Origin of the sequence: Edaphobacter sp. (assembly GCF_028283685.1) — a bacterium.
Taxonomy (GTDB): Bacteria; Acidobacteriota; Terriglobia; order Terriglobales; family Acidobacteriaceae; genus Edaphobacter.
Window position 1 is genome coordinate 230,687 of the sequence record NZ_JAPWKF010000007.1, and the last position, 115,343, is coordinate 346,029.

A 115,343-nucleotide genomic window follows, 5' to 3' on the forward strand; every position below is an offset into this window, starting at 1 on the left:
ATTGCTCCAGAACCTCTCCCACACCGAGAGAGGTAATCCACTCGGTCTCGCGAAGATGGCCCAGACGAGCAAGCTTTCGTATCGTCGACTCTCCCAGGTGATCGTAGTGATCGTGCGAGATGAGCACCACATCGAGCTTAGGCATGGCTTCGAGAGGTAGGGGCGGGGCAAAGAAACGCTTCGGCCCTGCCCAGCGTAGCGGAGAGGCGCGCTCATCCCACACCGGATCAGTCAACACGCGCACTCCGTCGATCTCAATAAGAGTCGAAGAGTGCCCCATCCACGTCACACGAAGACCGCTGGCAGATGGTGTCTCGTAAATCGCGGCGTCTGTCCGGAACGGTCCCAGGGGAGTCTTCGGAAACTTCTCTTCCTTGTTGCGCAGATACTCAGGCAGAGCATCGCGCAGTGTCCTCCAGCCCCCCACTGATGTAGGAACCGGGTTCAGGTACTTCTTTTCCGTGCGCTCTGCGCGCCGCAGAAAGGTCCTGCGTTCTGCGGCCACATCCTCCAGACTCATCTCCGTCCTCCGTGCCAGTCGTACAGTATCACGGGAGATAATAGAACGGATTCGGCAGCTTGACGCTGATCTCTCCGCGTGGCTCGCCGTTCAGATCACTCCACTGGTCACCCATATTCAATACGATGCGGTAGCCAGCATCTACGATCTTCTTTCGTTCCTCGCTCTTGTAATCGACCGTCGTCATCTTCTTCTGAGGGCCTGTCCTGAGAGCGAGTCCCTTCCATCCCTTGTATCCGGCCAGCTCAAGATTCTTCGCAGTCGCCTCCCGCTGCTCCTCCCAGCGACCGGTGATAAAGAAGACCTCGACCCCTGCGGCGCGCGCCTTTTGATAGAGCTGCAGCGTGCCGGGAATCGGCATAGACGCCTCAGGAGACACCACCCAGCGATTGAACTGGGCCAACAGAAAACCGTAGTCTTCCCTACGAAACTCGCAGAAGCCAGACAGGGAGGTCTCGTCGATATCGAGCACCATCGCCAGCTTTTCGCCCGGCTTCGCAGCTGCGAGAGCGCGATCGAGCACCGCTTCAGCCCGCTTCGTCTGCGCATCGAGATCAGCCCAGTAACATCCGCCGCCGGTGCATTCGGCGTAATCCGCAAGACGATAGCGTGCGACGCCAAAGTTGCCAATTGGCTCCGCAGCAACCATCACGCTGGGGTCGGCGGCGGCGGCTTCCGCAGTCGCCTTAATCTGCTCATCCGTCGGACGTTTCGCCGGTGTAATGCTGACCGGCCGGGCTCCCGCAACAGTTGGGCAGGACGGCGCAGTCAATTGCTGAGATTGGCAGAGACCTACGGCTGTACACAGAAAAGGGACACACAACAGGCGAAGAAAACGAGTCATCGTTGCTCCCGACGGAAGGCACTCCGCTCGAAGATATTTCGGTATACCGAATGCTATACCATGACCCGGCTTACCCCTTCGATGTTGCCTCATCGGCGTAAAATTCAGCGATCTCCTTCGCATACTTCTCATTGATGATGCGTCGCTTGAGCTTCATGCTCGGCGTCATCGTGCCATCTTCCACGGCCCACTCCTCCGGGACGATGCAGACACGCTTGATGCTCTCAAAGTGCGCCAGGCCCTCATTGACCTTTGCCACGATCTCTTCGTACGCCTTGATGACTCGTGGATGCTTCACCAGCTGGGCCGCATCTTCTGCCGTCACGCCCTGGGACTGTGCCCATCCCTTGAGTGCTGCAAGATTCGGCGAGATCAGCACGCTGGCATACTTATGCTTGTCTCCGACCAGGGCGGCCTGAGCGACCAGCATGTTGGCCTTCAGCTTGTTCTCGATCGGCTGCGGAGCAATCAGCTTTCCGCCACTGGTCTTCAATAGCTCCTTCTTGCGATCCGTGATGGAGAGGAAGCCGTCCGCATCGATATGGCCGATATCGCCGGTGCGGAAGAAGCCATCGGGAGTGAAGGCCTCTTTCGTCTCTTTCTCCTTGTTCCAGTAACCGATGAAGACCGAGGGTCCCTTCACCTCAAGCTCGCCGTCCGCGGCAAACCGGCACTGCACGTTAGACAGCGGCTTGCCGACCGTGCCGAGCTTATTGGCCCCGGGATAGTTCACGCCGATGACTGGCGAGGTTTCGGTCAGGCCGTAGCCCTCGAAGATAACGATACCGACATCGGCAAACCATGTGCCGGTGTCGATGCCGAGGGGAGCGCCTCCAGCGATGAAGATCTTCACGTGGCCACCAAAGGCCTCCGCAATCTTGCTGAAGACCAGCTTGTTGGCGATCTTCCAGCTCAGCGAGCTTGGCTCAACATCAGCAATTATCTGCGCGCGATTGGCCTTGCCAACACCGAGCGCCCACTGAAAGATGCGGTTTTTCAGTGGCGATGCCGCTGACTTCGATTCAATAGCCTGCCTGATCTTTTCGTAGACTCTCGGAACCGCGACTAAGAATGTCGGCTGGATCTTCTTCATCGCCTCGGGCAGCTGATCGAACTTGCCGCAATACGCCAGCCTGGTTCCGTGACAGAGCAAGGCATAGTCGATGTGCCGAGCCGTGACGTGAGAGAGAGGGAGAAATGAGACACTGACGTCCCGATCGCTCAAGCCTAGTGGCCCGGTTGAAATATTGAGATTGCTGGCCAGATTGCCATGCGTGAGCATGACGCCCTTCGGTTCTCCGGTTGTACCCGAGGTATAGATGATGGTTGCCAGATCCTCGGGCTTCGCCTCCTGCACCATGGCATCGAACTCCGCGCTCTTCTGTTCCAACGCGGGAGCCTTCTCCATGAGAGTGGCGAAGCTCTCGGCGCCGGGAAACTCGCCTGCATCCATGACCACGACGTGCTCCAACTCCGGCAGCTCGCCCACAGCAACGACACGCTCGTACAGTTCTGCGGAGGAGACCACGACGACCTTGGCTCCGGAATCCTGCAGCATGTATTTCAGCTGCTCCGGCGTCAGCGTCAGGTAGAGTGGTACGTCTACGCAGCCCATCGCCAGCGCAGCAAAGTCCGTGACCTGCCACTCCCATCTGTTTTCAGAGATCAACGCGACACGATCTCCGCGCTCGAGACCCCAGCCACGAAAGACCTCAACCAGTGCGCGAACTCGGCCATACAGTTGTGTGGAGCTGATCGGCTCCCACTCGGCTGCCGCCCGCTGCCCCTGCATGACGATGTGCGCGCCGCGCCCCGTGGCCAGCCCAAAAGCATCGTTTACTGTTCGCAGATGAAACATTCAGCAACCTCTCGCATTCTTCGCCTGCACGCAGGCAGTTATCGCCACTATGCGTCCTTCGCAATTCCATTCATCAGGACATCGATCACCTGATGAGCCGTCGTCTTTGTATCGTAGGTTCGTCCGGTAAAGATAGAGGTACTCAGCAGTTCGTCGATCGCACCAAACATGCAGTGTGCAACGACGCCATCGGAGATGTCCCGGCGAAAAATTCCCTCCTGCTGCCCGCGCCGTATTACCTCTCGAACCACCTGAATGTACTTCACCAGATGATGATGTGAAAACTCAGCGATAAATTTGGCGCTCTGCCGCATCTCCGTTTGCATCAGAATTGCCATGCTTCGGTTGGACTGCTGGCTCGACAGGTGAACCTCGGCGATAAACTCCAGCTGCTCGCGTGGCCCCTTCAGCGTCAGAAAACATTCCTCAACCTTGCGATAGAACGCCTCGAACGTCGAGTCGATCGCCGTCCGCAACACGTCATCCTTGCTCTTGAAATAGAGGTAGATCGTCCCGTCCGCAACTCCGGCACGCTTGGCGATCTCACTTACCGGGGAGTTGAAGTAACCGCGCTCTGCAATCACTTCTACCGCTGCCTCCAAGATGCGCTGGTACTTTTCGCTGCCCGGGACGGCCGCCTTTTCTTCAGCTGCCACCTGACTTGCATCCTTCCGTTTCAGACCAGCCTCACGCTCCGGAAGTATCCGGTCCCCGCAACTCTAATGAATCGCCGTGGGTTTGCCAATACGGAACCACAACGCCCAACAGTTGCTATTCACCATAGTTGGATGCGCCTTAGCGGGGCGAGAGCCTGCCATGTCCCCGGACGAAGGAACAATGCCAAAAGCGCACGTCCGGGCATCCTTTTGAGGGATGCAGGACAACCGGTTAACCTGAATTACTTTTGAGGATGAGGCGCGATCGACCCAGCCTGCAGCTTTACAAGCTCTGGCTGATCGAACTTGCTGGGTCCCAGCACGGCTACCCTGGGAATAGGACCGCGGGCCATCGCAACCTCGTCGCAGGCATACAGACGCGGACAGGTCTGGCAGTCTTTGTAGATCTTGTCCGGGAGCACGGTCCGGTCGACGACGCGGAAACCAAAGTGAAAGAAGAAGTCAGGAATGCGCGTGAACAGGCAAACCGAGGTGACGCTCTGGTCCTCGGCCTCTTCCAGCAGCGCACGCAGCAGCCTTCCGCCGGCCCCCTGCCCCTTGGCCTCCGGCTTCACGACGATCGAACGGACCTCTGCAAGATGTGGCCCGTAGAGATGAAGCGCACCACATCCAAGAAAGACGCCGCTCTCACTCTCCGCTACCGAAAAGTCGCGAACATTCTCGCAAATCTCAGCATAGCTCCGGCGCAGCAGAGTACCGTCCCCGGAGAGCGAGTTAACCAGTTCAAAGATGTTCACGGCATCGGGAAGCTTCGCTTTGCGCACCACCGCACCGCCAACCCGCGAACGAGTGGATGAGGTGGATTCGCTTACCGGCAACAGCGACGCATTAGACACGTGCAATCTGCTCCACGCCGGGCTTCAATGCAGCCCCGAGCTTCAAGTGTACAGATGCAAGCCAGGCCTTATCGGTCGCAATCCTCGCCGATGCACCTCGCAAAGCATCTTTCACCTGGTTACGCGCCGTACCGCCGGTGACATCATGGCAGTCCAGGGTCGCCTCGAGCGTGATCGCGTCGAAGAAGTCCGCCTCGAACTCTTCGCCCAGCTCTTTCAGCTCTGCAAGCGTCAGTTCATTCAGCTCCCTGCCCGTCTCCAGGCCGAAACGGACAGCATTTCCGATCTTCTCGTGCGCCTTTCGGAACGGAACGCCCTTGTAGGTCAGGTAGGTCGCCGCAGCCATCGCATTCAGGTAGCCCTGCGCGGATGCGGTTTTCATCACCGACTCACGGAAGCGCAGCGAGCGCGTAAAGCCGGGGAGGAGCGCGAGCATGCCTGTGATCGTATCGGCGGCATCAAAGACAGGCTGCTGTCCTTCCTGTAGATCTTTGTTATAAGCCAGCGGAAGTCCCTTGACGATCGTCGCCAGCGTAATCGCCGCTCCCTGCAGGCGCCCCGACTTGCCGCGAATCAGCTCCGTCAGATCGGGGTTTTCTTCTGCGGCATCGCGCTCGATCCGGTCGAGTAGCGCTCCGGCAGATCGAGGAAGCCGAACTCGGCTGTCGAATGCAGCGTCAGCTCCTCGGCAAAGCGCGAGATGTGCAAACCGATAGTTGCGACAGCCTGCGTGAACTCAATCGCAAAATCGCGATCGCTGGTGGCATCCATGCTGTTGGTCGTCGGCCCATCGAATCCCAGCGCCTCAGCGGCGATCGTTCGATCAAGCTTGAGAGTCGCCCCAGCGATTGCTCCCGACCCCAAAGGGCACAGATTCAGCCGTGCGCGGCAGTCAGACAGGCGCGAAAAGTCTCGTTCCAGCATTGCGACATACGCGAGCAGCCAGTGCGCGATCAGAACCGGCTCGGCACGCTGAAGATGCGTATACGACGGCATCACCGCCTCGCCTGCTGCCTGCGCCTGGTCTACGAGTGCCTCCCGCCAAGCGACCGTACCGGCAAGCGTCTCATCGATTGCATCGCGCACAAACAACCGCATGTCCGTCGCGATCTGTTCATTGCGGCTGCGACCGGTGTGTAGCTTAAGCGCGAGGTCGCCGATGACCTTCGTCAGCGTGAGCTCAACGAAGTGGTGGATGTCCTCCGCCTCGGGGTGCAGAGCCACGATGGCAGCAGCTGCACCTGGAGTGAGACCGGATACAGCTCCGGCTTCCTCCAGCGCGAAGGGGATGACCCTGTCGAGCCCGTCCAGCATCTTCACAAGCTCGGCTTCCGTAAGGATTCCCGCAGCTGCAATGGCGCGCGCGTGAGCCTTGGAGGCGGCTACCTCCTGCGGAAGCAACCGCACATCGAACGGAAACGAACGCTGCCACTCTTCGAATGCCGGGTCCAGCGGTTCACGGAACCGCCCCGACCACATCTTGCTCACGTGTTCGAGCTCCTTGTCTTTCTGTTAGGTCAGCGAAGGCCGCTTGCGCGCCTGCGTGCCGCGTCCGCGCCCACTGGTAATCCGCTTGGCTCCGCCGAGCAGCATCAGGAGAATCGCCTTCTGCGCATGCAGGCGGTTCTCAGCCTGGTCGAAGACGATCGATTGCGGTCCATCGAGCACGGCATCGGTCACCTCGGCGTTGCGATGTGCCGGCAGGCAGTGCATGAAAACCGCATCCTGCTGGGCCTTCTGCATCAGATCTTCATTAACCTGATAGGGCTTGAAGATCGGAGCGCGCTTGGTCGCCTCATGCTCAAAGCCCATGCTGGTACAGACGTCGGTGTAGACGGCATCGGCGCCTTCGACCGCCTTGACTGGATCGTGCTGCAATGTGATGCTGCCGCCGGTCGACTCAGCAATCTCGATTGCCTTATGAATGATGTCCAACTTCGGCTCAAATCCCTTCGGGGTCGAAACCGTGCAATGCGCACCAAGCTGGGCGGCAATCAACATCAGCGAGTGGCACACATTATTGCCGTCACCAATGTAGGTGAAGTGCAGCCCCTCAGCGGAGCCAAAGCGCTCTTCGAGTGTCAGGAAGTCTGCAATTGCCTGGCAGGGGTGCTCCAGGTCAGACAAAGCATTGACGACCGGAACCTTCGAACACGCTGCCATCTCCGTGATGGTCTCGTGTGAATAAGTGCGCAGCACAATCACGCTCATCCAACGCTCGAGATTGCGCGCCATATCGGACAAAGACTCGCGCTCGCCCAATGGGGACTGGGTCTGATCGACGAAGATCGCGTTGCCGCCCAGCGTATTGATTGCGGCCTCGAAGGTAACGCGCGTGCGCAGTGAGGCCTTCTCAAAAAACATGACCATCTGCTTGGCGTCGAGAGCATGCCGGAAGTCTTCCGGATGATTCTTCACTGCATGCGCCAGCTCCATGATGGCTGCGGTCTCTTCCACCGTCAGATCACCGATCGAGCAAAGGTCCCGTCCACAGAGGCGCTTGGCGGCCTCGTTAAATGCCGTATCGGACTGAATGCCCAGGCTTACCTGAGGCTTGCGCACCGGAATCTCCTCGGCACCGTCTGACTTTGCGTTCATCACAACCGTCTTGCTACCCATGTATCGTCTCTCCCGCCGGCTCAACGCCTGCAAGTACCGTATTTGCCTTCAACAATTCATCAAGAGCGGCTATTGTCATTTCAACATGTTCACGCTCGAGGATGTATGGGGGCAAAAAGCGAAGGACCGTCTCGCTGGTCCGGTTGATAATAATGCGCCGCTCCATCAACTGCGCTGCAATCTGCTTCGCAAGCTCAGCCGAGTGTAGCTCCATACCCAGCATCAGGCCGAGGCCACGTACTTCTTTGATGCTGTCATGGCTCTTCATGAGGCCTTCCAGCTCTCTTTTGAAAAATCCGCCCACCTCGTGGATATGGGAGAGGAGCTTCTCGTTCTGAATCGTATCGATCACGGCGATCGCCGCCGCACACGCCAGCGGGCCGCCGCCAAAGGTCGTACCGTGCATGCCGGGCGTAATTGCCGCGGCAGCCTTTTCGACACATAGCATTGCCCCCATCGGCACACCACCCGCAACCGGCTTGGCGAGTGTGGTGACGTCCGGCTGAATACCATAGTGCTGGTATGCAAACCACTTTCCGGTTCGACCCACACCGCTCTGGATCTCATCGGCCATCAGCAGAGCCCCGGTCGAGTCGCACAGTTCGCGCGCAGCCGCAAAAAACTCCTGCGAGACAGGATGGATACCGCCCTCACCCTGCACAGGTTCCAGGCAGATGGCGCAGACATCGCTTGAAAACTTCGCGCGTAGATCCGCGACATCGTTAAAGCGCACAAACTCGACATCCGGCATCACCGGAGCGAACGGCGTACGGTATTTCTCTTTGTGCGTCGTCGCGACAGAACCCATCGTTCGGCCATGAAAGCTATGCTCCAGGGCAAGGAACTTCGTACCGATCGTCTTGCCTTCTTCACGTGCTTTCGTGGCGTTGGCGCGGGCCAGCTTCAGCGCCGCCTCCCAGGCCTCGGTGCCGCTGTTGCAGAAGAAGACGCGATCCATGCCGCTAATCTCCGTCAGTCTCAGAGCAAGCTCTGCCGTTCCGTGGTGATAGAAGAGATTCGACGTATGCAGCAGGCCAGTCGCCGTCTGCTGCGCGATCGCCTTGTCGATCGCCGGATGAGCATACCCAAGCGCCGAGACGCCGATGCCGCTCAGCAAGTCGAGAAAGTCGTCCCCGTTCTCATCGCGGAGATAAACGCCCTTCGCGCTGACAAACAGATAAGGGTTCCGCTCATAGGTGTTCAGCAGCAGTTTCTTTTCTGCAGCCTGAATCGATGCCAGACTCATGCGACCATGACCTCCGTTCCGTCGTTGACCCGCGTCGAGCAGATGTCCGGCAACAGTGCCGCGGACTCTGCAGGAAGAATGCGCACACGCTTGACGCCGCCCAGTAGCGCCTGACGGCAGGCATTGAGCTTGGGCAGCATGCCTCCGAAGATCACCTGCTGCTTTTCAAGCAGGGGAATCTGCGCCAGCGTCACCCAGCGCATCACGCTGCCATCCGCGCCCTTGACTCCGGGCACATCGGTAAGAAAGATGAGAGCGTCCGCTTTCGTTGCAATCGCCGCCGCTGCAGCCATCTCGTCCGCGTTCACATTGTAGTATTCGCCGTCGAAGCCAAGTGCGATCGAGCTGATCACAGGAACAGCCTTCATCGTCCAGATTGCATCCAGCCAGCGAGGGTCGGTCGCCGCAATCTCTCCGACAAAACCGAGATCGGGGTTCGTCTTCTTCTTTCGAGCGCGAAAGACATGCCCATCGCCCCCGGAGAGACCGACGGCAGACTGTCCGTGCGAGGCCAGCGATGCGACCAGCGATTTGTTCACGCGGCCTGCGAGCACCATCAATGCAGCATCACGCGTCTCCGCGTCGGTCACGCGCAGGCCCGAGATAAATTCACTTTTCTTGCCCAACTGCGCCAGAGTTTTGGTTAGCTGAACACCACCACCATGCACCACGGCGACCTGGTTGCCATCGGCTACCATCTCGGCGATTGCCTTACCAGCGGCATGCAGCAACTTCGGATTCTCCAGGCCCGCGCCGCCAAGCTTTACGACGAATTTCACAGCAGACCCTCCTCTTCCTTCCAACCCAACATTACGTTCATATTCTGTACGGCCTGTCCGGCTGCACCCTTCAATAGATTGTCGAGGCAGGAGACGATCACCAGCCTCTGTCCGTCCTCGGCAAGCGTAAAGCCGATATCGCAGAAGTTCGTGCGCACGATGTGCTGAATCTGCGGCAGCTGCGGCGTCGCATGCAGCCTGACCATCGGGCTTGATTCGTAGAAATCGCTAAACAACCCACTGATCTCCTCGACTGCGGTCTTCTTCTTCAGACGCACGTAGATCGTCGAAAGAATGCCTCGCGGAATCGGCAGCAGGTGCGGGGTGAACTGAATCTGGTCGGCCGCCACATGCAGCTGCTCCAGCAGCTCGCCTGTATGGCGATGCCCGAAGACGGCATATGCGGAAAGATTATCAGCCGCAGACATAAAGTGCGTCTTCGAAGTCGGCGCCTTACCTGCGCCACTGACACCAGACTTTGCATCGCAGATGATGCCACGATCAAGATCGATCACACCGGCACGCGTAAGAGGAGCAAGCGCAAGAATCACCGATGTCGAGTAGCAGCCGGGATTGGCAACCAGACGAGCCGTGCGAATCTCTTCGCGATGGAGTTCCGGGGAGCCAAAGACCGCCTCGGCCTGCAGCTTCGCGGCAACCGATGCGTCGGCATCCGTGAGCTTATAGACAGCGCGGTTGGCATCTTCCTTCAGACGCCATGCACCGCTCAGATCGACGACGCGAATACCGCGAGCGATCGCCTCGGGAACCCACTCCCGCGATTGCTCATGCGGCGTCGCCATAAACAGAATCTTGGTGCCGGCATCGACCAGGCGGTCCCAATTAAATGGTTCAACGGCATGCGATGGGCGAGCTGCAATCATCGCCAGGTGAGGATGGATCTCCTCGATCGTCGTGGTCACACCGGAGGTCTCTCCAGCCCGGCCCAGAAATATCGGCGCGCTTCCCTGCATGCCGGGATGGCGCAGCAAAAGGCGCGCCAGTTCCCCACCTGCATATCCACTGACGCCGGCGATCGCTACCTGCGGCACGAGCGCTCCAGCCGCCTTCAGCTTCGCGGCCTCCGTCGATCTCTCCACTCCCTGATTAGCCAAGGTACCCTTCTATTCGTGTCTTCAGCTTCGCTGCCTGCTCCACATCGGGGCAGATCATCAGTACGGTGTCGTCGCCCGCAATGGTTCCCACCACCTCGGGCCAGTCTTCATAGTCGATGCCCGCTGCGATCGGCTGGGCGCCGCCTGTTGTCGTAATCAGCACCAAAAGATTGATCGCCTGGCGTACCTCAAGTCCAAAGCTGCCCAGCACCTCACGGATGCCCGGCAGCGAATCATCCTCATCTCCGTTGCCGTTTGAGAGCGAATATCCATCCGGCCCTTTCGACAATCTCAACTCATGCATATCGCGGGAGAGGGTTGCTTGTGTAACATGGTAACCACGCCCCGCAAGTTTTTTCCGCAGTTCGTCCTGACTGGAAATGGGACCTTTTCCCAGCAGTTCACGAATAACGGTATGACGTTGTTGTTTCATTCTTGTTTATTTTCTGCCATCTGCCCGGTAGATAGGTCATTTGCCGGACTGCATAAATATACATCCTTGGTGTATATTTATGCAATGACTCCACGAGGAGTCAGCCTAAACACACCTTGACGGAAAGGTATCTCCGGTGACACTTTTATTCACCGGACGTATAGTGAACTATGGACCGGCCTTGCGCACACGTCTCTGCTCCTAAGCCTTTATCCTCCCGCGCGCGCGGTAATGCGTCTACGCCATCCCTGATTGATGAGCGTTTTGACCATGACTCCTGCGGCGTCGGTTTTGTTGCCTCTATTAAGGCTGAAGCGACTCATACCATCCTTAAACAGGCGCTAACCGCCCTGGGCCGCCTTGCGCATCGTGGCGCCACTGCTGCCGACGGCAAGAGTTCGGATGGTGTCGGCGTACTGGCTAACGTCCCTCGTTCCCTGCTGCTTCGTGAGGCCGGCATCTCGCTGGCGCCTGAAGCGCAGCTGGGCGTAGGTATGCTCTTCATCCCGGAGGAAGAGACTCGTGTCGAAGCTCTGATCGAGCGCTGCCTTTCCTCGCAGGACCTCAAGGTCCTCGCCTGGCGCGACGTACCCGTTAAGACCGAATACCTTGGCGAGATGGCGCTTTCGACCATGCCGAAGATCCGTCAGGTGCTGGTGGCCGACTCTGAAGGCGCCGAATCGGGCACCATGGAGCGCCGCCTGTATCTTGCCCGCAAGCAGTTTGAGCTTGCTCATGAGCAGGGCGACGTCGATGGCTATGTTTGTAGTCTCTCCACCGAAACCATCGTGTACAAGGCAATGTGTACCGGCACAGACCTCGCTGCCTTCTATCCTGATTTAACGGCAGAGGACTATGTCACGCCGTTCGCCGTCTTCCATCAGCGTTACGCCACCAATACCCTTCCCACATGGCACCGGGCCCAGCCCGGCCGCACCCTCGGACACAACGGAGAGATCAATACCGTATGGGGCAACCGCGCCCGCATGGCGGCCCGCGACTCTACGCTTCCGGTCGAGTGCAAGCCTGTGCTCACCCAGGGTGGTACCGACTCCACCAGCCTCGATGAGGCCATCGAACTGATAGCGCACAACGGCCGTACCCTCGCCGAAGCTGTACGCATGGTGATGCCGCCTGCCTCCGCTGAAGGTCACTCCTCGCCGTTCCTGCGCTATCACTCCGACTGCACCGAGCCATGGGACGGCCCGGCGGCGATCGCCTTTGCCAATGGCCGCCTGATCGGCGCCGCGCTCGACCGCAACGGTTTGCGCCCCTGCCGCTTCGCTGTCACCAGGGACGGACTCGTTGTTGCTGGATCGGAGGCCGGTCTCGTCGACCTCGATCCGAACGAAGTGACACATTCCGGCCGTCTCGGACCTGGCCAGATGCTGCTGATCGACCTCGAAAAGAAGGAGTTCTACGAGGACGAGACGCTGGCTGGCTTCTTCGACGGCAACATGGGCTACGCCAAGCTGCTCGAAGATGCTCCACTTGTTCCGCTTGAGGCTGCTCCCTACGGCGATGCAGCGGCTGTATCTGCGGTACAGCGTGGCTTTGGCTACACCCGCGAAGACGTCAAGATGATCCTGCAGCCGATGGCCGCAGAGGGTAAGGACGCCATCTGGTCGATGGGCGACGACACGCCGCTCGCCTTCCTGGCACGCACTCCGCGTCCACTGTATGCGTACTTCCGCCAGCGCTTCGCGCAGGTGACGAATCCGCCGATCGACTCGTTGCGTGAGTCCATCGTCGTCTCGATGCACACGCGCCTCGGCCCGTGGCCTCATCTTCTGGACAAGAATGCTCCCCTCCCAGGCCTCTCGCTCTCTTCGCCCTTCCTTTCGCTAGGGCAGATGGAGGCTCTGCGCCAGAAGCAGTATCCGCACGTAGAGGACCTGCAGCTCGCCGAACTGGACTGTGTGTTCTCCCCGTCGATCACTCTGGTTCAGGGACTGGATGCGATCTGTTCTCAGGCGATCGACATGGTGCGCAACGGCACTCGCCTGCTCATTCTGACCGATCGGCGTGCCAGCCAGGAGAAGCTGCCGATTCCGATGGCGATGGCAACTGGAGCCGTGCACCAGGCACTGGTTGCAGCCGGAATCCGCACCCTCACCGGCATCGCAGTTGAAGCCGGTGACTGCCGCGACATCCACCACGCTGCCGTGCTCATCGGCTATGGCGCCGGAGCAGTTTGCCCATGGCTGATGCTTGAGACGGCGCGCAGTCTGGCGCCTGCAGGCACCGAGCCAGCTGCCGCCGAGAAGAAGATGCTCAAGTCGCTCGACGGCGGCCTCGCCAAGGTGATGTCGAAGATGGGCATCTCCGTGGTCGATAGCTATCGCAGCGCCCGCCAGTTCGACATCCTTGGATTGCACTCCACCATTGTGGAACGCTGCTTCCCAAATACCCCGGCTCCCCTCTCGGGTATCGGCTTCGCCGAGGTAGAGCGTCAGCTGCGCCATACCTGGCTCCCGGCCGAGAGCGCCGTGCCTGTGGCTGGAACCGACCTGCCGGACTACGGCTGGGTCCGCTTCCGCAAGGCTGAACTCTCCGAGCCCCATGCCTGGCAGCCGCCCACGGTCAAGGCGCTGCAATCTGTCGTCGGCAGCGCACGCAACGTGCCGCAGCCGACCGATCCGGCAGCAGCGTTCGCTATCTACACCAAGGACGTCATCAGCCGCGATCCCGCGGTGCTGCGTGACTTGCTGGAGATTCGCCCTGCCGGTCCCGAGCTTGCACTCGATGAGGTGGAAGGACCAGCTAACATCACCAAGCGCTTCATTGCCAGCGCCATGTCGCTGGGTTCACTGAGCCCCGAGGCTCACCAGACCATTACAGCTGCGATGAACATGCTCGGCGCTCGCTCCAACACGGGCGAGGGCGGTGAGGATTCTGCCGTCTACCGGACGAATCCGACCGATGCCGGCCTGACGCCTCCTGCTGGTGGCACCAGCGCCGAGATGCATGCACAGGGAGGCGTGGCGGTTGCCGAGCCCGTCATTGCGGCACCTGCGGTCCACGTCTCGCTCAACAATAAGATCAAGCAGATCGCCTCGGGCCGCTTCGGCGTCACTGCCGAGTACCTGGCACACGCCGAGGAGATCGAGATCAAGGTCGCGCAGGGTGCCAAGCCTGGTGAAGGCGGACAGCTTCCCGGTCACAAGGTCAGCGGCCTGATCGCTCGCCTGCGTCACGCGCAGCCCGGCGTGTCGCTGATCTCGCCTCCGCCGCATCATGACATCTACTCCATCGAGGACCTGGCGCAGCTGATCTATGACCTCAAGCGCGTCAACCCGAAGGCCACCGTCGGTGTGAAGCTGGTCTCCGGCTGCGGCGTCGGCACAGTCGCAGCGGGCGTCGCCAAGGCTTATGCCGATTACGTCGTCATCGCCGGTAATACCGGCGGCACCGGCGCGGCTGCCTTGTCCAGCATCAAGTACGCCGGGAACCCGTGGGAGCTTGGCCTCTCCGAGGCACAGCAAGTGCTCATCCAGAACGGCATGCGTGGCCGCGTGCGTCTGCGTACCGATGGCGGCATCGCCACCGCACGCGACGTGCTGGTCGCTGCCCTGTTGGGAGCGGATGAGTACGCCTTCGGTACCGCGGTCCTGGTCGTCCTGGGCTGCGATATGGCGCGCCAGTGCCACCTGAACACCTGCCCCACCGGCATCGCTACCCAGAAGCCCGAACTGCGGGCGAAGTTCCGCGGCAAGCCCGAGCACGTCGTTCGCTTCTTCGAGCAGATCTCCGCTGACGTCCAGCACCTGCTGGCCCGTTACGGTCTGCCTTCGCTCGAGGCTGCCGTCGGCCGCTCCGATCTGCTGGAGCAGGTCCGCTTCGATGGCAACCTCGATCTTTCGCCCATGCTGGCACAACCCGGTGACGGACCGCGTCGCTGGATGGGGGGACGCAACGATCAACCGCAACCCAAGCCTCCGATCGACGAGCAGTGGGTTGCTCCTGCGATCGAAGCCGTCGAGGCTGGCAGGCCGTATGTTGTCGAGTCGCACATCGCCAACTGCGATCGTTCGGTCGGTGCACGCCTCGCCGGGGAGCTTTCTCTGCGTCGCGCTCAGGCCGATCTGCACGCCGACGTCACCTTCCGCCTGGAAGGCACCGCCGGTCAGTCCTTTGGAGCCTTTGCCGCGGAGGGTATGCAGATCATCCTCGACGGTCAGGCTAATGACTTCGTGGGTAAGGGCCTCTCGGGCGGCGAGATCATCATTCGTCCCCGCGGCCTGGCTGCGCAGGACAGCGGACAGCATGTCATCATCGGCAATGTTGCCCTGTACGGCGCTACTTCAGGACGGCTCTTTGCAGCTGGCCGTGCTGGTGAGCGCTTCGCCGTGCGTAACTCCGGTGCTGTGGCAATGTCGTCGAAGGTGTCGGCGATCACGGCTGCGAGTACATGACGGGCGGTACAGCCATCGTGCTTGGTCCCACCGGACTCAACTTCGGCGCCGGCATGACAGGTGGCGTCGCATGGATCTACGACGCGGACAGCAGCTTCATCTCCAAGGGAAGGTTCCATCCGGACTTTATCGAACCGCAGCCTTTCGCTACGCTCGAGGCCGAAGTCCAGGAGAGCCTGCGTAGCCTGATCGAAGAGCATGTGGCTCTGACCGACAGTGGTCTGGCCAAGACGCTCCTCGGAGACTGGCAGAAGGTCTCTCAGTCCTTCGTACGCCTGATGCCAAAGCCGCAGGCATAAACAGAAATAATGTTTGAGAAAGAGGGCCCTGAAGGAAGATTCTTCAGGGCCTTCCCTTTTGTGCGAAGATCGCAAGCTAAAAGAACTGAGGCTACGCTAATCGCGCTGTAAGTCTTGCTCGTTGCTCCTTATTTCCACGTTTCGCCTCATACTGTGTATGTCGTAGAAGGGAGCGAACCTCCTGATGGACGCACTAACGCTGCACCGCATTCACTTCGCCTTCACCATCACCTATCACTACCTGTTCCCGCAGCTCACCATGGGACTAGCGTTGTTGATTGTAGTGATGAAGACTGTAGCCCTCCGCACCAGTGACGAAGAGAAACGCGAACGCTATGATGTCGCGGCAAGATTCTGGGCACGCATCTTCGCGGTGAACTTTGTCCTGGGCGTCGTCACCGGCATCCCCATGGAGTTCCAGTTCGGCACGAACTGGTCGGAGTTCTCTCGCCGCACAGGAGGCGTGATCGGCCAGCCGCTGGCGATGGAGGGCGTCTTCTCCTTCTTCCTCGAGTCAGCCTTTCTCGGCCTGCTTCTCTTCGGCGAGAAGCGCATCTCCCGTCCGCTGCATTGGTTCGCCGCATTCATGGTCTTCGTCGGCTCGTGGATCTCAGGCTTCTTCATCATCGTCACAGACGCGTGGATGCAGCATCCCGTGGCCTATAAGTTGCTGCCCAATGGAGTCTACGAGGTCACCAGCTTCTGGGGGTTGCTGATGAATCCCTGGGCGTGGATTCAGTATGCGCACAACATGTCCGGGGCCGTCATCACGGGAGCTTTCGTCGTCGCAGCGACCGGCGCGCTTTATCTTCTGCAGAACAGGCATACCGAATACGGCCGCATCTACGTCAAGGTCGGCGTCATTGCGGGAGTGATCTCCTGCATCACGCAGATCTTCCCCACCGGCGATATGCACGGCAAGTACATGGCAAAGCATCAACCCATTGCCGTGGCTGGCATGGAGGGCCTGTTCCATTCCGAAGCCGGCGCGCCGATGGTTCTGATGGGGCAGCCAGACGTTGAGAATCAGACCATCGACAATCCGCTCGTGGTCAACAAGGTTCTCAGCTTCCTCATCTACGGCACAACCAAGGCTGAGGTGAAGGGCCTTGACCAATTTCCTAAAAACGACTGGCCCGGCGCGTTGCCACTCTTGTTTTACAGCTACCACATCATGGCCGGCCTCGGGACCTACTTCGTCTCTCTGATGGCAATCGCGGCCTTCCTGATGTGGCGCGGAACACTCTACTCTACCCGCTGGGTTCTGTGGCCTCTGATGCTCAGCTTCCCACTGCCCTATATCGCCAATACCGCGGGATGGATGACTGCAGAGCTTGGACGTCAGCCATGGCTGGTCTACGGTCTGCTGCGAACCTCCGAAGGCTACTCCAAGCATGTCGGCGCGGGGACCAGCCTGTTTACCCTGCTGGGCTTCCTTGGCATGTACAGCGTGCTCTCCATCCTATGGATCGTGATGGTCTACACTGCGATTCAAAAAGGGCCGCACGCTCCGGTGGTTGATGCCGGTCACGACGGACACACACTGACCACCGCATAACGAATTCGATCAAGACGCAAGGAGAGAGTATGGGAACACTCTGGTTCTGGATCGTCGCCTTCATGCTCACGGTCTATACCGTGCTCGATGGCTTTGACCTCGGCGTCGGCATCGTCTATCTGCTGGTGGCTCGCACTGAGCAGGACCGCCGCAAAGCGATGCACGCCATCGGCCCGGTCTGGGACGGCAACGAGGTCTGGCTGATCGCGGGCGGCGGCACGCTCTTCTTTGCCTTCCCGCTTCTCTACGCCTCATCGTTCAGCGGCTTCTACCTGCCCCTCACCATCGTGCTGTGGCTGCTCATCCTGCGCGGCCTCAGCATCGAGCTTCGCGCACATACGCATGACAAGGTGTTTGCCAGTCTCTTCGATACCAGTTTTGCTCTCTCCAGCGCCATCCTCGCCATCTTCTTTGGAGCCGCGCTGGCCAACGTCGTTCGCGGCGTTCCTATCGGCGCTGACGACTACTTCTTCCTGCCGCTATGGACGAACTGGAGAACCGGCCCCAACCCCGGCATCCTCGATTGGTACACCGTCATCGGTGGCATACTGGCCCTGCTCGCTCTCGCGCAGCACGGTCTGCTCTATCTCTCCCTGAAGACGTCGGGAGACTTAAACGCCCGCACGACAGCATGGGCCAAGAAACTATGGCCTATTGTTCTTGCCGTAACGCTTGCCAGCGTGCCGGCGACGATCATTGCACGGCCAGAGTCACTGGCTCATTACCGCCAACACGGCGTCGCATGGCTTGCTCCAGCGGCAGTCATCACAGGCATTGCCATCATTGCCGTTTCACTGGCGCGAGGCTGGGAGTGGCGAGCATTCCTCGGCTCTTGCCTGTACCTCGCCGCGATGCTGGTAGGCGCCGCTGCAGGCTTATACCCTGTGGTCCTGCCTTCCGTCGGCACTGCCGGGCACGACATCACCATCGACCGCGCCCTGTCAGGACCACATACGCTTCACGTTGGGCTGGTATGGTGGAGCTTCGGCATTACGCTGGCCATTATCTATACCATCACCGTCTATTGGCTCTTCCGTGGCAAAGTGCCCGAGCATGCTGCTGGTTACGGGCATTAGGCCACAAGGCGGTTACCAGGAGTGATAGTAGCCCTCCTTCTCAACCAGGTGAACCTCGGTCCGAAAGAGGTCGCTTAGCCTCGCTGCGGTAAACAATTCACTGCGCGGGCCATCTCCTACGATTCGTCCGTCCTTCATCATCAGGATGCGGTCGATCTCCGGAATGATGTCGGAGACCTGGTGCGTGATGAGGATGATTCCAGTTCCCTGCTGCGCCAGTTTTCGGAGAAGGCTGCGCAGCTCGCGCTGTGCGGAAATATCCAGCGCATTCGACGGCTCATCGAGCAATAGCATCTGCGACGAGGCGACGAGCGCACGGCCGATCATAATACGGCGCTGCTGGCCGGCCGACATATGACCGACAAGCTTGTCTCGCAACGACTCGGCGTCGATCAGCTTGAGAACCTCATCGGCTCGATCACGCATCTCGTCCGTAACGGTTAGATTCGGCCATAGCGTCGACGCGGAGAAGAAACCTGTGATCACGGCATCGCGCCCGGACGTCGTCAGTGTCGGCTTACCGGGAAGCTCTGCGGACACAACACCAAGCCTCTTCTTCAACTCGGTCAAATCCCAGCGATCACGGCCGAAGATGCTGACCCTGGTTCCTTCTTCCGCGATGGGGTAGCACTCGCAGGTAATGGTCTTGATCAGCGTTGACTTCCCGCAGCCGTTGGGACCGAGAATCGCAATATGCTCGCCAGCATTGACGGAAAGATTCACGTCGTAGAGAACAACATTCTCTCCACGAGCGACATTCACGTGGGCAAGATGCAGAAAAGGCTCTTTCAATTGAGACGACATACGATCAAGGATATCGATACGGTGTGACGTCAAGAACCGATATGCATCGAATCAATAACGACATTAGCGTGATCTGGAGGCCACATGATATTCAACCCCTCGAACAGTGATGAGAAGATCGCCTACGCTCTGCTGCGTGCGCTTGTAGGCATCAATCTGCTGATGCATGGCGTCAGCCGCCTGCTCGCCGGGCCGGATGTCTTCGCCACACACCTTGCGACGCAGTTTGCGCATTCTCCATTGCCACCTGCGCTGATTCACGTCTTCGGCATGATTCTGCCCGCGGTCGAAGGCCTGATCGGACTTCTGCTGTTGATCGGGCTGAAGACACGATGGGCGCTCATTGCGGCGTCTCTGCTGATGATGGTGCTTACCTTCGGTTCATCGCTGGTACAGGATTGGACCGCGGCCGGCACACAGCTTCTGTATGCGATTGTGTTTTCGGCGCTGCTCTTCAGTCGTCGTCACAACGCGTGGTCGCTCGACGGCTGCGCCAACAAAGCCTGATCGCCTACATCCCCTTAAGTACCGAGCCGACGATCCCTCCGAGCACACCAGCCTCCGTGTTCGACTCGACACGCTCAACCTTCATGTACTCCTGCAGCTGGTGCGCAAGCCTCTGTATCGGCAGCGTCTGCAGCCATACACGACCAGGTCCCGTCAGAGAGGCCAGAAAGATGCCATCGCCGCCGAAGATCAGGTTGCGAATACCGGGAATGCGCTGGATCTGAAACGAGACATTCGCGTGGAAGGCGCCTACATGGCCTGGGTGCACGCGGAGGGTCTCGCCTGGCGCCAGATCGCGGACGATGACCTCTCCTGAGAGCTCAAGCCACGTCATCCCCTGCCCGGAGACTTTCTGCAGCAGAAAGCCATCGCCGCCGAAGATGCCAGCTCCAAGAGACTGCTGAAACCCCACGCCGAGATTGATCCCGGCCGTGGCGCAGAGAAATCCGTGGCGATGCACCATGTACTCATGCCCCGGCGCAACTTCCACGGGAACGATGTGCCCCGGAACGCGCGCTGCGAAGGCCACTGTCCCCGGAGCCCCATACGCGCGATACTCCGTCATAAACAGCGTGCCGCCGCCTGCGACCCTCTTCAACGCGCCAAGCAGACCACCACCACCGCCGTGCTGGGTATGCGTCGTCATCTGGATGGACTGACTCATCCACGACAACTCACCAGCTTCTGAGATGACAGCATCATTATGGTCGAGCGCGAACTCGAGGACAGGCATGGTGGTACCGACGATGCGATGCTGCATAAGCGATTCTCCCGTGTTCGAGGAAGGACAGCTCCCTCTCTCGTCATTTTCAATACTGCAGAAACAGCTTATTCGTCTGAAATACTTCACCACAATCCTAACGCCTGCAGACACACCGGTTCCCCATCAGATCGCCTCTGACCGCCCTTAGTGTTCCCGTCGATAGACTAGGGATTGAGACAGGATGGCATTTCAGCTCTTTCGCCCGGAATCGAGCGCCAGATGCCAGCTAAGCCATTTGCCCTAAGCGAGTAACACGCTGTTATCGAATGCCCTCTCTGTGCGATCATCATTCCAAAGGAACAACAGAATGCCCTGCATGTCACATGGGCGAAAAGGACGAGAAAGCGATGACCGGAAAGAAAGGTTGGAGCCGCAGAGAATTTGTCCAGACAATGGGAACCGCCGCGATCGGTACTCGGGCATTCGGAGCTACGCAATTATTCGGTTCGCAGACACAGGCACTGCATGACGCTTCCTTCGTATATGTCGGATGCTCGTCGGCTGATTTTGAAGGCATTGAAGTCCTTGCGGTGAAGGACGGCGGGCTGCAGCGAGTTCAACGCATCGCCAGCCGTAATCCTGCATCCATCGTTCTTTCTTCAGACAACAAGATGCTCTATGCGGTCAATGCGATCAGCCAGCACGGCGGTCTTCCGCGCGGCACCGTTGAATCCTATGCAATCAGTAGCAGTGGACAGCTAACGATGCTTGGACAGCAGGAACTATCGCTCTCGGCGACCATGCCGCGACACGCTGCGCTCTCCCCTGACGGGACCAGGCTGCTCGTCACATCCCAGGGCGGCGGTCTTTACAACGTTCTGCCCGTCACCGCGGACGGCTCTCTCGGTCGGGTTAGCGGCATCTTCAAAGTTACGGGTGATACCAGCGGACGTGCCGCGCTGCCACAGATGACAATCTTTGATCGCAAGGGCCGCGCCATCACCGCAGATGCCGGAACCGGACGCGTGAGTGTCCTGGCTGCCGCGGATGCCTCGCTTATACCGCACGCGCAGACCGCCATCGACGGAGAGGCTTCGCTTCACCAAGTCGCGCTCCACGAATCTGCGAGCGCTCTGTATGTTGCACGCGACGGTTCGATCGAGCGCTACGGCTACGATCATGAGACAGGCAACATACGTGATCTCCAACAAAAACTCTCGTACGGGGCGCGTGCTCTGACGTTGCACCCATCCAACAAGCTACTGCTTTCCTATGGGACAGAGAACGGAATCCGTTCCTGGCGTGTCGCCTCCGATGGCAGCCTTCGTAACGCTGGCAGCTACGGGGCGGAGCTGGGACGGCTTGCTGCACTCAACCTATCCGGCAACGGGACGATTCTTACCATCAGCAGCGAGCGTGACGAGATCACTGCCGCTCAGCTCAATCCTTCCAATGGACAGATCAGCACCCCCCGGACGCTGCTGGCTTTGGATTCGCCGCGCAGCATGGCCGTGATGTATATCTAGCAAGTTCGTACAGCAACGAGGAGTGAAGATGGTAAAGATGTCGAGGCGTGGATTTCTTCAGGGGTCTTCGGCCACAGTGGTCGCAGCACATCCGTTAGCCGCGCTGGCGAAGAGTGGCAAGGAGCATATGCTTTTTGTAGGAACCCAGACGGAAGAAGAGAGCAAAGGCATCTATGCCTACAGCTTCGACTCGGCAGCAGGCGAACTGAAGCAGGTTGGCCTTGCCGTTGAAGCTCAGATGCCGACGTTCCTCGCGTTGTCTCCCAATCGCAAGATGCTGTTTGCCGCAAACGAACTCGATCGCTATGAGGACAAACGCTCCGGCGCTATCTCGAGCTACACCATCGATCGGAAGGCGGCCAAGCTAACCAAGGTCAATGAGGTCGCTACCGGGGGAGGCGGCACATGCCATGTGAGCGTCGACCATACCGGACGTTGCGTATTTGCAGCCAATTATGGCGGAGGCAGCGCTACCTCGTTTACCGTCGATGCGACGGGCAAGATCAGCGATGCGGTCTCGTTCTTTCAGTACACGGGAAGTGGTCCAAAACCTCAGCAGAAGGGGCCCCGTGGACATCGCGTGACCGTCTCTCCGGACAACAAATATCTCTTTGTCAATGATCTCGGATTAGACGAGATACACGTCTACCACCTGGATGCAGCGACCGCGAAGCTGACGCCTCAGGATCCGCCCGCATGGAAGGCGGATCCGGGGTCGGGGCCACGGGCATTGCTCTTTCATCCAAACAAGAAGTGGGCCTACTGCGCGAATGAAGTGGGTTCAACGGTCAATGCGTTGAATTGGGATGCTACGAAGGGCAAGTTCACAACGCTCCAGTTGATTTCGACCGTCCCGGAAGATCATCAGGGTCCGTCCGCTCCTTCCGATCTTGTGATGGATAAGGCAGGCCGCTTTCTATATGTCGCCAACCGCCTGGACGATTTCATGGTGTCGTTCGCGATCTCGCCGACCGATGGCAAACTGACACTGATGGAGAGAACTTCATGCGGCGGCAAAACGCCGAGGCACATTGCTCTGGATCCGACGGGGAAATGGCTGCTGGTTGCCAACCAGGCGAGCGACAACTTATCCGTCTTCGCGCGCGATGCAAAGACGGGCAAGCTGGCGAACGAGGGCAAGAACTTCCCTCTGTCACGGCCACAGTGCATCGTGTTCTACTAGCTTCGCGGCATCGCAGAACGAGAAGTTACACTCATTCTGCCTGATGAATAATAAGAGGCCCGATGCAATGCATCGGGCCTCTTGTAGTTTGCGTTAGAAACACAATTAGTGGCGGTTGTTGTCGCTGGGCTCCGGCTTTACATGCGGACGCGGTGCGAAGCTCGTCCATTTGTAGGCGTAAGCGTCGTTTGGCTCAGGCGCAGCGTCCCACTTGCTGGCTTCCATCCCGTTGAGATCATAGACAATCTTGCCGTCCTTGATTGTGATCTCATCGGTTAGTTTCTTGGTCCCATCCAGACGGCCATTGACCATATCGGTGAAGCCGAAATGTCCATCTTCCAGGCGAAGTACCGCAACATCGGCAACCGAACCAACAGACAGGTTGCCAAGCTCTTCGCGCTTGATCTCGCGAGCAGGATGAGAGGTCATCTCGGCGACGACCTGCTGCAGCGTGAGACCGGTCGCCATCATCTTGCTGGCAACGTTCAGTTCGTCCTTGGTCGCGCTGTTCATGCTACCGATGTGAAGATCGGTCGAGATGGAGTCGGGGATGAAGCCATCCTTGATCATTGGAATCGCGAGCGAGAACTTGAAGCTGCCGCCGCCCGTGCCTGTATCAAACCAGATGCCGCGCTTGCGACCTTCGATCATCCCCTTGCTCGGTCCCTTCGTCTCAGGGTCCTGCTCGTTGCGCAGACCAGAGTACATGTGCGTGTAGATGTCGCCGGGACGCAACTTCTTCGTCAGCAGGTCGTAGAGTGGACGCGACTGCGGGAAGTTGCTTCCGAAGTCGACCATCACCGGAATATTCGCCTTCGTACCGGCGATCACTGCCTGGTCAACTGGCGTCCACTCAGGACCGGCATAGTGGGCCGTCTTGATGCCTACGACGATGTCAGGATACTTCAACGCCATCTTGGCAGTCTCTTCTCCGCTCATGTCTTGTTGATTGTTCTCGTACTTGTCGCCACGCATACCGGAGCCGACGATGTTGAGCAGAGCAAGAACGCGGGTCTTCGAGCGATCGATAATCCGCTGCTTGAAGTCTTCAAAGTTGCGCCAGCCCGAGCAACCGGCATCGACGACGGTCGTAACGCCAACACGGAAGGTAAAACCATCAGGAGGAAGGCTGTTATCGCCGGCGTAGGAGTTACGCTCGCCAGTTCCAGCGTAGACATGGACGTGGATGTCGATCAGACCCGGAGTGACATAGAGGCCCTTCACATCGATGGTCTTCAGCGCATCGGAGGAAGCGATATGAGGAGCAACCTTGGCGATCTTGCCATCCTTGATCGCGACGTCCATCACCGTGTCGACGTGGTTTTTGTCGTCAATGACATGGCCATTCTGCAGGATCAGATCGTAGGCAAGGTTCGGAGCCTGGGCATAAGCATGAACCGAGGCAGCAGCAAGCGAAAGAACCGCGCAGCAACACGCCAGGCTCTTCGCAGATCGTTTGTAGAAGGATTGAATCATATGCTCCTCAAGAATAGTGAAATCACTGGCAAACCCAGGATGATCGTAACTAGGCGCGAATAGCCTTCCAGGTGGCATCGCCATACTCGCCCATATTAACGCTGCCGGAGGCCTCATTGCCTTCGACCTTCCCCTTGAACGTCCAGTGGATTGTATTTCCACCGACGGCCATACCGCTCGTCAGCTCCAGCTGATCGGCATGAATTGAACCTTTCATTGGAGCCTTGTAAATCTCACCGATATGGTTGCCGGTAATATCGTTGCCATTCTGACGGAGAGTAAATTTCTGCTCCCCGGTCCCTCTCGGATAGTGAATCGTCACGGCCCAGTCTCCCTCCACCTTCTCCGGTGTTCCGGTCGGGATGACAGGGTTTTCATAATGGCCGGGGTTTGTGAGTGCCTTGTAGACCGTGTCAGCGATGATCTTTTCATCACCTGCGTCCATCATGTAAGGCATAACGGTGATGCTGCTTTGCATCATCTCAGGGCGCTTACCACGCGCTCCTCCAATTGCAATACGAGGCGTGCCCTCATAAAGACGCGCCGAAAGCTCCGTTCCGGTGATCTTGAGGACATTCGCATCCCATGCAACCTCAAGCGTCGGCGCATGGTTGGAGAGGTCCTCAGGTTCGTGATAAGTGCACGTCACCGAGGGCAACCCCTTCATACGATCTTCGATCGTCTTCAGCCACACTCGCCACATCTTCTGCTCCGCGGCATGATCGCGTTTATACCACGTCTGCACAGCAGCGAGGATGCCCATCGCCTCTTCCTTGGAACACTTGAACGCGCGGCCATAGTTGTGATGCGGAGCCGCCTGAAAGTATGCAGCCTTACAGAGATCCTTCTGCCCCAGCATGATGCCTGACGACTGCGGTCCGCGCAGGCACTTGCCGCCCGAGTATCCGACCAGCGTAGCGCCGTTCTGAATATGAATATTGGGGCTGATCGGTTCTTCGGCTGCAGCGTCGACAAAGACCGGTACGCCTTTCTGTTTTGCGACCGCGCAAATGTTCTTGATACTCATCGGTCCGGAGGCATTGCCGGGATTCGACATAATGTAGATCATCGCGGTACGCGGCGAAATCTTCGCGGCCACTTCATCGATCGTCTCAACCTCTACGATCTCGGCGCCCACCATACGAACGCCGAAGTCGTACTGATTACGGGATGTCTTCGGGATGATGACCTGGTCTTTTTTCTTGATATAAGGCAGCGACTGCGATTGCTCGACATTCGTGCCGACCATGCAGGCCACGGTTGCCAGGCAGATGGCAGCCTCGCAGCCGGTCGTGGCAATTCCCCACTCCGCGCCCATCAACTTGCCCAATTGCGCTCCGATGCCGTCCATCATCTCGTCGAGATGAACGAAGTAGAAGGAGGCGTCATACATAGCCTGCTTCACTTCAGGCAAGGAGCGCGAACCACTGATGATCGTAAACGTCCCACGACCATTGATCATAGGGCGCACACCAATGCGGGTGAAGAGATTGTCTTCTGCCGTTCCTTGATGATCCGGGAGCTTATGCTGTCCTCCCTCAGCCGCCAGCATGGTTGCGCTGGCAACTGAGGGAGCGATAGCACTCGCTGCACCGAAAGCGGAGATCACCCCGGTCTGCTTCAGAAGATCGCGTCGCGAGACGCGCACTTTACGAACGAGCGACATGTGTCCGCCTTTCAAGGTAAGGTTTGTTCATCCAATGACATCGAGCAGCAATTACATATAGGCGATCAAGTCGATCTCGACCAACGAGTTGCCGGGAATACCGTTCGCTGGAGAAACCGTCGTGCGCACCGGAGGAGTATCGCCCCAGTTTGCCTGAGCATAGACCGAGTTCATCGCCTGGTAGTCCTTCAGGTCGTTCAGGTAAACATTGACCTTCAGAACCTTCTGCATCGACGAGCCGGCCTTGATGAGGTTCTTCTCCAACTCATCGAGCACATGCTTGGTGTGTTCTTCGATCGTTCCCTGGAAGTGAGCTCCAACGCCGGCGAGAAACACCATGTTGCCGTAGGTCACGATGCTCGAAAAGAGAGGCTTCTTGTCCGTGGTCGTTGGCACCTTGTCGTTCTGCGTCTTCGGCGGAACAGACTTCTTCTCCAACTTCCCGGAGACCTGGGCGTTCGCGGTCTGCGCCATAGCGGCGCCACCGGTAACAGCAACGGCAGCCTTGGCTGCGCTCTTGAGAAGACCTCTTCTTGACTGCTTTTCCATGGATATTCGCTCCTTGTGCGTGATGGTCAATCGAATGTTTAAGTTACGCCTTCTTTGTAAGAACCGAATGAAGACTGCGGCCAACGATCTCTGCCTCACCGGGCTGTAGCATCCATACGCCCACAACCAGTGTGTTCGCATCGGACGGAATGCCCTGATTCGGCTTGTGCCCCGAGTTTGGATTGAGCTCAATCGAAGGCTTCTGCGCACGCAGCTTCTCCAGCACCTCAGGCACAGTAATGCCCACAGTCGAAGGATCGAACTTCAGCAGAAGATGCGGCACATGATTCGCGATCTTTGGCGTGACCGTGCTGATCTGCATGGAAGGAACTCCTTTGACGGCATCGCCGATGATCTTTGCGCGATGGCTGTACTCAGCGATCATGGACTCCTCATTCTGATCCAGCAACCAATCCACTGCGGCCACCATACCGACGATCTGTTCCTTCGCTACCTTCATACCGCGACCGACTGCATCGCCATAAGGATTGGTATTCCGCAAGGCAAGATCGGTGAGGTGCTTTTTGCCCAGCAACAGGCCTGCATTCTGCGGGCCGCGAATTCCCTTGCCTCCTGAGAAACAGACGAGATCGAAGCCCATCTGCGTGTACTTCCAGAGATTTTCGACCGGCGGCATATCCGCAGCTGCATCAACATGGCAAGGCACGTTGTGCTGATGCGCGATCTCCAGCCATTGCTCACGACCGATCTCAGCCTGTGGACCGTCCTCTTCCTCAGCTGCATTGAAGAAGTTAGTCATGATGGTCTTTTCGCTGAAGGCGCGCTTGTAGTCATCCAGCGTAACCACCTCACGAATAACCGCGCCGGTAAGCATCATCGCATGGTCATAGCTGTAGCGATGCGACTTCTGCACAATGATCTCGTTCTTGAGGCTGGCTGCATCCTGCGGAAGTACGCCGGGCTTGTTGCCGTTCGCATTTGCCATGCAAGCCGCCGTCGCCAGAGTAATGGCACCCGAGGCTCCCGAAGTGACAAGAGCTCCCTCGCACCGAAGCCTCTTCGCCAGGTACTCTCCGGACTTCACCTGCAGCTCCTGGAGCCGAACCGGATGCATCGCAGCGACTTCTACCGCGCGACGAACCTCTGGAGGCATGCAAGCCGCGGTTAGCGTCGTATAGGTTCCTGCTGCGTTGATGATCTTCTCAACACCAAGCTTGTCGTAGTAATCCTGTCCTGCTGGCGCTGCAGGAGCTGCGACGGCTTCAACAGCGGCAGTTAAAGGAGCGGCGCCCACCAGCGCCATCGTGGCCTGCGATGCCTTCAAGAAACTACGTCGGCTAAAAATAGAGTTGTCAGTACCGCTGGACATTGCGTTCTACCCCTGTCTTTCATTGATGCACTTCAGAAACGGTCACAGAGCCCTCTCATCGAAAGGCCTTGCAAAAGCTTAGGATTGCTAGATCCTGCCAAACTGCTTAACGGCCTCTTCGATCGAATGGAACTTTTCGATGAAGGGATACATCGAGTGCTCGCTGTTATCCAGCTTCTGCGCAAGTACGAGAATGTCGGCTGCCTTATCGCGCGGAACGACAACAACACCATCCTGATCGGCAACGATAATATCGTTCGGATTAACGCGAACGCCATCGCAGTCGACCGGAATATTCATGCCACCGAAGCGATAATGCGTCACGGAGGTAGAAGGCACAGGCCCCGTCGAATAAACAGGAAAGCCAATCTTCTTCAACTGCGGCAGGTCGCGGACGCCACCATCAACAACAGCTCCTACGAAGCCCCGGGAGAACATCGCCGTGCCCATGAGACCGCCCATGCCAGCGATATCAGCACCGTCCTCGACCTGCATCACATACACGGAGCCAGGGCCACCGGAATCGATCGCCTTGAGCATCCCCCCCAAAGCATCAGCATCGTGATTCTCCTGCTTGACCAGCTTGACGGTGAGCGCGGTACCTGCAAATTTCGTGGGAAAGATCGCCTGCATCCGATGCGACATATAACGCTTCTCGTGCAGGGTCTGCTCCATGGCGTCAGAGACTGAAGCGGCCTCAACATGGCGGTAAGCATCCAGCATCGCGGCAGGATCTGCGTTATAGTCCGCCGCAGTCTTCACCGCATCAGCATGGACGATAAGTTTGGCTGTAAATAGTGAACCGCAGACGATAGCTGCGGTGGTAAAGATGCGCGTGGCGCGCGAACGAAAGAACGATGTCAGAACGGAATGCTTCAACGGTCCGGTACTCCTCAGGCAGATGGAAAGTAATGCCGACGTCAGGGTATCTGAAGTGAGGATAAAGTAGCGAGGCCGCCGGATAATTCGGCGGCCTCAGTAGGGTTAGAAGTTGATCTTTCCAGCCAGCTGCAGAACGCGTGGGTCGGTCTGCGTGCTGGTGATCGTACCGAACGTCGCCGTTCCCAGCTGCGGATTGCCGCTGGAGTTCGGATTGCTCGGGTTGGCGTGGTTGAACAGGTTGAATGCCTCGGCACGCATCTGGAACGTCATGCGATCGAAGATGGGGAAGTTCTTGAACATCGAGAAGTTCACCAACTCACGGCCTGGACCATGCGTATCATTGCGATGCAGATTGCCATAGGTATACTGCGCGGGCGTCGCAAAAGCGGTCGCGTCGATGCAGCTTGCCGAGGTTCCATTCTTCACCACGAAGTCCGCGGTGCAGGTGTTCGTGCCGGTGTGAACGAAGTTGGGGCGCTGGATACCGCTGGTGCCCGTGTTAGCAATATCTGACGAGAGACCGACGTTGTACGGCATACCAGTCTGCAGCGTCAGGATCATGTTTGCCTGCCATCCGCCGACGACCGTGCGGACGGCGTAGTTGGCACGCTCGAACTTCGGCAGCTCATAGAGAACTGTCGCGACAAAGCGGTGACGGATGTCCCAGTTGGAGTTACCGTAGTCGGCGTGAATATTGTACGGATTCATCAGATATCCACTACCATTCGCATCGTTCGAGGTATCCATGTTATGCGACCAGGTATAGGACAGATTCATGGAGAGACCGTGGTTCATCTGCTGACGCAGAATCGCCGTGAGGCCGTTGTAGGTCGACCAGCCGCCGTTGTAGATCTCACGAATCGCACCAAAGCTCTGGTACGGACGGCGCGAGTTGATCGTGCCAGCTCCAGGGGCAGGAGTATTAGGCTGCCACGAGAAGTCGAGGTTTACAGACTTCGAACCAAGGTACTGAAGCTCGAAGGCAGAGTTCTTCCAGAGTTCAACACCGGTGTCGACGTTCCACTGATACATACGGGGAGTCGGCAGGCGAGGAGCATCCGTGAACGCTGAGCAATAGCTTCCTGCAACGCTCGGATTGCACCCACCTGCACCGGCTACGCCGCCGCTGGGGTTCGAGAACGTGTTGACCGAGAAGTACGAGTTCGCATTGTAGACAGTGCTGTTCGCCAGAGGATAGTTACCACTAGCCAGCGTGAAGGCGTTCAGATGGTTCGGGTTGTAGTAGATACCGCCGCCGCCGCGGACCACAATCTTATCGGTTGCGCGGTAAGCGAAACCAAGACGGGGAGCCCACAGGTTGTTATTGGCGCCGGTGAACTGGAAGCCGGGCGTGGGAGTGAAAGCCGCACCACTGGTGGCAGTCGAGTTGGGAATTAGAGCAGTAAAGCTGGAGTTGAGGATGCGCGCGTATCCATTCAGCGAGTAGGGGATGGTGGGCTGCTCGTAACGGACACCATAGAGCAGAGTCAGCTTCTGGCTAACCTGCCAATTGTCCTGGACGAAGTAACCATTACGCCAGCTTCCAACCGAACCCTTGACCTGGAAGGTGGGCGTGGTAACGGTGGACGCATAACCGGAGACCATATCAGCCAGAGCATTGCCAGAGGCCGCGTTGGTGCAGGTCGCGTCAGTTCCGGGAACGCACTGCGTCGTGTAACGTCCGCTAAAGGTGAAGTTACCGCGGGGATCGTTCTGCGCCGCGCGTCCGATGGTCATGCGACGGATATCAGCACCGGCCATGATGTTGTGCTTGCCCTTAGTCCACGAGATCTGGTCATAGGCATGGACCGTACGGTCATCCTGCTTCCAGTTCGAACCCGCCGAACCTAGACCGAGATAGCCTGTAACGGCGACAGTGGGAATACCGGGGTTGTTGTTGTCGACGTCAGCGGTGAAACCAGGGATGCCCAGTGCGGAACCTGCACTATTGAGGCCATCTTGCGCAAATCCATTGTTGACGTTGCTGGTGAGAACGTTGAACCCAACCCGAAGGTCATTGATGAAGTTCGGCGTGATGATGTGCGTGTAGCCGATCATGCCATTACGGTCGGTCGTTGGCGAGTAAACGTTCGAGGTGGGAACAGCATTACCCTGCACGAAGGTTAACTTCTGCCAGAGGAAGCGTCCGAAGAGACGAACATTCTCGCCGATGTTGTGGTCGACACGATCCAGCGTCTGGTTCTGGACCAGGCTGACCGGAACATAACCGTTGAAATTGTTGCTGATGGCGTTGTTCGTCGGATTGGGGTAGTACTGCATCAGCTTCGCGGCAACAGGGTCGACGGGAATCTGGTTGTTCACGTATGGCGTAGTACGATTCGCAGGGTTGTACAACTGCGTGCTGGGAAGAAGCTCTGAGAAATCACCGGTGCGCATCTTCAGAGTCGGAACCGAACCGATGCTGAGGCTCTGCTGATACTGACGAAGGCCCTCATACGATCCCATGAAGAAGGTCTTGTCGCGGCCATTGTAGAGGTGCGGAATCACAACTGGACCGCTGAGCACGCCACCGAACTGGTTGAAGCGCATCTTCGCCGTCTTCGAGCCAGCTGCTGCCAGCCAGGGCTTGGCGTTGAAGAAGTCATTCTGCACGTAGTCGTAACCCGTACCGTGCAGCTGGTTCGTACCAGCCTTGGTGTCGGAGTTGATGTGGATGCCCATGTAGGCGCCGTACTGAGCGGTATAGTTACCGCTCTGAATCTGGACGGCCGAAACGGCATCGGGGTTCGGAGTGACCGGCGAGGACGAGATCAGCGAGTTCATGATCGTGATGCCGTCGAGGGTCAGCGAGTTGGTGACCTCACGCGTACCAGCGCCGATGTAGTTGGCTCCGGGAGGCGTACCCGTGAAGGAGGTCTTGGGTCCCTGGATGACGTTCGACGCGGTCGTGGCAAGATCCATCACGCGGCGCGTGTTCATCGGCAGGTTCTCAACCGTGTGGGTGCTTAGCGTGTCGCCGACGAGCGCATCGTCGGTTGACAGAGCAGGAGTCGCAGCTGAGACCGTGATTTCGGTGTTGTCCGAGCCAAGTGTAAGAGCGAAGTCCGTACGAACAGCAAAGTTCAGCTGCACAACGACGCCCGAGCTGGTCACCTTGCGGAAACCATTCATCTCAACGGTGACGTTATAGGTGCCGGGCGCTACGAAAGGGATTGCGTAATATCCCTGAGCGTTCGTATCTCCGCTGTAGGCAACCTTCGTGTCGCGGTTGACACCGGTAACATGAGCACCGGCGATGACACTGCCGCTGGGATCGCTGACCGTACCGACCAACGACGTATTATTTGCAACCTGCGCGCGCATCAATAGCGGCGTAAACAGCAACACGAGACAACAGACAAATCGTTTCACTGACACTCCTCCTCAAAATACCTGCTAGGGCAGGCTCATATTTCTCATTTAGATCGAGCAATAAGCGGCCACCGGATTGGGCCTAGTGGCACGTGATCATGCCGTGGAGCTAATCAAACTGTTTCTTTAACGAAGATTTCATTACGCGGAAACACGTCCGTCAATGGACGCATGGTGGGATGTTTCCTAGGCCAAATGCCTTAATTACATGAAAAGCCTATTGTTTTGAGTCTTTTTCCAGTTAATCGAGATGAACTAAACCGCGCTGCAAGGCGTAAATAGTTGCCTGCGTGCGGTCACGCGCACCCATTTTTTCCAGCAGAGAGCTCACGTGGATGCGCACAGTCTTCTCTGCGATCTTCAAATCTTCTGCGATCTCGCGATTGCTCCGACCTTGCGTAATGCAGGCAAGCACTTCGGTCTCGCGCGGAGTAAGGTCGACCGACGGCATGCGCTCCGCCAGGCGATCCAATGCGCCGTGCGGAAGATATCGAAGCCCACGATCTACGCTCTGAATGGCGCTGAGGAGTTCTTCCCCGCTGGCATCCTTGGTCAGATAAGCCATCGCTCCACTGCGAACAGCGCGATAGACATCCTCACTGCCCTGGTAGTTGGACAGCACAACGATACGAACCGAGGGAAACTCTTTTCGCAGGGAGACGATGACATCAAAGCCGCTGATACGGGGGAGCCTGAGATCAAGGACCACCACGTCGGGACGCAGCGAACGGAACATCGTGATCCCGAGCTCGCCATCGCCTGCTTCGCCAACGATCTCGATCTGTGGATGCCCGGAGAGCACGGAATGGAGGGCGACGCGAGCGAGAAAGTGATCCTCGATCAGAAGGACTCGAATTTGCTTCATATTCCGATCCAACGTATCACATGATGCTGTTGGTTAACGGGCTGCTGCATGGCATTGAAGGCTACTTTGACCAACACTTCCGTGCCACCGCCCACTGTTGTCTGGATACGAAAGCTGCCACCCAGCTTTCTTGCGCGCTCTTCCATCACAGGAATTCCAAAATGTCCCCGAGGAGAAACCGAGCGAATGGAAGGGACAAATCCGTTGCCGTTATCGCGAATGGAAAGAGCGAGCGCATCGATATCGTAACGAAGATTGACGACGATCTGTGAGGGCTGAGCATGACGAATCGCATTGGAGACAGCTTCCAGCCCAATGCAGACGAGATGATGCACACATCCGGGAGCAAGATGAACTTCATCGCCTTCTACATCGAGCGTCGTCTCGATCGAAGCCTGCAGATGACTCGCCGACAGTGCACGCGACAGTGCCTGAGAGAGGACATCCGTTACCTCTCCCGTATCGCGCAGATCCCAGATGATTCGTCGCGCCTCGGCCTGGCAGTGCGAGACCATGCTGCGGGCAAGGTCGCAGGACTTCGCCGCAGGCGTTGCCTCCGAGCCACTGTCCTTGAAGAGCTTCGCCGTGGCCTCCAACTGCCATGAGATCGCAGCAAATCCAGCCATCAGCGTGTCATGGCATTCGGAGGCAATCCGGTTTCTCTCCTCGAGAACAATTCCCAGCCGCCCGGTCATCAACTGCATTCTCCTGCGCAGCAGATACGCGGCGACGAACACGCCAACGATAGCGAGCACCGCGTAGAAGATCCACATCTCGTAGAAGCTGCTCTTGCTCTTCCGGGCGGTAGCTGCATTGACGTCGCCAGCTTCATTCGCAATGCCACGCGCCTCCACATCGCCTCGCGTGGCGCGCACAAGACCATTGGCATCCAGACGCCAGAGGCCATCGGAACTTGTCCCGATCCACAGGCTGCCTGCGGCATCGCCGGTCAGGGCCGTTACAGCCCCATGCACATTCGCACGCAGAACCGCATCATAAGCGACCCCGTCAGGAGAAGATGCCGGGGGGTCCTTACGCGGTTTCAGTTGATAGACGCCGGTGCGTGTCCCCAGCCAGATGCGCTGCTGCGGATCGTGATAGATCGCGACAGCGGCATCGCCGCTAGCCAGCTCAAGCACGATTCGGTGCACTGACCCCTTGCTCCAAAGAAATAGCCCGCCGCTGGTGACAAAAAACATGCCGCCGCTGCCGTCTTCGGCGAAGGGAGCGACGATCTCCTGGCTGACCCCACCGACCGCCGGCAACGCCTCCTGCCCTTCCGGCGTAAGACGTTCGATGCTGTCCTGTGTGCCAACCCAGAGAACGCCCTGGCGATCGTGGTACAGGCGCTGGACGTTGTTCCCTTGCGACGGCTGCTGTCCCGACGGAGCGATCTCAGGTGGCTGCGCATGTCCCGACGAAGTCCCGACGACGCTCCAGCAGGCAAACAGCGCAAGAGCCAGCGCATGCGGCACAATCGCACGCCGCAATCTTTGATTGAAGCAGGCCCGCCTTCTCGAGTTCAACGTGCTGATCATCACGAATACTGCCCTCCATCCCGCACGCGACAGGCTATGGGACGAAGAAATTTCCGGCTACTTCTCTAGCGCACCACATTTTCCCCACGGAAGCAATGGCACGCGTTGTAAAAAAGCGGGCAGGCTAAGCGTCAAGCGGCCGTTCCGGATGCACCGTAAGCCAGCAGATTGCTCCGAGGACGGCGAACGCCGCGGCCAACGCAAACGACGTCGTCCAGCCAAAGCGCTGCGCAATCCAGGGGGTCAGCGATGCAGTGACCGCGCCGCCGATCTGTCCGCCCATGTTCACCATGGAGGAGAACACACCCGAACTGCGTCCGGCGATGTCGTTCGACACCGACCAGAAAGAGCTCTGAGAGAGATAGAGCGCACCTGCGCCGCCAGCAAGGATGACACCGGCCAGTTGTGGACTCGATACCTGCGATCCAAGCACAAGAAACACTCCCGTGAACGCCAGAGCGACCGACGCCAGAACGCAGCGGCCAACGCGAAGACCGTAACGAGCTGTGAGGCGATCGCTGAGAGCTCCACCAACCAGGCAGCAGACTGTCATCGAGAGGAACGGCAACATCGAATAGCGCGCACTGGACTTAAGATCGAACCCGCGCACCTGCGCCATGTAGAGGAAAAACCAGCTGAAGAAGATCCATGCGACATAGCCAAACGAGAAGTAACCGAACATCAGCGCCGGAAGGTCGCGACGCCGCAGAATCGCCCGCAACGAGATCGAAGGCGCGGCATCGGCTGTCTTGGAGTTCACCGGCGTATAGCTCAGGCCATCGCGGATCTCGCGCAGCTCCGATTGGGAAACGGCCGGGTGCTCTTCCGGAGTATCGCGTGCCGCAAACCACCACACTGCACCCGCAATCAGGCCGATCACAGCGCTGAACCAGAACGCGGCGCGCCAGCCCTGGGTGCTGATAATCCAGGTGAGAAGCGGGGGGGTCAGGCCGCTACCAGCTCCGACGCCCGCAAAGATCAGCCCATTGATAAAGCCTCGCTCTTCGAGCGGCACCCAGCGAGCGACGAACTGGTTGGCCGCCGGATAGATCACCGCTTCACCCGCGCCCAGCGCGAACCGGATCGTCACCAGCAGAAGAACCGCATGTGCAATTCCGCTCGGCAGAAGCGCCGTCAATCCTGTTGCAATGCCCCACCAGAGCACGCCGAGTGTCAGGACACGACGCGGACCATAACGGGCTGCAAGCCATCCCGCAGGAAGCTGAAAACCTGCATAACCGATGAGAAAGGCGCTGAAGATCCAGCCGAGGCGCTGATTGCCAAGCCCATATTCGGTACTGATCTGGAGTCCGGCAATCGAAAGATTCGTCCTGTCGAGAAAGGCGACTCCGCTGAGAATAAAGAGCCAGAAGGCAAGAAAAAAGCGGATCCGCGTACGGCGTTCGTCTGACATGATGCTCCTGGCGGCTGGCTGAGAGCCTCCGCCTCAAGTTCTACAAGAATTTGCGAGATTGCCCCAGATCATCCGGGACGATTCGATATCGCCTTAGATGGTATCGGCCTAATGGAAGGCGATGCAAGGGCCATATGCCGTAATTACATTGCCGACGAGGCTATATCCAAGACATTTTGCAGGCTTCCGTATCTCGTAAACTTGTTCTATGACTAAGAATCGCTCCCCGCTTTACGTGACATCCCTGATCGCGGGCGCATTCTTTATGGAGAATCTCGACGGCACGATTATCGCCACGGCGTTGCCGCAGATGGCGCGAAGCTTTCACATCGGCGCCGTTAGCCTCAACATCGGCATGACGGCCTACCTGTTGACGCTTGCCGTCTTCATCCCCATCAGCGGCTGGGTCGCCGATCGCTTCGGCTCGCGCTCGGTCTTCGGCGCAGCGGTTCTTACCTTCACCATCGCCTCTCTTCTGTGCGGTGTCTCCAAAACACTGACAGAATTCACCCTGATGCGCATCCTGCAGGGCGTGGGCGGCGCGATGATGGTCCCCGTCGGCCGCCTCATCGTGCTTCGCAACACGCCGAAGGACCAGCTGGCACAGGCCATTGCCTACATCAGTTGGCCCGGCCTGACGGCGCTCGTGCTCGGACCCGCACTTGGCGGCTTCATCACCACCTACTGGTCCTGGCACTGGATCTTCTTCCTCAATCTTCCCCTCGGAATCGTCGCCCTCGTCCTGACGATGCTCTGGATCGAAAACACCCGCGCTGAAGAGGTTCACCCCTTCGACTGGCTCACCTTTGCCCTGGGTGGCGTGGCCTCTTCCGGTGCCGTCTATGCCATGGAAAAGCTTGGCGGTGAGGGCGAGCACTGGCAGACGCCCACCATCATCTTCGTCCTCAGTCTGCTCAGCGGATTTCTTGCCATCGCCAGCGCACGCCGTCGTCCATTGACCTCCTTCATCGATCTGGAGTCGATGAAGCTGAAGTCCTATTCCCTCTCCGTCTACGGGGCAAGCCTGTTCCGCATCTCCGTCTCCGTGCTTCCCTTCCTGCTGCCGCTGATGTTCCAGATAGCCTTCGGCATGAGCGCCTTTCACTCCGGCCTCTATCTTCTGGCTCTCTTTGCAGGCGACCTGAGCATGAAGTCCGTCGTCATTCAACTTCTGCGACGCTACGGCTTCCGCCAGCTCCTGATCGTGAACGGGCTCATCACTACCGGCTCCATGGTGGCCTGCGCCGCGCTGGGACCATCCACGCCTCCTGCTCTCATCGCATCCATTCTCTTCTTTCACGGTGCCTGCAGATCGTTGGAGTTCACCTGCATGACGACTCTGGCCTACTCCGAGATTCCCTCCAACAAAATGAGCCGCGCCAACGGTTTCCTGAGCGCCATCATGCAGCTGAGTATGGGCATGGGCGTCGCCGTAGGAGCAATCACGCTGCGCTTAATCGCACATGGACGCGGCCATTCCGCCGCCATGCCGCAGCTTGCGGACTTCCGCTACGCCATTCTCGCCGTAGCGGCACTCTCCCTTGGCCCGGTCTTCGACAGCCTCAGCCTGAGGCACGACGCTGGCGCAGCCACCAGCGGCCACGTGCAGCCCGTGATCGAAACCAATCCTGCCTGAGCCTGCATCAGCCACATCGACCGGGACCGAATGACTACCCGGCAATCTCCCTGAAATCTGCCAGCAGCTCGTTAATACGATCCTCGCGAGAATCCCACGAAAACATAAATCTCGCTCCTCCACCGATGAAGGTGTAGAAGCGCCATCCACGATCCCGCAGCGCCTGAAAGACCTCTTCGGAGGCCCGAACGAACACCGCATTCGCGTCGACCTCGAACATCACGTCAATCCCGTCCAGCCCTTTGATGCCCTCTGCGAACCGTTGCGCGCAGGTATTCGCATGAGCCGCGTTGCTCAGCCATGAGCCGTTCTCAAGCATCCGTATCCATGGCGCGGTGAGAAACCGCATCTTCGAAGCCAGCTGCCCGGCCTGCTTACAGCGATAGTCAAAATCCCGCGCCAGTTCGCGGTTAAAAAACACAATCGCTTCGCCTACAGCCATGCCGTTCTTCGTGCCGCCAAAGCACAGCACATCGACACCGGCCTTCCATGAGATCTCCGCGGGAGTGCAGCCCAGCGATGCGCAGGCATTGGAAAAACGCGCACCATCCATATGCAGATGCATCTTGTGTGAACGCGCCGTCTCCGCAAGCGCGGCAATCTCATCGGGGCGATACACCAGCCCCGTCTCCGTCGCCTGCGAGATCGTCAGCGCACGGGGCGGAGGAAAGTGGATATCGCTTCGCCGCAGGACAATCTCTCGTACCACCTCGGGAAGGATCTTGCCGTTGGTGGTCGCCACCGTCAGAAGCTTCGACCCATTAGAGAAGAACTCCGGCGCACCGCACTCATCCGTCTCCACATGCGCGCTGTCAGCACAGACGACGCCGTGATAGGACTGGCACAGGCTGGCCAGCGCCAGCGAGTTTGCCGCTGTCCCGTTAAACGCAAAGAAGACCTCGCACGGGTACTCGAACAGTTCGCGAAACATCTCCGCCGCACGGCTCGTCCATTCGTCTTCGCCATACGAACGCGCATAGCCCACGTTCGCCTCAGCCATCGCCTCCCAGGCATCCGGACAGATACCTGAATAGTTATCGCTGGCAAACTGCTGTGGCTGTGAATCGATAGAATCCTTCTCTTGACTCGTCGGTAACGGCATGAAACTGATTCCTCTTTCTCTGGGAGCCAAAACTCCTGCATCTGCAAGCATAAGAGCGAAAGGTTGGGAAAACAAACCTCTATGCTTCTGCAAGAAGGGACAAATTCCTTCACGAAGCGACGAGCTAGAAACCTCTTATCTCTTATATCGGTTCATTGCGAAGGTGCGCGGGTTGTCTATTGTTCTTGGAGTGCCTAACGATAACCATGCGTTATGGTGTTCTCGTCGAAGCTGTCAGGAAATCCGCTTCTGTTTGGTCGGCGTTGGAGACTCGACGAAACTGGCGATCAACAACTCCTCGAAGCCGCTCTTTGAAGTTGCAGATACCTCGCTCCAACGCATAAAAGGCCGCTGACAAGGCATAAAACCACAACCAATTGGGTGATCGATTTAATACACACAAGTCCCCCCACTTTCGCCTTTTCTTTGCTATCTTCCCATAATGGGATTTGAGCTGAAGGAGAGACATGGAATGACCACGCAGATTAGGGGATTTTTTCAGGCTTTGTTCGCAACATTCGACCACAGCTCAGATCTGAGCTGGACAACGATCAACGGTTCCATGACGACAGCAATGTTCTGCGCAACTGGCATGAACGTTACCGTGCGCTTCTCTCCAATGAACGCGCGCTGCCTGGTCGATTACCAAATTACCGGTACGAGCCTCACGACCACCGACTGCGTGCGCTCTTCGCTCAGTGTCTATAACGGCGTACTTCAGGCATTGCGCATGTTTCACCGCGTTCACGGTCCGGTGGCGTACCGCTTTGCAAGCGACGATGAGGCACTTGCCGAACTATGGAACGCATACATGCAACACTCCCAACCCATGAGTTGGGAGAACAAGGCGTTTCTCCAGTAGGAAAGGGGTGAGGGCTCATGCCTACTCACTATAAGTTGATTGCCGTACCATTTCTGAAGAACGAGGGCGAAGCCAAAGGGGCTCTGGAGACCGTCACGTTTATCGCCGCATCAGAATCCGCGACTCATAAATGGTGGTGCGTCAACGTGGGAACCTTCGAGAAAGACTTTCAACGAATCGTCTCGCCTGAGTTGGCAAAACATGCGACGGAGACCTTGAAAGCTGGCAGGACCTTTGAGTTCCCCAATCTGTACGAACTCAACGAAGTCAGAGGCGGTTTTGGAGGAAAGTGGGAGTTCTGACGCTCCTACCCGTTCAATAGATCTCCCAGCAAGCAACTAGCTCGCTCCTCCGTCAGCGTGGATGCTATTTGGCATACAGCGGAGCAGAAGCGCAGAGGTCTCAGCAATGTCTCTGCCCGGAAGATGCTCGATACAGCATCTTCCGGACATGGTTTTAATCAAAGAGCTCTGGCAGCCGCTGAGCTCAAAAGACAAACTCCGCTCCAATTCGAATTACGCGCGACATACCCGCAGTCTGGGACTGGTTGAACTGTCCGAAATTAGCTGTACCCACTGGCGTAATCGTTCCAGTGACATTCGATACAGTATTCGAGCTGTTCAGCGCCCTGCTCACACCGTAATAAACCGGATGATTGAAGACATTGCTGAATGTGGCATTGACGTTGAGCTTGTAGCGCTCGCTGAATTGAAAGCCCTTCACAAAACGCATGTCGAAGAGCGCCTGGCGCGGACTCCGTGCGCCAGCCAGCGTGCGCGGAGCGTTCCCCAGCCGAGGGTTGTTGATCGAGCCGGGAACCGCAAACGCAGCAGGATTCAGATAAGGCGTAAAGTTTGAATTCAGTGCGTTCTTCTTCCAGTTCTTATTGATCAGAGGCACGCCAGGCACGATGTCCGGCCGTAGCGTGTAGCCCCCAGGCAAAGCGTTTGCCGTGCAGTATTTATTTGTGCCGCTCACCGTGCACCCGTTGGTTCCACCCGGCGTCACAGAGACGAAGTAGCCGACCGTTCCAAGCGTCACGGCACTCGGCAGACCATCTGCAAACGTCGCGATGCCCGCTGTAGAAATATTTCCAATCAACTTGTCGACGAACCGGTTATGCGAGCTGAGAAAATATCCCTGGCCAATTGGAAGATCGTAGGTGTATCCCGCCTTCAATCGGCTCGCCTGGTCGAAGCTGGCCACCGCCCACTCTGCATTCGCGTCATACGGATTCTGAGGAAGAGCCGCGCCAAAGCCGCCGCCGTTCGCTCCCGTATTCGTATCCGGCACGTTGTCCAGCGTCTTCGACCACGTGTAGTTCGCCAGCAGCGACAAGCCATGCCCAAAGCGCTGATTCACGCTCAGGTACAGCCCGTTATATTCCATCGTTCCACCGCGAGGATAGATCTCCGGAATCGTCTGGTTGAAGAAGTTCTGATACGGATTCAACAGCTGAAGATTTGACTCTGAGACCAACGCTCCGTTCTGCGTAATCCCATACTTGTTCGGAGACGAGGCACCGAGGTTCTGGTGCGTCTGCACCGCATTCACAATTGTGTTGAGAGTCGGCACATTCAAGGCCGTCGAAAAAGGATTCGGGAAGGCGCCGATTAGATGCGTTCCCTTGGATCCGTTGTAGGTCGCTTGTAACACCGTCTGCGCAGCAGGCTGATATTGCAGCGTCATCGACCATGTCTGCGTATATGGCACGGAGCTCTTTTGCGACACGAACACCGGCGCCAGTCCATTGGAGTAAAGGATCGGGCCACGATTCCCCGCCAGCGACGTATACGAAGACGTCAGCGCGCCAACCGGGTTGGTGATGTAATTCACCGTCGAGTTCGCGACGATACCTCCGCTCTGGTTGCCGACCGACTGCGAAGCCACGTTGAAGTTCGGGTCCGGAAGATTTTCATACCCCGTAAGCGGCAGCCGCTGCAGCGTGTAGGCCGCACGAACGGTCATGCGTGCCGTCGGCGCATACGAGAAGCCCAGCCGCGGCTCGAAGCCCTTATAGTTCGCCGGCCAGAGCGTCTTAGGATTACCGCACGCCCCCGAGAAACAAAGAGCCGTGTTTGTCGGCAACACGCCATTCAGATTGCCCGGCGTATTCAACGCGATGTACGCCTGGTTGTTGAACTTCTCCATGCGCGGCGTCTCAAACTCGTACCGCATACCGAGATTGAGCGTCAGCTTCGGAGTAATCCGCCAATCGTCCTGAAAATATCCGGCATAGTAGCGCCACCGATAGTAGCCGGGAATCTGGACCGGTGTATTGCTGAAGGCAGAGATCGTACCAAGGATGAACGTCCCCAGCGGAGCGCCTCCGGTCGATCCATTGTTCGTTTGCGCTCCCAGGAAGTTATACCGTCCTCCGGTCGCTCCTCCCAGGTCGTACTGGTTCGACTGCAGCCAGCGAATATCGGCGCCCATCTGAAACAGGTGCTGCCCATGCGTCCAGGTAATATCGTCGCCCGCAATAAAGTTCTGGTCGACCTGGATTGCTGCGTTCGAGAGGCCCATCTGCATCGTGTAGGCGACGCCATTCTGATTCAGATTGCCAAGACTAGGAAAGCCGAAGCCAAACGAAGCAGGCGTCAAGCCATACGCTGCGGCATAATCCTTCGTCCGCGTAATCGGCGGAGGAAGCCTCTGCTGGTTTACGCGCATGAAGGAGTAGTGAAAGCTGTTTACCACCGTTGGCGAAAAGACGTGGGTATATCCCAGCGCGATGTCATGGGTGTTCGCCTCATCCGTCGGCACGATGGTTAGCGGATTCGTCGGATCGACGGCAAAGAATCGTGCCGCATTCACCGGGATCACCGTGTAGCGGACAAACATCTGGTCCGCATCGCTGAAGTGATGATCGATGCGAATCGAGTAACGATTATCCGTGTTGAGAACACCGCGCTTGTAGGTGGCATTCGTTCCATCGTTCTGCGATGTTCCCTGCCCATTGTCGAACTTCACATAAGGACCGGGATTGCTCGGCGTAGGAAACTGCGACAGGACATACTGCGCAAACTGGTTCTTACCCAGCTGAGCCGAGACATCGTCGTTGGCGATCGAACGAATCTGCGCCGTGTCATAAGGCCCATTCGGAAACCCATTGGCATCCACCGTGGACTGGTAATTGATCGATCCGACGCGCGGCGCAGCAAGCGCGGCCGCATATCCCGAGCTCTTCAGCACGCTCTGGTTCAAAAGCGCCAGCGAGTTGTGAAGATGTCCTGCAAGCTCATCGGGCGTCTGAAACGTACCGCGAAAGCCGAACGAATTCTTCATGCGCGCCGGCTCAACGCCGACGAAGAAGAATGTCTTATCACGATGTGGATAGATCTTCGGCAGCCAGACAGGGCCGCCGACATAAAAGCCATAGTAGTTCTCATGCAATGCATTCGGAGCCGTGTTCCCATCCGGAAAAGCATTGAAATAAGGATCCGTGTGCCGGTAGGTCACCGAGCCGTGATAGTCCTTCGTGCCATACGTGCTGCTCTGCACGATCACGCCTCCGCCAGTGCGGCCATAGCGCGCAGAGAGACCTGTCACGATGACCGTGGCCTCCTGGACCTCCGGCCCCGAGAGATTAACTCCCGTGCGAGCCAGGCTCGCCTGCGTCACGTCCGATCCATCCACCACGATCGAGCTCGTTCCCGGAGGCGCTCCGCCGATCACGATGCTCGCACCCGGTGTGACATAGCTGGTATAGGCACCCGGATTTTCGGTGGAGATTCCACCAGGCTGCAGCGCATCGCCCTGCACACCGGGCACCAGCAATGCTGCCCCCAGCGAGCTGCGCTCCGGATAAGGAAGGCTCTCAACAATGGCATGATCGACCGTCGTCGTCACGTCCGACTGTGTCTTCGTCAGCAGGTCACTGCCCGCATTGACGGTCACCACCTCGTTGGCAGTACCGACCGAAAGCGTCACGTCGATCGTCGTAACACCGACGCCCGCCACGTTGACCGATTTCGTCGTCGTTTTCTCAAAGCCGCTCTTCGCAACCATGATCGTATACATGCCTGGATTGAGCGCCTGCACCTGGAAGACACCAACGTCGTTGGTCGTCGTCGACAGCTTCACCCCGGTAGCGTCGCTCACAACTTCTACCGTGGCCTTCTGGACAAGAGCTCCCGCCGAATCCTTTACCGATCCGCCAATCGCTCCCTGGCCCGTCTGCGCCACAGCCCCGGCGATGCAAAACAGAAAGAGGAGAGGCAGACAAATAATGGCCGGACTCACCCGAAAGATAAAAGTTACTGTGTGGCGAAGATTCCATCTCTTACGCTCTCTTGCGTCGTGCTGCATAAAGCCTCCTACGGCCGTACCACTTCCTCTGGCTTCGCCCGCAGCGGATACCGCACAAGTCATTGCCAGAGTCGAGCAGCTTTGTATTCGCGGGCTTAAGAGCGTGTCAATTACTTCTCATCGACTTTGACCTGCCGCGTTACTTGTCTCGCGATGCAAAACGAAATTGCTTAACGCGGAGGCCGGTGATTTCGTCGCAACAAGCCACTTACATGCCAGAAACACGGAACTTTTTGATCATTCAGGATGGAAACAATCCCACAACAGCTACCCCTGTCGCTCCACGTCATGTCTTGCATCGTGATACGAATAACAGGAAAAATAAATGGGGTTATGCGCGATGCGAGTGCGCACGCATCCAGCTATCGTTGGGGTAAATCTTGTCGACATTCTGTGGCGTGATCAGTTCGTGCTGCACGAAGACTGCTGGCGCCACCGGCTTATGCTTCAGCACGTCGAGAGCGAGCTGAACGATGCGCGCTCCATAGGTCTCCGGGAAATAAGCGACCGAACACACCAGCCGGCTGGATGGACGGCGCATCTCCTCTCTCGCAGCCACGCTGCCATCCTGCCCGGCGACGGCGCAGGCTCGCTCATGACCAACCTCCCGAAACGCCTGCAGCGCTGCGAGCGCAGTGGAGTCATTTACCGCGCCGACGAGAGCCCTCTCCGGACGCTTTCTACGTAGATGCTTCCTCACCGTGTCCAGCGTCGCCTCAAACTGGCCCCCCTTGGTGTCGTAGTGATGGATCGGAATCGTGTGTCCCTGGGGAGACACCTCGTTGATACCGTCGACCACCCCGGTCAGCCTCGCGTTCAGCAGAGGACCGGCCGCATCCACTCCCAGCAGAATCACCTGCTCCGGCCCCTCCTTCCAATGCTTCGCCGCCCAGCGCGCAAGATGCCGCCCCGCCATCCTTCCGGCCTTGTAGTTATCGGCGCCAAAGTAGATCGCACCGGGATGCGGAATATCGAGCGCAATAAATGGAATCCGCGCATCGGAGAACTTCGCCGCGATCTGTGCCGCCACTGCGACGTTGATCTGCGAATCGATCACGAGGTCTACCTTCTCCGCAACAAACGTCTCCGCGTTCTGCAGCGCGACGCGAGAGCTGAATCCATTGCTCAGCACCAGCAGATCGATGTTGGCTTCATTGGCGGCAACCACCAGGCTGTCGCTGACCGTTGTGGTGAACGGAAGCAGATTGCTCTGCGACGCATAGCCGATGCGATACCTCTTGGAGCGCGCCGGTTGAACGCAGGAGCGATAACCCTGCTTGCCCGCCCGCTCCAGCAACTTCGTCTCCACCAGCGTCTCCAGAAGGCGAAACGTCGTCGCCTTGTGCAGGCCAACCCTAGACGCAATCACCCGCAACTCAAGCACCTCCGAGGTCGATTGAAAGGCGTGGAGAATCGAGGCAGCCCTCACAACCGCCTGAATCGTATAGCTGCGCGTATGGGCGCCCTGTTCTTGCGATGAAACCAGTTGACTCTTCGCAGACATCCTTATCCTCATCCGTTGGCTTTCCCGTTCAGTTACGTCTTTGTTTCATACAGCGAAATACTGTTCTTAGAGGAAAGCCACGCTTCTGTATCTCCATCGACGTCGCTACGATCGTGAGGCTGGTTAGAACACCTGCCAGTAGCATGACGGAACAGCACAGGAAAAATACCTTAAACGCTCGATATCCTGCAATGGAATCGGGCACAAATATCTGGCAAGTAAGCCTTGCCCGGAAATGGCATCGATGGCAATGAAGCAAACTTGGCGTTGGTTTGGACCTGCAGACCGTGTCACTCTGCGAGACGCCCGCGAAGCTGGAGCAACCGGAATCGTTACCGCCCTGCACGAGATTCCTCCCGGCGAGGTATGGCCGATTCACCTCATCCGGCAGCGTCTGCAGGAGATCCAACGCGCCGGACTGGAATGGTCCGTCGTCGAAAGCCTGGACGTCAGCGAGTGCCTCAAAATGCGCGGCCAGGGATGGCAACTACACCTCGATAACTTCCAGCTGTCGCTCCGTAATCTTGCTGCCTGTGGAATCCGTACCGTCGCCTACAACTGGATGCCGCTCTTGAGCTGGATGAGGACCCATCTGCATGCCCCCGCTCCGCGTGGCGGCTACACGACACGCTTCGACGCTATCGCCTTCGCCGCATTCGATCTCTACCTGCTTCGCCGCCCACAGGCTGCAATCGATTGGGGCGAAGACTGCGCACAAGCCGCGCACTCTTATCTTCAACAGCTCTCTCAGCCCGAGATCGACACGCTACAGCAAAACATTCTGCAGGGGCTTCCCGGTGGAAACGGCAGCTTTTCCCTAGAACAGGTCCGTGACCTTCTAGCCGCATACTCCGGCCTCACCGACGCAGATCTGCGCGGCCACCTCGCCACCTTTCTTCGAACCGTCTGCCCCGTGGCAGAAGAGCTTGGCATCACGCTTTGCATTCATCCCGACGATCCGCCTCGCCCCTTGCTAGGCCTGCCCCGCATCGTCAGCACCGCGTCTGATCTCGAATGGATACTCGCCCAATATCAAGGACACTCTAACGCGCTGACCTTCTGTACCGGAGCGCTCGGCGTCCGGCCGGACAACGATCTTCTCTCCATGGTCCGCACCTTCGCCGACAGAATCGGCTTCTTCCATCTGCGCTCCACGCAGCGTGAGCCAACGCTCGCAGACGCACCGGAAAGTTTCCTCGAAACGGAGCACCTCGAAGGCGACGCCGACCTGATCGCCATTGTGATCGAGATCATGAAACAGCAGCGCCGGCGCATGGCAGAAGGAACAACCGGCGACCTTCCCTTCCGCGCCGATCACGGGCAGGAGCTGCTCTGCGATCGCCGGCGCGGCGCGGCGCCCGGCTACCCCGCAATCGGCCGCCTGCGCGGACTCGCCGAACTGCGCGGCGCCATGCTGATGGCCGAGCGACTCTTACAGGATTTGGAATAGATTATGCACACGAAGAAAAATGCGCTCATCTTCGGCGGGTCCTCTGGAATCGGACTCGCTACCGTTGAAGCACTTCACGCCTGTGACGTCGCAATCACGATCGCAGACGTCAAGGAACCACTCCATGCCTTGGGCAACCATGTCCAATATGTCGCCTGCGATGTATGTGTCCCCACAGAGATCGAAGAAGCTGTCGCCGCGGCAACAGCCGATGCGCCACTCGACTGGCTTGTCTACAGTGCGGGCATCCAGCGATACGGCTCGGTCGTCACCACGCCCCTCGAGGAATACGACCTCGTGCAGAAGATCAACACCCGTGGAGCGTTTCTCGCCTGCAAATCCGCAATCCCCGCCATGGTAAGGGGCGGATCGATCGTACTGGTCTCCTCGGTACAAGCCATCGCCTGCCAGGCTGGCGTGGCCGCATACGCCGCAAGTAAAGGCGCGCTCGAATCTCTGATGAGAGCCATGGCGATCGATCACGCCGAAGACGGCATCCGCATCAACTCTGTTCTGCCGGGAACAGTCGACACGCCCATGGTGCGCTCCTCAGTGGAGCGTTTCCGCGGCGACACGCCCTCCGAGCACTTACTCGAACAGTGGGGCAGCAATCATCCCGTCGGCCGCGTCGCCAGGCCAGGTGAGATCGCTAATGTCATCACGTTTCTTTTACGCGAAGAGTCCTCATTCCTCACCGGAGCCTCCTATCGCGTCGATGGAGGTCTGCTGGCTCAACTGCCCGTCCGTTTATAAAAGAAACGGCGTGGCGGGCAGCCCCGGAATCTCCACCGCAAGCGCGAGAAGCGCACCTTCTATACCGCCGTCATCGTCGCGTACCGCTCCTGCCGAGGTGATGTAGAGGGTTCGCCGATCGTTTGCACCAAACGTACACGTCGTCGGATTCTTTACCGGCGTCTCGATGACGTCAGCGACGGAGCCATCCGGCGCGAAACGCACCACGCATGAACCGCCGTATCGGCAGTTCCACAGGTATCCATCGCAGTCCACCGCTGAGCCATCCGGAAGACCTCGTTCGAATCCTTCGCTAAAGACCACTCGATCGGCGATCTGATTCCGCTCAACATCGAACGTTGCGCGGTAAAGACAGTTGCGCAACGTATCCGCGAAGTACATCACTGTGCCATCAGGAGACCAGGCAACCGTATTAGCAATTCCGAATCCCGTCATCCATATGTGCCGCTCTGCGTTCGCAGCAAGGGAGTAAAGACAACCTACCCACTGCCCGACCTCCCCCGTGCTGCCATCGGCACGCACGTTGTTTTCCATCGTGCCGAACCACAGCGTTCCGTTGGGAGCGACGCGAGCATCATTGCAACGCACCGTCGGCCATTCAGGCAGTGTAAACAGCGTACGGACGATCTTCTCCAGACGCAGACTCCACAAGACAATGCTGCCTCCCAGCACCACCAGCAGCAGATCCTCATCGCTGGTCGATGTCACCGCAGTCACCGGCTGGTCGAAGGCCCATGTATCCAGCGCCTCTCGCTCCGGCACATAGCGATGCAACAGTCGGCGATTGATGTCCGTCCAGAAGATCGCGTTCTGCGCGGGATGCCAGAGAGCGCCCTCTCCACATACATCCCTCGTCGCGACGACCAATCGGATTGAAGACTGCATACGCCTCCAGCAGATGCATCAACTCACGGAAACCGGAACAGTCCCCACTGGCTGGGATTCAACCGCGCCTCGCTCGGCACATCCGCCGTCATGGAGTCTTCCTTGTTGTGCCAGTACATCCTCGCACGAGCCCGCGATCCATCGCTGAGCACCATGCCAACATCACCGCGATACGCCTTGCCGCCAGGCGAGTTCAGCCCCAGCAGTGACAATGGAATCGAAAGCTGGTAGTCGCCACCCTTCGCAGAGAGTTCGACGAACCGGCTCACATCCTCGACATCATCAAACGTGACCTCGCCCACCGGCGAAGCAAAGGTCACGCGGTTCTTCGCCGCGCTGGCCCGCTGCTTGTACAGCACCGCCAGCAGCTGGCCATTGCGCTTTGTAACGAAAAGCCTCACATCGCCGACAGCAGGCGTTCTCGCATCGCTCTCCCCTGTAGAACGAAGCATCAGATCCAGCCCTCCGCCCTGCGTAAAGGCAAACGGAAACTCGGTCGCAGCGTTCTGTAAAAGCTGCGGCTGATCGGTGCGATAAGCGACGACCAGCTTCTGACCATCGGTCCCCATCTGGAACGAAGAGCCTTTACTGATCGGCGCCCATTGGTCCGCAGGCCACGATCCGAAGTCCATCCCCTTGCCCTTTGGCAAAGCCCGTACGTGCACCTCTTCCCGAAGGCCGGAATGTATCTGCTGCCTGATGGCGAAGCGGCTCCGCGGCAGCAATCTCGGCAGGTGTGACCGTGATGCTCCCCAGATCGATTCGCTGTATCGAATCCAAACCATCCAGCCGAACGATCGAGCTGTGCCACTTTCCCACCGAAAGATAAACGCCTCCATCGTCGAGCGCAAACATGAACGGCCAGAACTGCTCCGCATCGAAGCTCAGTCCTGTGATCGGCATTCCGACCCGCTGTTCCTTGTACGGCCAGAACTGCGAGGTCCTGGCATCGCCGCCCATCGTCGTCACCAACAACCCGTCGGTCGTATACACGTAGATCTCGCCCATGTAGGAGTAACGCGCCACCATGTATCCCGCCTCACCCCGTGCGGACTTCACCGGATACCCCAGCATCCGCTTCGGACCTTCGATATCCCCCGGGCCCTCCGGTGGCGTCGAGATGCCCCGCTCCGGCAGAGTCCACTGCAACTGCCCATCCTTCACACCACTCATGCCTGCGATAAACCACCCGTCCGGGCTGAGAGCAACCTCACCGCTCACTGGCGTCTTCGACAGCAGGCGCAGTTGGCTCAAGTCATACGAAGGGACGCCAAACGCATCGACCGAAGCCGCCGGCAATTGATACGGCCCGCCGCTGATCACCGAAAGATCAGGCTGGATGACCACGCCAGCTGATCCCGGCACCTCGGGGCGGAAGAACTGCACCTCGTCCGGCTGCACCGCATGATCGTGATTGCTGTCGGTCCACGTAAAGAAAACGCCGTCAGGATTACCTGCCGGGATCTTCTCCTTAATCGCAGGGAGATCGAGCGTCGTCCAGTGATGCGCCCCCGACCCCACCCAGCCTGCCGATGCAATCGGCCGGCAGATGCCATCCTGCAGCATCCACAACGTGGTCACATGCGACTGGTTATACCAGTAGGTGTTGTAGGAATCGGTGAAATATTGATGGCCTTTAAAGTAAAACGTCTGCGCCGGTGTAATACCGCCGTGCGAGCCCACCGGAATCATGTCGTTCGGGAAGAAGATCGGCCGCGTTGGATACCCTGCATAACTGATCGCATCGTTTAGCGGATCGGGATAGCGATACCGCACCGCCGCCAGCCGCGAGTCTCCCGTCTTCGGATCGACCTTGAACTCCAGCAAGCCCATGCTGCCCGGGTTTCCGATCGAAGGATAGTACGCCCTCGTCTTATCCTTCGGATCGACAAACCCTCCGCCGCCATATTGCGTCGGTCCGTACCACGCATTGAGGAACCGCCCTGACTTCGCATCCCACCGGCTGATCCGCTTCGGGAGATAGTCCTCTTCCGCAACCCACAGCACACCGCGCGAATCGACTGCCATCCCCAGCGGATGCGCCATGCGCCGCTCATCATAGGCTCCAAGTTGCGGCCCTCCCGGATCTCCGATCACCCGCAGCATCTTTCCCGAAGCCGCATCGAAGACTTTGACCTGGTGGCTCGTTCCCCAATCCGTCACATAGATCTCACCATCAGCCTCAAGGACCTGCTTCGGCGCCTGCAACTTGTCCTTGGCGACGACCGTGCTCTCGTCCACAAGGCTGACGCTGTGCCAGTCATTCTGTACCGCACAACGCACAATCGCTCCGCCGCTGCTGACCAGGAGGCGGCCATCCGGTTCAAAGGCAATCGCCCCCAGCTTGTCGACATGGAATCGCGCGAACGCAGGCCGCACGCCATCTCTCACATCAAACGCGACGATCTCATTCGCCGCCGGGTTTGCCAGTAGCAGCAAGCCGTCATACGCCGCCAGCCCCACCAACTGGCGAAACGCATCATGCATCTGGACCCCGCCGATCACTTTGTCCACCGGAGTCAGGCCACCTTTGGTGATGGCATAAATCTGCAGCGCACCTGGATCTTTCACCCCGAAATCGCGGCTCGGATTCACCACATAGACGGTATAGGCGATGTGCTGAGGATTCGGCTTCTTACCGACATCGCGCGCCAGCGCAATGCCTCCATTCCATCCCCGGATCTTTGTGCCAGCGAGCTTGCGGCCATCCAGGTCGACCCACATCAAGGCATGGCCGGCCTCCGCGGCCTCCGCGCCAAGCAACATCTCCGGCTGATCCGACTTGGTAGGCCACGAGCTGCCCTGCGGTAGAAACAGCGCCGACGCAGGTGCCGTGTGATCGGCCAACCACGCCCCTGTACCGTCCGCAGTAGGCCACGGTGGCGTTCCCGGCGAGTAGATCGAATACTCGAGATGTGGAGCGATCTCCCGATGAAAAAGTCCACGCACACGATAGTGACCGGCAGCCACCACGCCCTGCAGTGCCGAACCATCCCAACGGATGACATTTTTGCCGCGATGAACAGGATGGTCGAACACCAGATTCTTGATCCGCCGTCCGCTCTCATCTTCAACCACCAGCGTGACGAATCCATCTTGAGCCGATGGATACACGATCGTGATTCCGGGACCGGAAGTGATCTCAGCCGCAGACGCCTGGATACTCATCTGTTGAAGCAACGCAAACGACGAGAAGAACAGCAGGAGCCACACCCGGAGAAAAACTCGCATCCATCGCTTTAGCGTCAAATCATCGGTCCTTAAATTGATCTTCATTTCAGTGCAACATCTGCGCCATCAAGCCTTGGCCACACGGCAGGTACAAACCTAGACCTGACACATGCTCGCCGCCAGATCGATGAACATTCATCAAAGATGTTTCATATTTCGCGGGTAGCTAAACCGTCCCTCGTACCGCTGCCCTTTAGAAACAGCAGGCCGCCGATAAAACACCTGGTTGCCAGGCATCCGGCACGCTGGGAACATCTCGCATCATGAAACATCCAATGTCAGTTGTTCCAGTATCATGAAGAGAGTCGGCCAGAATCTCTGGCACTGAATTGAGACTACTTTGACCAGCAAGAAGGCTTCACTCGAAGCTGCCGAGGATCAATCGGAATCACGCAGGAATCGCAGAAAGACCGTCCGTCGCAGTCTCGTCGAAGCAAGTGAGGCGCAGGACGCAGCACTCCTTGCCCGCGAACTCCGCACCTCCCAGACGCAGCAGGAACTTGCCGTTCTTGTCGTAGTCGAGTTCACGGGTGAACTCCGCAAACGCAAACAGATTACAGAAGCCGCTCGACTTGCGCGGACCGCAGCTGCAGTCATGGCTGGAGAAGAAGACTTTTCGGATCAATCCACAACCACCCTCGATTTTGAGGCCACGCGTGCAGAGTTCGAAGAACTTGCGCGATCAGCAGGCGCGTCCATTGCAGCCACAATCGTTCAGCGCCGCCAGAAACCCGATCCCTCCAGCCTCGTAGGCCAGGGCAAACTCGACGAGATTGTTGCTGTGGTTGCTTCCACCAACGCCTCGCTCGTTCTCTTCGATCACGACCTTAGCCCCTCGCAGCTACGCAACATCGAAGCCCGGCTCCCTTGCCATGTCATCGACCGTTCACAGCTCATCCTCGATATCTTCGCCCGCCACGCCAAAACACGCGAGGGCCAGCTTCAGGTAGAGCTTGCCCAGCTCGAATACCAGCTTCCCCGGCTGGCTGGACGTGGTCGCGCGATGTCGCAACTTGGAGGTGGCATTGGAACACGTGGGCCGGGAGAAACCCAGCTCGAGACCGATCGCCGTAAGATCAACCTTCGCCTCGACCATATCAAGATGCAGCTCGACTCGGTTCGCCGCATCCGGCATCAGCAGCGGCAACGCCGCGAGGCTGTCCCAGTCCCAGTCGTAGCCCTCGTCGGCTACACCAATGCGGGAAAGAGCACACTCTTCAATGCACTCACGGAGGCTGGAGTGCTTGAATCATCGCGAATGTTCGCCACTCTCGACCCCAAGCTTCGGCAGCTGCAGCTCCCTTCCCGCCGCAAGATCCTGCTGTCGGATACTGTCGGATTCATCCGGAACCTCCCGCACACTCTCGTTACGAGCTTCCGCGCCACCCTCGAAGAGGTCGAGCGGGCGGAAATTCTTCTTCACGTGCAAGACGCCTCCAGTCCAATGCGCGAAGAACAAAAGATCCAGGTTGAAAAAGTTTTAGCCGAGCTTGAAGTCTCAAGCAAGCCCGTCATCCAAATTCTGAATAAAGCAGATCTCGTCCCGTCGCAGGAGATCGCTCACCTCTCAAATGATCGTGAAGCGATTCCCGTCTCGGCACTTCAGGGCTCAGGTCTCGAACAACTTCTGGCTGCCATCGATGCCGCGCTCGTCGCAGACCCGATCATCGAATCGAGCTTTCGACTTCCGCAATCCGAAGGCGCCATACTCGCCTCGCTCGAAGCCGGGGCTCTCATCGACGAGACGCGTTTCGAGGGCAACCTTGTGTTTCTCCATGTCCGAGGACCGGCTTCTCTGCTCAACCGCTACCAACGCTTCAAGGAGAAGGACGGCCTTCTCTAGCGTTGTCTGAAAAACAGCGCTTCGATCGCATGAAGAGAACATTTCAGAGAAGCTTCTGACCGTCTTATGGGCGACGCTCATGCGTGGATCGATGGTACGTGGCATGACGCTGCATCAGCATAGCGGCGCTCCCGCTCAAACGAGCCAGCTCCGCATCACCGGCAGCCCGCAAAACAGGGGGCATTCCCGCAAGCATCGAGTCTGACAGCTCCTGCTCGATGATGGCATGATAGCTGTCCCATGACGACGTAATGTCCCCGACGACAAGAATGAGCTCTGGCGACAATGTCGCTGTGATCATTCGCATCCCTCGCCCCAAAGCGCGCGCCTGCGCTGTAAGCGCCTTGATGGCGTTCCGATTGCCGTCTTCACTCAGACGCATCACCTCGTAAACAGATTCGACTTTGCGCCCGCTTGACTCATTGAACATGCGAACGGTCGCGCGCGATGATGCAATAACCTCCCAGCACCCCTTCTGGCCACAACCGCACAATGGTCCATTCGGGTCGACCAGGACGTGGCCAAACTCTCCTGCAAGGCCATTTGAGCCAAACTGCATGTCGCCACCAGCAAGAATCGCGGTTCCCAGCCCTTCAGCAACCGCCACCAGCACCACGTTTCTCGCTCCTTGCAGACGCCCGTACCACAGCTCAGAGATGAGACAGACATTTGCGTCGTTCTCAATCTCCACCTGGAGATCGGACTCTCGCTCAAGAGCACCCTTCAGATCGAAGTCGTGCCACTTCAGGTTAGGCGAGAGCAGTACACGCTGCGTTATGGGATGGACACGCCCAGGCACGCTGACACCAATTCCCTCAAAAGACATATGTGGGTGCTGCTTTCGCAAGCCGCGAATACGTTTGCCGATTTGCACCACGGTACGCTTAAGATCCGTGAAGCCAGGAATATTCTCACGATGCAAAAAGCGGCCGCTAAGATCAACAATGGCTAAGATACTGTGATCCGGCCGCATGTCCAATGCAAAGGTGACCATCGAACTGTTGACGGTCAGCATCGTCGAAGGACGGCCGCGCGCAGGTTTAACAACAGCACCCTCCGTAACCCAATTTTCCCGGACGAGCTGCTCCACAATCTTGGAAACGGTACTAGGACGCAGCCCCGAAAGACGCGCAAGATCTGCTCTCGCAAGCGGCTGCTTGAAGCGGATCAACTCCAGAATAATGTCGCGGTTGATGTCACGCGCAATGTCGCTCGACGCCGTCTGGAGTGTTGTGACGTCGATACGCCGAATCCTGCGTGTCTGAACGATTCGCGATTTCTCCTGTCGCTTTAGGCTCATGGGACCGTTACTCGAATGGTACGACAGTCCTTACGTTTTTCCATGCTGCCTGATCCACCATGGCATTACGGCGTCAATCTGCACTATTGATGTTGAGCTGCCGGACGTGGCAACCGCGCTGGTAAAGCCTGGTCCAGGGGATTCAAACCCTTGGGGGCATTCGGATCCATCGCAGAAAAATCCGTACGATAGCTCACAGTGTTCGCAGTTGGAAACGTAGCAGGGACACGCTGTGTGACCTTTCCGGTAGCAGCCCACTCAGCACCACGTTGCAGCGTGACGACAATATCTACAGAGCTGAGAGCATAGACATCGTGCCCCATCGTCATATGAAAGACGCGTCCCTTGCCGAATCGCGACACCATGAGCTGAGGCTCATCGTATCCCGTGCCGTGATTTGCGGGATCGGAGTAGGCCGTAGCAAGCACCGTCATTCCGCCGGGGCCGCGAAGATTTGCATAAAGCTCGTCCCCCTGGTGCATCCACACCTTGGGTAGACCTTTCATAATTGGGTTATTCGCATCGCGCACGGTGACGGCATAGGGGATGCGCATGCCATGCACACCTGCTTTTCCGGGAGCCTTGTCGGCAACCAGATGGCCATCTTTCCAGATCCAGTGCGGACCTGCATTCTCATCACGCCCGCGCCATCCGCCAACCCCGATCATCTCGTTCCATGCCTTCCAGTGCGGGAAGGCATTATCCGCGGCATGCACAGTAACGAGCCCGCCGCCACCTTTCATGTACTCCTCAAAGCTCTGTTTCAACGCAGCAGACCATCGTTCGTCAGGGGCGTCGTAGTTCATGACGATGACACCGTACTTCTTCCATTCAGGGTGGAACGCGCTGAAATCATCACCAGCGGGGGGCGCAGTCATCACGTCCACGTCGAAGATGCCGGCGTCTTCAAGCTCCTTCTTCAGCACGGGCGTCGTAGCCTTCCAATTGTGATAAGCCGCAGCGCTCTCACCGTCGACGATCAGCACGCGAATGTGCGCTGCTGCCCAGCTTGTCGTTGCCTGGAGACAGAGCGCCAGAGTGGCAATCGCTAGTGTGCATCTCTTCATTTCATGCCTCGCGGTTTCTTCGTTGCTACTCCGATTTGCTCCGGCAGGCGAAATGCATAAAGAACACTGCCGCTACTCATTAGTATGACTTGGTGGCCATCGAGCTGATAGCTGATCGGCGAAGAAGCGATGTTCGCTCCCGTACCTGCATGCCAGAGCGTGCGGCCCGTTGCTGTCTCGAGTCCAAGGAAGTTCCCTTCGCCGTCCCCGCTGAAGGTGAGCCCTGACGCAGTTGTCAGAACGCCTGATCCGGCGCGGCGTCCCAGGTCATGCTCCCACCGGATCTTGCCGGTCCGATAGTCGATCGCCTCGAGCACACCCTTGTTCCAGACGCCGTAATCCGCGCCCGCCCAACCATAGGTACCATCTGCGGGCTTGGCAAAGTAGACGCTGTAGCTGGGCGATGCACTGACGATGAACAGTCCGGTCTTCGGATCAAAGCTCGGTGCACGGTAGTTCGTCATCCCTCCCTCGTCCGGCGCGATGAGACGGCCATCGGGAGCAGGCTCCTTTGCCGGATTCGGAATAGGGCGACCATCCTTATCAACTCCAAGTGTCCAGTTGACTGGACCGAATGGCTCCGTGATAAGGGCCTTGCCCGTGGTGCGATCCACGACAAAGAAGTAACCGTTGCGTGAGGCCTGCATCAGCACCTTGTGCTTGACGCCTTTGAAATCCACATCGGCGAGCACCGGAGTCTCTACTGCATCCCAATCGTGCGTATCGTGGGGAGACGGCTGAAAGGCCCAGGCAAGCTTACCTGTCTCGGGATTTAGCGCTACGATGCTGCACGTGTAGAGGTTATCGCCGGGACGCGGCTTGCCGTTGAGCACCGGCGTCGGATTCCCTGTCCCCCAGAACATCAGGTTTTGTTCAGGATCGTATGTCCCCATCATCCAGACATTGCCGCCGGTTGTCATCTTGGGTGTGCCGACCGGCAACGTCGCGTACCAGGTCCACTGCGTCGCCCCGGTCTCAGGATCAAGTGATCGGATAAAGCCCTGAAGATTGTCGAAGTCACCGGAGATACCAACCACCACATGGTTGTTGACGATCAGAGGTGGCATCGTCGACCAGTTACCGGCATTTGAATCGCCGACGACAACATCCCAGAGCACCTTCCCGGTCTTCGCATCGAGACACAGCGCATGGGCATCGGTCGACATGTAATAGATCTTGTCCTTCAGGATCGAGACGCCACGCTGGCCGATATGAAACGCATGGTTAGGCGGCGCTGTATAGTGCCATAGCTGGTGTCCGCTGCGTGCATCGATAGCGTAAATATTGTCCGGAAGGGTGAAGTAGAGGATGCCATCCACGAGAATGGGACTCGACTTGATCGTCTGCGATGACTGGGCCTGAAAGGTCCACGCCAACGTCATACCCGAGACGTTTCTCTGATTGATCTCCACTAAAGCTGTGTTCCGCCGTCCAGAGTAATCGCCGTGATAGATCGGCCAGCTATCAGCAGGAGGATGTAACAACATATTGGCATCGACCTGCTGTGCTACAGCAGCACCAGGTACCAACGCCGAAAACAACATAGCCAGAGAGATGGAGGCGAGACTTTTATAGCGGTGCATAAAGAGAATCCTTTGCATCATTCGACCCAGTTACTTCATCGTCTGAAGGTAGGCGAGCACATTGTGCATATCGTCGTCGGTGTACCTGCTCATGATGTCCACGTGCTTCTCGACAGGATCATCGATGTCAAACTTGATCGCCGCAGTCGGCCAGGATCGGTATAAGCCGGAACTATCACGCAGACCGATAGTGAACTCATCCCGATACTCCAGCACTCCGTTGAAGGTCTGACCGCTCCGGGTTGTTACTTTCACCTTCGCCTTTACCTCTTTGGGATAAAGCATCTGCTCCAGCAGCTTCAAGCCCGTATAGCGCGTGGCGACTCCGGCAAGATCGCCGGTCGGGGAATGACAACTGGCACAGCCCCCCGTTCCTTGAAAATATTGTTTACCAGCCTGTGCATTGCCCGTCTGCAGGTCCGACTCCTCAACTCCTTTGCGGGTTCCCGTCTGAGACATCGCCGCATCTTGTTGAGCATGTACAAATGCAACAAGAGCAACCACGTCATTGTCCGAGAGGCTTCCGAACGAAGGCATCCCCTTCTCCATACGGCCATGGCGGATTACCTGTCCGATGCCTTCGCCGTTCTTGTCCGCACTTACAAGCTTTGACCGGGTAAGGTCAGGTCCACTCTCACCACCGCCCGCATCTTTACCATGGCAGAATGCACAGTTCTGAGTGAAGAGAGCAGAACCATCTTTAATCTGCTCGGGCGCAAACTTTGCGTGCTCCGGCAAAGACGCCTGCTTCCCGACTGAAAAGCTAGGGCGGCTGGCTGGACTGGCTGGACGATTGTTACCTGATTGTGCAGCGGCTTCTCGAATCGGCGGGACGACAAGCACAGCCATGGACGTCACTACGATGGCGCTCTTCAGCAGAATTTTCATCGGGTTCATCACTCTTGATCTTGGGCGTGACGCGCTGGATACATTTGCTACTATTCCACGATCTGCAAAGAAATGAGCAGGCAGGTCCATGTTTTGTGGATGAACCTGCCTGCTAAGGTTTGTCTTTTAGAAGTGAACACGAAGTACGAACTCCATCGTGCGAGGATCGGTCGCGGCCGTCGCCTGACCAAAATTCGAGCTTCCCGAGACAGCGGCGATCGTGAACAACGAAAGGTGATTGGGGACGTTGAACATCTCGGCACGGAACTCCAGTCCAATCGACTCGTGGATGGGAATGTTCTTCTGCAAAGCCGCATCCCAGTTGTTGAACAGTGGTCCCTTGATGGCGTCGTAGCCAAGATTTCCGTAGGTCCCTGCTGCAGGCGTCGCAAACGCTGTCGCGGCTAGATACTGCTTGCCTCCATGCGCATAAGGGCTGCCCACGATGTTCATACGCTGTGCGACATTGCTCGTCGTCACAAGGTTGCCAGCGGTCGAGATGCCGGTCGGCTGCGTGACGTTGATCGGCAGACCGCTGGAGATGCGCGTGACTCCCGATACCTGCCAGCCGCTGAGCACCCTCTTGTACCACCCTGTGTCATGGAGCCAAAAAGGAAGCGGGTAAACGTAGCTCGCCACGAAAATCTGCGGCTGGCTGTAGTTTGCCGGCCCGTAGTCTGCTCCGAGATTGAAGCTGTTCTGTGGCTGATAGTCGAACGTAGAACCCTCAGTGAGAGCCTTGGACCAGGTATAGGAAAAATTGATAATACCGCCCTGCTGAAAGTTCATCTGCAGGCGCGATTGGAGCGAGTTGTAGTTAGCCGTCGCGCCGTTGGTGTACTGATAGATCTCTCCATAGCCCTTGTAAGGCCTCAGCGCGTTGCGAGCTACACCAGGATTCACCTGCTCTGTACCGGCTGCAGCCTGATTGAGATTCTTCCGGTAGGTCAGGTTTCCCGCGTGTGAGCCGACGTAGTTCAGCTCAAACACCATGTTGCTGGTGAAGCGATGCTGGATGCCGATGCTGTAGTTGTGAATGCGCGGCGGAGCAAGGTTCGGATCAGGCGTATTGGTGATGTTTTGCGGAGCCGCCGACGTACCAACGCTACCCAGTGAGTCAGCGTTGCCTGCCGTGCTGAGGTTGGCCACAGCGGTAAAAGGAACCTGCGATACGGCGTTGTAGTAATAGTTTCCCTCTACGCGCTCATACGACATGCCATAGCCACCGCGTAATACCGTTTCCTGCTTACCGCTGATGTCCCAAGCGAAGCCAACGCGAGGAGCGAATGTATCGAACTTCGTATTCACGAGCCCAAGCGGAAGGTTGTGAAAGAGCGCCTGAACCTGCGGATTGTTGAGGACCGAGGCAGGAACGACCGATGCGGCCTTTGACGGAAAGCCACTGCCGGGGAGCACAATGCCGTTATAGGGCGAGGGTGCGCTGGTGATCAGGCCGGAGGTCGGACTAATGGTCGCCGCCTTCGATGAATCGTAATAGCCGGGATTGAAGCCCGAAGCATTGTTAGCCCAGCTATAGATGGGCTGCATGTACTGCCAGCGCAATCCCATGTTGAGGGTGAGATTTCGTGCCACAGTCCAGTCGTCCTGCACATAAAACTCAGCCTGAGTGAAACGCGCCTGAACCTGTGGCGTATTGCTGCCTTCCGTGTATTGCGAGAAGTTACCCTGGACAAGCGAAGCCAGGCTTGGAAAGGTGAACTGGCCATTCAGTGCGGGTGGAGCAGTCTGGTTCTTGCGACCGCGCCACACATAGGCACCCATTTTGACAGCGTGATTCCCCTAGAATGCGCGAGAAATCGTCTTTGCCTGCGTAGATGCGTTGATAGTTGTTGAATGCCAGAGGAGTTGTTGATGGAAGCGTGTAGCCCGTGATCGCAATCTGCGGAATATACGTCGACGCGTTGTAAAGCGTTGCATAATTCAGTCCATAGTCCGAGCGCAGCACTGACTTGTTGAACTGTGGGTTGGCCCCGATGCCATCTGTCTCGTAGATGATATTGCCGGAATAAGAGCTGACAATCGTGTTCACCGTCTTCGAGTTGAACGTATGCGTCCACTGGACGGAAGCCGTCAAGCCAGGCAGACGACGCTGGAAGATGATGAAGTTTGTCGGGTTGCCAACATTGGTATAAGCGTCATGAACAAAATGCCCATTGATCTGATTTTTCTCGTTCAGGTTGTAGTCCACCTTGACGAGGTACTCCTGCTGATTCGAAGGATTCTCATTCAGGTAGCTGAAGTTGCCGGTCGGAGAGGTAAGCAGCGTGGCTGCAAGCGCTCGGCCTGTCGCTGTCGTAGGGCCAGCCAGGGCAGTAGCAAGCGCTGCTGGAGTCGGGACGCTATAGCTGCCGATACTTGAAGTACGAACACGCTTGAAGTCCTGTGCCCAGAAGAAAAATAGCTTGTCCTTCCGGGTATTGAAATGGCCTGGAATATAAAGTGGCCCGCCAACTGTATAGCCGAAGTTGTTATAGCGCAGTGGGGGTTTGACCACCGCGCCGCCGATGGGAATGAACTGATATGCCTGGATAGCGTCATTGCGGAAATACTCATACGCAACGCCGTGGAAGTCCTTGCCGCCGCTGCGGACCGCAACAGAGACGGTCGCGCCGGAGGTGCCACCGTAGCTGGCATCATAGCTGGAAGCCACGTTGCGAAACTGCTGCAGCGCATCGGGGGAGATATTGACGAAGTTGTTGCCCCCTCCACCGTTATCCTTGTTGTCGACGCCATCGATAAAAAAGTTCGCGGAGTCGGTGCGTATGCCATTGACCGATTGCGAATTGCCGTTCGCCCCATAGGTACCGAAGATGTTGAAGCCACTGGCAACCGTTTGCGAAACACCAGGCTGAAGCGTGAGCAGTTGAATGTAATTTCGGCCATTCAACTGAATTTGCGTTGCCTGCTGACTGGTAATGACAGCGCCGATCTCGGCGCTGGTCGTCTGAATCTGCATGGTGTCAGCTTTGACTTCCACCGATTCGTCGACCAACCCCACCGCGAGAGCAATAAGGACCGCCGGCTTTGCACCCACGTCTACGTTAACGCCTGTAATCACAGACTTTTTGAATCCCTGCATCGTCGTCGTTATCGTGTACGTGCCTACCGGAATATTCAGGGCGTTATAAATACCATCTTGATTGCTTGTCACAGTCCTGCTGAGGCCAGTTGCCGTATTGGCGACCACGATTTGAGCACCCGCAATCAATGCACCAGTCGAGTCGGTAACCGTACCTGTGATCTGCTGGCTTTCGACCGTCTGAGCGAGGGTCATGGTAGTGATACTGGCCAACATAAGACTAACGAGAACAGCACGAAACATAACAGCCTCCAGAAATGCCACAACGTCTGCCAAACGAAATTTGGCAGAATTCCCTCGCGTCCGCCTCTGGTCACGTCACATAACCCGGTCCTTCAGGGGGGACTTTTTACGCGACGGAAACTATATAGGATTGGCGAGGACTGGTGTCAAGAACAATGATGAAGATTTTTTGGGGACGTCTATCAAATCCATAGCAAATGATGGCTTTTCATCGCAATCAATAAGCTCGCATCTTTATTTGTTATTGCTGTGAACTAAATCATCACTTGCAGTCATATCAAAAGACACCAGTTGTTCCGGCGTTGCTTGTCGGATTCTCTTCACTCTGAGTAACACACCAGCGTATGGCAACTTCCTCACCGTCAGAACCGGCGCGGCAGACAGATCACCTGCGCCGCAGACTGAGTTAGTTCTCCCTGAACTCCCAACTCTGGCAGCTCGTAGCAAAAGGCGACCGTCTGGCGTCGCCGTATCAAACGAAAGTACGATCCGAAGTGATACCCTGCGGCTGCACTTTTTTTCGCCAACCTGTTGCCTGTAAACTTGCGCATCCCACGCTGCTCCTCTCCCGCCCATGCTCATGGACAGCCGCCATTTTCTGATTGAGGAGACAACACTCGAAGGCACACAGACATGGTGCCTAGTATTTTGGGGATTCAACGATGGAGACAATGACGATGATAGGGGTTTCAACCAACACGACTTTAAAGCGCTGGCTGCGCATGATGCTCTGCCTCACAACCGCATGCTCTGCCATGACTGTCCACGGACAGACAGACAGTGCCCCTCATATCGCGGAACACAACGGCCGTCATGCACTGATCGTCGACGGTAAGCCATTCCTTGTCCTCGGAGCACAGATCAACAATTCCAGTACCTGGCCTTCAACGATGCCGGAAGTGTGGCCCTCACTGGAACGGATGCATGCAAACACCATCGAAGCGCCAATCTATTGGGAACAGATGGAGCCGCAACCGAATCACTTCGACTTCTCTTCCGTCGACATGCTCGTTCAGGGCAGCCGGCAGCATGGAATGCATCTAGTAATCCTCTGGTTCGGCACATGGAAAAACGGAAACATGCACTACGTGCCGCAATGGGTGAAGACCGATCCAGCCAGATATCCACGCGTGATGAATCGCAATGGCGAACCGATCGACGTATTATCCGCGCAGTCCCGCAACAATCTGGAAGCGGACAAGCATGCCTTCGAAGCGCTGATGAATCATCTCGCGGAGATTGACAGCAAAGATCACACGGTCATTATGGTGCAGGTAGAGAATGAGTCAGGCATCGTCGGCGCTGCCCGCGATTACTCTGCTGCATCGAATCGAGAGATCGCAGGCCAGGTACCGGCCGAGCTTGTACGCGCTTTGCACCTCCATGCCGGCACATGGAATGAAGCCTTTGGAGCTGACGCCGACGAAGCCTTCCAGGCGTATCACCAGTCAAAATATCTCAACGAAATTGCCACGGCAGGCAAGGCTAAATTCAATATCCCGATGTACTGCAATGTCTGGCTGTCGTATCCGATCGCAGAGCTGCCCGAGCGCCAGGTGCGTAATCCCGGAATCCAATATCCCTCAGGTGGCCCGACCCAGTTCATGCTTCCCCTCTGGAAAGCGCTGGCCCCCTCAATTGACATCATCGGCCCGGACATCTATTCCGACGACACTGCGTTCTACACATCCATCCTTGAAACATATGCACGGCCCGATAATGCACTCTGGATTCCAGAGACCGGTAACGGGGATCGCTATGCTCCTTATCTATTTCTGGCCCTTGGTCATGGAGCCATCGGCTTTTCACCATTCGGCGTGGATGAGACGGGATGGACCTTTCAGAAAGGAGAAGATCCAAAGGCTCACACGAGAAACTACACGCTGCTCAGTCCCATGAGCTCCGAACTTGCCCGCTTGAACTACGACGGAGCGCTCAAGACTGCCATTGAACTGCCTGGACAAGCGGAACAGGAACTGGATTTCGGAACATGGAAGGCATCGGTGCGCTTTGGGTTTCCTCAGCACGACGGTCGACACGCGCCAGGCACGTCCGACTCTTCCGGCCGCGCCCTGGTGGCACAGTTGGGGCCAGACGAATTCCTTGTAACCGGTATCGAAGCAAGCGTCGCCTTTCATACCGCCGGCCACCTGCCTGGCATTCGCATGCAGATTCTCAGCGCGGAAGAAGGGCATTACGAAAATGGCCAATGGAAGCCTTTGCGGCTCTGGAATGGAGACCAGACGGACCGTGGTCTTAATTTTCATCGCAGTGCCGATACCGTAGTTCACATTCGACTGGGATCATTTTGACGCTGCCCGACTAGATGCATACACCTGGCACTGCAACCGACACAACTTTGTCAGCGGTCTAGACGTGGACAGATGCACCATTTTCCACCTCATGGGGCATGCGACAATAAAGATAACGATGCGGTATGCCCGTCTCTCCCCGATCACAATAGGAATGGCGTGGAGAGGTTGGTGACTGAATCGGCGACCGGCACTTAAGCCAGGAAAAGATGAATGGCTCTAAACCGCCGCAAGTCATTGATATAAAATAAGTATGAAGCTAATGCGAAAGTGGCGAAATTGGCAGACGCACCAGACTTAGGATCTGGCGGAGTAATCCGTGGGGGTTCAAGTCCCCCCTTTCGCACCAACCTCTTCCTCTCTGTAAAGTGAACCTATGAGCCAGCCAAAGACGACGCCCGAGACCAAGGTCAACCTCATCTCTACCCCCGACTATCGCGAAGGATACGCAAACAGCGTTCAGGTTCGCATGTCCGTGTGGGACTTTCTGCTGGTCTTCGGCACCATGTCGCAGGAGCAGCCCGAAGAGTTGAACGTCAAGAACTTCCAGGGAATCTATCTGAGCCCGCAGCAGGCCAAGGCACTGCATAGCATTCTCGGCACCAACCTCGAACAGTACGAGCAGACCTTTGGCACAATCGAACTAAATCAGCACCTGCCTCAGCCCGGCGGCCCCGTTCACTAATCTCTCATTACAGAACTCCGGACAAGCGTGAGACCCTCTCCCAGCAGCCGACGCCCGGCAGATCTCCCCTTGGGGATGCTCTATCCGCTGTTCTTTGCGCTCGTCTATCTCTCCCATATCACGCTACTGCGACTTCCCTACTTCTGGGATGAGGCCGGCTACTACATCCCGGCGGCATGGGACTTCTTCCGCACCGGCTCTTTGATCCCGCAGACCACGCTGACCAACGCGCATCCTCCGTTGCCTTCCATCCTGCTGGCCTCCTGGTGGCATCTCTCGGGATTCGTCATCAGCGGCACGCGCACCCTTATCGTTATGATCGCCGCCGCAGCGCTGCTTGCAGTCTTTCGCCTCGTGCGCTCCCTGCTCAATGTCCCCGCAGCCATCACCGTCACGCTGCTCACCGCCATCTACCCGGTTTGGTTTGCGCAGAGCACATTGGCACACGCCGACATCTTTGCTGCAGCCTTCACCCTCTGGGGACTAGCCCTCTACCTCGAGCCTGACTCCGACAACCAGATCGTCACCTCGGCCTTATTCTCTTTCGCCGCGCTCTCCAAAGAGACAGCAATCGTTACCCCGCTTGCGTTGGCGGCACTTGAAGCACTACGCGCCTGGCGCTTCTCTTCAAAGCCGTCGCTACGCAGGATGCATCTGCTGTGGGCGGTCTCGTTCCTGTCCCCTCTGCTGCCGCTGATCGCCTGGTACGCCTATCACCATCACCAGACAGGCTTCACCTTCGGTAACCCTGAGTATCTGCGCTACAACGCCACGGCAAACCTCGGTGTGCATCGAATCCTGCTGTCGCTATGGCACAGGCTGCTGCATCTTGCGACGCACATGAATATGTTCGTGCCGGTGGGATGCGCCATCGCTGTCAGCTTCACTCCTGCCTCTGACGAGTCACCAAAGCCTCTTGCGCGAAGCACCATCGCAGCCATAGCAACAATTTTGATCGCCAACTGGGCTGCGTTCTCCGTGCTTGGCGGGGCCCTGCTGACACGCTATCTTCTGCCGATGTTCCCACTGATCCTGCTGCTATGTGTTGCCACATGGCAACGCCACGTTAAGCAGTGGTGGCCACTGGCGGCGATCAGCGCGGCTGCCTTCCTGGCAGCGATCTGGATCAACCCCCCGTATGCCTTTGCGCCAGAGGATAACCTCACCTACCGCGACATGATCGTGCTGCATCAGCAGGCAATCTCGTTGATCGCCAAGCGCTACCCGCAGGCGACGGTGCTCTCCGCGTGGCCCGCAACGGCCGAGATGACGCGGCCGGAGCTTGGCTATATCCGCCAGCCGCTCAAGGTCGTCAAGCTCGAAAACTTCGCCTACGGCCAGATCGCCCAGGCGGCGCAGGACCCAGGAGCCTACGACACCGCGTTGATCTTCTCCACCAAGTGGGAGCCCCCGCCTGGCAAGCTCGACCTGGCACGCGGACATCGGGAAGCTGATGCCAAGTACTTCGACTTCCACCACGACCTCTCGCCCGGCGAGGCAGCCACCATGCTCCACGGCGACATCGTATGGCAGGCGCATCGCAAAGGAGAGTGGGCCGCCGTGCTGCGCTTCCCGCGCGCAGTCGACGCTTCACTGCGGCAGCCTACCCCGTAACGATTGGCTTCATTGCGCAGCCTGAGCTACGCGCTGCTTACCGCCCACTCAGGATCGCCTCAAGCGCCTTGCCATCCACGTTCGTCAGCGTGACCCCAAGCAGTCGCGCAATCGTCGGCGCCACGTCAATGTTGTCGAACTCCGGGATCTCTCCCTTGCTGGCGATGCCTGCGCCGGACGCGATAAAGATCTCCTTCATCAGCGGCTCCGTATTCGGATACCCGTGCGCTCCGGTCTCCTTCGTGTCGGTGACAAATTCACCGGAGCTGTTGCCCGAAAACGCAAATCCATTCTCGGCATACACCAGCAGATCGGGAGCCTGGTTGGTCTCAGCAGGCGTGGGCCAGCCCACCTTCGCGGCCTCCGCCGGCGTCAGTGCCTCTCGCACTCCGGGCTTGCCCTGAAAGAGCGCCTTCAGCTCTGCCGTTGATGCCGGTGTCGCATGCTTCTGGTAGATCAGCGTGTAACCGCCCTCCGGAATGGCAAAGGTCGGATTGGTGGCCACGCTTCCCTGCATCTTCGCCTGCTTCAGCAGAGCATTCGCATCCAGATGATGATGCACGCTCATCTGGCCATGATCGGAGACGACGAGGAACGTGGTGTTGGGTAGATCGCCCGCCTCGCGAACTGCCTCGATCACGTCGCGAACCCGATCGTCGAGGAAGGCAATCGTGTTGATGTCGGAGTTATTGCCGAAGCCCGTCTGATGCTCGATGCTGTCGAGCGCCAGCAGGTGAAGAAGCATGAGGTCCGGATGATGCTTCCTGATGATGTCCGTCGCCGCAAGCGTATAGATACGATCACGCCATGACTGCGACGGCTTTCCGAAGTGGGTCAGATCGTCGTGGGTCAGATCTCCCTTCTCCACCAGGTCTTGTCCGATCGGCCCATCCGGGTCGCCATACTCGGTGAAGCGCCACGTGATGCCGTCAGCCTTTTCGATCGCCACCCAGTCAACCTCCGCTGTCGTCAAGCCTGCCTGGTGCGCAGCGTCGTAGACGGTCGGCACAGCGACAAGCTCGGATTTTGGAGTGTGCGGCTCGATCTTCGGGGCCGTGTCCGTACGCTGATTCACGATCAGGCCATTCACGACCACATGATGCCGGCTCGCATTGACGCCTGTGATCATGGCCGTGTGATTCGGCCATGTGACCGTCGGATTGATGGGGCGCATCGCCGTCGCATAAGAACCCGAGTGCATCAGGGCGTGCAGCGTTGGAGCTGGAAGATGTGGATCGTGCAGGCTCTCCGCGCCAAAGGCATCCAGGCTGATAACGACCACCTTGTGCTTCGCTGCGCCCGCCTGTTGCGCCTCCATCGCTGCCTGGCTCCCCGCCAGAAAGATCGAAGCCACGCACGCGGCCACACCTATCCCTCGTATCATCCTGTTTCATCTCCTATGCTTCGTGATCGGGAGTGCGCACCGCAGCAGATCCCGCGTCAGAAGCTTATCAGTCTCAGTGCAAACCTGCGTGAATTGAGGCTATTCCAACGACGGAGGCTGCATTCACCTTCTATACTCAACCTGTGCTACGGTTCTCTTCATCCCGCCTCGGACAGCGCAGCCTCTCGCTCCTCTTTCTTCTGCTGATCGCCTGCGGTGTCTCGCAGGCTGCACCGCTGCAGGCCAGCGACACAAGTGAGCTCAACGGCCGCGTGGTTCTTGTGCTTCCCTTCGAGAACCACTCCGGCCAGGCCGACCTCAGCTGGATCGGCGAGTCCTTTCCCGACACGCTCAACCAGAGGCTCAACTCCTCCGGCTTCCTCACCATCTCCAGCGACGATCGCAAGTATGCCCTCGACCATCTCGGTCTTCCGACTGACTTCCGGCCAACGCGTGCCACCACCATTCGCATCGCGCAGACGCTCGATGCCAGCTACGTCATCATCGGAAGCTACAACGTCAGCCAGGGCCACATCACCGCACAGGCGCAGATCGTCGAGGTGAATCATCTGAGCATGTCGACGCCGATCGAGGACTCCAACATGCTGGTCCGCCTCTTCGACGTACAGAACGACCTTGCATGGAAGATCGCTCGGCAGATCGATCCGAAGTTCAACGTGGCGCAACAAACCTTCCTTGCCGCCTCCGGCCAGGTCAGCCTCAGCGCGTTCGAAAGCTATATCCGCGGCATCTCCGCCTCCACGCCGCAGGAGCGCGTCCAGCGTCTGAAGGTCGCTGTTCAACTGTCTCCCGGCTATACCGCGGCACTTCTTGCCCTGGGCAAGGCACAGTTTACAGAACGCGACTTCGATCAGGCTGCGGCAACCCTCGGCCGCGTTCCGCGTTCGGACCGCCGCGCCCTCGAGGCGAACTTCTATCTTGGTCTCGCCCAATTCAACTCCGGCCGTTACGCTGATGCCGAGAAAGCATTCGCCTTTGTCGCCACTCGGCTCCCTCTCCCCGAGGTCATCAACAACGAAGCCGTTGCCTCCAGCCGTCAGGGTCATAATGCGATTGCATTGTTTGAGCGTGTGGTCGCGGCCGATCCCAACGATGCCGATTTTCACTACAACCTCGCTGTCTCCCTCGCCCGCCATGGCGACTACGCCCGCGCGCAGTCCGAGGCAGACCAGGTGATGCATCTGCGTCCTAAAGACACCGAGGCGCCTCAACTGAAGTCACTGATCGCGGCTGGTCGCCCGCCGGAACAGATTCTCCCGGCCGACGCCCATACCACTACAGCTCCTGCAGTCGCCACAACCAGACCGAGTACCTTCGAGCCCGTGGAACGGATTCGTCGTACCTACTCGGAGGCCTCCTTCCGCCAGGCCGCCTTCCAGCTCGATCAGATGCGCGCCGCACGCATGGCCACTCTTCCTTCCTCCGAACAGGTGGCACAGTACGTTCAGCTTGGCCGTGATTATCTTGCCCAGGGCCTCGTTCCCGAGGCCGAGCAGCAGTTCCAGAGCGCGCTCGGCATCAACGGCTCAAGCGCAGAGGCCCGTGCAGGCATCGCAGAGGTGCGCGAGCAGAGCGGTGATCGTATCGCCGCACGCAGCGAGGCGCAGGCCTCCCTGCAGCTCCATCCCAATCCCAGGGCCTACCTCGTCCTTGCCCGGCTCGATCTGCACGACAACCAGAATCAGTCCTGCGCCAGCAACATCGCACAGGCACTCAAGCTCGATCCCAGGAACACCGCCGCGCTCGGCATGAAGCAGGCGTTGGCGTCACGCGGTCAGAGTCTGCCATGACAGCTTCGTCTCCAGTGCGCTGGCTTCTCTTCCTCTTCGCATTGGGGATCCTTCCAGTCATCGCCTGCGCGCAGCCCGCGCCAGTCATCAAGCTATCTGTTCACGATACGATCCAGCCTATCTCTGCGGGCTACATCGAACGCGGACTGGAGGAGGCGAAGCGCCGCCGTTCATCCGCGGTCCTTCTCTCGCTGGGTACCCCGGGAGGCCTGCTCGACTCCACGCGCCTGATCGTCCAGGCGATCGAGCAATCCGCCATCCCCGTCATCGTCTACATCTCGCCCACCGGCAGCCGCGCCGGCTCCGCTGGATTTTTCATCCTCGAGTCCGGCGACATCGCAGCAATGGCTCCTGGAACCAACGCCGGGGCTGCGCACCCTGTCACTCTTGGCGGACAGCCCGATCCCATCCTCAAGCAGAAGATAGAGAACGACGCCGCGGCCTTCCTCCGCTCCTACGTAACGCGACGCGGAAGAAACGCCGACGCTGCTGAAGACGCCGTCCGCAACTCAAAGTCGTACAGCGACGAAGAGGCCCTGCATCTGCATCTCACAGATCTCACGGCCTTCTCCGACGACGATCTTCTACGCCAGCTGGACGGGCGCACCATTCAGCGCTTCGATGGCTCACCAGTCACTCTGCACCTTGCCGGCGCGCCCGTCGTCCTCTTCCCTCACTCTCTAAGGGAGCGCATCCTGGGACGGCTCGCCAACCCAGACCTCGCCGTCGTCACGCTCATCCTCGGCGCGCTGCTGATCTATCTCGAGTTCAACGTCCCCGGAACGGTCGTCCCTGGAGCCGTAGGGACGTTATTGGTTGTGCTCGCTCTCTTCGGCCTCAACCTGCTTCCCATTCACTACACCGCAGTCTTCCTTTTGCTGGCTGCGATCGTCCTCCTCGTGCTCGAGGCAAAGTTCGCCTCGCATGGCGTTCTGGGATTAGCTGGCACCGTCGCCCTGATCTTCGGCCTTGCCACCCTTGTCGATGGCCCCATTCCCGAGCAGCGCGTCCACCTCACCACGGCGATCGCCCTCGGAATGGCCTTTGCCATCATCACCTTCGGACTCGCCTTCATCGCCCTTCGAGCCCGGCGCAACAAGATTCTCACCGGCCCGGAAGCCCTGATCGGCGTCATCGCCGAAGTCCGCACCCCGTTGGCTCCCATCGGTCAGGTCGAGGTCCGCGGAGAGATATGGCAGGCCCGCTTCCCGGGAGATCCCCCCCATCCATCACCAGGGGAATCTGTCGTCGTCCGTTCCGTCGACGGTTTGACCCTTCTGGTCGAGGTCGTCAGCCGCCCCGGAAACCAGCCATTCAAGTAAACTGGAGAGGCACGATCTTTCGTATTGAGGGAGCTCTTCGCTGATGTTGACTGCAACCCGCCCCGGCATTGTCCGGAGCCTCGCTTTTTGCCTGTTCGCCGCACTTGCGGTCCCATCTCTGCGCGCCCAGGCGTCCAATAACACAGCGCTCAACCGGCAGCTCTCTCGCATCGACTTCGGCGTTGGCGGCTTTGGCTCCTTCACCAAGGATGTTTCGGGAACGAACTACCTCGGTGTCACCCTGGACCAGAAGACCTCCAACACGGTCGGCGCCCTGATTCAGATCCGCTACACCAAGTCACCCTGGATCGGCGGGGAGTTCAACTATGGGTACGCTCGTTACACCCAGAACTTTTCCAGCTACATCACGTCCGGCGCGCAGACCAACGCGAATGAGTACACCATTGGTTATGTCGCACATCCACCACACCAGTGGGCGGGCATCCAGCCCTTCTTCTCCGCTGGATTTGGCTCGACCGCCTTTCGTCCGACACCCGGCGGAGGTCAGAGCCTTCCCGAACAGGCTCGCATGACCTACTACTACTCCGTCGGAGCGGAGAAGATCGTCCTCGGAGATCACTTCGGCCTGCGCGCTCAGATGCGCGAGACCTTCTTCAAGGCGCCTGACTTCGGACAGAACTACCTGACCATCCAGCAGCAGAGCCACACATTTGAGCCGGGAGCAGGATTCTTCCTTCGCTTCTAAAGCAGCTCGCTGCAGGAACAAAAAGAAAGGCTCGCTGCCGCAATGGTCAAGCGAGCCTTTCTTCTGCCCGCCTTTATCTTGGTTTTGTGCTGCGATCCAGCACCATCGCATCGAAGCGATATCGCACATGAAAGCCCGATGCCTCATACAGCGTGACCGCAGGGCGATTCGACTCCGTGACCGTCAGTGTGATGGCGGCAAATCCCGCGCGATCGAGCTGCGTCATCGAGTGCGCCAGCAGCATCTGACCAAGCCCAAGTCCACGGGCCGTCGAACGCACGCACAGCTGGGTGATGTGCGCCACATCCGGCGCAACCCGGGAACACAGTAGCATTCCCGCCAGCATGTTCCGGTTGCGATCCACCAGCAGCCAGCTCTGGTTGGGATCGAAGACGCCGCATCCGGGAAAACGGACGATATTGTGCAGGAAACGCAGCGAACCGTGCAGCGAGCAGTACTGATCGTTGATGCGCGCATCGATGTGGCCGGCATAGGCGTCGTGGATCAACTCGGCCGCCGCCTGATAGTAGCTCGAAGACCAGGAGACCACTTCCAGCCCCGGCGGCAGCTCCTTCAGTTCCACCGCAGCAGGACGCTGTGCAAGATCACACTCCATAAAGAGCCGCAGGTGCTGCATGAAACCGGCCTCTAGAAATGCCTCTTCGAGGGCGCCGGTATCGTAGAGCAGCAGCTGCGACTCAACGCGATCGACATTCGGCGAGTTTTCGACCAGCTCCAGCAGGTGACGCAGCAGCAGCTGTGTCACAGCAAGGTTTGACGCGCCGTCTTTCGTCACCGCATAGGCATCGCCGACAACCGCCTTTTGCCCCTCGTAGACGCAGAAGGTATAGCCGCAGATGCGGCCGTGATCGAGCGCGACAAATCCTGGCAGGATGCGGGAATCGAGATATTGCAGAAGAAGTTCGGTCGAACTGCGATAGTCCCAGCGGAGGCGGTTCTCCCAAAGCCGCGCCTCCGCCTCGAGCAGAGGACGCAGCTGACGTGCGGAAAAATGCCGCAGATCCAGAACTTCGATTTGTGTCGCGACAGTCATCGACTCGACCGCCGACATTCAGCTCGAACGGTATGGCTAGAGCTTATCGAAAATTCCGATACGGGCGCATGCGAATCTCGAGTTGGACTCTTTCTGATCAGCCACTTCCCCGCTTTAGTGCCGGGCCTCGACCCGGTAGACCTGGAGTCCCTGCGGGTCGTACAGAAAGAGCGACTTGTAAACCCGGCCAGCCAGATAGCGATCCAGATCCGCCGTATCGCTGGCGCGGATGACCAGCAGATGCACGCCCTCCGGAACACCGTCCGTGGCGTAGTGCAGCATGGGCTCATCGCGGTAGAAGGCAAGGCCGTAGTCGATATCGCGGCGTACGGACTCGACCGCGACCAGCTTCACATCCGGAGCGGCCTGCGCGATCTGCCGCGCCAGCGGGCGCGCCGAATAATTGAGGTCGAGATCGCGGCCATGGAAACCCAGCAGGAAGATCAGCATCACCAGCACAGGAATCAGGGTCGCCCTGGTCAGCTGTGGAATGCCCCACTTCCGGACGATCAGCCACACCATGGCGGCCAGTGCGAGCGCCGACGCCGTCGCCGTCAGCAGCCAGCCGGTCGAGGGCACCAACGTCTCGTATTTCATATGCTGGGGCGAAAGCGTCAGCACAAAGACCAGCACGGCGCAGAGAGCGGCATGCGACCAGAGCAGCCAGCGTGGCAGGCCGGTGCGCCGTGTACGGTTCAGGTAATCCGCCGAAAGGATCGTTAGAGGAGGAATGGAAGGAAGGATGTAACCAGGCAGTTTGGAGCCGGAGCAGGAGAAGAAGAGTATGGGAAACAACGCCCAGAGGACGAGAAACTCCGGGAAGGCATCTCCGGCACGGGTGTGGCCGAGATAGCGCGTCGGATTATGCCGCACCTTCCACTCGGCAATCGACACCTCGATGGAGTCGATCAGGGCGCGAATGCCAATGATCGTCCAGGGCATCAACGCCAGAAGCAGCACGGCTCCGTAGTACCAGAATGGCTGATGGTGCTGGTATCGGTTGGTGGTAAACCGTTCCAGATTGTGTTCCGTAATGAAGACCCGGAAGAAGCTCGGGTTGTAGTGCTGCACCGCGATAAACCACGGCAGGACCATGGCAAGGTAGAGCAGCACGCCGGGTAGCCAGATAGTGCGCCGCAGCAACGACCACTCGCGACGCAGACCGGCAAAGAGAGTAATGATGACCAACGCCAGGAACGGAGCGACCGGCCCCTTCGCCAGCGTGGCCGCAGCTCCGAAGAAATAGAGGTCGAAGAGCCAGAACTTCTTGCCTGTTTCGTACCAGGCATACCAGCCCAGCATGCCGATCGAGAACGGCGCTGCCAGCTGCATATCGGTCGAGGCGCCGCGCGCGAAGCTGACGATGCCAACGCAGGAAGCCGTAATCAGCGCCGCGTCCAGGTGCCCTCCTGGTCGGAATCGCCGCATATGGAGGTAGATCAGGACGATCAGCGCGAAGGCGACCGAAGACGAAGGCAGGCGCGCCGACCAGTCGGAGATGCCAAACTCCTTGAAGAAGCCCATGGCACGCCAGTAATAAAGCGCTGGCTTCTCCAGCCAGGGCTGACCGTACAGGATCGGGGTCACCGTGCCGCCGGCGAGGCAGTGATAGGAGGCCTCGAGATCGTTCCAGCGCAGGCTGCGCGGGATGATCTTCGCCTTGGCAACATGGCAGGCCTCGTTGTGCGCCTGCAGCATCTCGCGGGCGACCTGGGCATAGCGTGGCTCGTCCGCTCCAACGAGGCCGAGCTGGTCTCCTCCGAACGATGGCACCAAGCCGAAAAGCAAAAGAAATCCGCTGACCAGGATCAGCAGCATGACCTCGCGGGCGGCGATAGCGTCAGGGTTGCGCCAAAGCTGTCGCCAGGTTGCTTCCGGTGCATGCTGCTGCGTCTCGCCGACCTCGGCGGATTTTGCAAATTCAGTCATTTCTCGTTCTTGAACCAGACCAGATTAACAGAGTCCCATTTTCAATTCATGAAGGACCTTCTCCGTCGCAACGGATAGAGGACCATCAAGCGTGCAACCGCTGGCGGCTCGGTGCCCGCCACCGCCGAAATGCTCAGCCACCTGAGCCACATCGATCTTGCCCTTGCTGCGAATGCTCAGGCGGTACGTATCGACCTCGGGAAGCTGCCTCAAAAAGACAGCGGATTCAACGCCCGCGATCGAGATGAGGTAATTGACGACGCCCTCACAGTCCTCAGCTCCAGCTCCGGCACGGACCATATCCTCCGTCGTCACCCAACTCCAGGCCAGAGGACCATCGGTATGCATGTTCGACAGGGCTGTCCCGAGGAGGCGAATTTTGCTCTCGGGGTTGGAGAAGTAGATATCCCGCGCGATCAGGCTCGGGTCGGCGCCGTGAGCGGCAAGATCGTGCGCGATGGCGAAGGTGTCCGCGCTTGTGCTGGGGTACGTGAAGGAGCCGGTATCGGAGAGAATCGCGGTGTAGAGACAGGTCGCCATGGAGGGAGTGATCTCGACCTGAGCACCGCGGGCAAGGCGATAAACCATCTCGGCGACGGCGCAGGCGTTCTCGTCGATCCAGTTGACGCTGGCGAACTCCCGGCCGCTGGCGTGGTGATCAATATTGATCAACATACGGCCGTCGAGGCCCTGAAGACCGGTGCGCGGGATGCCGTCGCACTCCATAACGATGACGGGAACGCTGAGGTCGGGCTCTATCTCACGAACATCCGGGGCCTGGAGGATGGCATCGACGTTGGGCAGGCTGCGGTAGATCGCAGGAATCTCGTCGCACAGAATCATGCGGACTTCGACGCCGAGCTTTCCGAGGATCTCGGAGATGGCAAGAACAGAGCCGATCGCATCGCCATCAGGGCGTGCGTGCGAGGTGACGATAAAACGCGGATGGGAGCGAAAGGCCTCGAGAAGCGCCCGAATGGAGGTCTCGGCGCTCATGGTCAGGGGGTGGCCTCCGTGGGGATCCCTATTTTTTTCCCACGCTTACGCATGCGCTCGAAGAGCTCATCCATACGTCCCGTCATGCGCTCGGAACGATCGATCGCGAAGGTCAGCTCGGGCACATGGCGGACCCCCATACGGTCGCGGAGCTGCGATCGTATGTAGGCACGCGCGGTCATCAGACCAGCCAGCGTAGACTCTTCTTCGGCTTCGGAGCCGTAGACCGCCACGTAGATTCTTGCGGACTTACCGCCGGGTGCCAGGACGACATCGGTGACATAGCTGGGCGCGATGCGAGGGTCAGAGAGCTCGCCTTCCAGCATGGCTCCAATCTCCTCCGTAAAGGTGTTTGCAACTCGGCTGCGGTGGTACGCTCTCGCTCTTTGTTCGGGCATGTTATTTAGGCCTAGTAAACGCTTGAGGATATCAAAATCCGGCAGAACGTCCTAATTTCCAGCCGGTGGAGGATGTAGTCGTTAGACGATCTCTTCCCGCTCCTCGCCCAGCATCTCGGCCCAGGAATCGAGGATCTGCGCTCCCAGGCCATTGGCGATGCGGTGAGCAGCTTGATCTATCTCTCGAAGTTGTCCGGATAAATAACTGGTGGAATTGGAGATCGCTACGATGCCTATCGTCGCTCGATTCCAGACTTCGGCGCGGTCCAGCTCCGCGATGGAGAGATTGAAGGCGTGACGCAGGCGATCCTTGATGGAGCGGACGACCTGGCGGCGGTCCTTGAGCGATTGCGCGTGCGGGATTTCGATCTCGAGGGTCAGGCTGGCGATGGGCATGGGTCCCCCCCATACTTTTTACGCAAAGTCTTCAAATCATTCGACTTACCGAGGCAGGTTTTTGCAAAATATTCATTCGCGGACAGTTACGGCTAAATTCTTGATTCTATTTGGGATACGCGAGTTGGCGATTCGATTTCGTGACTGGTTTCGTCCCCTGTTTTAAGTATAGCGAATAGGCGGAATGAACATGCCACGGCTAATTCATTGCAAACAATACGCTTAGCTCACATGGAGGGTTGACAGGTTTTTTGGCACAAGCACTGTTGCCGGGAAAGATAAAAGGGCGCTGCGATTATCGCAGCGCCCCTGTTTGAAGAGTCCCTTAGTCGTTGCTTCCCTGCTTGTCCGACGCCATGACTCGACGTGTCCAACCGGACTACTCGACGTGATAGTTGGGGGCTTCGCGGGTGATGATGACGTCGTGGACGTGGCTCTCGCGCAGGCCTGCGCCCGAGATGCGGATGAAGCGGGCGTTCTGCTGCAGCTCAGGGATGGAGGAGCAACCGAGGTAGCCCATGCCGGAGCGGAGGCCGCCGACCATCTGGTAGACGACGTCCTGCAACGGCCCGCGATGCGGGACGCGGCCTTCGATGCCCTCGGGGACGAACTTGGCGAGGCGGTTGGAGGAGGCGTTTTCGCGAGCGGTGAGCGAGGTGCGTTCCTGGTTTGCCTCGGAGATATCGTCCTTGCCCTGGAAGTATCGTTCGCCCGAACCCTGAGCCATGGCGGAGAGTGAGCCCATACCGCGGTAGGACTTGAAGGACCGGCCCTGGTAGAGGATGGTCTCGCCGGGCGACTCGTCGACGCCGGCGAAGAGCGAACCCATCATGACGACGGAGGCGCCTGCGGCGATGGCCTTGGTGACGTCGCCGGAGTACTTGATGCCGCCGTCGGCGATGATGGGGATTCCTGTCTCCTGCCCGGCGCGGAAGGCCTCGGAGATGGCGGTGATCTGGGGCATGCCTGCTCCGGTGACCATGCGGGTGGTGCAGATGGAGCCGGGACCGATGCCGACCTTGACGGCGTCGGCGCCAGCCTTCATGAGGGCGAGGGCGCCTTCGTAGGTGGCGATGTTTCCGGCGAGGAGGTCGATCTCGGGGAAGCGGGCCTTGCACTCGCGGACGGCTTCGAGCACTCGCGAGGAGTGGCCGTGGGCGGAGTCGATGGCCAGAGCGTCGACGCGGGCGCGGACGAGCTCTGCGGCGCGCTCGAGGAAGTCACCTGTGGCGCCGATGGCTCCGGCGACGCGGAGGCGGCCCTGGGAGTCCTTGCAGGCGTTGGGGTACTTGAGCTTCTTCTGGATGTCCTTGACGGTGATGAGGCCCTTGAGCTCGTACTCGTCGTTGACGACGAGGAGCTTTTCGACGCGGTGCTTGTGGAGGATCTGCTCCGCCTGCTCGAGGGTGGTGCCGACGGCGACGGTGATGAGGTTTTCCTTGGTCATCACATCGGAGATGGGGATGTCGGTGCGGGAGACGAAGCGGAGGTCGCGGTTGGTGAGGATGCCGACGAGCTTCTTGTTCTTGGTGACGGGAACGCCGGAGATCTTGTAGCGACGCATGACCTCGAGGGCAGCGGCGATGGGCATCTCGGGGGCGATGGTGACGGGGTCGACGATCATGCCGGACTCGGAGCGCTTGACCTTGTCGATCTCACCGGCCTGCTGCTCGATGGTGAGGTTGCGGTGGACGACGCCCATGCCGCCCTGCTGCGCCATGGCGATGGCGAGGCGTGACTCGGTGACGGTGTCCATGGCAGCCGAGAGCAGGGGCGTGTTGAGGGTGATGTTCCGCGTCAGCTGGGTCTGCGTGGAGACCTGGGTCGGGATGACTTCGCTGTAGGCAGGTACGAGGAGGACGTCGTCGAAGGTGAGCGCTTCGGGAACCGGGAGATTGATCATGTGCCTTCTGGGTCCGCTGGCGGGCCTCGCAGGAGGCGCCTCTGGCCGTTGGAATTTAATGTTTGATTGTACGGGGTAGGCGGAGGATGCAGCAAGAATCGCTGATTGCAGCGAGGTGAATTACCGCTGGCGCAGTGGGCTTTGCGGCGCTACGAGCGAGAACTTCCCGGGAATCTTCAGGAAAGGGAGGAGAGCCGGGGCGGATAGTCCTTGTTGCGGTTGCGGGCGATGCGCTCGAGCGCGAAGAAGTAGGCCCAGAGGTAGGGCAGCATGGCGAGGCTGCCCTTGGCCAGCTCGGAGAGCAGAGGAGGCAAGCTCAGGGGCTGGTGGGAGAGGTGCATCAGCTGCGAGGCCAGCCAGGCGGAGGCCGGGGCGGCGATGGCGGTCATGATGACTCCCGCGATGGCCGCCTGGCGCGTGGCCTGCCACCACGCGGTGTCTTTCCAGGTAAGGATGGGGCGCTGGCGGGGGATGTCCATGTGCGGCCTCCGAAACGGTCTTCCATTGTGAGACAGATGCAGGTGGAGTGCCAGAGAAATCCCGGCTTTTGGGCGGATTGTCATGGGGTGTGGTGTCCGGGAGTGGATTTTGTGTCCGGTTGTGGGCGCTTTTGTGGGGGGGTGCTTGTGCCTGAGAGAGACCTCTGCGGTAGAGAAGCAGGTCCCTCCACTTCGGTCGGGATGACGGTGGGTCGGGGATAACTGTTCGGCTGGGATAACCGTGGGGAAAGTAAAGACTAGAAGCGGATCGCGCTTTTCGCGCGATTGTCCCACTCATGCGATGGAACTGCATGAATGGGGCACCCGGCACCCGGCATGCGGGGTGCCACTGTAATCTGCATCTGCGGATTTCTGATCGTAGGCAGAGAATGCGAGTGGCCGCAAATGCAAGCGGGTATTGGCTGCGGCGGCGATCGCAGGGGCATTTGACTGAGCAGGCAGGGGCTCTGGCGGAGGCTGGTTTGAATCGCCAGGGATATCGATGTATCATTTGGTTTGCAGCGTTTTTTCCGTTGTCTGCAAGTGGCCGTGAACTTACCGGCAAAAAGACGGAAGAGATGAGTGGGCTAAAGCCCACTTTTTATTTGCTCTGAAATTGGTCTCCGGCGCGGGTCGCCGAAGGGCGCAACACAGGCAACAGGGACGAGAGTTATGGCGCTGAATCTGGACACAATACGGGCGACGGCGGAGCGGGTGGCGGCTTCGTATCATCTGGACGTCGTGGACCTGGAGGTCCAGGGAGGCGGGAAGTTTCGCACGCTGCGCATCTTTATTGAGAAGAATGCGGAGGAGCGGGCGAAGCTGACGGAGAAGATCAAAGCGGCGGCTGAGGCTGCTGCTGCAGGCGGTGAAGCCGATCCGGAGCTGACCGTGCCCAAGGGCGTGGCGGTGGAGACGCTCTCCGGCGTGACGCATGAGGACTGCTCGGCGTTTGCGCAGGACTTCGGTACGGTTCTGGACGTGGAAGACCTGATGCCGGGAGCCGAATATACGCTGGAGGTCTCGTCACCGGGCATTGAGCGGAAGCTGTATCGCCCGGAAGACTACACCCGGTTCACGGGAAGTCTGGTGAAGCTTCAGACGTTCACTCCGGTGAATGACAACCGGCATTGGCAGGGCCGGCTGACGGCGGTTGCCGATGGCGTGGTGACACTGGACCTGTCGGCGGTAAAGCAAAAGGGCAAGGCAAAGAAGGCCGTAACGGCGCCGGTGGTGGAGATTCCGCTGGCGAATATTGAAAAGGCTCAACTGGTGGCGGAGTTCTAACCGCTCTCATGCATCCAACAGAGCTACCGGAATGATTCAACTCCGACGGGCGAGGCACCTGAGCCGTCCGCCGGACAAAGCGCAGATAGAGAAGGACGAACAACGATGGCAAGTGCTTTGTATCAGTCGATCGAGATTTTGAGCCGCGACAAGGGGATCGACCCGAATGTCGTGGTGGGCGCTGTGGAAGATGCGATTGCGCTGGCGACCCGTAAGTACTACAAGACCCAGGAAAACATGCGGGCCGAGATGGACCGCGACACCGGCGAGATTCGGGCTTATGTGTACAAGACGGTGGTGGATACCCCGGAGCTGCTGGAGGACGAGGTTAACCAGCTGACGCTGGAGCAGGCTCGCGAGCTGGCTCCCGAGGTTGAGGTAGGCGGCGAGCTCCGTTTCTACAAGGACACCAGTCCGCTGGGCCGTATTGCGGCGCAGATGGCCAAGCAGGTGATCTTCCAGAAGGTTCGCGAGGCCGAGCGCGATACGGTGTTCAACGAGTACGCGCACCGCGCCAACGAGGTGCTGACGGCGACGGTGAAGCGCCTGGAGCCGATGGATGTGATCTTCGACATCGGCAAGGCCGAGGCCAGGATGCCGAAGCGCGAACAGAGCCGCCTCGAACAGTTTGCCGTGGGCGAGCGCGTTCGCGTGGTTCTGATCCGTGTGGATCGCGCAGCCAAGGGACCGCAGGTGATCGTCTCACGCGCCTCCCCGCTGCTGGTGCAGAACCTGTTCCAGAGCGAGGTTCCGGAGATCTACGACAATACGGTGTCGATCAAGGCGATCGCGCGTGAGGCGGGCGAGCGGACCAAGATTGCCGTGCAGTCGCGCGACAAGGACGTCGACCCGGTGGGTGCATGCGTGGGCATGAAGGGTATGCGCGTGCAGTCGATCATCCGCGAGCTTCGCGGCGAGAAGATTGACATCATCGAATACTCGGACGAGATTACGACGTTCGCCGAGAAGGCACTGCAGCCTGCGAAGGTGAGCCGTGTCTCGATCACCGATCTGGGCGAGAAGCAGCTTGAGGTGATCGTCGACGATACGCAGCTGTCGCTGGCGATCGGCAAGAAGGGCCAGAACGTTCGTCTTGCGGCGAAGCTGCTGCAGTGGAAGATCGATATCAAGAGCGAAGAGGAGAAGCGCCAGGAGGTCGAGCAGCAGATGACCGCCATGGGCGGCGGACCTTCGACGCCGATCGAGCAGGTGACGGAGCTTGGCGACACGATTCTCGAAAAGCTGATCGCTGCGGGCATTACGACCGTGGAGTCGCTGGCCGATATGACGCCGGAGCAGCTGGAAGAGGTTCCGGGCATCGGAGAGAAGACGGTAGAGAAGATCTCGGTCGCGGTGCGCCACTACTTCGGTCAGTACGAAGAGGGTGAGGAGCGTCCGGCAACTGCGGTGGATGTCTCCGCTGTGGAAGAGGAGCACTCGATGGAACAGACTCCAGAGGAGATTCTTGCGGGCGAAGCCGGTACGGGCGCTGCGAAGGAAGAGAACGCGTTCTCGGCTGAGGATATTGCGGACGCGGAAGAACAGGCTTCGGACTCGGATGCTTACAGCGATGCGGATGCACGCGAAGAGCAGATCGAACAGGACAACGATATGGTCGACACGCTGGTGGATGAGGCCCAGGAGGTCTCGGACGAAGGCATCGACGACGGAAACGACCGTGGCTAGCCGCGGTGCAGCAGAGGCGCTGCATCGCGGATGCAGCAAAGTCAGTGATAATAGAAGTACCGACAATTCCCACGCTCAAGAGGCTGATATGAACAGCTGATCGCCAAGGGGAAGCAAAAGGAACGGATGAGTAAAGTTCGAATCAACGATCTGGCACGCGAACTGGAAGTCAAGAGCAAGTCCATCCTGGACGCGCTGACGGCAGTTGGCGTCACGGAAAAGAAGACCCACTCGAGCTCCATTGAGTTCGACGAGGCGGAGAAGGTCCGCACGCACATTACCGGCGGCCGTTCTTCCGGCGGCGGCAGGTCCTCTGGCGAGGCAAAGCCGCGGTTCGACCTGTCGAAGGTCTCCAAGCCCGGCGATGCGCTGAAGGCCATCCTGGAGCGCAAGCAGGCGGAGACGGCGGCGAAGTCCGCTCCTCCGGTACTGCCGCGTCCAGCGGTCGTGCCGCCCCCGGCGGTCGTCGCTCGGCCAGCCGCTCCCCCCAGTGCACCCGTGGTGGCAACACCTCCGCCTTCGGCTCCCGCGGTACAGCCGCCGGCCCAGGCAGCGACGGGACCGCGCAGGATTGTTCCGCAGCCCCGTTCCGCGGGCCCGAATATCGTGGCTCCCCCGCCCTCTCCGGCGATTGCCAGCCGTCCTCCGGCCGGCGCCGTGGTTGCACGTCCGCCGGTCACGGCGGCTCCTGCAGCCCAGGCTACCCCGGTTGTGGCGACTCCCCCGGTTGCTTCAGCTCCCAAGCCAGTCGCTCCGGTGGCCGCGCCTGCAGCTCCTGCCCCGGCGGCAGTGGCTCCGGCGGTCGCACAGACTCCTGCTGCACCCGTAGCCGCAGCTCCTGTGGCCCCGGCAGCTCCAGCAGCGACACCCGCTCCTGCTCCGACACCTGCTGCAGCAGCAGTTCCGGCAGCGGCAGCCAGCGAGGCACCGGCTGCGCCTGCAGCTCCCGGAGCCGCCGCTACCCCGGCTGTTCCTGCGCGCCGCGTGATTATGCCGCAGACGGGCCCGCGCCCGATCTATACGGCCCCGGTAGTCGCACCGGGTGCGCCGCCACGCAATCGTCCAATCTTTGAGCGTCCTCGCCCCGGCGGTCCTGGTGGACCGGGTGGTCCCGGCGGACGTCCCTCGATGCCTCCGGGCGCTCGACGTCCGATGCATCCGACGCGCAGCTTCCCCGGCGGTCCGGGAGGTCCTGGTGGCCCCGGCGGTCGTCCGGGCTTTGGCGGTCCTGGCGGACGGCCTGGCTTCGGCGGTCCGGGTGGTCGTCCGGGCTTCGGTGGCCCTGGCGGTCCCGGCGGACGCCCCGGCTTCGGCGCTCGCCCTGGATTTGGCGGCCCGCGCCCTGGTGGTCCGGGAGGACTTCTGCCTCCGGGTGCGCCTGGTGAGGCACCGGCACGTCCTGCCGGACGCCCGCCCCAGCGTCGTGGCGGCAACCAGCGTTACGAAAAGAGTAAAGAAGGCCCGATGAAGGGTTTTGCTCCGCCGCCGCGTTTTGGTGGAGCACACATTCCCTACGAGCCGCTGCCGATCACCCGCACGATTACGGTGACGGAAGGTATCAGCGTGAAGGATCTTGCCGAGAAGCTGGATATCCGCGGCAAGGACCTGATCGCCACGCTGCTGATGCGCGGCGTGTTCGTGACGGTAAACCAGTCGCTCGAAGGCGAGCTGGTGAAGGATGTCGCGCGTCAGTTCGGAGCGGATGTCACCGTCATCTCCGTGGAAGAGCAGATGGAGAACGAGGCGATCGAGGGCCTGCTGGAAGATACGACCGGCATGACCGAGACCGTGCGCTCCCCTGTCGTCACGGTCATGGGTCACGTCGATCACGGTAAGACCTCGCTGCTGGACGCGATCCGTCTGACGGACGTGGCTGCTGGCGAAGCCGGCGGCATTACACAGCACATCGGCGCATACAAGGTCCACGTTGCGAAGCCGGATTCCCCGGCGTTCGGCCGTGAGATCGTCTTCCTCGATACCCCGGGTCACGAGGCCTTCACCCGCATGCGTGCACGCGGCGCCAAGGTGACGGACATCGTCGTGATTGTGGTGGCAGCGGACGACGGCGTGATGCCGCAGACGCTGGAAGCGATCGATCACGCGAAGGCGGCCAATGTGCCGATCATCGTGGCGATCAACAAGATCGACAAGCCGGAGGCGCAGCCCGACCGCATCAAGCAGCAGCTGGCTGAACGTGGCCTGCAGTTGCAGGGATGGGGCGGCGATGTGGAGTACGTCGAGGTTTCGGCGAAGAAGCGCCTGAATCTGGACAAGCTGGAAGAGATGATCTGCCTGGTCGCAGACGTGAACGAGCAGAAGGCACAGCCGGAGCGTCCGGCCGTCGGTACCGTCATCGAAGCCAAGCTGGACCGCGGTCGCGGTGCGGTGGCGTCGATCCTGGTGCAGAACGGTACGTTGCGTACGGGCGACAGCTACATCGTCGGCAACACCTTCGGTAAGGTTCGCGCCATGTTCGACGATCGTGGACGCGCTATCTCCGAGGCTGGACCTTCGACCCCGGTCGAGATCCTTGGCCTGGAGTCGATTCCGGATGCGGGCGATACGTTCCTGGTGATGGCAGACCGCGATCGCGTGAAGGAGATCGCACGCTACCGCACGATGAAGGAGCGCGAGGCACAGCTGGCGAAGAGCTCGCGTGTGTCGCTCGAGGGCCTTGCGGAGCAGATCAAGCAGGCCGGCATGAAGGATCTGAACCTGATCCTGAAGGGCGACGTGCAGGGTTCGGTCGAGGTTCTGGCCGATTCGCTGGAGAAGATGTCGACGGAGAAGGTTCGTGTTCGCGTGCTGCGTGCCGGTGTGGGCGCAATCACCGAGTCGGACGTTCTGCTGGCTTCGGCTTCGAACGCGGTCGTCATCGGCTTCAACGTGCGGCCTGATCGCAAGGCGACGGAGATTGCCGAGCGCGAGAACGTCGAGATCCGCATCCACTCGATCATCTACGAGCTGCAGGACGAGATCACGAAGGCGATGCTACGGCCTGCTGGAGCCGGTGTTCAAGGAGAACTACCTTGGCCGCGCAGAGGTGCTCAACGTCTTCAAGATCACGAAGGTCGGCCAGATTGCAGGTTGTATCGTTCGCGATGGCCTGATCCGGCGCGATGCGCAGGTGAAGGTGGAGCGCAACGGAGAGGAAGTGTGGAAGGGCAAGATCTCTTCGCTCAAGCGCTTCAAGGACGATGTGCCGGAAGTCCGTCAGGGTGTCGAGTGCGGTATCGATCTCGGCAACTTCAAGGACATCCAGGCGGGCGACTTCATCCAGGCCTACACCACGGAGCGTCTGGCCGCGGAGCTGGGACAGACCGCTGCCGAGCGCAAGGCCTCTCAGAACGAGACTGCGAACGCATAACCGATAACCACAGCACTGAAAAGCCCCGGCTCCTCGCGAAGCCGGGGCTTTTCTGCGTCTGCGCTCCATTGACTTCTCCGAAGCGAACGCGCATGATTTGTGACACTTCTATCGAGTCAGCGAAAGATTGCGATGGCGGCTGGGTCCTGGGTCTCGTACGACAGCCAAGGAGAAGACGGCCATGAGCATTACGCTGGTTTGTATTCCGAAACACCTTGCGCAGGAGCTGCTGGTGAAGGCAGCGAAGACGGCCTCTGCGATCAACCCGTTGAACCATGCGCCGATTGAGCGGCTCTCGAACCTGATGCCGGGCTTTGTGCCTACGCCGGAGCGCATCGCGGTGGTGACGACGAAGTACTGGGGCATCAAGGGCGTCAAGCTGACGGTGGGCTTTATGGACAATGCGCCGACCGATCTGCAAAAGCATCTTCTGCTGCACATGAATGCCTGGGCGAAGACGGCGAACGTCAGCTTCGTGCCGTCGAAGACCGATCCGCAGGTGCGGATTGCGCGGACGGGCGGAGCCGATGGCGGCTACTGGTCGTATGTGGGGACCGACATCCTGCACATCCCGAAGAAGCAGCAGACGATGAATCTTGAGGCGTTCACGATGAATACGCCGGAGTCGGAGTTTCATCGCGTGGTGCGGCATGAGACGGGGCATACGCTGGGGTTTCCGCATGAGCATATGCGGCGGGCGCTGGTGGCGAAGATCGATCCGGAGAAGGCGATTGCGTACTTCATGCAGACGCAGGGCTGGAGCGAGGAAGAGGTGCGGCAGCAGGTGCTGACGCCGATCGAGGAGTCGACGCTGCGGGGGACGCGTGTGGATGCGAAGTCGATCATGTGCTACCAGATTCCTGGATCGCTGACCAAGAATGGGCAGCCGATCGTGGGCGGGTTGGATATCGACGCAACGGACTATGCGTTTGCGGGCGACATCTATCCGAAGGCGAAGACGCCGAAAAAGGCGGTCAAGACTGTGGTGAAGAAGGCTGTGGCGAAGAAGGCTGTAGTAAAGAAGAAGAGCGTGGCGGTGAAGAAGGCTGCAAAGAAGTCGGCGAAGAGATAGCGCCAAGCGTGAGGGTGGGTTTAGAGTTGGTTGTCGCGCGAACCGTGCTTCGTGGTGCGGTAGGGGCCTGCGACATCTGTTTCGCGCATGAACTCCGGCTCATTCAATCCGAACGTCCCGGCGGAGGAGACTGTCTCCGCCACGGCTGAGACGCCTGCCGCTGTGAATCTTCGCAAGCGCTGGCTGCTGCTGCTGCCTACGATCTTCGTCACCTACAGCCTGGCTTATCTTGACCGCGCCAACTTCGGCTTTGGCGCCGCGGCGGGGCTGGCGGACACGCTGCATATTACGGGGCCGGAGACGTCGCTGCTGGGCGCGCTGTTCTTCCTGGGCTACTTCACCTTTCAGATTCCTGGCGCGAAGATCGCGGAGCGGCACAGCGTGCGCTGGCTGGTCTTCGGCGCACTGGTGACGTGGGGGTCCCTGGCTGCACTGACCGGTGTGATCCGGCACTTCTGGCTGCTGGCGCTGGTCCGATTTCTGCTGGGCGTCGCAGAGAGCGTGATCTTTCCGGCGATCCTGCTCTTGCTGACGCGCTGGTTTACGCGGGCGGAGAGGTCGAGGGCGAACTCGATCTTCATCCTGGGCAATCCGGTGACAGTGTTGTGGATGTCGGCGATCACGGGCTACCTGATCCAGGGCTTCGGCTGGCAGATGACGTTTGTGCTCGAAGGGCTCCCTGCCCTGCTATGGGCGCCGGTGTGGCTCTCGCAGGTGCGTGACCGGCCTGCGGCTGCCGCGTGGCTGAGCGACGAGGCGAAGCGCGAGCTGGAGGCTACGCTCGAACGCGAGCAGATCGCGGTGGGCAGAGGCAATACGTCGCGCAATCCCCTTCTGCGGAGGGACGTGCTGCTGCTCTCGGTGCAGTACTTCTGCTGGAGCATCGGCGTATATGGCTTTGTGCTGTGGCTGCCGACGATTGTGCACAAGGGGTCGGAGCTTTCGATGGGGCAGACGGGCCTGCTGGCGGGAATCCCTTACATGTTCGCGATCGTGCTGATGATCGTGGTGTCGTCGATCTCGGACAGGACGCAGAAGCGGGAACAGATGGTGTGGCCGTTGCTCCTGCTGGCGGGCGTGGCGATGATGGGATCGTTTGTCTTTGCGCAGCGCAGCTTCGTGGCGTCCTTTGTCTGCCTGGTGTTGGCGGGAGGGTGCATGTATGCGCCGTATGGGCCGTTCTTTGCCATCGTGCCGGAGCGGGTCCCGCGCGAAGAGGCGGGCGTGGCGCTGGCGATCATCAACAGCAGCGGTGCGTTGGGAGCGTTTGCGGGCAGCTATTTGGTGGGACTGCTGCAGTCGCTGACGGGAGACTCGCGGGCGGGCTTTCTGCTGATGGCGACGGCGTTGATCGCCTCGGCGCTGCTGCTGTTTCTGTTACCGAAGAAGATCGCTGGGGAGCCATTGAAGGCATGAGTCAGGAACGGCAGGGAACGATTCCGGTGAGCAGTGTGCTGGAGAGCGGAGCCGGGGTGACGGAGTCGGTGAAGACCCATGCGCCGGGGCCGGAGGGCATGTTGCCGATCACGCCGGAGATGCTGCTGACACGGCCTTCGGGCGACCTGTTCGGGCTGAGCCAGAATGCGGGGATGGGATGGGAGCCGGCGCGGCTGCGCGATCCCGAGTTCCTGATCCTGAGCACCCATGGAGGCGTGCGCGCGGAGGATGGGACGCCGATTGCGCTGGGATTTCATACCGGGCACTGGGAGGTCGGGCTGCTGGTTTCTGAGGCGGCGCGGGAGCTGCGCAACCTGCATGCGATGCCCTTCGCAGGTGCATGCACCGACCCTTGCGATGGACGGACGCAGGGCACGGCGGGCATGCTCGATTCGCTTCCCTACCGCAACGATGCGGCGATGGTGCTGGGACGGCTGATGCGCTCGCTGCCAAACAGGCGCGGCGTGATCGGCGTGGCGACGTGCGACAAGGGGCTTCCCGCGATGATGATGGCGCTGGCAGGATCGGGCACGCTGCCGAGCATCCTTGTACCCGGCGGGGTGACGCTGCTGCCGGATGCGGGAGAAGACGCCGGCAAGGTGCAGACGATCGGCGCGCGATTCGCTCAGGAGCAGATCACGCTGGAGTACGCCGCAGAGATGGGCTGCCGCGCGTGTGCAAGTCCCGGAGGCGGCTGCCAGTTCCTGGGGACGGCGGCGACCTCGCAGGTGGTGGCCGAGGCGCTGGGGCTGGCGTTGCCGCACACGGCATTAGGGCCATCGGGTCAACCGGTGTGGCTGGACGCGGCGACGCGTTCGGCGCGGGCGATGCTGCGCATGGCCCAGATGGGGATAGGCACGAGCGACGTACTGACCGATGCAGCGTTCGAAAATGCGATGGTGGTGCATGCGGCCTTTGGCGGATCGACCAACCTGCTGCTGCACATTCCGGCGGTCGCTCACGCTGCGGGCAGACGCAGGCCGACGGTCGAGGACTGGACGCGGATCAACCGGCAGGTTCCCCGGCTGGTGGATGCGCTGCCGAATGGGCCGCGAGGGTTTGCGACGGTGCAGGTGTTTCTTGCGGGAGGCGTGCCGGAGGTGATGCTGCATCTGCGCGACGCCGGGCTGCTGGATACGAGCGTGAAGACCGTCAGCGGGGAGACGCTGGCGGAGAATCTTGCGTGGTGGGAGCAGAGTGAGCGGCGGCAATTGCTGAAGGCCCGGCTGCGCGAGCTGGACGGCGTAGAGGCCTGCTGAAGTCATCATGTCGCCGGAGGATGCGCGGCGGCGCGGGCTGACGGCGACGGTGTGTTTTCCTTCGGGCAATCTTGCGCCGGAGGGTTCGGTGATCAAGAGCACGGCGATCGACGCGTCTCTGGTGGATGCCGATGGAGTGTATCGGCATGTGGGACCGGCGAAGGTGTTTATCACGGAGGCGGCGGCGATCGATGCGATCAAACGCGGCGAGGTCGGCAAGGGCGATGTGATTGTGCTGATCTGCGGTGGACCGGCGGGCGCGGGGATGCAGGAGATCTATCAGATCACCTCGGCGCTGAAGAGCCTGCCGCACTGCAGGCATGTGGCGGTGCTGACGGATGCGCGGTTCAGCGGGGTCTCTACGGGCGCGTGCATCGGGCATGTCTCGCCGGAGGCGCTGGCGGGAGGTCCGGTCGGCAAGGTACGCGAGGGCGATGTAATTGAGATTGTGATCGACCGCGTGGGACTACACGGAACGGTGAACTTTGTCGGCGAGGGAGCGGAGCAGTTCCCCGCTGAAGAAGGCCGTCTCAGGCTGGCTGCGCGAGCGCCACGGCAAGACCTGGCACCGCATCCCGAGCTGCCGCAGGCGACACGGCTGTGGGCGGCCATGGTGGGAGCCAGCGGAGGCGTGTGGGGCGGCTGCGTGTACGACACGGAGGCGATTGTGCAACGATTGACGACACCACCAACCGAGGAGCAGAGAGCATGAAGCTTTACCGTACGAAGGCCGGGTTTGTTGTCGAAGAGAATGGCGGCTACTTTTCCCTGGAGGGAACGGACTGGGATGAGCTGATTGCGAGTCCGGAGCTGGTGACGCGCGCCCGTACCGCTCTGAGTGGAACGCCGGTGAAGGAGCCGAGGGTAGGCGAGATTCTTGCTCCGGTGGGTACGCAGGAGGTCTGGGCCGCGGGGGTCACCTACTATCGCAGCCGCAATGCGCGAATGGAGGAATCGAAGGAGGCGGGCGGCGGAAGTTTTTACGACCGCGTCTACGTGGCGGAGCGGCCGGAGCTGTTCTTCAAGGCCAGCGGGCCGCGCGTGGTGGGGCCGGGAGGGCAGGTCCGCATTCGTAAGGACGCGACGTGGTCGGTGCCGGAGCCGGAGCTGACGCTGGTGCTGAACGCAAAGGGGACGATTACGGGATATACCATCGGCAACGATATGAGTTCACGCGATATCGAGGGGGAGAACCCGCTGTACCTGCCGCAGGCGAAGGTCTATGACGGAAGCTGCGCACTGGGACCGGCGATTCTGCTGGCGGAGGAGCCGCTGGCGAAGAGCACCAGGATCCGGATCGAGATTCTGCGGGGAGGGCGTGTGGCCTTCAGTGGCTCGACCGCACTGGCCGAGCTGAAACGCGAGCCGCAGATGCTGGCCGACTACCTGTTCCGCGAGAACAGCTTTCCCCAGGGCGCTTTTCTGATGACGGGAACGGGCGTGGTGCCGTCGGATGACTTCACGCTGGCCATCGGCGATGTGGTGCGTATCGGCATCGACGGCATCGGCACGCTGGAGAATACCGTCGCCTGAACCAACAGGCGACGGTTGTTATGCGGGAGTCGCGATGCCGACCTCGCGCTCGGAACGGCGACCGCCGAAGTAACCGAAGAGCGCGATGTAGATGTAGCAGGCTGCGGGGATGACGAAGGCATGATGGACGCCGATTGCATCCGCGAGATGTCCCTCAGCCAGCGGGATCAGAGCGCCACCGACGATGGCCGCGACCATCAGGCTTGAGCCCTTGCTGGTGAGCGGTCCAAGGCCGGCAAGACCGACGGTGAAGATGCTGGGGAACATGACGGAGTTGAAGAGGCCCACGGCGAGGATGGCCCACATGGCTGTGTGGCCGTTGGTCAGGATCGATCCTACGACCAGGAAGAAGGCCACGACGGCGGCGCTTCCCAGCACGGTGCTGGTGCGGAATTTGGTCAGCAGCCAGGAGCCGATGAAGCGCCCGACCATGGCGCCACCCCAGTAGAGCGAAACGTACTGCGCGGCGGTGCGCTCGGAGAAGCCTGCGATCTCAGGGAGACCGAAGTAGTTGACCAGGAAGCTTCCGATCGAGACCTCGGCACCGACGTAGACGAAGATGCCGAGCGCGCCTGCGAGGAGCACGGGATGCTTCCAGATGCTGTCGGCGGAGGAGGCGTGGTCCAGTTCCCCGGGACGGATGTCGCGGGTGAAGTCCATCTGGGGCAGCTTGACCATAGCCAGCGCGACGGCCAGCAGGACGAGCATCAGGCCGATGCCCATGTACGGAAGACGAACGGAGGAGGCCTGCTCGACGCGATAGGACTCGAGGGCCGCCGCGGAGAGCGACTTGAGCTTTGCGGGAGTGAGCTGAGTGCCTCCGAGGATCAATGCGCTGCCGAAGAACGGTGCGATGAAGGTTCCGAAGGAGTTCAATGCCTGCGCCAGATTCAGGCGCGAGGCGGCGGTCTCCGGTGGGCCGAGGTTGGCGACGTAAGGGTTCGCGGCGACCTGCAGGCTGGTGATTCCCGCGGCGAGGATGACGAGCGCCGAGAGGAAGAGGCCGAAGGAGGCGGCGGTCGAGGCCGGGAGGAAGAGGAAGGCTCCGGTGGCCATGACGAGCAGGCCAATCACCATGGTGCCCTTGTAGCCGCGCCACTCCACCAGCTTGCCCGAAGGCACGGCGAAGAGGAAGTAGGAGGAGAAGAAGCAGAACTGCACCAGCATCGCCTGGGCGTAGGTGAGATCGAAGATGCCCTTGAGGTGAGGGATCAGGATGTCGTTCAGGCAGGTGAGGAAGCCCCACATGAAGAAGAGCATCGTGGCGATGCTCATCGCCCGGATGTCCGTCTTCTGTGCTCCGGATGGCGAGGCGGTTGCGGTGACACCTGAGGGTATTGCCATATGTTCGAGGACAGCCTTCCAGAAAAATAAGTCTCTTCAATCCTATATGGATGAAGCAAACCGTGGAGAAGTCCCGGCCTGTATCCGAACGCCATCATACTGCGGGCTGTAGCAGCCTATGGGGCTGTAGCAGCCTGCGGGGCTGTAGCATCGAATGCGATATATGACTTCGCAGAAAAAGACGGTTCTGGTGATTGGGGCGGGGATGGCCGGTCTCACGGCGGCTCGGCGGCTGGCAGAGGCAGGGTGGCGGGTGACGGTGCTGGAGGCGCGTGATCGCATAGGCGGCCGCATCTTTACCATCCGCGATGGCGACGAAGTCATCGAACTGGGCGCGGAGTTCGTCCACGGACGGCCGCCGGAGCTTCTGCAACTGATTGAAGAAGCTGGCGAAGAGATCTACGAGATCGAGGGCGAGAACGTCAGCTTCGAGGATGGGCGGCTGACCACGGATCATGGGCAGCGGGAGGCGATCTTCGGTGTGCTTGAGGGTTTGGAGGGATGGGAGAAGCCGGATATTCCCTTCTCCGAGTATGTTGCGCAGAGCTCGCTCGACGAGGACGATGCCCGGTCGGTGATCGGGTACGTGGAGGGATTCAATGCCGCCGACCATCGCGTGATCGGCGTGCAGGCGCTGGCGATGCAGCAGGCGGCCGAGGACAAGATCGAGGGCGATCGCGGCTTTCGTCTGCGAAACGGCTATGGCCGTCTGCCCGAGTTTCTGGCGAAGAAGATCGCGGAGGCAGGCGGCGAGATTGTTCCCCAGACGCTGGTGGAGCGCGTGGAGTGGAGCCGCGATCATGTGCGCGTGCGGGCGAGCCACGACGGAGTGCCGCAGGACTTTGAGGCGTCGCGTGCCGTGATCGCGCTGCCCCTGGGCGTGCTGCAGCAGCAGACGGTGGTGTTTGTGCCCGCGCCCGATGCCTTGCATGAGGCGCTTCGTCTGCGGATGGGGCAGGCGTGCCGGTTCACGATGACGTTTCGCGAGCGGTTCTGGCAGCATCTTCCGCCCGAAGGGATGGAGCGGCTGAGCTTTCTGCTGAGCTTTGGCAGCGTACCGCGGGTGTGGTGGACGGCGCATCCTGCGGAGAGCAATACGCTGACGGGCTGGAGCGGAGGCCCGGAGGCCGCAGGGCTTTCGAAGCTTTCGGCCGAGGAGCTGGGCAGCATGGCGTGCGAGCGGCTGGCGGAGATCTTCTCGATGGATGCGGATCGCATACGCGAGCTGATGACCGGCTGCCACGTGCACCACTGGGACCGCGATGCCCTTACCCGGGGAGCGTACAGTTACGTTCCGGCAGGCGCCATGGAGGCCGGATCGAAGATGACGCTGCCGCAGGCCGACACGCTCTACTTCGCTGGAGAGCATACGGATACGAGCGGCCACTGGGGCACGGTGCATGCGGCGATCCGGTCGGGCGAGAGGGCCGCGGAGCAGGTGCTTGGGCACGTTGTCGAAGCGGGCGCGGCACGATAACCTTAATGGAGCGACGCCCTGTTTGCCCCGCTGGCGACAGCAGCCTGCGGCGATCGTTTTTCTGAACGTTTACCGAAACGATTTCAGGAAGGATTAGGCTTCACCCAAGGACATCACACGACATTGACCCTCGAGATCAGCACCCCACGCGACCGTAACTTTCGCATGCCCGCCGAATGGGCTCCCCATACCGCAACGTGGATCGCGTGGCCGCATAACGCCGAGGACTGGCCGGGCAAGTTTCAACCGATTCCGTGGGTGTATGCGGAGATTGTGCGTCATCTTTCGTGCTGCGAGGACGTTCACATTCTCGTGAACGACGATGCGTCGGAGAAACGTGCGCGGAGGATTCTGCTGCGTGCCGGGGCGAACATGGCGCGGCTGCACTTTCATCCCTGGCAGACGGACCGCGTGTGGCTGCGCGACTCCGGCCCGATCTTCGTGAAGAACCCCAAGGGCGAGCTGGCGCTGACCAACTGGAAGTTCAATGCGTGGGCGAAGTATGACAACTACCGCCGCGACGACCAGATTCCGAAGCACATCTCGAAGCTCTACGCGATGGAGTCCTTCGAGCCGAAGGTCGAGATCAACGGCAAGCAGCACAGGCTGGTGCTGGAGGGCGGCTCGATCGACACCAACGGCGCGGGCATCCTGCTGACGACGGAGGAGTGCCTGTTGTCGGAGATACAGCAGAGGAACCCGGGCGTCTCGCGCGAGCAGCTGGAAAAGGCCTTCGAGGACTATCTCGGCATTGAGCAGGTGGTGTGGCTGCATCGCGGCGCTGCGGGGGACGATACGCATGGCCACGTCGACGACATCACGCGCTTCGTGGCGGAAAACACGATTCTGACCTGCGTGGAGCCAAGCACGCACGACGAGAATCATCTTCCGCTGGCAGAGAATCTGGATCGGCTGCGCTCGGCCAGGAATCTCTCGGGCAAGCCCTTCAAGGTGGTTGAGCTGCCGATGCCTGCGCCGGTGGTCTTCGACAGCCAGCGTCTGCCGGCCAGCTACGCGAACTTCTACATCGCGAATGACCTGGTGATGATGCCGACCTTCAACGACCCCAACGACCGGCTGGCTCTGAACATCCTCGCCGAGTGCTTTCCGGAGCGCAGGGTGACGGGAATTCACTGCACGGACTTCATCTGGGGCCTGGGCGCGCTACACTGCATGACGCAACAGGAGCCGGCGTAAACCCTACCGGGAACAACGGCATCCAAACGCTTTGGCCTACGAGCCGACTTCGACGTGTTTGACGTTATGGGAGACCTTTTGAAGACGATGCGAACGATTACGTGTGCCTTTCTTTTTTGCGCCTCACTCACCGCGCTGTCTCAGCAGAAAGAGCTGATCCTGCACGACGTCACGGTGGTTGACGGCACGGGCGCGAGGCCGCAGCAGCACATGGACGTATGGCTGCACAAGGGCACGATCACGGGCGTGCGGCCAATGTTCAAGAAGGATCAGCCGGAGCGCACGGACGTAGTCGACTGCGCCGGCAAGGTGGTGATGCCGGCGCTGATCAGCGCGCACTCGCATCTTGGCCTGCTGCTGAACAATGCAGAGTCGTCCGCCAATGCGTACACGGCAGAGAACGTCACCAAGGCACTGAACCAGTTCGAGCGCTACGGCGTGACGACGATCATCTCGCTGGGAGCTAACCGCGACCTGGTATATGACCTGCGCGATCAACAGCGCGCCGGCAAGCTGGGCGGAGCGACGATTCTCACCGCCGGCCGCGGCATCGGCGTGCCCAATGGAGCGCCGGGGCTGGAGACGGCGCCAGACCAGGTGTATCGCCCGGCGAGCCCGGACGAGGCCCGCAAGGCCGTGGATGAGATGGCAGGCCATCACGTCGACCTGATCAAGTTCTGGCTGGACAGCGGACATGGCAAGATTCCCCCGATGCAGCCTGCGGTCTATACGGCCGTCATCGACGAGGCGCACAAGAAGCATCTGAAGGTGGCTGCGCATGTGTATACGCAGGCAGATGCGAAGAGCGTGCTGGATGCAGGAGTCGACATTCTGGCGCACTCGATTCGCGATCAGGCGGTCGATCCCGCCATCGTGCAGGAGATGGTCGATCGCAAGACCTGGTACATTCCCACGCTGGCGCTGGATGAGGCCTTTTATCTGTACGCCGAACATCCCGAGGTGATGGAGACCAACTTCTTCAAGCAGGCGGCGGGGCCGGAGTTGCTGGCCAAGCTGCAGGCTCCGGGATACGCGGAGAAGACGCTGGCCTCGACCGAGCAGGCGAAGAAAGACCACGCGATGGCGATGAAGAACCTGAAGACGATCTTTGACGGCGGCGTGGCGGTGGGCTTTGGAACGGACTCGGGTGCCGTGGTGGGCCGCATCCCGGGATTCAGCGAACATCGCGAGCTGGAGGACCTGGTGGCGGCGGGCCTGTCGCCGATGCAGGCGATCACGCTGGCGACGGGAGAGAATGGGCGGCTGCTGCACCAGATGAATCCACATCTGAACGTGGGGCTGATCCAGGACGGATACCTGGCGGACCTGCTGCTGCTGGATGCCGATCCGCTGATCGACGTGCGCAATACGAGGAAGATCAGCGCGGTCTACCACCACGGCGAGCTGGTGCCGAACACGCCGCCGCAGGATTAAGGCGCTGTGCCGGCAGCATCGAGCCGCAGACTGGCTACACTAGGGCGATGAACCAGGAAGAGATGATGCGGCTGGCGATCGCCGAGGCCCGCGCCGCAGAGGCCGCAGGCGAGGTTCCGGTGGGAGCGATCGTCGTGGGGCCGGACGGAGAGACAGTGTTCGGTCGCGGGCAGAATCGCGTGCTGCGCGACTCCGATCCGACGGCCCATGCCGAGATCGTGGCGCTGCGTGAGGCAGGCCGCGCGCTGGGGAACTATCGCCTTCTGACACCCGAAGGCAGGGGGTGCACGCTGGTCGTCACGCTGGAGCCCTGCGCCATGTGCGCAGGAGCCATCCTGCATGCGCGAATCGCACACCTGATCTATGCCGCAACCGACCCGAAGGCGGGGGCGTGCGGAAGCGCGCTGGAGGTGATGAATCACCCCTTGCTCAACCACACCACCGAGGTGACGACGGGCGTGCTCGCCGGGGAGTGCAGCCGCATGCTGAGCGATTTTTTCCAGGCACGGCGGGGCAGGAGGCGGCTCGATCCGCATCCTATGGACGCAGAGGATGCGCTCACGGGAGGAACCGATGACGACAGCGAAGAAGTGGTCAGCGAAGGTTGATACGGAATCGACGTACCCGGAATCGGGTCTGTTTACCAAGAGTCCTACGGTGATTGCGAAGGCCCTGGCATCGAAGAAGGTCTCGCCCAAGGGACCGGCCTCGGGGATGCGCATGCTGAATTTCTACATCAACCGTGCGGGGAAAAACCTCTCCGCCTCGCATCACAAGGCGCTTGAAAGAGCGAAGACGATTCTGTCGGGCATCATCGCGGAGCAGCATGAGAAGGCTCCCCGAAAGGCCGCGAAGAAGCACGCCGCAAAGACTCATGCAAAGAAAGCGGCATAACGGTTCGTAAGAGGAGAGACGATGGCGGGTCGGCTGAACGGCAAGGTGGCGTTGGTCACAGGATCATCATCTGGCATCGGACAGGCGATCGCGGTGCGGCTGGCCGCCGATGGCGCGGCGGTGGTGGTGAACTATCGTGGCAGCTCCGAGGGCGCCGCGAAGACGAAGCAGCAGATCGAAGAAGCCGGCGGCAGGGCGGTCGTGGTGCAGGGCGACGTCTCGAAGATGGAGGACCTGCAGCGGCTCATCGACGAGTCGTGGACGCAGCTGGGCGGTTGCGACATCCTGGTGAACAACGCGGGTGTGGAGAAGGGGGCGGACTTCTGGGAGGTCACCGAGGAGGACTATGACATGGTCCTGAACGTGAACCTGAAGGGCGTGTTCTTTCTGACGCAGGCCTTTGTGCGCCGCCTGCGAGAGGCGAAGAGGCCGGGACGGATCGTCAACATCAGCTCGGTGCACGAGGATATGGCGTTTCCTCACTTCTCGACGTACTGCGCGGCCAAGGGCGGCCTGCGCATGCTGACGCGGAACCTGGCAGTGGAATTGGGTTCGCTGGGGATCACGATCAACAATGTGGCCCCGGGGGCGATTGCGACGCCGATCAACGCCAAGCTGCTGGATGACAAGCCGAAGCTGGATTCGCTGCTGAAGAACATCCCTCTGGGGAGGATGGGCTCATCCGAAGAAGTCGCGGGGGTGACGGCTTTTCTGGCGTCGGACGAGGCAGCCTATGTCACCGGCAGCACCTACGTGGTGGATGGCGGCCTGATGGTCGACTATCACGAGCAATAGAGCCACGAGCAATAGAGCGACTCACGAAGCAATAGAGCTGCCAGGAATTTGACCACGATCTACAACCAATGGGGGAGGAGCACGATTCCTCCGGGGGATGTTTCCCTTATGCAAACAGTTGCATGATCTTCTTGACAACGGCGCAACGCCGGGATCAAAGAGGAGACCCTCCCCATGCTTCATGACCTGATTCTCGCCGGACTCTTCCTGGCAATGATCATCGCTCCCTCCCTGTTGACAATAGGCTCTGACAAAAAGGAGAAAGACTCGCTGTAAAGCGCCGGCGCTGGTGGGCGCGCAGACAACGGAAAGCCAAACGGTCTCAGACTTTCGCATTTAGCAGACTTTGATACCAAGAAAAGCCGCACTCCTTCGAGTGCGGCATTTCTGTTTGCGAGAGCAGCGGTTAGCCGCGCAGCGCCATCTGTTCGGTGACGATCTGTGTGAGGTCCGGCTTCTTGAGACCGTGTTCCTTCTCATTGAATTGATCGACCTTGCTGGACCAGTTCATGGAGCAGAACTTGGGGCCGCACATGGAGCAGAAGGCGGCTTCCTTGTAGTAGTCGTCGGGCAGGGTCTCGTCGTGCATGCTGCGCGCCGTCTCCGGGTCGAGCGAGAGAGCGAACTGCTTGTCCCAGTCGAAGGTGTAGCGGGCGTGCGAGATGGCGTCGTCGCGGTCGCGGGCACCGGGGCGGTGACGCGCGATGTCAGCGGCGTGAGCGGCGATCTTGTAGGCGATGATGCCGTCCTTGACGTCCTTCTCGTTGGGCAGGCCGAGGTGTTCCTTCGGGGTGACGTAGCAGAGCATCGCCGCGCCGTGCCAGCCGATCATGGCTGCGCCGATGGCCGAGGTGATGTGGTCGTAGCCGGGAGCGATATCGGTGACGAGCGGTCCGAGGACATAGAACGGCGCGCCGTCGCAGAGCTCGACTTCCTTGTCGACCTGCTCCTTGATCTTGTCCATCGGCACGTGGCCGGGGCCTTCGATCATGACCTGCACATCGTCCTTCCAGGCCTGGCGGGTGAGTTCGCCCAGCGTCTTCAACTCAGCGAACTGCGCCTCGTCGGAGGCATCGGCGACCGAACCGGGACGGAGGCCGTCGCCGAGGGAGTAGCTGACGTCGTACTTCGCCATGACCTTGGTGATGCGATCAAAGTTCTCGTAGAGGAAGTTCTGCTTGTGGTGGTGCGTCATCCACTGCGCCATGATGGCGCCGCCGCGACTGACGATGCCGGTGATGCGCTTGGCCACCATCGGGATGTACTGGACGAGAACGCCGGCGTGGATGGTGAAGTAATCGACGCCCTGCTGCGCCTGCTCCTCGATGACCTCGAGGTAGAGGTCGATGTTGAGATCCTCGACCTTCTTGACGCGTGAGAGCGCCTCGTAGAGCGGCACGGTGCCGATGGGCACGGGCGAGTGGCGCAGGATGGCTTCGCGGATAGACGGAATGTCGCCGCCCGTCGACAGATCCATCACGGTATCGGCGCCATAATGGACCGCGGTGTGGAGCTTGCGGAGCTCTTCATCCACATTGGAGGTGATGGCGGAGTTGCCGATGTTGGCGTTGATTTTGCAAAGGGATTCGACACCGATGCACATGGGTTCGAGCTCGACGTGATTGATGTTCGCCGGGATGATCATGGTTCCCTTGGCGATCTCGGAGCGGATGAGCTCAGGAGAGACCTTCTCACGCTGAGCGACAAAGGCCATCTCTTCGGTGATCAATCCTTTGCGGGCAAAGTGCATCTGCGACATGTTCGAGTCGCCGGTGCGTTCGGCTTCGGCTTTACGTTTGACGATCCACTCCGCGCGGCCCGCAGGAACGCTGTAATCATTGCCGTTGGTGCCATTTGCGTGCGAGTGTGTGCCGTTTGTGCTCATATGCCCCCTCTTCCGAACCAGTGCTTCGACTTCTCGGACGTATCTCCGAGTATATCGCCGATACCAATTGCAGATACCAATTGCAGATGGGCCGGCCAACTTTCCAACCCACGGCCCCGTCCAAGAATATAGGGCCTTCCCCAAGATCCAGACCGACACCCCGGGTGCGGGTGGTTCGGCACATTTCCGCGATGAAGTGGAGTCCACGATGTCTTCTAAACGATTTGAGAACCTGCACTCTCGTTATGTCGACAATCTCAAGCAGACCCTGGACGTGGAACGAGAGATGATTCATGCCACACCCCGCGGGGCGGATGCCTCCACCGATGAGCAGCTGGTGAATGAGTTCCGCGACTACATGAAGCAGACGGAGAACCATCTTGCACGGCTGGAGCAGCTTTTGCGGCGGGTCCCGAATAAGGCGCGCGCCTAGGTTCGCCGACGAGGCTCTCAGGCGGTTATCGGCTATTGTTTTGAAGCAGGCAACGGCACTCAGCTAAAATAATTCACAGCCATGCCGAACGATAGCCGGAAGAGTCCTCTGAAGATCATCGTTGCAACCGTCATCATCCTTGGGACGGTCGCCTATCTCGCCATCACCGGCGTGCAGCAGAACAAGAGCTACTACGTCACGATCGGCGAGCTGCAGGGCATGGGCAACAAGGCCTATGTGCGCCACCTGCGCGTGGCAGGCAACGTGGCTCCCGGCAGCATCGAGCGGGCTGGCACCAATGCGACGTTTACGCTGCTGGAGCAAGGCCGGAAGCTCAAGGTGAGCTATCGCGGCACCGAGCCTCCGCCGGATACCTTCAAGGACGATGCCCAGGCGCTGGCGATCGGCACCTTCGGCCAGGATGGCGTCTTCCACGCCACGCAGCTGCAGGCCAAGTGCGCCTCGAAGTACGCTCCCGCCGCAACGGGTAAGGCACCTACTGCGGCAGCCACGGCGCTTCCTGTTGCCCGCTGACGATTCTTCTTCCTCACAAAACCGCTGCTCTCGCAGAACTGCTGCTACTTCCCTGCACCGCCGGTAAGCGTCTTCAGGTAGCGATACTGAAACTCCACGCCTCTGTAGTACGCCTCGACGCCCAGCCGCTCATCGCGGCCGTGCGCGCGGGAGTCGTCCTCGTCGATGCCCATGCCGCAGAAGCCGTAGGACGGGATGCCCGCAGCCATCGTGTACTTGCTGTCGGTGGCTCCGGTCTCCATCTCGGGCACAACCGAGAGGCCGGGCCACATCGTCGCAATGACGGAGCGCAGGGCGCTGAAGACCTCGGGGTTGAGCGGGGGCGGAGCGACGGAGACGTCGTCGAGGCCCTCGTCGCTGGCGGCCTGCGCACTGTTCAGCAACTGCACCGTCACGGAGGGATCGTTGATGGCGGCGACGAGGCGGGCGCGGATCTCACGCGGCGTGTGCCCCGGCAGGATGCGGCAGTTGATGTTGGCCTGGGCGCGCTGCGGCAGAGCGTTGGGGGCGTGACCGGCCTCGAGCATGGTCGCGACGCAGGTGGTGCGCAGCATGGCGTTGTACAGCGGCACCTCGGAGAGACGTTTCACCGCTGCGGCGGAGGGAGGCGTCGACAGAACGGCACGCATATCGTCGGCGGGCTGGCCGGTGACCGTCTTCGCCGCCGCCAGGAAGTAGCCGCGTGTAACGGTGTTCAGCTCGACGGGAAAACGATAGGCCTCGAGCCGGGAGAGCGCGGTGGCGAGCTTATAGATCGCGTTTTCCCTGCGCGGCAGCGAGCTGTGGCCGCCGGGATCGGTGACGGTAAGACGGAAGTCGGCATAGAGCTTCTCCGTGGCTTCGACACCGAGGCTGACGGGCTTGCCCTTGAGCGTGTTGAGGCCGCCGGCGTCGGCGTTGAGCGCGTATCCGGCGTCGATGAGGTTGCGATGATTTTTGAGCAGCCAGCTGACGCCATTGGAGGCGCCGCCCTCTTCATCGGCGGTGAGCGCGAGGATGATGTCGCGGTCGGGTACGAAGCCCTCTCGGCGCAGACGGATGAAACTGGCCATAAAGGCGGCGACGGAGTCCTTCATGTCCTGCGTGCCACGGCCGTAGAAGTAGCCGTCCTTTTCGGTGAAGACGAAGGGATCGGTGCTCCAGTCCTCGGGTTTCGCTTCAACGACGTCGATGTGGCCGAGCAGAAGGATCGGCTTCTTCGTGCTGCCGGGTTTGCCGCGATAACGGGCGACGAGATTGCCCTTGCGCGGATTGGGGCCAAGCACAGCCAGGTCGGCGGCGGGAAAGCCGGCGTCGAGCAGGCGCTTGCGCATGGCTTCGGCTGCGACGGTGGTGCTACCGACCGAATCGGTGGTGTTGATCTCGATGATCTGGCGGAAGAGGTCGCGTGCCAGGCTGCGATTCGCCGCCTCGGTTGCCGCCGCCTGCGCATGCGCAAGCGTGCTGAACGCTGCCACCGTACAGGCGCAGAGGACGCCTCTGAAAACGTTCATGCTGTCATCCTTCCGCGCTCGGTCATGGCCGATCGCTGCAAGCCATCGAGGTCTAGCCATATACTCGCATAGGAGAACGATGTCGACCGCTACCGCAATCCGCACCGAGTCCGCCGCCACGACGATGGCTGTTGAGGTGTCGGGTGCGTCGAAGATTTATGGAAGCTTTGCGGCACTGCGCAATGCAACAGTAAGCTTCCCCGCAGGCAGCTGCACGATGATCCTGGGCGAGAACGGCGCGGGTAAGTCTACGCTGCTGCGCGTGATCGCAGGCCTGATGACACCGACACGCGGCAAGGCAACGGTGTTCGGCAGCGAGCCGCATGATCATCGCCACCGCATCGCCTACATGAGCCACGCAACGATGCTGTACGACGAACTGACCGCGATGGAGAACCTGAGATACTTTGCGCGCCTGCACAAGGGCGAGGGCTGCGACTGCGTGGGCTCGCCTGAGATGGCGTTGCGCGCAGTGGGACTGGACCCGACGCTGAAGCGGCCCGTGGGGCAGTACTCGCAGGGCATGCGGCAGAGGACGTCACTGGCTCGCGTGCTGCAGACCGATCCAGAGCTGCTGCTGCTGGATGAACCCTTCTCGAACATGGACGTAGGCAGCTCAAGCCAGATGGTGGAGCTGCTGGCGGACTTTCGCACGTGGCCGGTCGCAGGCGGCAGAGCGAGAACGATCATCCTGACGACGCACCAGGCCTCGCTGGCCGAGCCGATCGCCGATCGCAAGATCATGATGCGACAGGGGCAGATCGTGGACGTCGTGGACGGGCTGCTCGGATGAAACATGCTGCACCACAGAAGACCAACGCGGCGCGCCTGCTGGACCAGTTGGGAATCAGTTATGAGCTGCGGGCCTACGAGGTCGATCCCGAGGACCTGACGGCGCTCTCCGTGGCCAAGAAGATCGGCCTGCCGCCGGAGCAGGTCTTCAAGACACTGCTCTCCTGCACCAATGCAGGAGAGCACCTGTTTGCCGTCATCCCCGGCGATGCAGAGCTGGACCTGAAGAAGCTGGCGCATGCGGCCGGTGCGAAGAAGGTCGAGCTGGCCTCGCTGAAGGACGTGGAGCCGCTGACGGGATATATCCGTGGCGGCGTAACGGTAATGGGAGCGAAGAAGCCCTTCCCTGCCTTCGCCGATGAGACCATCGAGCTGTTCGACGTGATCAGCGTCTCCGCGGGGCAGCGTGGACTACAGGTGCTGCTCTCTCCTGCGGACTACCTGCGGGCGGCGGAGGCGGCGATCGCCGACCTGACCAAGGCCAAAACGGAAGAGGCGCGGTGAGCTACTTCGGCTACGTCTTCGATCATTTGCTCAAGGACCTGCGCCTGGAGTGGCGTTCGCGCGATGCGATCAACGGCATGCTGTTCTTCGTGCTTCTGGTCGTGGTGGTCTTCGCCATCGCCTTCGACCCGGCGGGGTACCCGACGGTGACGCGGCAGATCTCGGGCGGCATCCTGTGGGTGGGCCTGCTGTTTGCCTCGATGACGGCGCTGAACCAGTCCTGGAGCCGCGAGCAGCGCAACCAGGTGCTGGAGGCGCAGCGGATGGCACCGTCGCCGGCCTCGGCGCTGTTTGTGGGCAAGGCACTGGCCAACATGGTCTTCGTGCTGGTCGTGGAGGCGGTGCTGGCGCCGGTCTTCGTGGTCTTCTTCAATTTGCAGGTACTTGGCAACGGCTGGCTGCTTGCCCTGATCCTGCCACTGGGGACATGGGCGCTGGTGGTCAACGGCACGTTCTTCGCGGCGCTGGGACTTCGCGCCCGCAACCGGGAGCTGCTTTTGCCGCTGATCCTGCTGCCGCTGTCGCTGCCTGCCATCCTGATGATGGTGCAGGCGACCACGGGCGTACTGACGGGCGATCTCGATCCGCTGCAGATCCGCAGCTGGATCACACAGTTGGCGGGATATGACGTCATCTACACGACGGTCTGCGTGCTGCTGTTCGAGACGGTCCTGAATGCTGAATAATGCCCTGGGACGAACGGCAGCCCTGCGCTGCGGTTCGCGGTAAAATAATAGTTACTGTGTCCCGTTCCCCGATACTTCGTAACGTCGCTGTGATCTGGTTGCTGGCAACCGTTGCGGTGCTGGTCGTGGGCTTCCGGCAGGCGATCTTTATCGCCCCCCCGGAAGAGACGATGGGCAATCTGCATCGCATCTTCTACTACCACTTTGCGCACGCGATCCTGAGCCTCGTCTTCCCCTATGTGAACCTGGGGGCCTCTCTGGCCTACCTGTACTGGCGCAGGCGCGATCCGCTGAAGGCGCTGAACGCCGACGCCCTCGCGGTGGCCTCGGCCGAGGTAACCGCACTGTACGCCGGTATCTGCCTGGCGACAGGCATGTTGTGGGGCAAGCCGGCATGGGGCATCTGGTGGGCATGGGATGCACGCCTGACCACGGAACTGCTGTTGTTCCTGCTGTACGTCAGCTACCTGCTGCTGCGACGGTTTTCGCCCACGGGGCAGACGAGCGCACTCTCGGCGGTTCTGGCGATCTTCGCCGGGATCGATGTACCGATCGTATACATGTCGATCCAGTGGTGGCGCACGCAGCACCCGGCACCGGTCTTCGGGCCGAACGGCGGCGGCATCGCTCCGCAGTTTGTTCCCGCCGTGCTGTGGAATCTGGCGGGTTGGACGATGTGGGGCATCTTTGTGATCGGCTTCCGCTATGCGATGGAACGCAGGCGGCAGCTGGCTGAGCAGGAGGCGGCGCTGATGGCGCTAGAGGCCTCGCTTGAGACACCGCAGTAGGCGAGACGCCGCAACAGACGAGACCGATACAACTTATGACCTGGAAAACTTTTTTTGATCTCTCGACGATGGCCCACAAACACCTTGTGTATGTGTATGTGGGAACGATTGCGCTGCAGCTTGGTTATGCGGGCTGGGTGGCGAAGCAGTGGGCCGCGCTGGGGCGGCATAACCGGTAAATTCCTCTTCTTTAAAAAAATCAACGAAGCTACAGAGGCCGTAGCTTCGTTGTCCGAGAAGGATTTTACAGACGATGTGAGAGCTCCCCATCTGGCAACTCCCCGCATCACATAGGTAGACACGCTGCCGCGTTGAAAGTTTCGCGGCATTTTATTTTTCCCTCCCGAGGGCTGCATGTGATTGATCTTTCGTCAGTCTTGCAGGCTTTGGGACCACCCCGATAGACTCGCACCAGTGCCAACAGCCTTCCATCGCCTGCGCGCCCTTGGGCCCGCCCTGCTTCCGTTCGCTCTGCTCCCCGTCTTCACAGGCTGCCGCCGCAACGGATTTCCGGACGTTCCTGCCGGTTATCACGAGTACGCCTACGTCACCAACGGCGCCTCCAACACGGTCACGGTGCTGGACCTGGTGGCGCTGCGGCCGGACCGCACGCTGCGCGTCGGCGACCAGCCGACAGGCATTGCGGTGAATCCGCGACGCAACGAGGTCTACGCCGTCAATACGCGGTCCGGCTCGGTGACGGTCATCGATGCCACGACCAACAGCGTCGCCGCCACGATCGGCGTGCACCGGCAGCCGTACTTCATCACGGTGGATGCGCAGGGTGGCCGGGCTTATGTGGCGAACTCGGGGTCGAACTCGGTGAGCGTGATCGACCTGGACGCGCGGCGCGAGATCGCCGTCGTCGGCACGGGCGAGCAGCCGGGCATGGCGCGCATCGCGCCGGATATGCGGTCGCTGGTGGTCTCGAATCGCAGGTCGGGCAGCGTCTCGGTATACAGCGTCGCGCCGTATATCTCGACCTACCGAGGACCCGGCGGAGGATCGCCGGAGGCCCCTGCGCCGACGGCACCTGCGCGTCCCACAGAGTCTGAGGGACCTGCGCTGAAGTTCCGGGCGGCGTTTCCGGGATGCCCGGGGGCAACGGACGTGCAGATTCTGCCGGACTCTTCCAAAGCCTTTGTCGCCTGCTCGAGCGGCCACCAGGTGATGGCGATCAGCCTGTCGCAGTCGCCCGACTCCTGGGCTGCGAAACAGAATCCAAATGCTCTGACCGATCACCTGCTGACGATGCTGGATGTAGGCAACACGCCGGTCCACCTGGCGATGAAGCCCGATGGAGGCGAGATCTTTACCTCGAACTTCTCCGATGACTCCATCTCGGAGCTTTCGACGTGGACCAACGAGGTGGGGGGCACCTACACGATCGGAAGCAAGCCGACGCATGGGATTGTGAGCCACGACAACTCAACGCTGTGGGTGGCGAACTTCGGCGCCGATCTGGTGAGCATCTACAGCATCGACGATGGGCGGCTGGTGACGACGATCCATACCGGCTCCGCGCCGGATGCGCTGGCCTTCTCGGCCGATGAACATCTGCTGCTGGTCGCCGACGCGCACTCGGGTGATGTCTCGGTGATCCGGACGCAGGGACGCCAGGGAGCGGCTCTGTTCACCATGCTGCCTGCGGGCGGTTCGCCGAACGATATCGCGGTGAAGTCCTACACTGTTCGCTGAAGCCGAAGCTGGAACGCGGCGTCCCTGCCTGCGGGTAAGGAACGCCGCTACACCTGTCGCGCGAGCACAAGGGTGATGTCGTCGGGCTGCTCTTCGGCGCCGATCCAGGCGTCGAGCGCCTGCATGACCTGGCTGGAGATGACGTGGAGGGGCTGGTCGCGGTAGCGGCTGACCACCTCCATGAGACGCTCTTCGCCGAACTCGCCGAAGTCGTTCTCCGGCTCGGTCACGCCGTCGGAATAAGCGACCATGATGTCGCCGGAGCGCATCTGGAAGCGATCTTCTTCGTAGCTCATGCCGTCCATCAGGCCGACGACGGTGCCTCCCTGGTCGAGGCGGCGCACAACATTGTCGCGGCCCAGCACCAGCGGCGGCAGCTGCCCCGCGTTGGAGTAGGTCAGCATGGAGCTATCCGCATCGTAGTGCGCGAGAAACAGAGTGGCGTACTTCTCCGGCTGCGTGGAGCGGTAGAGATGCCGGTTGAGCAGTGAGAGGATGCGGCCCGGCGACTGAAAGAGCTCGTCGCAGTCTCCTCCCTTTTCGTCGCGGCTGGCCAGCAGGCCTTCGACGGCAGACTCGCTGAAGACCAGCTCCTCGCTGGCGAAGCGGTAGGCACGGACGGCGGAGTGCAGGGTGGCCATCAGCAGCGCTGCGGAGATGCCCTTGCCGCTGATGTCGCCGATGGCGATGCCCACGCCGGTCTCGCGACGATCGGGGACGCCGTTATGGGCCTCTTCGTGGAAGATGAGGAAGTCGTAGTAGTCGCCGGAGACGGAGCGTGCGGGGCGGCAGATGCCGTGCAGCTCCAGCGTGGGCAGGCTGCGGATCTGACGCGGGAAGAGGTTGGCCTGTACCTCCTGCGCGATGGAGATCTCATTCTGCAGGCGCTCCTTCTCCTTCTGCTCTATGAGCAGACGCTGCAGGGAGAGGGTCATTTTGTTGAAGGAGCGGCTGAGCTCGGCGAGCTGGTCTTCGCGGGTGACACCGATGCGATGGTTGAAGTCGCCCTTGTCGATGCGGAGCGTGGCGTCGTAGAGATCGGAGACTGAGGCCGTCATGGTCTTGCTGAGGCGGATGGCCATGACGAGGGCCAGCAGTTCAATGAGAGCGAACAGAACGCAGAGCACGATAAGGCCGACGCGATAGGCGCTGGTGACGATGCCGCCGAGCGAGGCGCCGAAGAGCTGGTAGTAGAGCTGCGAGGGACGCGAGTCGACCTTGATGGGGATGTTGTCATGCTCGCCGGTATCCCAGTCGACGACGCCGATGGTGGAGAGGAAGTGGACCTGCGTGTCGATGAGACTGGCCTTGGGAGGCTGTGCGCCGCCGACGATGGCTGCCTGCCGTGCTACGCGGACGCGCTCGCGGGCACGGGCACGGATGCTGCCGGAGGGCCGCGGGGTGCTGGGTACGGCGTTCAGGGAGTCGGGCTCGCTGCCCCCCAGAGGCTCGGCGAAGATCTGCGTGCGGCCGAGGCCGCTGGCGATCATGTCCATCACCTTGCTGTCGACGATCAGGCTGTCGACGAGGCTTATCATGCGGCCATCGTTCATGCGCTCCTGATCGACGACGGTGAGATAAAGATCGTCGCCGTCGATGACCAGACCCTGGAATTGATGGCCCTTAAGCTCGGTGGCCCATGGCGGAAGTCCAAGAGGCATCTTGCCGTGGGTGCGGGTGGGGTCGAACGGGGCCCCGTTGATATAGACCGCCATGTCCCGATGCAGGCGAAGGCGGGTCGTCGTCGAGCCGTTGGCCGTATCGGCAGGCAAGTCGCCATTCGGAAGCGCCTGGCGGCTCTGCACCAGCTGAGCGAGGTGGCCAATGCGATGGGAGTTCTCGTTCGCCATCTGGTTCAGCTCTTCCTGAATGCGGGAGTCGGCGAGATGGATGGAGAACTGACCGGCGGCGACATAAGCCGAGATAAGTACGAGCGTGACGAAAAGAATGACCGGAGCGAGGCCGATCAGCAGGTAGGTGACGACCAGCTTATTGCGCAGGCTCCAGAGCATCTTGCGGCGCACGATGCGAACCGCCAGCGGAATGGCAACGCAGGCCAGTGCGATGCCGACGAGGATCTGGACGATGCTGAAGAAGGTTCCAATAGAGCCTGGAAGCAGCCGCAGCAGAAGCAGAAGACAGAACCATGAGGCCAGCCAGAAGGCGGCCCCGGCGAGCCCGGAGGGTGGTCTCCATCCTTTTTTCCCGGCGTCTGCTTGCGTCTGCATCGTCACTCTTTACCCTGACTGCTGCTTTCGGACTGAATTGCCTTCTTTACCTCTTCCCGCTTTGCCTGTCGCGCGACGCGGAGAGCATAGCGGGTTGCCGATACCTGTGCGCCTGCGAGCAGGAGCAGGCCGGTGAGGAAGGCCCACATCATCAGGCCAACCGAGATATAAAACGGACCGTAGACGGACTGGAAATCCAGCCACGGAAGGGCGCGTACGTACAGATACTTTGCGACCTCCCACAAAAGACCGACGATTAACGCCGTCGGCAGGACGGCACGCGCCGGAACTTTGCGGTTCGGGAGAATCCAGTAAATCAGAAAGAAGATCAGAATGCTCGCGCCGACGGCACAGATCCGCAAAAACCACGAGGCGGTCAGGTAATAGGCCGCATTTTCGGTATGACCGAAGAAGATCAGAGGAAGGATGGTCCTGGAGTTCGAAGTAAAGCCCACCGAGGCCAGCGCCAGCAGACCGACGGCGAAGGCCAAACCGAGCGAGACAGCCTGGTTGCGTAGATAGCTGCGATTTTCGCCCACACCCCAGACGTTGTTCAGGGCCACCTCCAGCGGAAGAAAGACTCCCGTGGAGCTGATGAGCAGCATCACGACGGAGAAGAACTGCACGCCTTTGCCGGGATGCGCCAGCAGCTGCATGTTGCGCATCACGAAGTCCTGCCCCACCGGCAGAAAGCCCCGCATCATGTCGCCGACCACCTGCTCCATGTTGCGGGAGTGGAAGACGCTGCGGCAGAGGGTGAGCAGAAGGACGATAAATGGAAACAGCGAAAGGATGGCGTTAGCCGCGACGCTGAAGGCGTAGGTGTGCACCTCGGTCTTCGCCATGTAACGCAGCAGCGCAACGATCTGTGCGCCTACGCCTGATTTGGGAACAGCGGGCTGAACCTGTTCGATGGGCAGGTCCGGCTCCGGCCGATTCTCCTGTCGGTCGTGCGGGGCGGCATTGGGCAGCGGTGACGCTTCCTGAGGTGGCCTTGTTGTACGTGGAACGATCGAAGACATATCCAGAAGACGGGGACGATGCGACTTCGGGTTGCTGCATTCCGGAGAGGCGCGTGGGTCAGCTTCGATGCTAGCAGAGTACGAGAGGCAGCATGCGGAGGTAGCGGCGTCAGGAAGGCGATATCGAGCTGCGGATCTTCTGTACGGCCCAGCGAGCTGTCTCGGCAAGCACATCGTCCTCACCCTGGCTCCACTGCTCCAGCTGCGGAAGGCAGCTCGGGTCGCCGCTGTTGCCCATGGCGACGGCGACGTTGCGATGGAGGCGTTTACGGCGCGTGCGCTCGAGCGGGGAGCCTTTGAACTGCTGGCGAAATCCTGGCGCGTCCAGCGAGGCCAGCCATGCGAGCGATGGGTTCACCAGCTCGGGCCGCGACGCCATACCTTGCTTTACGGAGACAGGTGCGCGACGGTTCCAGGGGCAGACATCCTGGCAGATGTCGCAGCCGAAGACCTGCCTTCCCATGGGTTCTCGAAGCTCCTCGGGAATCGTCCCTTTCTTCTCGATCGTGAGATAGGCGATGCAGCGGGAGGCATCCATCTGGCGCGGAGCGAGCAGGGCATCCGTGGGACAGGCATCGATACAGCGGGTGCAGCTGCCACAGCGATCCTGCGCAGGAATCGAAAGCGCATCGGCGGCGACAGGGAGCGAGGTGACGATGACCCCGAGCAGAAGCCACGATCCGAGTTGCTGATTGATGACGCAGGTGTTCTTGCCGATCCAGCCGATACCGGCACGCGCAGCAATATTGCGTTCGACCAGAGGCCCCGTATCGACGTAACAGCGCGTCTCGCAGGCGGCATGCTCATGGATGCGAGCCTCGACCTCACGAAGCCTGCTGAGAAGCTCATCGTGATAATCGGTGGGCTGAAGCGTTCTGCCCGGAACACCTGCCGGGGATTCCTGAGGCTCTTCCCTGCCGCTCCACGCATAACGTGCGATCCAGCCGGAGTCTACGGGCGCGTTGTCGATGGAGCGCGGCGCCGAGGCGTTGTAGTTCATCGCGCAGACCAGGACCGAGCGCGCCCAGGGCATGGCAGTCCGAACACTGGAGCGAAGCAGGGTTCCCTGCTCGTCGCGGCGCTTGAGGTACTCCATCTCGCCGGCGTGGCCCGCTTCGATCCATGAGGAAAAGCGGTCAGCATCGAGTGCGTCCGCCTGGCCGGGAGACTCGTCCAGAGAAGCGACCTCGGCCCGATCAAAGCCAACCGAGCGCGCGAGTTCGCGCACGGTCTGCTGCAAATCTCCGGTCCATGCCATCTCCACTCGAATACTCCTGCCGGTCCGTTGCCTCAAGGCCACATTCAGGGTAAATCGTTGTCAATAGGAGAGGTGGCAGCACGCGATATCCCCTTCTATTTCAGCAACGGCAATACTCAGGACGCACGCCGGAACACGGGCAGGAAGAACTTGCAGAACTCGATCACTCTCGTACGATTTAGCTTTCCATTCACCACATTTGTTGGAAATCTAACATCGCCCAGAGAGCTATATACCTTCGTACCCATGACAAAACCCAGGCCACATTGCTAGTTTATTAAGTGTAAGCACTTCACCTCCCCAGGTGCCTCTGAATGAATTACGTCTCATCCTCTCCATGCAAGAAATGTAGAGCCTCTAAAATTTTTCGCCGATCCCCCCGCGAAGGCTGGGAGAAACATCTTCGCCTTATCAGCTTTGGGGCTTATTCCTGCAAGGAATGCAGACGCCGCATTTATCGCTACACGCGGGGCGCCCGCACATTGGCTCCAAGCTAGAAAAGACGCAGTGTCGCTCACGCCGCACCGTTACCAGATTGAGAGAATCCGAAGCTCGCGCCTCATACACATGATGTGAGCATTCAGATGAATGCTGGGCATTATCGCTGCCTCGGCGCAGAGACCCCGCTGCTTGATCCGGGGCCTTGATCTATGCCTCTTTTGGGAAGCTGGCGCTTACGATTTCCGGCTTAATCCGATCACTCCATTGAAGTGATTGCGAGGTTGCGTTCCGTCCTCCGCTTAGATGTCGTCGGCGTCATCCACGACCATCGAGGGCAACAATGCAGGGCGCATTGTCCCAGTCGTAACCCATTACGCCTTACATGGCCAAACCAGCATGTCCCCAAGCCCCGAACTTATAGATAGGTGATAAGATAAATGCTACGGAGAGGTGGCAGAGCCCGGTTGAATGCACCTGACTCGAAATCAGACATAGTCGCAAGGCTATCGGGGGTTCGAATCCCTCCCTCTCCGCCATCAAACCCCTTTAAATCAAAAACTTACATCAAACATTCCACCATATAGTTTTGCCTGTCGTTCGCCTGCGGCAGAGTACCTGGATAGCAGGAAACAGGCTGTAACGCACTGGGTCTATGGCGCTGCTTTCCCTTCCACTTTGGTTTGAGCAGGCGAGGCTTCCCTTCATCCTTGGATGCTGGGCGTAACGGCTGGATACCACCCATCACGCCCAGTGATCAGTCGAGCTTTCTTAACTCTGCGCCGATTTTTTCCTCGTTCAGAGGAACGTATCCCTCGTCAGTATCTTTCTGTGACGCAATGATCGCCTGCCCCTTCCCGGACAGCAGCATCCGAATGTACTCCTTCACAAACGGATCGACAGGCTTGCCGGGTTCGCGATCGATGTACACATGCAGGTAGGCGGGAAATGCAACCTGCTCCGCCGACACGTTCTCGTACGTCGGCAATAGGAACGGCATACCTGCAGCAACAGCGACCGGCAAAGGACGCACCGAGGGTATCCTCGATGCATCGAAGAATCCCATAAGCGCCACGCCATAAGGATCCTCCGCAACCGCATCTCCAATGTCAGCAGGTTTGGGCAGGGCTTCGTAAGTCCGAACAAAGGTGCGATCTTCCAGGAACTGTGACCGGAATGCCAGCGTTCCTCCGCTGCCCTGATCGAGTCCGTAGATGTGAATCGCGCGCTTCGCCCACGGCCCCTTCACCCCTAGCTGCGACCACCGGGTGATCGAGCCGCCCTTCGCACCTTCCGTAAAGATCTGGCGCACCTGCTCTATCGTCAGCCCGGCAATCGGGTTCTTCGCATTCACATAGATGCCCGGAGGACTTTTGCGGCCTTCGCGCGGACCAAACGCTGCATAGCCTATGTGAATGTCGACGGGGTCATAACCATGCAAACGGTTGAACGCGAAGCGATCGTCCTCCCACATCGCACGTGCCATCGGAGCCATCGCCGAAACACCGCTCTGCAAAGCGGGTATGGCAACCGAGCTCCCCTTCATCACCGGCTGAAACTGCCGCTTGAATCCCGGATGCGTTTCGAGGAACAGTTGATCGAACTTCGTCATCATGTCCTCCCACCCGTCATTGCCCACAATCTGAACTCTGCCCTCGCGCGTGAGATACGACGCATTTTCCGGCACGGATACCGGAGTCGGCTTGTAAGCAGGAACAGCGGTCTGCGCAAATGCAGCACCCGAGAGTCCACAAACAGCAACACACTTCCACAAAGAACGAAACATTTAGTGATTTCCTTTCAAGAGCTAACGAGTCCAGGTAATCGAACCGATGAAGGTGCGAGGTGCTCCCGGAGCGATACGAAAGCGCGTGCTGCCGCCCTCGAAATAGCGGCGATCTCCAACGTTCTGCACGTTGAAGTTGACGTTGAGCCGGCTCGTATCGTGCAGTGTGCGCGAATAGGATAGATTCGTGTCCACACGTGCATAACCCGGGGTGAGATACGTGTTGCTCGCGTCACCGTAGCGACGGCCGGAGCCAAAGACACCGGCACCCACACCAAGGCCTTTCAGACCGCCGTTCGACAAGGTGTAATGGGTCCAGAAGTTTCCGGTGTGCCGCGGAGCGCCTGCGAGGAGATTCCCAACGGGAATGGTATTATCTCGCGTGACCTGCGGGATGTCGTACGCATATCCAGCGATGATGTTCCAGTTACGAGTGAGCTGAAGTGTGTTGTCCGATTCAATGCCCTTACTGCGTTGCTCTCCCACGCCAATGGAATAGCCGGAATGCACTGGGTCAGCCGTCAGCACGTTGGTCTGCTTGATCTGATACGCAGAGATCGTGGACACGTAGCGCTGCGATGGGTTCGTGAAGCGAATCCCCGTTTCCATCAATTCGCCGCGCGTAGGCTGATAGGGCGAGCTATCGAACGTCGTGCCGATCTGCGGTTGAAACGACTTCGCATAGGTCGCATAGAGCGAGACGATTTCCATTGGCTGATACACAATACCGGTACGAGGCGACCACGCGGTGTTGCGGCCGGATACGTGCGGAACATATGCGCCTCGAGCACTGAAATAGGTGTCCGTGATCGTCTTGGCAATGTCATACCGCGTGCCCAGCGTCAGCTTCAGATTTTTCCGCAGCTCAATCTGATCCTGCAGGTAGAACCCGCCATAGGCACCATCGGCGTTGTTCGAAAGGTTCATCTCGAGAACGCGCGCCGGCAGCGCTGCATAGTTGGGGTTGTAGAGATCAAGCGTGACTGCGCCAAGTGCAGTGGGCCTCGCCTTTGCATAGTTGGGATTGATCTCGCGATCAAGTTCGAAACCACCCAGGATCGTGTGCCCGATCGGCCCGGTTCGCAGGCGTCCCACGGCTTCGTTTATCCAGTAGTGCGTCTGGAAGTTCTGTTCCGAGGTGGAGTCGTTCAGCGTGATCGTGCGATTGTCTTTCGTTGAAAGCGACTGCGCGACGCGCGAGTTGTAGATCGACACGCCGACCGAGCTGCGCTCGTAACTGCGCAACACCCAATGGCTTCCTACAGTCTTATCGACACTGATGCCCACTTTGCCCTGGCGGTCCGGCGCGATGAGCTTGGGATCGTTCAGGTAGGTGCTGATGGAAACATTTGCAGGCCGTGTGCCGACCGCAATCAGTCCCTGGTCGTTCACCGAATTCTGAATAAGAAACTCGCTATAAAGCCTTACGGAGAGCGTGGGGTTCACAACCCATGTGACTACCGGCGCGACAAACGCCTTTTGCGTAAACACATAGTTGCGGAAGCTCTTCGTATCCAGTCCAGACACGGTAACCCGGTACAGCACCGACTGCTTCTTATTGAACGCACCGGTCCAATCAAGATTGAGTTGGTTGTAACGGAAGCTACCGCTGGTAAAGCTCGCGTTGAAGGCACGGTTTGGGCTTGGCGAACGGGTGACGACATTCACGACGCCACTCGGATCAAGTCGCCCGAAGACCATCGAAGAAGGTCCCTTCAGAACTTCAACCCGTTCCACGTTGCTCAGTTCCAGCGGCGCGCGATTCGAGTTCGGGTCGTTCCGAAAACCGTCCTTGAACTGGTTCATCGTCGTAAAGCCACGAATAGTAATGCTCTCGTATCGACCACCCGACGTCCACGGAATCACAACACCGGCGACATTCCGCAGCACGTCGTTCATGCTGCGCGCCTGCTGCTGGTCCAGCACCTGCCGCGACACAATCTGCAGCGACTGCGGCACATCCCGCAGCAATGTCTCCGTACGCGTACCAATGTCGGTGGCTGCGACAAGCGACCCGTTGGACGCGGAGACCGTCACGGTCTCTGCATTCGATCGCACAGCCAGTGTGATATCAAAATGCGATGCCGCGACTGACGCCATGACGTTGATCGTCCGTTCCTGCGCCTGGAACCCCTCCGCATCGGTATGCACGATGTAAGCCCCGGCAGGTACTTCAAAG

The 115,343-nt window shown here is 59.5% G+C and carries 91 protein-coding genes, 2 tRNA genes and 1 pseudogene (2 of these 94 running past the window's edge); 43 read left to right on the forward strand and 51 right to left on the reverse strand.

Translation table 11 applies throughout. From position 1 onward, the window contains the following. The 12 genes from PW789_RS11790 to PW789_RS11840 form a co-directional block, all read right to left on the reverse strand. A protein-coding gene (locus PW789_RS11790) for an MBL fold metallo-hydrolase (RefSeq protein WP_299376383.1) crosses the window boundary here: on the reverse strand, positions 1-520 show its 5' end (the start). Its footprint begins 530 nt before the window's first position; the window shows 520 of its 1,050 coding nt (coding positions 1-520); it begins with the start codon at positions 518-520; its stop codon lies off the left edge, out of view. A gap of 28 nt (positions 521-548) precedes the next feature. Continuing rightward, complete coding sequence (locus tag PW789_RS11795; RefSeq protein ID WP_299376387.1) at positions 549-1,364, reverse strand: HAD family acid phosphatase; 816 nt, start codon at positions 1,362-1,364, stop codon at positions 549-551. Positions 1,365-1,434: 70 nt separating this feature from the next. Next, positions 1,435-3,222, reverse strand: a complete 1,788-nt coding sequence (locus PW789_RS11800; protein ID WP_299376391.1) for a long-chain fatty acid--CoA ligase — start codon at positions 3,220-3,222, stop codon at positions 1,435-1,437. 47 nt (positions 3,223-3,269) lie between these two features. After that, on the reverse strand, positions 3,270-3,878 hold the full coding sequence (locus PW789_RS11805) for a TetR/AcrR family transcriptional regulator (RefSeq protein ID WP_299376396.1): 609 nt from the start codon (positions 3,876-3,878) through the stop codon (positions 3,270-3,272). Between the two features lie 242 nt (positions 3,879-4,120). Then, the gene (locus PW789_RS11810) at positions 4,121-4,720 is read right to left on the reverse strand and encodes a GNAT family N-acetyltransferase (RefSeq protein ID WP_299377855.1); all 600 of its coding nucleotides are present in this window, start codon (positions 4,718-4,720) and stop codon (positions 4,121-4,123) included. A 7-nt stretch (positions 4,721-4,727) separates the two neighbouring features. Next, complete coding sequence (locus tag PW789_RS20120; protein WP_367182542.1) at positions 4,728-5,171, reverse strand: hypothetical protein; 444 nt, start codon at positions 5,169-5,171, stop codon at positions 4,728-4,730. A 146-nt stretch (positions 5,172-5,317) separates the two neighbouring features. Next, the gene (gene argH, locus PW789_RS20125; protein ID WP_367182568.1) at positions 5,318-6,214 is read right to left on the reverse strand and encodes an argininosuccinate lyase; all 897 of its coding nucleotides are present in this window, start codon (positions 6,212-6,214) and stop codon (positions 5,318-5,320) included. Between the two features lie 33 nt (positions 6,215-6,247). After that, positions 6,248-7,354: an ornithine carbamoyltransferase gene (gene argF / locus PW789_RS11820; protein ID WP_299376399.1), complete on the reverse strand. Its 1,107-nt coding sequence runs from the start codon at positions 7,352-7,354 to the stop codon at positions 6,248-6,250. Further along, on the reverse strand, positions 7,347-8,600 hold the full coding sequence (locus tag PW789_RS11825) for an aspartate aminotransferase family protein (RefSeq protein ID WP_299376406.1): 1,254 nt from the start codon (positions 8,598-8,600) through the stop codon (positions 7,347-7,349). Before PW789_RS11825 ends, argF begins: the two co-directional genes overlap by 8 nt. Continuing rightward, positions 8,597-9,379, reverse strand: a complete 783-nt coding sequence (gene argB / locus PW789_RS11830) for an acetylglutamate kinase (RefSeq protein WP_299376409.1) — start codon at positions 9,377-9,379, stop codon at positions 8,597-8,599. Before argB ends, PW789_RS11825 begins: the two co-directional genes overlap by 4 nt. After that, complete coding sequence (argC, locus tag PW789_RS11835) at positions 9,376-10,452, reverse strand: N-acetyl-gamma-glutamyl-phosphate reductase (protein ID WP_299377858.1); 1,077 nt, start codon at positions 10,450-10,452, stop codon at positions 9,376-9,378. Before argC ends, argB begins: the two co-directional genes overlap by 4 nt. Positions 10,453-10,486: 34 nt before the next feature. Then, positions 10,487-10,927 (reverse strand): ArgR family transcriptional regulator, encoded by a 441-nt coding sequence (locus tag PW789_RS11840; RefSeq protein WP_299376412.1) that lies wholly within the window; start codon positions 10,925-10,927, stop codon positions 10,487-10,489. A gap of 170 nt (positions 10,928-11,097) precedes the next feature. Here PW789_RS11840 and PW789_RS11845 point away from each other — a divergent pair, with 170 nt between their 5' ends. The 4 genes from PW789_RS11845 (at position 11,098) to cydB (ending at position 18,275) form a co-directional block, all read left to right on the forward strand. Continuing rightward, a complete protein-coding gene (locus tag PW789_RS11845) occupies positions 11,098-15,342 on the forward strand; it encodes a glutamate synthase-related protein (protein WP_367182544.1) in 4,245 nt (1,414 codons plus the stop codon). After that, a complete protein-coding gene (locus PW789_RS20130; RefSeq protein ID WP_367182545.1) occupies positions 15,339-15,641 on the forward strand; it encodes a hypothetical protein in 303 nt (100 codons plus the stop codon). The genes PW789_RS11845 and PW789_RS20130 overlap by 4 nt, the downstream gene beginning before the upstream one ends. A 184-nt stretch (positions 15,642-15,825) precedes the next feature. Further along, entirely contained in the window at positions 15,826-17,199 is a 1,374-nt protein-coding gene (locus PW789_RS11850) for a cytochrome ubiquinol oxidase subunit I (RefSeq protein ID WP_299376415.1), read from the forward strand. A gap of 29 nt (positions 17,200-17,228) precedes the next feature. Continuing rightward, a complete protein-coding gene (cydB, locus tag PW789_RS11855) occupies positions 17,229-18,275 on the forward strand; it encodes a cytochrome d ubiquinol oxidase subunit II (RefSeq protein ID WP_299376418.1) in 1,047 nt (348 codons plus the stop codon). 12 nt (positions 18,276-18,287) lie between these two features. On the opposite strand, the gene PW789_RS11860 is transcribed toward cydB, so the two are convergent. Further along, a complete protein-coding gene (locus PW789_RS11860) occupies positions 18,288-19,079 on the reverse strand; it encodes an ABC transporter ATP-binding protein (RefSeq protein WP_299376421.1) in 792 nt (263 codons plus the stop codon). An 84-nt stretch (positions 19,080-19,163) separates the two neighbouring features. Here PW789_RS11860 and PW789_RS11865 point away from each other — a divergent pair, with 84 nt between their 5' ends. Further along, on the forward strand, positions 19,164-19,586 hold the full coding sequence (locus tag PW789_RS11865; protein WP_299376424.1) for a MauE/DoxX family redox-associated membrane protein: 423 nt from the start codon (positions 19,164-19,166) through the stop codon (positions 19,584-19,586). A gap of 4 nt (positions 19,587-19,590) precedes the next feature. Here the strand turns inward: PW789_RS11865 and PW789_RS11870 are convergent, their stop codons facing one another. After that, positions 19,591-20,346 carry a TIGR00266 family protein gene (locus tag PW789_RS11870; protein WP_299376427.1) on the reverse strand — a complete coding sequence of 252 codons (756 nt, stop codon included), beginning with the start codon at positions 20,344-20,346 and terminating at the stop codon, positions 19,591-19,593. A 350-nt stretch (positions 20,347-20,696) separates the two neighbouring features. Here PW789_RS11870 and PW789_RS11875 point away from each other — a divergent pair, with 350 nt between their 5' ends. Then, on the forward strand, positions 20,697-21,815 hold the full coding sequence (locus PW789_RS11875) for a beta-propeller fold lactonase family protein (protein ID WP_299376430.1): 1,119 nt from the start codon (positions 20,697-20,699) through the stop codon (positions 21,813-21,815). 28 nt (positions 21,816-21,843) lie between these two features. Beyond that, positions 21,844-22,998: a lactonase family protein gene (locus PW789_RS11880; protein ID WP_299376433.1), complete on the forward strand. Its 1,155-nt coding sequence runs from the start codon at positions 21,844-21,846 to the stop codon at positions 22,996-22,998. Between the two features lie 105 nt (positions 22,999-23,103). Here PW789_RS11880 and PW789_RS11885 read toward each other — a convergent pair whose 3' ends face one another. From PW789_RS11885 to PW789_RS11925, 9 genes are all read right to left on the reverse strand, one after another. Beyond that, positions 23,104-24,474 carry an amidohydrolase/deacetylase family metallohydrolase gene (locus PW789_RS11885; RefSeq protein ID WP_299376436.1) on the reverse strand — a complete coding sequence of 457 codons (1,371 nt, stop codon included), beginning with the start codon at positions 24,472-24,474 and terminating at the stop codon, positions 23,104-23,106. A 49-nt stretch (positions 24,475-24,523) separates the two neighbouring features. After that, a complete protein-coding gene (locus PW789_RS11890; RefSeq protein ID WP_299376439.1) occupies positions 24,524-26,140 on the reverse strand; it encodes a PLP-dependent transferase in 1,617 nt (538 codons plus the stop codon). Between the two features lie 51 nt (positions 26,141-26,191). Then, the gene (locus tag PW789_RS11895) at positions 26,192-26,689 is read right to left on the reverse strand and encodes a RidA family protein (RefSeq protein ID WP_299376440.1); all 498 of its coding nucleotides are present in this window, start codon (positions 26,687-26,689) and stop codon (positions 26,192-26,194) included. 43 nt (positions 26,690-26,732) lie between these two features. Then, positions 26,733-27,974, reverse strand: coding sequence for a selenocysteine synthase (locus PW789_RS11900; RefSeq protein WP_367182546.1), 1,242 nt, complete (start codon positions 27,972-27,974; stop codon positions 26,733-26,735). A 132-nt stretch (positions 27,975-28,106) separates the two neighbouring features. After that, entirely contained in the window at positions 28,107-28,898 is a 792-nt protein-coding gene (locus PW789_RS11905) for an RraA family protein (protein WP_299376442.1), read from the reverse strand. Positions 28,899-29,003: 105 nt separating this feature from the next. Further along, the gene (locus PW789_RS11910; protein ID WP_299376443.1) at positions 29,004-32,273 is read right to left on the reverse strand and encodes a TonB-dependent receptor; all 3,270 of its coding nucleotides are present in this window, start codon (positions 32,271-32,273) and stop codon (positions 29,004-29,006) included. Between the two features lie 241 nt (positions 32,274-32,514). Beyond that, complete coding sequence (locus PW789_RS11915; RefSeq protein ID WP_299376444.1) at positions 32,515-33,138, reverse strand: response regulator transcription factor; 624 nt, start codon at positions 33,136-33,138, stop codon at positions 32,515-32,517. After that, complete coding sequence (locus tag PW789_RS11920) at positions 33,135-34,676, reverse strand: two-component regulator propeller domain-containing protein (protein ID WP_299376446.1); 1,542 nt, start codon at positions 34,674-34,676, stop codon at positions 33,135-33,137. The genes PW789_RS11915 and PW789_RS11920 overlap by 4 nt, the downstream gene beginning before the upstream one ends. A 124-nt stretch (positions 34,677-34,800) precedes the next feature. Further along, positions 34,801-36,090 (reverse strand): MFS transporter, encoded by a 1,290-nt coding sequence (locus PW789_RS11925; RefSeq protein ID WP_299376448.1) that lies wholly within the window; start codon positions 36,088-36,090, stop codon positions 34,801-34,803. A gap of 208 nt (positions 36,091-36,298) precedes the next feature. On the opposite strand from PW789_RS11925, the gene PW789_RS11930 reads away from it, so the two are divergent. Next, the gene (locus PW789_RS11930) at positions 36,299-37,726 is read left to right on the forward strand and encodes an MFS transporter (RefSeq protein WP_299376451.1); all 1,428 of its coding nucleotides are present in this window, start codon (positions 36,299-36,301) and stop codon (positions 37,724-37,726) included. A gap of 34 nt (positions 37,727-37,760) precedes the next feature. On the opposite strand, the gene PW789_RS11935 is transcribed toward PW789_RS11930, so the two are convergent. Continuing rightward, positions 37,761-38,828: a low specificity L-threonine aldolase gene (locus tag PW789_RS11935; RefSeq protein ID WP_299376453.1), complete on the reverse strand. Its 1,068-nt coding sequence runs from the start codon at positions 38,826-38,828 to the stop codon at positions 37,761-37,763. A gap of 472 nt (positions 38,829-39,300) precedes the next feature. On the opposite strand from PW789_RS11935, the gene PW789_RS11940 reads away from it, so the two are divergent. Beyond that, the gene (locus PW789_RS11940; RefSeq protein WP_299376455.1) at positions 39,301-39,690 is read left to right on the forward strand and encodes a hypothetical protein; all 390 of its coding nucleotides are present in this window, start codon (positions 39,301-39,303) and stop codon (positions 39,688-39,690) included. Between the two features lie 17 nt (positions 39,691-39,707). Beyond that, positions 39,708-39,992 (forward strand): hypothetical protein, encoded by a 285-nt coding sequence (locus tag PW789_RS11945; RefSeq protein ID WP_299376457.1) that lies wholly within the window; start codon positions 39,708-39,710, stop codon positions 39,990-39,992. A 184-nt stretch (positions 39,993-40,176) separates the two neighbouring features. On the opposite strand, the gene PW789_RS11950 is transcribed toward PW789_RS11945, so the two are convergent. Together PW789_RS11950 and PW789_RS11955 are read right to left on the reverse strand one after the other, a co-directional pair. After that, positions 40,177-44,001 (reverse strand): carboxypeptidase regulatory-like domain-containing protein, encoded by a 3,825-nt coding sequence (locus PW789_RS11950; RefSeq protein ID WP_299376460.1) that lies wholly within the window; start codon positions 43,999-44,001, stop codon positions 40,177-40,179. Positions 44,002-44,332: 331 nt separating this feature from the next. Further along, positions 44,333-45,505: a substrate-binding domain-containing protein gene (locus tag PW789_RS11955; RefSeq protein WP_299376463.1), complete on the reverse strand. Its 1,173-nt coding sequence runs from the start codon at positions 45,503-45,505 to the stop codon at positions 44,333-44,335. A gap of 250 nt (positions 45,506-45,755) precedes the next feature. On the opposite strand from PW789_RS11955, the gene uxuA reads away from it, so the two are divergent. Both uxuA and PW789_RS11965 read left to right on the forward strand, forming a co-directional pair. Next, on the forward strand, positions 45,756-46,955 hold the full coding sequence (gene uxuA, locus PW789_RS11960; protein WP_299376468.1) for a mannonate dehydratase: 1,200 nt from the start codon (positions 45,756-45,758) through the stop codon (positions 46,953-46,955). A gap of 3 nt (positions 46,956-46,958) precedes the next feature. Next, positions 46,959-47,708, forward strand: coding sequence for an SDR family oxidoreductase (locus tag PW789_RS11965; RefSeq protein ID WP_299376472.1), 750 nt, complete (start codon positions 46,959-46,961; stop codon positions 47,706-47,708). On the opposite strand, the gene PW789_RS11970 is transcribed toward PW789_RS11965, so the two are convergent. The 3 genes from PW789_RS11970 to PW789_RS11980 are packed head-to-tail and all read right to left on the reverse strand — an operon-like array spanning position 47,703 to position 51,824. Next, positions 47,703-48,593 carry an SMP-30/gluconolactonase/LRE family protein gene (locus PW789_RS11970; protein ID WP_299376475.1) on the reverse strand — a complete coding sequence of 297 codons (891 nt, stop codon included), beginning with the start codon at positions 48,591-48,593 and terminating at the stop codon, positions 47,703-47,705. The two genes, PW789_RS11965 and PW789_RS11970, sit on opposite strands and share 6 nt — an antisense overlap. Positions 48,594-48,616: 23 nt before the next feature. Then, positions 48,617-49,243 (reverse strand): hypothetical protein, encoded by a 627-nt coding sequence (locus PW789_RS11975; RefSeq protein WP_299376480.1) that lies wholly within the window; start codon positions 49,241-49,243, stop codon positions 48,617-48,619. Continuing rightward, positions 49,179-51,824 carry a hypothetical protein gene (locus PW789_RS11980; protein ID WP_299376483.1) on the reverse strand — a complete coding sequence of 882 codons (2,646 nt, stop codon included), beginning with the start codon at positions 51,822-51,824 and terminating at the stop codon, positions 49,179-49,181. Before PW789_RS11980 ends, PW789_RS11975 begins: the two co-directional genes overlap by 65 nt. A gap of 340 nt (positions 51,825-52,164) precedes the next feature. On the opposite strand from PW789_RS11980, the gene hflX reads away from it, so the two are divergent. Beyond that, positions 52,165-53,667 (forward strand): GTPase HflX, encoded by a 1,503-nt coding sequence (hflX, locus tag PW789_RS11985; RefSeq protein ID WP_299376486.1) that lies wholly within the window; start codon positions 52,165-52,167, stop codon positions 53,665-53,667. Positions 53,668-53,731: 64 nt separating this feature from the next. Here hflX and PW789_RS11990 read toward each other — a convergent pair whose 3' ends face one another. The 6 genes from PW789_RS11990 to PW789_RS12015 all read right to left on the reverse strand — a co-directional run bounded on the left by PW789_RS11990 (position 53,732) and on the right by PW789_RS12015 (position 61,800). Continuing rightward, positions 53,732-54,967, reverse strand: a complete 1,236-nt coding sequence (locus PW789_RS11990) for an ROK family transcriptional regulator (RefSeq protein ID WP_299376489.1) — start codon at positions 54,965-54,967, stop codon at positions 53,732-53,734. Positions 54,968-55,050: 83 nt separating this feature from the next. Next, positions 55,051-56,034: a ThuA domain-containing protein gene (locus PW789_RS11995; RefSeq protein WP_299376492.1), complete on the reverse strand. Its 984-nt coding sequence runs from the start codon at positions 56,032-56,034 to the stop codon at positions 55,051-55,053. Next, positions 56,031-57,617: an acido-empty-quinoprotein group A gene (locus PW789_RS12000; RefSeq protein WP_299376495.1), complete on the reverse strand. Its 1,587-nt coding sequence runs from the start codon at positions 57,615-57,617 to the stop codon at positions 56,031-56,033. The genes PW789_RS11995 and PW789_RS12000 overlap by 4 nt, the downstream gene beginning before the upstream one ends. A gap of 30 nt (positions 57,618-57,647) precedes the next feature. Next, positions 57,648-58,514 carry a cytochrome c gene (locus tag PW789_RS12005; protein WP_299376498.1) on the reverse strand — a complete coding sequence of 289 codons (867 nt, stop codon included), beginning with the start codon at positions 58,512-58,514 and terminating at the stop codon, positions 57,648-57,650. 117 nt (positions 58,515-58,631) lie between these two features. Beyond that, a complete protein-coding gene (locus PW789_RS12010) occupies positions 58,632-60,287 on the reverse strand; it encodes a TonB-dependent receptor (RefSeq protein WP_299376502.1) in 1,656 nt (551 codons plus the stop codon). Further along, entirely contained in the window at positions 60,187-61,800 is a 1,614-nt protein-coding gene (locus PW789_RS12015; RefSeq protein ID WP_299376505.1) for a carboxypeptidase regulatory-like domain-containing protein, read from the reverse strand. The genes PW789_RS12010 and PW789_RS12015 overlap by 101 nt, the downstream gene beginning before the upstream one ends. A 710-nt stretch (positions 61,801-62,510) precedes the next feature. Here PW789_RS12015 and PW789_RS12020 point away from each other — a divergent pair. The 4 genes from PW789_RS12020 (at position 62,511) to PW789_RS12035 (ending at position 66,459) form a co-directional block, all read left to right on the forward strand. After that, positions 62,511-64,160 carry a DUF5597 domain-containing protein gene (locus PW789_RS12020; RefSeq protein ID WP_299376509.1) on the forward strand — a complete coding sequence of 550 codons (1,650 nt, stop codon included), beginning with the start codon at positions 62,511-62,513 and terminating at the stop codon, positions 64,158-64,160. 264 nt (positions 64,161-64,424) lie between these two features. After that, positions 64,425-64,509 (forward strand) — tRNA-Leu (locus tag PW789_RS12025). A 27-nt stretch (positions 64,510-64,536) separates the two neighbouring features. Beyond that, entirely contained in the window at positions 64,537-64,845 is a 309-nt protein-coding gene (locus PW789_RS12030) for a DUF3467 domain-containing protein (RefSeq protein ID WP_299376517.1), read from the forward strand. A 75-nt stretch (positions 64,846-64,920) separates the two neighbouring features. Next, positions 64,921-66,459 carry a glycosyltransferase family 39 protein gene (locus PW789_RS12035; protein ID WP_299376525.1) on the forward strand — a complete coding sequence of 513 codons (1,539 nt, stop codon included), beginning with the start codon at positions 64,921-64,923 and terminating at the stop codon, positions 66,457-66,459. Positions 66,460-66,496: 37 nt separating this feature from the next. Here the strand turns inward: PW789_RS12035 and PW789_RS12040 are convergent, their stop codons facing one another. Continuing rightward, positions 66,497-67,843 (reverse strand): alkaline phosphatase family protein, encoded by a 1,347-nt coding sequence (locus PW789_RS12040; RefSeq protein WP_299376528.1) that lies wholly within the window; start codon positions 67,841-67,843, stop codon positions 66,497-66,499. A gap of 143 nt (positions 67,844-67,986) precedes the next feature. Here PW789_RS12040 and PW789_RS12045 point away from each other — a divergent pair, with 143 nt between their 5' ends. The 3 genes from PW789_RS12045 to PW789_RS12055 are packed head-to-tail and all read left to right on the forward strand — an operon-like array spanning position 67,987 to position 71,682. After that, complete coding sequence (locus PW789_RS12045) at positions 67,987-69,654, forward strand: tetratricopeptide repeat protein (RefSeq protein ID WP_299376531.1); 1,668 nt, start codon at positions 67,987-67,989, stop codon at positions 69,652-69,654. Further along, positions 69,651-70,976 (forward strand): nodulation protein NfeD, encoded by a 1,326-nt coding sequence (locus PW789_RS12050; protein WP_299376534.1) that lies wholly within the window; start codon positions 69,651-69,653, stop codon positions 70,974-70,976. The genes PW789_RS12045 and PW789_RS12050 overlap by 4 nt, the downstream gene beginning before the upstream one ends. Positions 70,977-71,019: 43 nt before the next feature. Next, the gene (locus tag PW789_RS12055) at positions 71,020-71,682 is read left to right on the forward strand and encodes a hypothetical protein (protein WP_299376536.1); all 663 of its coding nucleotides are present in this window, start codon (positions 71,020-71,022) and stop codon (positions 71,680-71,682) included. Positions 71,683-71,755: 73 nt separating this feature from the next. Here the strand turns inward: PW789_RS12055 and PW789_RS12060 are convergent, their stop codons facing one another. From PW789_RS12060 to PW789_RS12090, 7 genes are all read right to left on the reverse strand, one after another. Continuing rightward, the gene (locus PW789_RS12060) at positions 71,756-72,736 is read right to left on the reverse strand and encodes an N-acetyltransferase (RefSeq protein ID WP_299376538.1); all 981 of its coding nucleotides are present in this window, start codon (positions 72,734-72,736) and stop codon (positions 71,756-71,758) included. A gap of 114 nt (positions 72,737-72,850) precedes the next feature. Next, positions 72,851-74,665 (reverse strand): glycosyltransferase family 39 protein, encoded by a 1,815-nt coding sequence (locus PW789_RS12065; protein WP_299376542.1) that lies wholly within the window; start codon positions 74,663-74,665, stop codon positions 72,851-72,853. A gap of 24 nt (positions 74,666-74,689) precedes the next feature. Beyond that, positions 74,690-75,661 carry a bifunctional oligoribonuclease/PAP phosphatase NrnA gene (locus tag PW789_RS12070; RefSeq protein ID WP_299376546.1) on the reverse strand — a complete coding sequence of 324 codons (972 nt, stop codon included), beginning with the start codon at positions 75,659-75,661 and terminating at the stop codon, positions 74,690-74,692. A 2-nt stretch (positions 75,662-75,663) separates the two neighbouring features. Next, positions 75,664-76,059, reverse strand: a complete 396-nt coding sequence (rbfA, locus tag PW789_RS12075; RefSeq protein ID WP_299376549.1) for a 30S ribosome-binding factor RbfA — start codon at positions 76,057-76,059, stop codon at positions 75,664-75,666. An 81-nt stretch (positions 76,060-76,140) separates the two neighbouring features. Then, a complete protein-coding gene (locus PW789_RS12080; protein ID WP_299376552.1) occupies positions 76,141-76,455 on the reverse strand; it encodes a DUF503 domain-containing protein in 315 nt (104 codons plus the stop codon). Positions 76,456-76,834: 379 nt separating this feature from the next. Then, positions 76,835-78,358 (reverse strand): IMP dehydrogenase, encoded by a 1,524-nt coding sequence (guaB, locus tag PW789_RS12085; RefSeq protein ID WP_299376555.1) that lies wholly within the window; start codon positions 78,356-78,358, stop codon positions 76,835-76,837. 176 nt (positions 78,359-78,534) lie between these two features. Next, positions 78,535-78,837 carry a hypothetical protein gene (locus PW789_RS12090; RefSeq protein WP_299376558.1) on the reverse strand — a complete coding sequence of 101 codons (303 nt, stop codon included), beginning with the start codon at positions 78,835-78,837 and terminating at the stop codon, positions 78,535-78,537. A 672-nt stretch (positions 78,838-79,509) separates the two neighbouring features. Between PW789_RS12090 and rimP the strand changes: the two genes are divergently transcribed. The 8 genes and pseudogenes from rimP to PW789_RS12130 all read left to right on the forward strand — a co-directional run bounded on the left by rimP (position 79,510) and on the right by PW789_RS12130 (position 90,478). Further along, complete coding sequence (gene rimP, locus PW789_RS12095; RefSeq protein WP_299376561.1) at positions 79,510-80,124, forward strand: ribosome maturation factor RimP; 615 nt, start codon at positions 79,510-79,512, stop codon at positions 80,122-80,124. Positions 80,125-80,229: 105 nt separating this feature from the next. Next, positions 80,230-81,810 carry a transcription termination factor NusA gene (gene nusA / locus PW789_RS12100; RefSeq protein ID WP_299376565.1) on the forward strand — a complete coding sequence of 527 codons (1,581 nt, stop codon included), beginning with the start codon at positions 80,230-80,232 and terminating at the stop codon, positions 81,808-81,810. Between the two features lie 126 nt (positions 81,811-81,936). Then, positions 81,937-85,177: pseudogene (gene infB, locus PW789_RS12105) on the forward strand (translation initiation factor IF-2). Positions 85,178-85,358: 181 nt separating this feature from the next. Beyond that, entirely contained in the window at positions 85,359-86,249 is an 891-nt protein-coding gene (locus tag PW789_RS12110) for a M12 family metallopeptidase (protein ID WP_299376568.1), read from the forward strand. A gap of 87 nt (positions 86,250-86,336) precedes the next feature. Further along, a complete protein-coding gene (locus PW789_RS12115; RefSeq protein ID WP_299376571.1) occupies positions 86,337-87,665 on the forward strand; it encodes an MFS transporter in 1,329 nt (442 codons plus the stop codon). Then, entirely contained in the window at positions 87,662-88,945 is a 1,284-nt protein-coding gene (locus PW789_RS12120; protein ID WP_299376574.1) for a dihydroxy-acid dehydratase, read from the forward strand. Before PW789_RS12115 ends, PW789_RS12120 begins: the two co-directional genes overlap by 4 nt. Before the next feature lie 7 nt (positions 88,946-88,952). Beyond that, positions 88,953-89,657 carry a dihydroxy-acid dehydratase gene (locus tag PW789_RS12125; RefSeq protein WP_299376577.1) on the forward strand — a complete coding sequence of 235 codons (705 nt, stop codon included), beginning with the start codon at positions 88,953-88,955 and terminating at the stop codon, positions 89,655-89,657. Continuing rightward, a complete protein-coding gene (locus PW789_RS12130; protein WP_299376580.1) occupies positions 89,654-90,478 on the forward strand; it encodes a fumarylacetoacetate hydrolase family protein in 825 nt (274 codons plus the stop codon). The genes PW789_RS12125 and PW789_RS12130 overlap by 4 nt, the downstream gene beginning before the upstream one ends. 18 nt (positions 90,479-90,496) lie before the next feature. Here the strand turns inward: PW789_RS12130 and PW789_RS12135 are convergent, their stop codons facing one another. After that, a complete protein-coding gene (locus PW789_RS12135) occupies positions 90,497-91,822 on the reverse strand; it encodes a sugar MFS transporter (protein WP_299376583.1) in 1,326 nt (441 codons plus the stop codon). Between the two features lie 163 nt (positions 91,823-91,985). Here PW789_RS12135 and PW789_RS12140 point away from each other — a divergent pair, with 163 nt between their 5' ends. From PW789_RS12140 to PW789_RS12165, 6 genes are all read left to right on the forward strand, one after another. After that, positions 91,986-93,299: an NAD(P)/FAD-dependent oxidoreductase gene (locus PW789_RS12140; protein ID WP_299376586.1), complete on the forward strand. Its 1,314-nt coding sequence runs from the start codon at positions 91,986-91,988 to the stop codon at positions 93,297-93,299. Positions 93,300-93,464: 165 nt separating this feature from the next. After that, positions 93,465-94,496 (forward strand): agmatine/peptidylarginine deiminase, encoded by a 1,032-nt coding sequence (locus PW789_RS12145; protein WP_299377860.1) that lies wholly within the window; start codon positions 93,465-93,467, stop codon positions 94,494-94,496. Between the two features lie 87 nt (positions 94,497-94,583). Next, positions 94,584-95,930 carry an amidohydrolase family protein gene (locus PW789_RS12150; RefSeq protein ID WP_299377863.1) on the forward strand — a complete coding sequence of 449 codons (1,347 nt, stop codon included), beginning with the start codon at positions 94,584-94,586 and terminating at the stop codon, positions 95,928-95,930. A 47-nt stretch (positions 95,931-95,977) separates the two neighbouring features. Continuing rightward, positions 95,978-96,538: a tRNA adenosine(34) deaminase TadA gene (gene tadA / locus PW789_RS12155; RefSeq protein ID WP_299376590.1), complete on the forward strand. Its 561-nt coding sequence runs from the start codon at positions 95,978-95,980 to the stop codon at positions 96,536-96,538. Continuing rightward, positions 96,504-96,824, forward strand: coding sequence for a DUF3175 domain-containing protein (locus tag PW789_RS12160; RefSeq protein ID WP_299376593.1), 321 nt, complete (start codon positions 96,504-96,506; stop codon positions 96,822-96,824). Before tadA ends, PW789_RS12160 begins: the two co-directional genes overlap by 35 nt. Before the next feature lie 21 nt (positions 96,825-96,845). Beyond that, positions 96,846-97,619, forward strand: coding sequence for an SDR family NAD(P)-dependent oxidoreductase (locus tag PW789_RS12165; protein WP_299376596.1), 774 nt, complete (start codon positions 96,846-96,848; stop codon positions 97,617-97,619). Between the two features lie 406 nt (positions 97,620-98,025). Here PW789_RS12165 and thiC read toward each other — a convergent pair whose 3' ends face one another. After that, positions 98,026-99,504: a phosphomethylpyrimidine synthase ThiC gene (gene thiC / locus PW789_RS12170; RefSeq protein ID WP_299376599.1), complete on the reverse strand. Its 1,479-nt coding sequence runs from the start codon at positions 99,502-99,504 to the stop codon at positions 98,026-98,028. A gap of 208 nt (positions 99,505-99,712) precedes the next feature. Here thiC and PW789_RS12175 point away from each other — a divergent pair, with 208 nt between their 5' ends. Beyond that, positions 99,713-99,937 (forward strand): DUF892 family protein, encoded by a 225-nt coding sequence (locus tag PW789_RS12175; RefSeq protein WP_299376602.1) that lies wholly within the window; start codon positions 99,713-99,715, stop codon positions 99,935-99,937. A gap of 81 nt (positions 99,938-100,018) precedes the next feature. Continuing rightward, positions 100,019-100,471: a cytochrome c maturation protein CcmE gene (locus PW789_RS12180; protein WP_299376605.1), complete on the forward strand. Its 453-nt coding sequence runs from the start codon at positions 100,019-100,021 to the stop codon at positions 100,469-100,471. A gap of 44 nt (positions 100,472-100,515) precedes the next feature. On the opposite strand, the gene PW789_RS12185 is transcribed toward PW789_RS12180, so the two are convergent. Further along, positions 100,516-101,964, reverse strand: coding sequence for a M20/M25/M40 family metallo-hydrolase (locus PW789_RS12185; protein ID WP_299376608.1), 1,449 nt, complete (start codon positions 101,962-101,964; stop codon positions 100,516-100,518). Positions 101,965-102,043: 79 nt separating this feature from the next. On the opposite strand from PW789_RS12185, the gene PW789_RS12190 reads away from it, so the two are divergent. From PW789_RS12190 to PW789_RS12215, 6 genes are all read left to right on the forward strand, one after another. Then, entirely contained in the window at positions 102,044-102,757 is a 714-nt protein-coding gene (locus PW789_RS12190) for an ABC transporter ATP-binding protein (protein ID WP_299376611.1), read from the forward strand. Beyond that, positions 102,754-103,260, forward strand: a complete 507-nt coding sequence (gene ybaK / locus PW789_RS12195; protein WP_299376614.1) for a Cys-tRNA(Pro) deacylase — start codon at positions 102,754-102,756, stop codon at positions 103,258-103,260. The genes PW789_RS12190 and ybaK overlap by 4 nt, the downstream gene beginning before the upstream one ends. Beyond that, positions 103,257-103,946, forward strand: coding sequence for a heme exporter protein CcmB (locus PW789_RS12200; RefSeq protein WP_299376617.1), 690 nt, complete (start codon positions 103,257-103,259; stop codon positions 103,944-103,946). The genes ybaK and PW789_RS12200 overlap by 4 nt, the downstream gene beginning before the upstream one ends. A gap of 56 nt (positions 103,947-104,002) precedes the next feature. Next, positions 104,003-104,734, forward strand: coding sequence for a cytochrome c biogenesis protein CcsA (gene ccsA / locus PW789_RS12205; protein ID WP_299376620.1), 732 nt, complete (start codon positions 104,003-104,005; stop codon positions 104,732-104,734). Between the two features lie 35 nt (positions 104,735-104,769). Continuing rightward, on the forward strand, positions 104,770-104,913 hold the full coding sequence (locus PW789_RS12210) for a hypothetical protein (protein ID WP_299376623.1): 144 nt from the start codon (positions 104,770-104,772) through the stop codon (positions 104,911-104,913). Positions 104,914-105,148: 235 nt separating this feature from the next. After that, on the forward strand, positions 105,149-106,432 hold the full coding sequence (locus PW789_RS12215) for a YncE family protein (RefSeq protein ID WP_299376626.1): 1,284 nt from the start codon (positions 105,149-105,151) through the stop codon (positions 106,430-106,432). Positions 106,433-106,479: 47 nt separating this feature from the next. Here PW789_RS12215 and PW789_RS12220 read toward each other — a convergent pair whose 3' ends face one another. The 3 genes from PW789_RS12220 to queG form a co-directional block, all read right to left on the reverse strand. Further along, on the reverse strand, positions 106,480-108,660 hold the full coding sequence (locus PW789_RS12220; protein ID WP_299376629.1) for a SpoIIE family protein phosphatase: 2,181 nt from the start codon (positions 108,658-108,660) through the stop codon (positions 106,480-106,482). Between the two features lie 2 nt (positions 108,661-108,662). Next, positions 108,663-109,682 carry a YihY/virulence factor BrkB family protein gene (locus PW789_RS12225; protein WP_299376632.1) on the reverse strand — a complete coding sequence of 340 codons (1,020 nt, stop codon included), beginning with the start codon at positions 109,680-109,682 and terminating at the stop codon, positions 108,663-108,665. Between the two features lie 109 nt (positions 109,683-109,791). Then, positions 109,792-110,940 (reverse strand): tRNA epoxyqueuosine(34) reductase QueG, encoded by a 1,149-nt coding sequence (queG, locus tag PW789_RS12230; protein WP_299376635.1) that lies wholly within the window; start codon positions 110,938-110,940, stop codon positions 109,792-109,794. Between the two features lie 885 nt (positions 110,941-111,825). Here queG and PW789_RS12235 point away from each other — a divergent pair. Continuing rightward, positions 111,826-111,917 (forward strand) — tRNA-Ser (locus PW789_RS12235). A 218-nt stretch (positions 111,918-112,135) separates the two neighbouring features. Here the strand turns inward: PW789_RS12235 and PW789_RS12240 are convergent. Both PW789_RS12240 and PW789_RS12245 read right to left on the reverse strand, forming a co-directional pair. Further along, positions 112,136-113,164, reverse strand: a complete 1,029-nt coding sequence (locus PW789_RS12240; RefSeq protein WP_299376638.1) for a substrate-binding domain-containing protein — start codon at positions 113,162-113,164, stop codon at positions 112,136-112,138. 21 nt (positions 113,165-113,185) lie between these two features. Beyond that, on the reverse strand, positions 113,186-115,343 hold the 3' portion of the coding sequence (locus PW789_RS12245) for a TonB-dependent receptor (protein WP_299376639.1). Its footprint extends 131 nt past the window's final position; the window shows 2,158 of its 2,289 coding nt (coding positions 132-2,289); its start codon lies beyond the right edge, outside the window — the gene reads right to left on this strand; its stop codon occupies positions 113,186-113,188.

What these genes read in the sequence shown, in the direction of transcription:
- ybaK (WP_299376614.1), top strand. Translation starts at nt 102,754, where the DNA reads ATGAAACATGCTGCACCACAGAAGACCAACGCGGCGCGCCTGCTGGAC.
- PW789_RS12135 (WP_299376583.1), bottom strand. Translation starts at nt 91,822, where the DNA reads ATGGCAATACCCTCAGGTGTCACCGCAACCGCCTCGCCATCCGGAGCA.
- PW789_RS12160 (WP_299376593.1), top strand. Translation starts at nt 96,504, where the DNA reads ATGACGACAGCGAAGAAGTGGTCAGCGAAGGTTGATACGGAATCGACG.
- PW789_RS11795 (WP_299376387.1), bottom strand. Translation starts at nt 1,364, where the DNA reads ATGACTCGTTTTCTTCGCCTGTTGTGTGTCCCTTTTCTGTGTACAGCC.
- PW789_RS12000 (WP_299376495.1), bottom strand. Translation starts at nt 57,617, where the DNA reads ATGCACCGCTATAAAAGTCTCGCCTCCATCTCTCTGGCTATGTTGTTT.
- PW789_RS11865 (WP_299376424.1), top strand. Translation starts at nt 19,164, where the DNA reads ATGATATTCAACCCCTCGAACAGTGATGAGAAGATCGCCTACGCTCTG.
- PW789_RS11990 (WP_299376489.1), bottom strand. Translation starts at nt 54,967, where the DNA reads ATGAGCCTAAAGCGACAGGAGAAATCGCGAATCGTTCAGACACGCAGG.
- PW789_RS11800 (WP_299376391.1), bottom strand. Translation starts at nt 3,222, where the DNA reads ATGTTTCATCTGCGAACAGTAAACGATGCTTTTGGGCTGGCCACGGGG.
- PW789_RS11920 (WP_299376446.1), bottom strand. Translation starts at nt 34,676, where the DNA reads ATGATCAGCACGTTGAACTCGAGAAGGCGGGCCTGCTTCAATCAAAGA.
- PW789_RS12140 (WP_299376586.1), top strand. Translation starts at nt 91,986, where the DNA reads ATGACTTCGCAGAAAAAGACGGTTCTGGTGATTGGGGCGGGGATGGCC.
- PW789_RS12185 (WP_299376608.1), bottom strand. Translation starts at nt 101,964, where the DNA reads ATGAACGTTTTCAGAGGCGTCCTCTGCGCCTGTACGGTGGCAGCGTTC.
- PW789_RS11945 (WP_299376457.1), top strand. Translation starts at nt 39,708, where the DNA reads ATGCCTACTCACTATAAGTTGATTGCCGTACCATTTCTGAAGAACGAG.
- PW789_RS12090 (WP_299376558.1), bottom strand. Translation starts at nt 78,837, where the DNA reads ATGGACATCCCCCGCCAGCGCCCCATCCTTACCTGGAAAGACACCGCG.
- PW789_RS11940 (WP_299376455.1), top strand. Translation starts at nt 39,301, where the DNA reads ATGACCACGCAGATTAGGGGATTTTTTCAGGCTTTGTTCGCAACATTC.
- PW789_RS12210 (WP_299376623.1), top strand. Translation starts at nt 104,770, where the DNA reads ATGACCTGGAAAACTTTTTTTGATCTCTCGACGATGGCCCACAAACAC.
- PW789_RS11965 (WP_299376472.1), top strand. Translation starts at nt 46,959, where the DNA reads ATGCACACGAAGAAAAATGCGCTCATCTTCGGCGGGTCCTCTGGAATC.
- uxuA (WP_299376468.1), top strand. Translation starts at nt 45,756, where the DNA reads ATGAAGCAAACTTGGCGTTGGTTTGGACCTGCAGACCGTGTCACTCTG.
- PW789_RS11895 (WP_299376440.1), bottom strand. Translation starts at nt 26,689, where the DNA reads ATGGAAAAGCAGTCAAGAAGAGGTCTTCTCAAGAGCGCAGCCAAGGCT.
- PW789_RS12225 (WP_299376632.1), bottom strand. Translation starts at nt 109,682, where the DNA reads ATGTCTTCGATCGTTCCACGTACAACAAGGCCACCTCAGGAAGCGTCA.
- PW789_RS11840 (WP_299376412.1), bottom strand. Translation starts at nt 10,927, where the DNA reads ATGAAACAACAACGTCATACCGTTATTCGTGAACTGCTGGGAAAAGGT.
- PW789_RS12015 (WP_299376505.1), bottom strand. Translation starts at nt 61,800, where the DNA reads ATGACCCTCGCTCAGACGGTCGAAAGCCAGCAGATCACAGGTACGGTT.
- PW789_RS12010 (WP_299376502.1), bottom strand. Translation starts at nt 60,287, where the DNA reads ATGGGTGCCTATGTGTGGCGCGGTCGCAAGAACCAGACTGCTCCACCC.
- guaB (WP_299376555.1), bottom strand. Translation starts at nt 78,358, where the DNA reads ATGATCAATCTCCCGGTTCCCGAAGCGCTCACCTTCGACGACGTCCTC.
- argH (WP_367182568.1), bottom strand. Translation starts at nt 6,214, where the DNA reads ATGTGGTCGGGGCGGTTCCGTGAACCGCTGGACCCGGCATTCGAAGAG.
- PW789_RS12035 (WP_299376525.1), top strand. Translation starts at nt 64,921, where the DNA reads ATGCTCTATCCGCTGTTCTTTGCGCTCGTCTATCTCTCCCATATCACG.
- PW789_RS12040 (WP_299376528.1), bottom strand. Translation starts at nt 67,843, where the DNA reads ATGATACGAGGGATAGGTGTGGCCGCGTGCGTGGCTTCGATCTTTCTG.
- PW789_RS12145 (WP_299377860.1), top strand. Translation starts at nt 93,465, where the DNA reads ATGCCCGCCGAATGGGCTCCCCATACCGCAACGTGGATCGCGTGGCCG.
- PW789_RS12020 (WP_299376509.1), top strand. Translation starts at nt 62,511, where the DNA reads ATGGAGACAATGACGATGATAGGGGTTTCAACCAACACGACTTTAAAG.
- PW789_RS12070 (WP_299376546.1), bottom strand. Translation starts at nt 75,661, where the DNA reads ATGAGCGCCGAGACCTCCATTCGGGCGCTTCTCGAGGCCTTTCGCTCC.
- PW789_RS11970 (WP_299376475.1), bottom strand. Translation starts at nt 48,593, where the DNA reads ATGCAGTCTTCAATCCGATTGGTCGTCGCGACGAGGGATGTATGTGGA.
- PW789_RS11925 (WP_299376448.1), bottom strand. Translation starts at nt 36,090, where the DNA reads ATGTCAGACGAACGCCGTACGCGGATCCGCTTTTTTCTTGCCTTCTGG.
- PW789_RS11955 (WP_299376463.1), bottom strand. Translation starts at nt 45,505, where the DNA reads ATGTCTGCGAAGAGTCAACTGGTTTCATCGCAAGAACAGGGCGCCCAT.
- PW789_RS11850 (WP_299376415.1), top strand. Translation starts at nt 15,826, where the DNA reads ATGGACGCACTAACGCTGCACCGCATTCACTTCGCCTTCACCATCACC.
- PW789_RS12220 (WP_299376629.1), bottom strand. Translation starts at nt 108,660, where the DNA reads ATGCAGACGCAAGCAGACGCCGGGAAAAAAGGATGGAGACCACCCTCC.
- argF (WP_299376399.1), bottom strand. Translation starts at nt 7,354, where the DNA reads ATGGGTAGCAAGACGGTTGTGATGAACGCAAAGTCAGACGGTGCCGAG.
- PW789_RS12050 (WP_299376534.1), top strand. Translation starts at nt 69,651, where the DNA reads ATGACAGCTTCGTCTCCAGTGCGCTGGCTTCTCTTCCTCTTCGCATTG.
- PW789_RS12005 (WP_299376498.1), bottom strand. Translation starts at nt 58,514, where the DNA reads ATGAACCCGATGAAAATTCTGCTGAAGAGCGCCATCGTAGTGACGTCC.
- PW789_RS11880 (WP_299376433.1), top strand. Translation starts at nt 21,844, where the DNA reads ATGGTAAAGATGTCGAGGCGTGGATTTCTTCAGGGGTCTTCGGCCACA.
- PW789_RS12055 (WP_299376536.1), top strand. Translation starts at nt 71,020, where the DNA reads ATGTTGACTGCAACCCGCCCCGGCATTGTCCGGAGCCTCGCTTTTTGC.
- rbfA (WP_299376549.1), bottom strand. Translation starts at nt 76,059, where the DNA reads ATGCCCGAACAAAGAGCGAGAGCGTACCACCGCAGCCGAGTTGCAAAC.
- PW789_RS12030 (WP_299376517.1), top strand. Translation starts at nt 64,537, where the DNA reads ATGAGCCAGCCAAAGACGACGCCCGAGACCAAGGTCAACCTCATCTCT.
- rimP (WP_299376561.1), top strand. Translation starts at nt 79,510, where the DNA reads ATGGCGCTGAATCTGGACACAATACGGGCGACGGCGGAGCGGGTGGCG.
- PW789_RS12150 (WP_299377863.1), top strand. Translation starts at nt 94,584, where the DNA reads ATGCGAACGATTACGTGTGCCTTTCTTTTTTGCGCCTCACTCACCGCG.
- PW789_RS11885 (WP_299376436.1), bottom strand. Translation starts at nt 24,474, where the DNA reads ATGATTCAATCCTTCTACAAACGATCTGCGAAGAGCCTGGCGTGTTGC.
- PW789_RS12175 (WP_299376602.1), top strand. Translation starts at nt 99,713, where the DNA reads ATGTCTTCTAAACGATTTGAGAACCTGCACTCTCGTTATGTCGACAAT.
- PW789_RS12065 (WP_299376542.1), bottom strand. Translation starts at nt 74,665, where the DNA reads ATGACTGAATTTGCAAAATCCGCCGAGGTCGGCGAGACGCAGCAGCAT.
- PW789_RS11845 (WP_367182544.1), top strand. Translation starts at nt 11,098, where the DNA reads ATGGACCGGCCTTGCGCACACGTCTCTGCTCCTAAGCCTTTATCCTCC.
- PW789_RS11870 (WP_299376427.1), bottom strand. Translation starts at nt 20,346, where the DNA reads ATGCAGCATCGCATCGTCGGTACCACCATGCCTGTCCTCGAGTTCGCG.
- thiC (WP_299376599.1), bottom strand. Translation starts at nt 99,504, where the DNA reads ATGAGCACAAACGGCACACACTCGCACGCAAATGGCACCAACGGCAAT.
- PW789_RS11995 (WP_299376492.1), bottom strand. Translation starts at nt 56,034, where the DNA reads ATGAAGAGATGCACACTAGCGATTGCCACTCTGGCGCTCTGTCTCCAG.
- PW789_RS12130 (WP_299376580.1), top strand. Translation starts at nt 89,654, where the DNA reads ATGAAGCTTTACCGTACGAAGGCCGGGTTTGTTGTCGAAGAGAATGGC.
- PW789_RS20120 (WP_367182542.1), bottom strand. Translation starts at nt 5,171, where the DNA reads ATGCTCGCGCTCCTCCCCGGCTTTACGCGCTCGCTGCGCTTCCGTGAG.
- PW789_RS11950 (WP_299376460.1), bottom strand. Translation starts at nt 44,001, where the DNA reads ATGCAGCACGACGCAAGAGAGCGTAAGAGATGGAATCTTCGCCACACA.
- PW789_RS12240 (WP_299376638.1), bottom strand. Translation starts at nt 113,164, where the DNA reads ATGTTTCGTTCTTTGTGGAAGTGTGTTGCTGTTTGTGGACTCTCGGGT.
- PW789_RS12180 (WP_299376605.1), top strand. Translation starts at nt 100,019, where the DNA reads ATGCCGAACGATAGCCGGAAGAGTCCTCTGAAGATCATCGTTGCAACC.
- PW789_RS20130 (WP_367182545.1), top strand. Translation starts at nt 15,339, where the DNA reads ATGACGGGCGGTACAGCCATCGTGCTTGGTCCCACCGGACTCAACTTC.
- PW789_RS12060 (WP_299376538.1), bottom strand. Translation starts at nt 72,736, where the DNA reads ATGACTGTCGCGACACAAATCGAAGTTCTGGATCTGCGGCATTTTTCC.
- PW789_RS12120 (WP_299376574.1), top strand. Translation starts at nt 87,662, where the DNA reads ATGAGTCAGGAACGGCAGGGAACGATTCCGGTGAGCAGTGTGCTGGAG.
- PW789_RS11890 (WP_299376439.1), bottom strand. Translation starts at nt 26,140, where the DNA reads ATGTCGCTCGTTCGTAAAGTGCGCGTCTCGCGACGCGATCTTCTGAAG.
- PW789_RS11825 (WP_299376406.1), bottom strand. Translation starts at nt 8,600, where the DNA reads ATGAGTCTGGCATCGATTCAGGCTGCAGAAAAGAAACTGCTGCTGAAC.
- PW789_RS12110 (WP_299376568.1), top strand. Translation starts at nt 85,359, where the DNA reads ATGAGCATTACGCTGGTTTGTATTCCGAAACACCTTGCGCAGGAGCTG.
- PW789_RS11875 (WP_299376430.1), top strand. Translation starts at nt 20,697, where the DNA reads ATGACCGGAAAGAAAGGTTGGAGCCGCAGAGAATTTGTCCAGACAATG.
- PW789_RS11860 (WP_299376421.1), bottom strand. Translation starts at nt 19,079, where the DNA reads ATGTCGTCTCAATTGAAAGAGCCTTTTCTGCATCTTGCCCACGTGAAT.
- PW789_RS11915 (WP_299376444.1), bottom strand. Translation starts at nt 33,138, where the DNA reads ATGAAGCAAATTCGAGTCCTTCTGATCGAGGATCACTTTCTCGCTCGC.
- PW789_RS12165 (WP_299376596.1), top strand. Translation starts at nt 96,846, where the DNA reads ATGGCGGGTCGGCTGAACGGCAAGGTGGCGTTGGTCACAGGATCATCA.
- PW789_RS12115 (WP_299376571.1), top strand. Translation starts at nt 86,337, where the DNA reads ATGAACTCCGGCTCATTCAATCCGAACGTCCCGGCGGAGGAGACTGTC.
- nusA (WP_299376565.1), top strand. Translation starts at nt 80,230, where the DNA reads ATGGCAAGTGCTTTGTATCAGTCGATCGAGATTTTGAGCCGCGACAAG.
- PW789_RS11980 (WP_299376483.1), bottom strand. Translation starts at nt 51,824, where the DNA reads ATGCGAGTTTTTCTCCGGGTGTGGCTCCTGCTGTTCTTCTCGTCGTTT.
- PW789_RS12190 (WP_299376611.1), top strand. Translation starts at nt 102,044, where the DNA reads ATGTCGACCGCTACCGCAATCCGCACCGAGTCCGCCGCCACGACGATG.
- PW789_RS12080 (WP_299376552.1), bottom strand. Translation starts at nt 76,455, where the DNA reads ATGCCCATCGCCAGCCTGACCCTCGAGATCGAAATCCCGCACGCGCAA.
- tadA (WP_299376590.1), top strand. Translation starts at nt 95,978, where the DNA reads ATGAACCAGGAAGAGATGATGCGGCTGGCGATCGCCGAGGCCCGCGCC.
- PW789_RS11930 (WP_299376451.1), top strand. Translation starts at nt 36,299, where the DNA reads ATGACTAAGAATCGCTCCCCGCTTTACGTGACATCCCTGATCGCGGGC.
- PW789_RS11935 (WP_299376453.1), bottom strand. Translation starts at nt 38,828, where the DNA reads ATGCCGTTACCGACGAGTCAAGAGAAGGATTCTATCGATTCACAGCCA.
- cydB (WP_299376418.1), top strand. Translation starts at nt 17,229, where the DNA reads ATGGGAACACTCTGGTTCTGGATCGTCGCCTTCATGCTCACGGTCTAT.
- PW789_RS12125 (WP_299376577.1), top strand. Translation starts at nt 88,953, where the DNA reads ATGTCGCCGGAGGATGCGCGGCGGCGCGGGCTGACGGCGACGGTGTGT.
- queG (WP_299376635.1), bottom strand. Translation starts at nt 110,940, where the DNA reads ATGGCATGGACCGGAGATTTGCAGCAGACCGTGCGCGAACTCGCGCGC.